The sequence below is a fragment of the Flavivirga amylovorans genome, from assembly GCF_030540875.1.
In the GTDB taxonomy this organism is placed as follows: Bacteria; Bacteroidota; Bacteroidia; order Flavobacteriales; family Flavobacteriaceae; genus Flavivirga; species Flavivirga amylovorans.
In genome coordinates, this window is the sequence record NZ_JAUOEM010000006.1 from 57,672 (window position 1) to 173,014 (window position 115,343).

Genomic DNA, 115,343 nt, shown 5'->3' on the forward strand with positions numbered 1-115,343 from the left:
AGAATTAAATCACCTGTGTTTTCGTTTTCACGAAATAACTGACAATGGTACATAATCTTATCAACCAAAGTCGTTTTACCATGATCTACGTGAGCAATAATTGCAATGTTTTTAATCTTAGCCATAATAGTGCCTTATTTTAAGCGTGCAAAGGTAACTATAAATTACGGATAAACTATGTAATAATATTTTTTTGGATATTCATTCTTCATAAAATACAAAAAAAAGAGCACTATTTATTTTATCCTTCTAGTTTTTAATTTGTTAAAACCTAGAAACAGCATAGCCTCAATGCCAATACAAATACTTAAAAAGTCTTTTTAATTCAATTTAAAAGAGACCCTAATTAATTCATCATTAATAGTATATTTGCATCATAATTTTCTGAAACAAAAGCTTTATGACGCTTCAAGATATTCCAAAAATAAAACATACAAATTCAAACAATTTCTTCTTGCTTTGTGGCCCCTGCGCTATTGAAGGAGAAGACATGGCGCTTCGTATTGCCGAAAAAGTCGTTACCATTACTAATAAACTAGAGATCCCTTATGTTTTTAAGGGTAGTTTTAAAAAAGCTAATCGCAGCAGAATTGATAGTTTTACGGGTATTGGAGATGAAAAAGCTTTAAAAATTCTAAAGAAAGTTTCTAATACTTTTGATGTACCAACGGTTACCGACATTCATGAAGTTTCTGATGCTATGTTAGCTGCACAATATGTTGATGTATTACAAATCCCTGCATTTTTAGTTCGTCAAACAGATTTGGTAGTTGCTGCTGCAAAAACTGGCAAAGTAGTCAACTTAAAAAAAGGACAATTTATGAGTCCCGAAGCCATGAAACATGCTGTACAGAAAATAAAGGATGCTGGTAGTGAAAAAGCATGGATAACCGACAGAGGTACTATGTTTGGTTATCAAGATATGATTGTTGACTTTCGTGGTATTCCTACAATGCGTCAATACGCACCAACTGTTTTAGATGTGACGCATTCGTTACAACAGCCTAACCAGACTGCTGGGGTTACTGGAGGTAGACCTGACATGATTGAAACCATAGCTAGGGCTGGTATTGTTAATAATGTAGACGGTTTATTTATTGAAACTCATTTCGACCCAGCAAATGCAAAAAGCGATGGCGCTAATATGTTACACTTAGATAATTTAGAAAAATTGCTCACCAATTTAGTTGCTATTAGAAAAACGATACAATCTCTCTAGATTTCATACAATCAATCAAAAAAATCAAAATCTTTTAAGGAATAAGTATTTATTTCGTCAAAAGGATTTTATTTACAATTAAATCAAAAAACATAAATGACTACTACACCTATTAAACTTATAGTATTTCATATTAAAAGTCCTTTCCCTCTCAAAAATTTTACCCAAAAAAATATTATAAAAACTGTTCTATCTCTCTAGTTTTTATAATCAATCAGAAAAAATCAAAAAACCTTATTGGAGAATAAACACTATTCTCTAATAAGGCTATATACAATCAATCAAAAAGCATTAATGACTATTAAACCATTTAAACTTGTAATAGTTTTTATTATAAGTACTTTATCTCAGAACAGTTTCGCACAAAAAAATAATATTGATAATACCCAAAAATACACAGCATCCAATAAAGGCAAATTTTTTATTAGTTGGGGTGGTAATAGGGAGTCTTTTTCAAAATCAGATATCAGATTTAAAGGTGCTGATTATGATTTCACTATAAAGGATGTTTCTGCACAAGATAAACCCAAGGGTTGGCATATAGATTATATAAACCCATCAAGAATTACAATTCCGCAAACCAATGTAAAAGTGGGTTATTTTATCTCTGACAAATACATTATTTCACTTGGTGTTGACCATATGAAGTATGTTATGAAAAATAATAGAATTAAAACTATTAATGGTTATATTAATTTACCAGACACTGAAACTGGAAGTCTATACAATGGAAATTATAATAATGAAGATTTTTTTGTATCGGAAGACTTCTTACTCTTTGAACATACCAATGGCTTAAACTATGTTTATGCTGAGTTCTCGAGATTTGATGATATTTCTTCAATATTCAACATTCAAAATACCGATAAGTTTCAACTTAACCTTACCGAAGGTATCGGCGCAGGTGTACTATACCCTAAAACGAATACAACACTACTTCAAAAAGACAGGTATGATGAGTTTCATATAGCTGGTTATGGTATATCGGTCAATGCTGGGGTAAACTTCATATTTTTTAAGCACTTTTTTACGGAATTAGATTTAAGAGGTGGCTTTATTAATATGCCAGATATAAGAACAACTAGTAATACTGCAGAAAGCGCATCCCAACATTTCTTTTACTTGCAACGTGTTATTTCTTTTGGTGGTATTTTTAAAATTTAAATACATAACTTTTACTGGTATTATATTAGATCCCGCCAGAAAGCGGGATAGTTCAACTACAATATTGAATTCGCCACTACTGTAGCTTTTTCACTATTAAGTTTCACTAAATAAACCACGCTTTTTTGCTTTTACTCAATGAGTTTGAAGCTTCATGCAACAGCTCAACAAAGTTTTCATGATCTAGGTCTTCTATGGTTCTTAGCTGAATTGATCGTACTTGTTTGCGTTTATTGTCATCCTTTAAAACAGGAAATCGCCTTTCAAATAAAATACCTTGTACGAAAGCAACGTCCACATAATCTTTACCTTTTAAAATATTTAAATAGATCATAGGTTTTTTCCCAATATTATAAAACGGTATTCTATAACTATACTTCTCCTCTACTTCTGGAAGTGTAGTTAGTATAACGCTTCTAACATATAACATGATGGATTGATATGGCTCCTTTTGGTTAAAAAAGTATTCGTCTACAGGTTTCAATATTCTAAATAGATTTAAATTACAAATTCAAACTTAACAAAAATTTATGATGCTTGATTGAAAATAATTTATTTACTTTGTATTTCAAAGTACTTTTATATGGAATCAAAAGATTATTTAAAGGACATAAGCGAAATAAAGGATTTAATGAATAAATCTTCCCGTTTTATCTCTCTTAGTGGGTTATCGGGAATATTAGCAGGAATTTATGCGCTTATTGGAGCGGCCGTTGCCTATTGGCTGGTTGTAGAATATAGTGACGGCATATTAATGTTAGATGGTAAAATTTTTAGATTAGTGATGCTAGACTTATTCTTAATTGCATTTTTAAGCGTTGTTACAGGAATCATCTTGACCACAAGAAAAGCAAAAAAGAACGGTGCTAACATGTGGGACACCTCATCACGTCGTTTAGTTATCAATTTTTTTATTCCGTTAGTCGCTGGTGGTATTTACATATTAATTATACTAGGCCAACAAAAATATGGACAAACTGGCGCTTTAATGCTTTTATTTTATGGCTTAGCTTTAGTAAATGCTTCTAAATATAGTATTGGAGATATTCGTTATTTAGGTTTTATACAAATTATATTAGGCTTAATTTGCACTTGGTTACCTGGGTATGGATTTTGGCTTTGGGTCTTAGGTTTTGGAATTATGCATATTATCTACGGTACGTGGATGCATTTTAAGTATGATGTTAAAAAATAAACATTCTCGGTTTTTATTAACTTAGAATTTAAAAAAACATTCCCTTTTTTGGAATATTATATGAGTATTATAACCAACATAAATAAAGTATTTGACCATAGAATTAGATTAGGTATTATGTCTATTCTAATGGTAAATGAATATGCTGATTTTAATATGTTGAAAGAATTGCTAGGTGCTACAGATGGTAATTTAGCTAGCCATACAAAAGCACTTGAAAAAGCTGAATATATTAAAGTTGAAAAACAATTTATAGGCAGAAAACCTAATACACGTTATAGCACTACTAAATTGGGTGAAGCTGAATTTAAAAAACACATTAATGCACTTGAAAAATTAATTAACAAAAAATAAATATTTTTTAATCTTTTACTTTGAATTTCAAAGTACTTTAAATAAACATCATCATGGAAAACACAAACAAACAACAAAACAAATTTGGGCATTGGATTAAAACTTCAATCACAGCAAGAATGCTTATGGTAGGTTTTTTAACATTAGTTTTACTAATTCCTCTAGTCTTTATTGAAGATCTAATTAGAGAGCGATCGTCTAGGCAAACAGAAGTAATTAATGAAATCAATCAGCAATGGGGTAACGAAGTTCTTATTTATGGCCCTATATTAAAAGTGCCCTATAAAACCTATAAAGAAAAAACGGTAACTGATAAAAAGACAAAAAAGGTATATACAGAAAATATAGAAGAAATTCGCTATGCTTATTTCTTCCCAGAAAACCTTAATATCAATTCAAGCGTAAATCCCGAAGAAAAAAAACGAGGTATTTATACTACTGCTGTTTATAATAGTAAAATGTCTATAACTGGATCATTTATCAAACCTGATTTTAGCGATATTGAAATTAGCGATAAGGATATTCTTTGGAACAAATCAAAAATTATCATTCAGTCTTCTAATGTAAAAGGTGTTAATGAAGTCAATTTAAAATTGAATCAAACTGATTACGAGCTTTCTTCTAAATACAATGATAAAAAAAACTATAATTATAATGAAGTGCCACTACACACTCTTGAAACCAAAAATATTAAGAAGGAACAATTACTTTTCCAAAAGCCACTAACCTTCAATATAAAATTCAATATAAAAGGTAGTGAACAAATACGGTTTATACCTACAGGAAAGCAAACCGAAGCTCAAATCACTTCAAACTGGAAAACCGCAAACTTTTTTGGAGAGTTTTTACCTTATAATGATGACAAAATTAGCGATGATGGGTTTAATGCAAAATGGAAAATTCTTGATCTAAACAGACCGTTTTCTCAAGAACATTTTTATGGCATTCCCGATTTAAAGGAATTTGCTTTTGGAGTAAACTTCATGATTCCTATTGATGAATACCAAAAAAGTGAAAGGTCTGCAAAGTATGGCTTTCTTGTTATTGGATTAACATTCCTTGTTTTCTTTTTAATTCAAACTTTAAGTAAAATAAACATTCATCCCTTTCAATATTTAATGATTGGATTAGCACTTACCATGTTTTATACACTTCTAGTGTCTATTTCAGAACATAGCAACTTTTTAAAGGCTTATCTAATAGCAGGTATTTCTGTAATAACTCTTATAAGCTTGTATTCTAAATCTATATTAAAAACATTGAAATTCCCATTCTTTATAGGGCTTTCATTAACAGCCCTATATACTTTCATTTATGTTATTATACAATTAGAAAACTACGCGCTTCTGGTAGGTAGTATTGGTCTTTTCTTAATATTAGCTACAGTCATGTTTATATCTAGAAAAATAGATTGGAATAATGGTTAATTTATTAGTTAGGTGATGTGTTTAGCGTTTCCTCGTCTAAAAATTATTACAGGCGAGGTCACGCTTTACATTCTAATATTTATAATAATTGGGAACCCTAAAAACAAATAGAGATTTCTAAAACTTATGGAATGATAATCTTAAATATCCCAGCATTTACTTATTTCTACATATTAACTAAAAACTTATGGCACTAAAATTCAACAAAACGTATTTAATAATTACATTAATCATATTCACAATTGAAGTCTTAATAGCGACCTATTTAAAATACGGGTTTATACGCTACACCTTTGGTGATTATTTGGTTGTTATACTACTTTATTGCTTTATTAAAAGTTTCTTTAAAGCCGCACCAATTATAGTTGCTATTCCTGTTTTAATATTCTCATACATAATAGAGCTATTACAATTAATAAACATTTTGGATATGTTGAATCTAAATAACGACTATCTATTGAAGCTTATTCTTGGTAGTACATTTCATACCTCAGATTTGATCGCTTATACTTTAGGAATCATTAGCGTTTTAATTATTGAATATGGTATAACCAAATTCATCCCTAAAAAAACGAACAACCAATGAACACTATAAAAACACTCTTATTCAACCAGTTTAAAATATTTTCTTTATTAAGTATTTCTATAGCGTTGAGCATTGTATTACTTATGGTAAGAATGAAATTAACTCATTCTTTTTTCTACTTATTTTTAGTCTGGAATCTATTTTTAGCTATCATTCCTTTTGCTATTACAACCTATTTAGTAAATACCCCAAAACTCAAAAAAATAGGTTTTGTAATAGGGTTTAGCGTATGGCTACTTTTTTCACCTAATGCGCCTTACATTATTACAGATTTACTACATTTAAAAGTTAGTTCAAACCATTTATTGTGGTTGGATGTACTTGTTGTTAGTTCTTTTGCTTTAAACGGACTTTTACTTTTTTCGTTATCATTATTAGATATGGAGACTTTATTAAATCAATATTTGAAAAGAAAAGCAATAATCTTTTTTATGATATCTATACTTTTCCTTAATGGGTTTGGTGTTTATTTAGGACGCTTTTTACGCTATAACTCATGGGAAATCCTCCAACACCCTTCAAATTTGTTTAACGATATTTTTGATATTATTTTACGTCCGAATCAACATTTAGAAGCTTGGCTGTTCACCTTTTTGTTTGGAGTTTTTTTAAGTATTGGCTTTTGGGTATTCAAGGCATTACATAAACCTTAAAAACAATTATGATGCTCGATTCTTTTCCTGAATATTTCTAACAATTCTTGTTGCCATGTTTCTTGAAATAAAACGAGGTATTGTAGATAAGAGCTTATTAAAAGCACCAGGAATAGCCACTGTCTTTCCTTTTTTCATGGCATTATAGCCATACAATGCAACATCAGTTGCACAAGCCATGTTAAAGCTAATCTTATTTTCAGAACAATCACTAGAAACAGTTTCTTGAAATAGTGTTTTAGTTGGCCCCGGACACAACGCAGTAACAGTAACTCCTGTGCCTTTTAATTCGTTAGCTATAGCTTCTGAAAAAGATAAAATATAAGATTTTGATGCATAGTACATAGACATTAATGGTCCTGGCTGAAATGCCGCTAAAGATGAGATATTTAAAATCTTACCAGATTTTCTAGAAATCATTTCTGGTAAAATCAATTTTGTTAAATGTGTTGTCGTTAAAATATGTAGGTGGAGCATATCAGACTCACGCTTCCAATCTGTATTTGCAAATGTACCGAACAATCCAAAACCTGCATTATTCACCAATACATCTATGGCTCCTAGGTCTTTAACTTCATCATAAATATCTTGGGCGGCATCTGGTTTACTCAAGTCTTTTACCAATAAATTGACTTCGTTTTTAAACTCTTTATTAAAAAGCTGCTTCACTTCTTTAAGCTTAGACTCGTCAATATCAACTAAAACAAGATCATAGCCATCTTTTATTAGTAATAACGCTAATTCATATCCTAAGCCCGAAGCTGCTCCTGTTACTAATGCTATTTTAGTCATCATATCTCTTTGGGAATTCAAAATTACTCTTTGCCGTTTACAAAATCTTGTAAATATGAGAATCGTTCGGTTAATTTTCCATTTTTTGTTATCCTAGATCGCTCTAAAATACCATCTGCATCATTATTAAAAAACGCTGGAATAACATGTTGGAGAAATTGTTCTCCAAAGCCTTCACTGGCATCTTTTGGAAGTTCGCATGGCAAATTATCGACCGCCATCACTGTTATGGCATCTTTTGCATTAAAAGCAACTTCACTTTCAGATTGTGGATCATAACCATAAAATGGTTCTTCTATGGTAGATGCTCTTAATGTAGAAGCTACAGGACCATCTACATCACAACTAATGTCTGCCACTAAGTTTATATTAAAGTCTGGAGATTTAGCATCTTCTCTTGTGAATAAATAAGGGGCTCCTGTACCATAAAAATGTCCCGCTATAAAAAAATCCGTTTCTTTTGCATAAGGCATAAAGTTACTTTCATAACCTGTTGCGTCTTTATAAAACTCTTCCGTATTTCCAACTTTACCATCTTTACGTTTACTATATTCCATAACGTCTACTAAACAGTAAACTGGCTCAGTGAACTTAGATGTTAAATATAGAGCATCACTAACTTGCTTTATTTTCAAATGGTCAAGAATTTCTTTGGCTCCTCGTGCCACTTTTCCTGTACCTGATAATAATATTTTAATATTGGGTAGTTTTATTTTATCTAACGTAGCTTTAACTGCATCTAAATCTGTAAGACTTTCTACTTTTGGCAAATCAAATAATCCATCTCTCAGCCCTAATGCTCTAAAACCGTTATAAGTTCCTACCAACCCTGCATAATAACCAAATCCTATTAGGCGAAACCCATGACTACCTATTATAGTTTCGTGATCATACAATTCTATATTTTTCTCCAAAATGGCTTTTAATAGTTTTCTATTATAAGGTTGTTTCTTTATGGTGTGAGAAAAGAAAAAGTATTTTTTATTAGGTATTAAACTTTCAATCGGTACTTCTTTTACACCAATCATTACATCACAATCATCTACACTGCTTACAACTTCAATCCCTTGCTCTTTATATTGTTCATCAGAAAACACACGAATATCACTAGATTCTACTTTAAAAGTTGCTTCTGTAAATTCTTTTTGTGCTTCAACTAACTTTAACGGTGCAAATACCACACGCCTATCTGGTGGATTTTTGCGTTCTTTTATAATAGCAAACTGGATGCTCATTTGGTTATTGGTTTAGTTAGTTAACTGTTCCTTAAATACTAACAACTATTACTGCTAACAGTTAATTAAACAATGGAACAATTTTTGCACGAAAATAAGAGGATTTGTATGGTTATACAAACTTTTTGGTACCTTTGCTGTCCGCGTTAAGGATTGGGGCATTAGTTAAAGCTCTTTTTTGTTTTCTTAAAGAAAATCGACTGCCACAAGCCTGACCTACTTTTGTAGCCAAAAACAAAAGTGATTAACGTCTATTTTTTGATATAATTTTCTTTTATCTCGGCTATCTCCGATTTAGCAGAAGAATATATAAAAACGATAAATTAATTAAGGGGTCGACTGGTTTTGACAGCGAGATTAATTGAACAGTAAGCACGTCGTGTAATGACATTGAAACACGTTAAAGGCTAGATCAAATTTTAAACGGCGAGAATAACTACGCTTTAGCTGCATAATCCGAATTATAGTAGGATTAGCCTAGGTACACAAGGTGTACAAGCTTTATGTCTCCGGAAAGCCTTTGTTAACGGCGTTCCATTTTGAGGCATCGTAAATGTTAACATAGATTGGGTAGTGCTTTGATGCCCTTTTGAAACTAAAAAAGATAAGTTATAAGTGGGTTGTCTTTAACCAGCTTATAATCGAAAAATCAAGAAAAGAATAAACGTGTAGAAAGCTCTTTGGTTACTTGTTTGGACGAGAGTTCGATTCTCTCCGACTCCACTAAAAAACCCAGTAAATCTCGATTTACTGGGTTTGTTTTTTTTAGTTGATAAATTCTTCTATTATTCGTTTAGTATAATTTATTTATATTCAAGCTATATGGAATTATAAAGATTAGAAATATCTAAGGGGTCTTCCATATCTTTTTGTAATTGCATTAAATCTTTAAATAAGGACTTTACTTTGTCTTTATTAGCAGGGTTATCTGCTATATTATTCATTTCTTCTGGGTCTTTATTTAAATCAAATAAAAGGATTTTATCAATTTTCGGGTACACTAATAATTTAAAACCATCTTTTCTAATCATGCGTTGCACATTTAAATAAGCACCATATATTGCCTCATAATTACTTTTATCGGTGTTGCCTTTCGCAATATCTAAAAAGCTTGTAAACTCAACATAATTTGGTTTTTCTACGCCAGCAATTTCTAAGGAAGTAGCCATAATATCTTGCAAATAAACATCTGAATTCACTCTTTTATCTTTTGGTATATCTGGCCCAACAATAACAAGCGGAGGACGGATACTATGATCAAATAAACTCTGCTTCCCTAATAATCCATGCCTTCCCATAGCTAACCCATGATCTGATGTTAAAAAGATATAAGTATTATCCATTTTCCCAGACTTTTTCAAAGCATCAATAATCAAACCTATTTGGGCATCTAAATGTGAGATACTTGCATAGTATTCTTGTTTATGCGTTTTTATTGCAAATGGCGTTCTTGGAAATGGAGCTAAAGCTTCGTCTCTTAAATGATCACCATTTCCTATATCATTTCTAAACGGGTATTCTGGTAAAAAACTTTTAGGGACTGAAATGTTTTTTAACGGATACATCTCTAAATATTCTTTTGGGGCTTGTCTAGGGTCATGAGGCGCATTAAATGCCAAGTACATAAAAAACGGATTTTCATCATCCTTGGCTTTATCTATAAATGCTATTGCGTCATCTTTTAAAACTTCACTCCAATGTTTTTGCCCTTCCCAAAATCCGCCTTTAGATCTATCTGTAGGCGACCAAGATGTATCATTTACACTTTTAGGGCGATTATAACCATTTGGCATTATAGTTTCAGATTTTGCATTCTTTACTTTAGATAAAGAATCGAATTTTGTAACCATTTTAGAATGTTTCCAGGCATCCCTTGGCATCCCAGGTCGAATATGAACTGCATTATCAAATAATTTACCTGCCGCAGCATCTACATGCCATTTACCAGTTATATATGTTTTATACCCTTTATCCCCTAATAATTTAGGCCAACTCTTTTTAAAGCTCCCTGTATCTTTAGCTACCCATTTTTGCCTGAATTCATTCGCTCTCCATACAAATCTTCCCGAAATTATCATGGCTCTAGATGCTGCACAAACAGCTCCACTCCATGACCCCATATTATAAGCATGCGTAAACGTTGTACCTTCATGAACTAACTTATCTAATGAAGGCGTTATAATTTCGTCATTTCCTAATGCCCCTACAGATGTGTAAGTTTGATCGTCTGTAAAAATAAAGACAATATTAGGCTTGGTGGCTTCATTTTTGTTATTCTTTTTAGCGTTACATGAGCAAAACAAAAGCACTAAAAGTAGTGTGTAAAATCTAATCATCTTTTTTTATCATCTTTTAAATAAATAATATCAAATATTGAAAAATTAAGTAATATTTGCTAATACAAATTTACAAGAAAAAAGCAAACACTGTAAATAATAAAACGATTGAATAAATCAATTTAAAGAGTCTTATTATTGTTGTTTTAGACTGTATAAATACCACTTGTAGTAAATATAATTTATACCCCAACTTTATTAAAAATAACAGGTACTATTTTACAAAAAAACATTTGGCTAAATTCTTAGATGCAAATAGGGATAATTTTGATAAAGTTGATATAACAAATATGTAAAGAACACTTTTTTTCAAAATTAGAATATTAATCATAATATATATTAACGAAATTTGAATCTTATAATGATTAAAACCTTAAAAAAAATAAAAAATGGGTGAAATAGTCCTAATTATATGTAAAAATGGTTCACCATTGCAGAATAGATCAATTCAATTAATCTATTAAGTAGTTATTGTATTATTTTAGTATACTTATAAATCTGAAGTGATTTAAACTTTTTGTGTTTAAGCGAAAATTAGTCATTTTTTGAATCATTTGAAGGCTTTTTTAAGTTGCATAGCAGAGCTACGGAAGGCAAAAAAGACAAAAATGAACTAAAAAGGGCAATTTTTTAGTAAGTGGAAAAAGTTTAAATGACTTCTCTATTAATTAATTTTAAATAAACACATATAATGAACAACAATTATGAAGTAAGATATGCTTCTAGTCCAGAAGCAGTAAAACAATATGATACTGAAGCGTTGCGTAATGAATTTTTGGTAGAAAATGTTATGACCAAAGATACTTTAAAATGGGTTTATTCTCATTATGACAGATATATGGTTAGTGGTGTGGTACCTGTTACTAAATCTATTGAACTTGAGTCTATAGATCCTTTAAAATCTGAAAATTTTTTAGATAGAAGAGAACTTGGTATTATAAATATTGGAGATACGGGTACGGTAACTGTAGATGGCAATAGTTATACTCTTGAACATAAAGAAGCATTATATCTTGGGCAAGGAAATAAAAAAGTAGTATTCTCAAGCAAATCTGCAAATAACCCAGCGCAGTTTTATTTAAATTCTACACCAGCCCATAAGGCCTTTCCTAATAAGAAAATTGGAATAAATGATGTTGAAGTTGTTGAATTAGGAGCTCCTGAAACAGCAAATGCTCGTACTTTAAGAAAATATATTGTGAATAGTGTAGTTGATGTTTGCCAATTACAAATGGGCATGACTACTTTAAAAGAAGGAAGCGTCTGGAATACTATGCCAGCTCATGTTCATGACAGAAGAATGGAAGTATATTTCTACATTGAAGTACCAGAAGATCAAGCTGTTTGTCATTTTATGGGACAACCTAACGAAACAAGACATATATGGATGGCTAATAACCAAGCGGTAATTTCTCCACCATGGTCAATTCACTCAGGATCAGGAACTAGTAACTATACCTTTATTTGGGGAATGGCTGGTGAAAATTTAGATTATAGTGATATGGATACTTGCAAAATAAATGAATTAAGATAATCTCAAAACTTTTCATCATGATTATTAAAAAGCTATATATCTTCTGTTTTTCTATACTGACTTTTACTTCTTGTACTAAAGAAAAAGAACGTAAAACGCTTACAATAAAAAACACTTTAGATATTGAAAGGACACTTGAAACTGTTGAATTAACAAAAGAATTCTTGAAAGTTGACGCCTTAACTAATCTAAGTGTAAAAGATATAGATTCTGATGAAATATTGATTTCACAACTTGTAGACACAAATGATGACGGAGTATCTGATGTCCTTTTGTTTCAACCTAAAATCCCTGCTAAGTCTGAAAAAAAATATGAAATAGTAATGCACCCAAATGCATCGAAACCAGCTGCAAAAAACTACTGTTTTTCTCGTTTTGTTCCGGAACGAACTGATGATTATGCCTGGGAAAATGACAAAGTTGCATTTCGAGTTTTTGGCCCGACTGCTCAAAAAATGGTTGAACAAGGTACACCAGGAGGTACATTATCCAGTGGTGTGGATGCATGGCTTAAAAGAGTTGATTATCCAATTATAAATAAATGGTATAAGCAAAATGCAAATGGGCAATCTTATCATAAAGATCATGGTGAAGGACTCGATAATTTTCATGTTGGAATAAGTAGAGGTGTTGGAAGTATTGTTATAAAACAGAAAGATTCATTTTATGCTTCTAAAAACTATACAAAATGGAAAACAATCACAACCGGCCCTATTAGGACTAGTTTTTATCTAGAATATGAAGATTGGGATGCTAATGGAAACGCAATAAAAGAATCTCGAATTATTAGTTTGGATTATGGGAGTAATCTATCAAAATTCGAAATATCCTTAAATGGGGCAAATACAGTTTCCGCTGGCTTAACTTTACATGAAAAAGATGGAGAAATTGTAAGTAATGATGAAAACAACTGGGTGAGTTATTGGCAACCTCATGGTGACTCTGAACTTGGAACTGCTATCGTTTCGACAAAAGAGTATTTTATAAATTCTGAAGAGTATATTACCGATAAAGTAGATTTAAGTCATGCTTTTGCTAACCTAAATGTTTTGAGCAATAATGTTACATACTATACCGGGTTTGGTTGGAAAAAAAGTGGTCAATTTAAAAACAAAGAGGCCTGGGAAAATTATTTGAATCAATTTTCATTAAAAATCAATAATCCTTTAACCGTCAAATTAGATTAATAAAAGTTAATCATCAAAATCTTTCTAATTGACTGATAGTTATCAAATAGTAAAGTACCAGATACTGGTGGGTTGGGATAACCGGAAAACTATTGAAACATCTATAAATAAAAAGATAAAAGTATTAAGTTAGTTTTTGATAGAGATAGCGACTATTTAATGAACCTTGATTGGATTAAATTTGAATAATAAAATAATATAATTCTACTCTAACAGCTAAAAAGGGCAATACTTTGTATTAAGTATTACCCTTTTTTCTTTTTTAATAAAATCAATTTCTAATCATTCCAATGTTTGTCTATGATCTCTTTTAAATGCGGATAATCATGATCTTCTTCATTTAATTCTTGCCTTTTTTCCTGTAATTCGGTTTTCATCTTCTCTATAATTTCCTTGTAATCGGGGTTATTATATTGATTTACTAATTCTCCAGGATCATTCTTTAAATCATAAAATTCCCATGCAGCTGGTGTAATCCCGACTTTATTAGAATTTGCTTCATCATTCCAGTACATAGAAAGTGTACCTTCTTTTTCTAAATTATGATACCTACCGTAAAAGAATATTAATTTATGATCTTTGCTTCTTAACCCAAAATGAGCAGGAATATCGTGATGAACCATTTGCATCCAATAACGATAATAGGTGCTTGTTCTCCAATCTTCTGGGGTATTTCCCTTTAAAATTTCTGTCATGCTTTCTCCTTGCATATAATCAGGTTTTTTACCACCAGCCAATTCTATTAAAGTTGGAGCAAAATCTGTATTATTTACAATTAAATCTGTTTTTGATCCCTTCTTTATCATTTCAGGATAACGAACAATAAAAGGCATGCGAATTGATTCTTCATACATCCATCTCTTATCTTCAAAATCATGTTCCCCTAACATCATTCCCTGATCTGATGTATAAACAATAATGGTGTTTTCCCACAATCCGTTCTTTTTTAAGTAATCAAAAAAACGACCTAAGTTATCATCGACACCCTTTACACATCTTAAATATCGTTTTAAATACTCTTGGTATGCAGCACTGGTAGCTTCTTTTTCTGTAGGTCTATCACTTGTTTTATAAACATCTACATAATTGCGATTAAGATGTCTTTTAGAAATAGAAGATCCTATAATGTTTATTAAGCTATCATTTTTACCACGAGTTGCCTCAGATCCCCAAAACGGTTGGTTATATAAACTTTCTGGTTCTGGAATAAATTCGTTCTCTAAATAATCAGCATATTTTGGATTGAACTTAAACATATCATGTGGCGCTTTAAAATGATACATTAAGAAAAAGGGATTTTCTGTTCCTTTCTTATTTTCAAACCAATCCAGAACCTGATCTGTAATAACATCTGAACTGTGTCCTTTATATTGAACGGTATTGTTTGGCCATTCTCCCTCTCCTTGTACTCTAAAAATCGGGTCAAAATATGTTCCTTGACCGGGTAAAACATTATAATAATCGAACGCAGTTGGTTCAATATGTAAATGCCATTTACCAATCATTGCCGTTTCATAACCTAATTTCTTCATTTCTTGTGGAAGGTACTGCTTCTTGGCATCCAATTCATTCCACAAATCCAAGACTCCATTAGTTTGACTATACTGCCCTGTCATTATAGATGCTCTACTTGGTGTACAGATAGAATTCGTCACAAAACAGTTGTCAAAAATCATGCCTTCACCACCTAGCTTATCTAAATTTGGCGTTGGGTTTAAATTTGCTAAACGACCTCCATACATGCCTGTTGCACCGGCAGCATGATCATCTGTCATAATGTAAATTATATTTGGCTTCTCCTTAGCAGGCTTTTTTTCTAATTTCTTACAGGAAATAAATGGTAATACACAAAATAATGATACCAAGATCTTTATTGAAAATTTAAATTTTATCATGTCTTTTTGGAGTTTTAAATTATTTAAACAGTTTACATAAAATAAATATCAGATTAAGCAAAGCTAAGAATACGATCAAATACCTATCACTTCTATATGATCAATATCTATAACTATTTATTCTCACCTATGCCTAAACTGACATAAAAACCTTTTTCAATAACTTATTAAACAGTTTAGCTCTCGAATTCTTTTTTATTAGCTAATAAAAATATGGTCACAAACTAAAACCAATTCATCTTATTAGTTGAATCTTTTAACGCTCTCATTAACATGTCCTAATTCAGGACGTTTAAATTTTTTCTTTTCACGAATAGTATCCTCCTATATATACAGGTTTAATAAAACGTAACCTATCATAACCTTTAGAAAAAGTTTCAAGACTAATTTCTATTGCTGTCATACCAATACCTACAGCAAACGTTAATGTTCAATGGACAATCCGCTGTTTAAAGGGTAACGTAAACCTTTCGCATCTATGCGATGCGAAAATAGTCGTCCGTATGGCTCGCATGAACAACAAAATCTGTTTCTGTAATCGTTCTCCCTGAAGTTTCTCTTTTACTACCTAACTCGTAGTCCTAATAAAACCTTGATATAATATGCATGTTTAATACTTTTGTGATGATATAATTATCTGCCCATCCATCCACCATCAACAAGTACAACTGCACCGTTCATATAGGCAGCAGCTTCCGATGCTAAAAATACTGTTGGTCCGGCAAAATCTGTTGCTTCCCCCCATCTTCCTGCTGGAATACGAGATAAAATAGATTCAGCCCTTACTGGATCATTTCTTAAAGCTTCTGTGTTATCTGTCGAAATGTAACCAGGAGCAATAGCGTTTACATTAACACCTTTACCTGCCCATTCGTTAGAAAAAGCCATTGTTAATTGCCCAATAGCACCTTTACTAGCAGCATAACCCGGTACAGTTATTCCTCCTTGAAATGTTAGTAACGAAGCAGTAAATATTACTTTTCCGGAACCTCTTGCTATCATTTCTTTACCAAATTCTCTGGTTAAAATAAACTGAGCGTTTTGATTAACCTCAATTACTTTATCCCATAATTCATCTGAATGTTCTGCAGCTGGAGCTCTTAAAATGGTTCCTGCATTGTTTACCAAAATGTCAATAACGGGGTTATCATTTTTAGCTTTTGCTATAAAAGCATATAAAGACTCTCTATCTGAAAAATCGGCTTGATAAGCTTTAAAGGTTCTACCTGTACCTTGTACTGCTTTTTCAACATCGCTACCTTCTAATTCCAATGAAGCTGACACTCCAATAATATTAGCTCCTGCTTCTGCTAAACCTACAGCCATAGCTTTACCAATACCTCTTTTACAACCTGTTACTAAAGCTGTTTTTCCCTCTAGACTAAACTTGTTCAAAATACTCATTCTATTATTTTTTATAATTATTTACTGATTTTTGATTTATAAACTAAAACCATTTTAGGATTTACTTATGGCGAAGTTAAATAAAGTCCTTTAGAATTTTGTCGCATATAGTGTTTTTTACACCCTCAAATAGTTCTAATGACTCTATTTTTAGATCTGAAGCTAATTCATTTTTCCGCAAACGATTTTAAACAGAGATCAACAATTATTCAGCATCAAAAAAACAAATGACAGTCTTTATTTTAATTCGAATGTTTCTGTTCAAAAAGAACCTTATAAAGGAGACGTTATTCCCATTTATAATAATGGGACTATGAATTATTATGTCACAAATGATATTAGTTTTTTCGAATTAGAATCTACTTCTGCAATGAAAGAGCTGCTACCTAATGAAACAATCGAGCATTTTCATAGCGTATATCATTTCTCTGGTACACATAGTGAATTAAACAGTATTATAAGGCACTTTTAAACCTCAACCTCAACCAGTTAAAGTGATTTAATTACATTACAATCAAAATTCTTCATAAACATTGACACCATATTCTATATTGAAATGGTATCAATCTATTTTTGAGTTAAAACATTATTTTAAAATTGATTAGATTTGTTTGGGATCTATGTTCGGCTTATCTACTGTTAACGATTACTTATGTTAATGAATTTTAAAAATATCTTTCTCTTAATTTCTATATGCTTCTTTAGTGAGCTATATGCCCAATACACACCATTTTTTCAAAACTATTCACTAACTGAATTCAATGCAGGCAATCAAAATTGGGGAGTTTCTGTTGCAGAAAACGGGAAATTATATGTTGCAAACGATAAAGGACTCGTAGAGTTTGACGGTTTAAAATGGCGTTTTTTTCAGCTTCCGAATAAAACCATCATACGTTCTGTATTAGCACACAAAGACATTATTTATACAGGGTCTTACGAAGAGTTTGGTTATTGGAAAAAGAATCAAAAGGGAGAATTAATATATACCTCATTGAGTAACGTTCAGGAACAGAAGGAATCTCTAAGTGAAGAATTCTGGCAAATATTGCACCATAACGGAGACATTTTTTTTAGATCCTTTTTGAATCTATACATATACCGAGATAATAAAATCATTAAAATAGAACCTCAATCCACTATAATTTCGTGCAACATAGTCGATGATAATATATACGTATCAACATTAAAAGATGGCATTTTTATATTACAAGATGAAACTTTAGTCCCCTTAATAAATGGTGAGTTAAATAATGTTAAGGTTATTTCAATAACAAAATTCAAAAATAAATTACTTATTACCACCTCTTTAAAAGGTTGCTATTTATATGATGGTAAGGTATTAGAGCCATGGCAACCAGAAATTAATGAAATTATTAAAGAGCAGCAACTTAATAGCTTCTTAGAGTTGGATAATACAAATATGGTTTTTGGTACTATAAAGAATGGAGTATACGTAACTGATAATTCAGGTAAAATACTATTTCATATTAATAAAGAAAATGGCTTATTAAATAATACTGTTTTAAGTCAAGGCTTAGGCAAGAACAATAAATTATGGATTGGTTTAGATAACGGTATTGCATTAATAAATTTAAATTATAGTCATACCTTTTATAATGATAACTCTGGTGAATTAGGAGCTGTCTATGACATCATTAATTATAAAAATACACTATATATAGGTAGTAATACAGGGTTATTTTATTTAGACAATAAAGATAATACCTTAAAATTTATTGAAGGATCTCAAGGTCAGGTATGGGAATTAAAAGAAATAAATGGTGATTTATTTTGTGGACACAATAGTGGTACTTTTTTAGTTCAAAACAAGACGTTAGAAAAAATTTCAAGCTCTACAGGTGGCTGGATCATTAAAAAGGTTCCCGAGTCAAAAAACATGTTTATTCAAGGCACCTATGCAGGTTTAGTTAGATATGATTACCAAAATGGAAATTGGACAGCTAAGCATTTAGGCGGAACCACTATTCCTATTAAATACCTAGTATTCGAAGATCAATACACAGCATGGGTTGCCCATGCTTACAAAGGAGTTCTTAGAGTAAAATTTGATAAAAATTACGATACCATTCAAATTAAAGATTATAAAAACAAAGGCCTTCATTCAGACTTTAACGTAAGAGTACATAACATAAAAAATACCATTTGTTTTAAAACTAATGAAGGATGGCAAAAATATGAGGCTTTAATAGATAGTATAGTCCCTAACGACTTATTAAATGAAACTTTTGGAATTGACACCAATATAATTTCAGAGCCTAATACAGACTTATTAGTTACTAAGAATAAAAAAGACAAAATAAGTTTTGTTTCTTTGATTGATGGTAAAATTGACTTAGAACTACCCAATGAACTTTTTCAAAAAAGCCTTGTTGTAGATGGAGAAAGTGTTTCTCATATAAAAGACTCTATTTATGCCTTAAACCTCTATGATGGTTTTATGCTAATAAATAAAGCTAATCACACAAAAAACAATACACTTCAAACTCCCTTTATAGAACATATAGAAATTGATAAAGATTTAGTTTTTATAAATGATTCTGATGTTTATGAAGCGCCTTTTAATAAAAACATAAGCATAACAATATCCTCCCCGAATTCAAACAATCATTTTTTCGAATATGCTATATCATCTAATTCAGATACCTTGAATTGGTATAAAATGGATAATGAAAAATTAGAATTGTCCAGTTTAAGTAGTGATGATTATAAAATACATTTTCGAACAACCAATATATCTGGAGAATTATCACCTGTAAAAACAATCCAATTACAAATATCTCCGCCGTGGTATAAAAGACGCCTTTTTTATCTAATAACAGCTTTACTTATTAGTCTAGTAGCATATTGGCTACACAAACGAAAAATTAACAAAGAACAAGAAGCATTACATAAAAAGCTAATAAAAGAACAAGAAGAATTACTAAAAGAAAAAGCGATTGAAAACGATAAGAAAATAGTACAACTAAAAAATGACTCATTAAAAAACGAAGTCAAATTAAAAAGCAAACAACTTGCAAATACTGCCATGGCATTGGTTAAAAAGAACGAATCAATGCTCGAGATTAAAAGTGAACTTATAAAAAATAAAAATGGTTTCGAAAATGCCTTAATGTACAAACGCTTATTAAGAAAAATTGATAATTCTATTGGACATGAAGATGAATGGCAATTATTTGAATATAATTTTAATCAGGTACATGAAGAATTTTTCAATCAGTTAAAAAACAAACATCCACAACTTACTCATAAAGATTTAAAGATATGTGCCTACATCAAAATGAATTTGTTGACTAAGGAAATTGCGCCATTAATGAATGTATCAATAAGAGGGTTAGAAACACATAGATATAGATTAAAACGCAAGTTAAATTTAGAAAATGACAAATCTCTAGTCGATTATTTACGTAATTTTAAATAAAACACCTTAGAGATAATACATTTTCACAAAAATTACTACGTCAAAACTACGTCAAAACCCTCTTAAAAGCTCTTAAATCTATTAAGCACTCCCCTCATAACATACGTCAATAAGTGTTTTTAGCTTATAATTATTTATGACGTATTTTATGTGTAATTCATTTTTTGATGTACTTTCTAATAGTTTCTAATTTAGTGGAAACTAACATTCTAAATAAAATTATATGAAAACAAGATTTACTTTATTGTTAATTCTTCTGTTTACAGTTAACGCTTTTTCACAAGACATATTAGTAAGCGGTACAGTAGTTAGTGCCGAGGATAATATGTCCGTACCTGGTGTTAATGTAATAGTAAAAGGAACAACAAGGGGTGTAAGTACAGATTTTGATGGGAATTATTCTATTAATGTAAAAAGTGGAGAAACTTTAGAGTTCAGCTTTATTGGCTTTAAACCACAGTCTGTAACTATTAAAAACCAAGCGACCGTAAATATATCATTAGAACCTGATGTCGCTTCACTTGATGAAATTGTCGTTATAGGTTATGGGGCACAGAAGAAAGCCGATTTAACTGGATCTATTACAACTATTAAATCCGAAGATATTACTAGGACACCTTCTGCTGCTCCAATGCAATCATTACAAGGAAAAGTGGCAGGTCTTCAAGTGGTAAGTAGTGGCGCTCCAGGAACATCACCTACAGTTCGAGTTCGTGGTCTTGGATCCTATACTGGAGATGGAGCCTCTGATCCACTTTACGTTGTAGACGGGGCATTTTTCGACGATATCGACTTTTTGAACAATGAAGATATCAAAACTATTTCTGTACTTAAAGATGCGTCGGCGTCGGCTATATATGGAGTAAGGGCTGCTAATGGTGTTATACTTATTGAGACGCACTCTGGTAAACCTAATCAGAAACCCCAAATTAGTTACAGCGGTTATCAAGGGGTTCAAGTTGCTCATAATGTTGTAAAGCTATCAAATTCTGAACAGTTTGCTACATTGGCTAGAGAATCTGGCTCTGCTGCAGAAGCAAGTTTTATAGAAAATGCGATGCAGCGTTATGGGCGAAGTAGAATAAACCCCAATATCCCTGCTGTAAATACAGATTGGTATGATTTAATTTTACGTCATGCCCTCATACAGAACCACAATTTAGGAGTTACAGGAGGAACAGAAGATATTACCTATTCGATTGGCTTAAGTCAATTTGAACAAGAAGGTATTCTTAGAACAAAAAACGACTATGAACGCTTTAATATCAGAACCAAATTAAATGTTAATGTAAGTGATCGATTAAAAGTAGGCGCTTCAACACTATTGAGCAATGCTACTAGATATCGTCCAGAAGAAACGGCATTTGCCTTAGCCTATTTTGCGGTGCCCACCATGCCTGTTCTTGATCCATCTAAAACCGATGCGTTCCCCAGACCTTATGCAAATGCAAATGATTTGGGGTATAGAGGTACTCAAAACCCCTTTCCTGTGATTGAAAATACCGAAAACAGAAATAAAATACGAAATACATTAATGACTTTTGATTTACAATATGAAGTAATTCCTGATAAACTGGATTTTAAGACAGCTTATTTTCACAATCTTGAAACACTTGAAGTTAGAGAAGTAAGGCTTCCGTTTTCATTCGGTATTGGAAACGCTGACCGGAATACTGCAGAGTTAATTAAAAGAAAAGAAACGCTTTCTGAGCAAACCTGGGACAATACCTTAACCTATACAGATGATTTTGGAAAACACAACTTAACTGTTTTAGCAGGGACGTCGTTTAGAGATCGATCTTTTGAACAACTAGAGATAAAAGGGATAAATTTCCCAAACGGTCCAGGAATAGGTGACGAATCATACTTTTTAGATTTGTCGAAGGATATCGACTTAACTGAAAGAGCAAATCGCGACAGATTCACAGGTGATGATGGGGCTAGACAGTATTTCTTCTCATATTTTGGGCGTATTGCCTATAATTTTGATGATAAGTATTTATTATATGGTACATTTCGTGCAGATGGGACGAATAAATACCAAGAAAAATGGGGGTATTTCCCTACTATTGGTGCAGGTTGGGTAGTTTCTAGTGAACCTTTTATGAAGGATAACGGTGTCTTCGATTTCTTAAAATTAAGAGCCACTTGGGGTGAATTGGGGAATGCCAATGTCGCCTCAAGTTCAGGAAGTATAACTTCTGAAGAGACTATCGCATCTTTTGGGGACACACGATTTCCAGGACTAATTACAAGTAGTGATTTTGAAATTTTAAAATGGGAAGTGACCGAGGAAACAAACTTTGGTTTTACAGCTAGACTATTTGATAATCAATTATCTATCGAGTCCGATTACTTTACCAGAGAAACAAGAGATGCCATAATTCCTGTATCTAGACTTTTAATACCCGGAGAAACCAGACAAAATGTAGGCGTGATTAGAAACTCTGGGATTGAGTTTGTTATAAATTGGAACAAACGAGTTTCAGAAGATTTCAGTTATAGTATTGGAGGAAACTTTTCTACCTTAAAAAATGAAATATTAGATTTAGCTGGGCAAGAAAATTTAACTTCTGGAGGAGATACAGCACAACGATCTGTAGTTGGAGGAGCTATAAATTCTTTCTTCGGACTTGAAGTTGCTGGTGTTTACCAAACTGAAGCTGAAATTCTGGCAGATCCTGCTGCTGTTACAGCTAGAGGAAATGGCTTAACGGTTGAACCCGGAGATTTTAGATTCGTTGATCATAATGGTGATATGGAAATTGATGCACAGGACCGAGTAGATTTAGGTTCTTTTTTACCATCTTATTCTTTTGGTTTTAACTTAGGACTTAATTATAAGGCTTTTGACTTTTCCTTAAATGTTATTGGACAAGGAGGCAATGTGATAGCAAATATTAAACGTTTCTCTATTAGACAATCACCAGACCCTAATATAGATAGAGATTTTGCCGTTAATCGTTGGCGTGGTGAAGGCACATCTAACACGTATCCATCAGCAAGAGGTATACGAAATCCTTGGAGCAATCAATTTCTTAATAGCTTTTTTGTTGAAGATGGTGATTTTGTTCGTTTACAGAATGTTACTTTAGGTTATACATTACCGAAGTCTAAGGGAAAATTCAATCCAGACATCAGATTCTATATAACTGCTGAGCGTCCTTTAACAATTTTTAAATACAATGGCTTTAACCCAGAGGTAGCAAATGGTAGAGATCAACAAACCTATCCCATCCCAGGGGTATATACGTTAGGTGTTAATATTAAAATTTAAAAACAATAGCTATGATATATATAAAAACAAAAAAATGGCCTGTACTTTTAGTATTGTTGAGTATTTTGCTTACAGGTTGTTCGAGTGAATTGAATCAACCAGAACTTAATAACAATTTTGCAGGCGGGGCTGATTTTTCGAAAACCGAAGACATGGTTTTCTCGCTCATTGGTGTTTACAGAGAGGTTTCCTATAGAAATTGGGAAAGACCATTAGTTGTTTCTACTAGAGGAGACGATGTAAATGCTGCTGGTGATCAACAAGGGCTTAAAAATCAAGATCGCTATGTATATGATAATTCTTTTTTCGGTTCACGAACCTTGTGGGAAGGCTATTATGGAACTATTATTACAGCACATACAGCCATGGAGCAAATTAGCAGGTACATGGAGTTAGCTGATGATGAAGGCGTTGCTTTAGGAGAACAATATATAGCCGAAGCAAAAGTACTTAGAGCGATACTTCTTTTACAGCTTTCACAGGTCTATGGTGCGGTATTTATTCCAGAATCATCAGACCTTAATGATTTTGCTAATGTTACATCTGTACCTACTAAAGATGAAGTCATGCAGCATATTTCCGATCAAATGGATGAAGCACTACCATTTCTATTGGATATGCGACCAAATGAACGTACAGATTTACCCGGAGGTGTTACTAAATACACCGCACTAATGATTAAGGCTTCAGCTAATCAAGAATTAAAAAATTATCAAGCGGTTGCAGATGCTACAGGACAAATTATAAGCTCGGGAAAATTTAGCTTATTCGGAGATTATTACGAACTCTTCAAAACTCCAGGAAAATTAAGTGATGAAAACCTTTTTGAAATGCAATTCTCAGATTTTGGAGAAGGAACAGGCGAAAATGTAAGTCATCTTTATGCGCCTTACGGCCCCCAAGGGTGGACACCTTTTGTTGCTGGTGCAAGTGGAGGATGGGGCTTCTTTGAACCAAGTATGAAATATATTAAGTTTATGTTAGACAGGGGAGATAATCAACGTTTGGAAACTTCAGTATTATTTACTGAACAAGGTATTGATAGTATTATAGCAACTACTAATTATACGGCAGTTACCTTACCGAATTTTGTCTCTTCGACAACCAGAGACGGAGATAGACTTAATAACAGTGCAAGGGCTATATTTTCGAGTGGAAAACATTATTTGCCAACGAATCAACTTATCGGAGAGCGTAGAGCTTATGGTAGCAATAAGAATTATATCGTTTATCGCTATGCCGAAACACTTTTAATGTATGCCGAAGCCTTAATTCAAGGAGCTTCTAATACTGCTATGACTGCAGATCAAGCAGTCAACATAGTTAGAGCTAGAGCTGGGCTTACGCCACTTAATGGAGTCACTCTAGATCAAGTAATAGATGAAAAATATGCTGAATTGGCTATGGAATGGGGTAAACGATTTTTTGATATGGTCAGATTAGGCAGAAATGATGAGTTGAGTTATGAAGGTAGAACCTTCACAGCTGATAAAGCTTTTGTAACCTATCATCAAGATCAAATAGACGAGTTTCCTATTCTAGGTGAAATATCTAATTAATACCAAAAAAACAATAGAAAATGAAAAAATGTACAAATAGTATTATTACTCTGTTATTGTTATTACTTGTATTTTCTTGTGATAATGGTATAGATTCAATTACACAAGTTGATCCAGGGGCTGACGCTTCGGCTCCAACAGTTTTAATTAACTTTCCTTTGGAAGGAACTACAATAAAAGTACTCGAAGTTGTAACTTCTATAAATATAGATTTTAAAGTAAATGATGACATTGAAATTGCTTCAGTCTCTGTAAAAATTGACGGAAACGAAATAGCAAATTTTAATGACTTTATAGATTATCGCATCTTCATAAAAGAGTTTACTTACGATAATATAACAACTGGTGATCACATTTTGACTATTACTGCAACAGATATTGACGGCAAAAGTACTTCTGAAACAGTTAATTTTGTTAAAGAACCTCCGTATACTCCTCTTTTTGATGGAGAATCATTATACATGCCTTTTGATGGTGATTTTGTTGACCTCATTAGTATTACTCATGCAAATGAAACTGGCGCTCCTGGCTTTGCAGGCGATGGCAAAATTGGTTTAAACTCACTTGTTCCTGGAACCGATAATTATCTTACGTTTCCAACAGGAAATTTATTAACCAATCAATTTAGTGCATCCTTTTGGTATAAAGTCAATCCAACTCCAGATCGTGCTGGCATTTTAGTAGTTGGTGATGATGAAACTGACAGAAGACAAGGCTTTAGACTCTTTAGAGAAGGAAATAGTACAGAACAAAGAATTAAATTAAATGTTGGAACTGGTACTGGTGAAAGCTGGAACGATGGCGATGTCATAGATGTTACTGCTGAAGAATGGGTACATGTTGCATTTACGATTTCTGATACAGAAAACACCATATACTTAAATGGACAAGCTGTGAGGACTTCCGTGATGTCTTCGCCTGTAGATTGGACAGGTTGCGAACAATTTACTATAGGGGCTGGAGGTGAAACTTTTAGCTATTGGAACCATGTATCAGACAATAGTTCTATAGATGATTTAAGATTCTTTAATAAAGCCTTAACAAGTACCGAGGTACAAGCCATAGCAGACTCAGCTTATGAACCTAAATTTGATGGAGAAACATTCTACATGCCTTTTAACGGAAGTTTAACTGAGCTTAATACAGGAGCAGAAGCCAATGTAGTTGGTACACCAACTTATGCAGGCATTAGTGTAGAAGGTAGCGATTCTTATATGGGAGCAACAGATTCTTATGCAACATTCCCTATAGCTGGTTTATTTGGTGCAGACACGTTTAGTGCGACCTTTTGGTACAAAGTAAATGCAACACCAGATAGAGCTGGGATTTTAGTAGTTGGCGATGATGAAACCGACAGAAAGCAAGGCTTTAGACTCTTTAGAGAAGGCAACGGTACAGAACAAAGAATAAAAGTAAATGTTGGCATAGGTACAGGAGAAAGCTGGAATGATGGCGGAGTAATTGATGTAACAGCAGATGCTTGGGTGCACATTGCATTAACAGTATCTCCCACAGAAAGCAAAATTTATTTAGATGGTGCTGAAACCTTAACATCAACTTTTACTTCTGGATCTAGTATTGATTGGACTGGATGTACCGACCTCGTTATTGGAGCAGGCGGACCAACATTCAGTTATTGGAATCACTTGTCGGATGCTAGTGCTATTGATGCATTAAGAATCTTTGACAAAGCACTTTCTCAATCTGAGATCCAAACCATTATGGCAGATTAATAATTAGTACAATTGAGTGAGTTTGAGTTTATTTTAGTTGAATTTTTAGCTGCATTTTCTTTTAAATGCAGCTAAAATTAATGCACCCTTCTTTTATGAGTTTATTTAGAAAAATTAAACTATTGTCTATATTACTTTTTCTTTTTACATGTTTTAGCTGTAAAAAGAGTAACAAAGACGTTAGTAAAACAATAAAACCTGTTGAAAATAATACCGTTTTATACGATAGTGATGATGATGTATTACTAGACACTATCCAAAAACAAACCTTCAATTATTTTTGGGAAGGTGCCGAACCTAATTCTGGCATGGCTAGAGAACGCCTACACATGGATAACATCTACCCTACCTCACCAAAAAACACAGTAACCATTGGGGGAAGCGGATTTGGTGTTATGGCTATATTAGTAGGTGTAAAAAGAGAATTTATTACCAGAGAGCAAGCTAGAGAACGTTTATATAAAATTGTAAGTTTTTTAGAAACAGCAGATAAATTCCATGGTGTATGGCCCCATTGGCTTAATGGTGAAACAGGAAAGGTATTGCCATTTAGCAAAAAAGATAATGGCGGCGACTTGGTAGAAACCGCATTTTTGATTCAAGGTTTGTTAACAGTATCAGAATACTTTAAAGATGGCAATAAAGAAGAACAAAAACTAGTTGCAAAAATTGATAAACTATGGCGTGGCGTAGAATGGGATTGGTATACTAAAAATGGTGAAGATGTACTCTACTGGCATTGGTCTCCAGAATTTGGTTGGGACATGAATTTTCCCGTTGGTGGTTACAACGAATGCCTAATTATGTATATTCTAGCAGCCTCATCTCCTACACATTCAATAAAAAAATCTGTTTACCATAAAGGTTGGGCCAGAAACGGTAAAATAGTTTCAACTGAAAAATTCTATGACGAAGATTTGATTTTGGACTATTACGAACACGATAAATCACCTGTCGGCCCCATGTTTTGGGCACATTATTCCTATGTTGGTTTAAACCCGTATGGATTATCAGATACATACGCCGACTATTGGAAACTAGTACAAAATCAGGCAAGAATTCACCATAAACACAGCTTAAAAAACCCAAAAAACTATAAAGGGTATGGCGATAGTATTTGGGGTTTAACATCCAGTTATTCTATGAAAGGCTACAAAGGTCATAGACCAAACAACGATTTAGGTGTTATAGCTCCTACGGCTGCCCTGTCTTCATTTCCTTACACACCAAAAGAGAGTATGAAAATGCTAAAAAAGCTATATAAAGATCATGATTCATTAATAGGAAAATATGGGCCATACGATGCCTTCAGTTTTGAACATAATTGGTATACACCTCGATATTTAGCAATAGATCAAGGTCCTATTCCTTTGATGATTGAAAATTATCGCTCTGGAATGTTATGGGAATTGTTTATGGCAAATAAAGATGTTAAATCTGGACTAGACAAATTAGGATTTACGCATTCAAAAAAATGATTAATGATAAAACATTTTCACATACTCTTTCTTAGCTTTATAATGCTTTCGTGCTCTAGTGATAGTGGTCCAGGATATCAAGAACCTTACATTCCAGGTTCAGATGACGAGCCTGAAGTCATTACACCTCTCAATGATGAAGACATGATGAATTTAACTCAGAAAGAAACCTTTAAATATTTTTGGGATTTTGCTAATGTAGATTCTGGAGCAGCAAAAGAAAGATACCACCCCAACACCCCTACTTTAAATCAAAATGTAGTGACATCTGGCGGCACTGGTTTTGGGCTAATGAGTATTATCGTGGCGATAGAACGTAATTTCATTACCAGGGAACAAGGTGTTTCACGATTGAATAAAATCTTGACTTTTTTAGAGAATGCAGATCGTTTTCATGGTGCATGGTCCCACTGGATTGATGGAAGCTCTGGTACTGCTATTCCCTTTAGTACCAAAGATGATGGTGGCGATTTAGTAGAAACAGCATTTTTGGTTCAGGGACTAATTTGTATTAAAGAGTATTTAAAAGATGGAACCGATACTGAAAAATCACTCGCTCAAAAAGCTGATGACTTATGGAAAGGCGTAGAATGGAATTGGTACACACAAAATCAAGACGTCTTGTATTGGCATTGGAGCCCTAATCATGGTTTCGATATAAATTTAAAGCTCTCAGGATACAATGAAGTCTTAATCACTTATGTTTTAGCTGCAGCATCACCAGATTATAGTATCTCAAAATCGGTATATGAAAAAGGTTGGGCAAACAATGGAACGATTGTATCTTCAAGTTCGCAATATGGTTTCCCTTTGGTTTTAAAGCATGCAGGAGGTTCAAATTTAGGAGGCCCGCTATTTTTTAGTCATTATTCCTTTCTCGGATTAAACCCAAAAAACTTAACGGATCAATATGGAAATTATTGGGATCTAGTTGTTAATCACACAAAAATCAATCGACAATATTGCATCACTAACCCCAAAAACTATATAGATTATAGTGAAGACTGTTGGGGTTTAACAGCCAGTTATTCTCGAAATACAGATAATTCCATTGGGTATTCAGCCCATAGCCCATCTAATGATTTAGGTATTGTTTCCCCCACTGCGGCTGTAAGTTCAATTCCGTATACACCCAATGAATCTCTAAAAGTAATGCATTACATGTATCAAAATAAAGAGAAATTATTAGGCGCTGCAGGGTTTTACGATGCGTTTAGCCCACATAATAATTTTTGGGTTGCAGAAGCTTATTTAGCAATAGATCAAGGACCACAAATAGTAATGATTGAAAATCATAGAACGGGGTTACTTTGGAATTTATTCATGAAAAACGAAGATGTAAAAAAAGGGTTAGATAAACTAGGTTTCAACTACTAACACTAAAAACATGATTGAGAAGTTCAAACGATATACATTAATCTTATTTGTCTTAAGCATATCAAATTATATGATGGGACAACATGAAAATTTATATTCTGAAAAATCTTTTATAAGTCAATCAGATACCTTACAATACCGTATCATGTTGCCAAAGGATTTTGATGAATCTAAACAATATCCAGTCGTGTTATTTCTACATGGTGCAGGCGAACGCGGTAACAATAACAAAGCCCAATTGGTACATGGCAGTAAATTATTTGCTTCTGAAAAGAATAGAGTTGATTTCCCTGCCATCGTTATTTTTCCACAATGTCCTAAGAATTCATTTTGGGCAAGTACAAAAGTAGATAGAACTAAGAAACCAATAAAATTTGAATTTCCATTGCATGCAAAACCGACAAAACCCATGGAATTGGTCATGCAATTAATGGATAGCATGCTTTCAAAACCATATGTAAATAAGCACCAACTCTATGTTGGCGGTTTATCTATGGGGGGCATGGGAACTTTTGAAATCATTTACCGAAAACCAGCGTTATTTGCAGCGGCATTTTCTATTTGTGGTGCAGGAAACCCCGAAGCTACGAAAGCATATGCCAAAACCACGCCGTTATGGATATTCCACGGAGCAAATGATGATGTTGTTAACCCCCAATCATCAGTTGATATGGTAACCGGAATTTTAAAAAACGGTGGCAAACCAAATTTCACATTATACGCCAAAGACAATCATAATAGCTGGGATTCTGCTTTTGCTGAACCAGAATTATTGTCTTGGCTATTTTCTAATATCAAACATTAAATAATGAACAGACTAACCAAACCCTATAGTATTAGTTTTATACTATTGCTTTTATTTTTTAGCTGCAATACAACTAAAAAAAGTGAGAGTAAAGTTGAAATAGCCACATCTTTTGATGCTAAAGTGGATTCCTTAATGAGCTTAATGACCCTACAAGAAAAAATTGGTCAAACGGTAATGTATAGTGGTGGTTGGACGGTTACTGGGCCAGTAATAAGCTCACATAACAAAAAATATATAAAAGAAGGGAATGTCGGAGCCATGCTCAATGTGTATTCTGTAAAAGGCACAAGAGATTTACAAAAAATGGCCATTGAAGAAACCCGATTAGGGATTCCTCTGTTATTTGGTTATGATGTTATTCATGGATTTAAAACCATTTTCCCTATAAATTTAGGATTAGCAGCAAGTTGGGATTTAGAAGATATTGAAAAAGGATCCCGTATTGCAGCTGAAGAAGCATCTGCCGTAGGTATTCATTGGACGTTTGCCCCTATGGTTGATATAGGAAGAGATCCGCGTTGGGGGCGTATTTCTGAAGGCGCAGGCGAAGATGTCTATTTGGGAAGCGAAATTGCAAAAGCCTATGTAAAAGGGTTTCAAGGAGACGATTTATCAAAGCACAATACCATTATAGCCTGTGCAAAGCATTTTGTTGGTTATGGCGCCGCTCAAGCTGGTCGCGATTATCATACTGTAAATATGGGAGAAGACGAACTAAGAAATGTGTATCTGCCTCCATTTAAAGCCACAGTCGATGCTGGTGTTGAAACCTTTATGACTGCTTTTAATGAACTTAATGGTGTACCTGCAACAGGTAACAGATTTATCTTTAGAGATGTTCTAAGAGACGAATGGGGCTTTAATGGTTTTGTGGTAACAGATTATACAGCTATTAACGAATTGGTACCTCATGGATTTGCTAAAAACGAAAAAGAAGCAACCAAAATAGCCATGGATGCAGGCATTGATATGGATATGATGAGTGATGCAAATCGCTTATATCTAGAAGAATTAGTAAATGAAGGTCAAGTAGATGTCGCACTTATTAATGATGCATGTCGAAGAATTTTGTTAACCAAATACAAATTAGGGTTATTTGAAGACCCTTATAGATATTGCAATGAGCAACGAGAAAAAGAAGTGATTTACAAACCAGAATTTTTAGAAGCAGCACGAAAGTCTGCAGCCATGTCTTCAGTATTATTAAAAAATGAAGACAAAGCACTTCCGTTAGATAATAACCAAACCATTGCATTAATAGGGCCTTTAGCAAAAGATAAAGAGAACATTATTGGTAATTGGGCTGCGGCAGGTGACAGAAAAGATAAAGCCATAAGTGTATATCAAGGTATTAAAGAATATGTAAACGAAACCAAAATAACTTATGCTAAAGGTTGTGAGATTGAAGGTGACGATGACAGCGGTTTCCGAGCTGCTATTAAAGCTGCAAAAAACGCAGATAAAATACTCATGGTTCTTGGGGAAGATTACGATATGAGTGGTGAAGCAGCCAGTAGAACCAATATTAAACTACCAGGACGCCAAACAGACTTAATAAAAGCCATTAGACAAGCAGTACCCAATAAAAAAATCACTTTAGTCTTAATGAACGGTCGCCCGTTAGATTTATCTGAAGAAGTAGCACTAACAGATGCTATTTTAGAAACCTGGTACCCTGGCACTAGTGGCGGATTAGGTATAGCCGACGTTCTTTTTGGCAGCTATAATCCATCAGGGAAATTACCAGTTACTTTTCCAAGAACGCTAGGGCAAGTACCTATTTATTATAATATGAAAAATACGGGGCGTCCTATTCCTCCTAATAATCCAAAGGAAGATTATAAGTCTAATTACCTGGACGTTCCCAATACACCTTTATTCCCTTTTGGTCATGGTTTAAGCTATACCAATTTCGAATATTCCGATTTTAAATTGTCTGCAAATACCCTAGGGTTTTCAGACACATTAACAGCTTATGCTACGATCACTAATACTGGCGATTACGATGGTTATGAAGTGGTACAATTATATGTTCATGATAAAGTTGGTAGTATTACACGACCAGTGAAAGAACTTAAAGGTTTCAAAAAAGTTTTCCTTAAAAAGGGAGAAAGTCACACAGTGAGTTTTGATTTAACTGTTGAAGATCTAAAATTTTATAATAATGAAATCTTTACCGTTGAACCAGGTGAATTTGAAATAGCTATTGAAGGGAGTTCCGATTTTGATTTTGAGCACATCTTTACTCTAGAATAGTTGGTGTGAGTTCGATACAATTAAATTTATTAATCATTTAATTATAAACTAATTGACTTTAATATTAAGAATTTATTTGTCATTCCTGTAAAGGTTAGCTAATTAAAAACAAAAATGATGAGGTTGCCTATTATTACATTTCAAACGATTTATATTTTTTGTGTTTTAATATGTAGTGTGTTTTCATCTAAAATAGAAGCTCAAAATATCACTATAAACTCAGGGTGGCAATTTTCTTTAGGCAATAAAACATCAAACAATTGGGAAACCATAAACCTCCCACATACATGGAATAAAGACGATGCTTTTGATGATAAAAAAGGATATTACAGAGGTATTGGCTGGTATAAAAAACAACTATTCTTCTCTAAAACAAAACGCAATTTAATCCACTATCTTCACTTTAAAGGAGTCAATCAAGAAACTGATGTTTATGTAAACGGAAATCATGTTGGAAACCACAAAGGAGGCTACACAGCATTCAATTTCAATATTTCTAAATGGATACATTATGATGCTTATAATTTAATAGAAGTTAAAGTAAGTAATAGTCATAATAAAAACATTCCTCCATTAGATGCTGATTTTACATTTTACGGAGGCATTTACCGTGATGTAGAACTCGTTTCAAAACAGCAACAACATATCTCATTATCAGATTTTGCTTCTGAAGGGTTTTATGTAGATTACTATCATGTTTCAGAGGAAAAAGCAGGTGTTGAAGTCAAAGTATTGATTGATAACTTTGAACATTCAAGAACATCAAATGTTATACGTTTATCACTCTCTGATGCTGAAAATAACACCCTTCTAACAGAAAAAAGGAGTTTCAGTGTAAATGCAAATCAAACATCGGTACTAACTATTAAACTCCCTGAGATTAATACTCCTAAACTATGGTCTCCAGAAACTCCTTATTTGTATAAATTGCACGTATCATTATTAGATAAAAATGGTATTGTTTTAGATGAAAAATGGCAAAATATAGGTTTTCGTTGGGTCAGTGTTGATGCTAATAAAGGTTTATTTTTAAACGGAAAGCCTTATAAAATAATTGGAGTCAACAGACATCAAGACTACCAAGGCTACGGTAATGCTGTCCCCATACATCTTCAAAAAAAAGATATCCATTTAATAAAAAACATGGGAGCAAATATTATTCGATTTGCGCATTATCCGCACTCTCAGGATTTACTTAAATTATGTGATGAATTAGGGCTTTTGGTATGGTCTGAAATTCCAATAGTTAATAAGGTTACTAACAGCAAAGCATTCTACGATAGTTGTTTAACGATGCAAGAAGAACATTTAAAACAATATTATAATTATCCATCAGTAGTTATGTTTGGATATATGAATGAGATTTTTTTACGACTGGCTTTCGATAATAAATCAACAACAAAAGAAAAAGAAGATGCCAAAGTTTACACTTACAAATTAGCAAAACAGTTAGAAGATTTCACTAGAAAGCATGCGCCAAACAGACTTACTGTAATGGCTTTGCATTTCAATGAATTATACAACGACACAAAAATAGCAGACCTATCTATGCTGATTGGATGGAATTTATATTTTGGTTGGTATCATGATAAAATTTATGATTTGGGGACGTTTCTTGATGATCAGCATAAGCGATTCCCTAATCGATCTATCATGGTTTCTGAATATGGTCCAGGTGCCGATATTCGTATTGCTACTACAATACCAAAAAAATACGATTATTCTCAACAATATCAATTGCTACTACATAAAGGCTATTATCAACAAGTAGCTGAGCGTAATTTTGTTGCAGGTATGACTGCATGGAACTTTGCAGATTTTGGATCAGAATTTCGTGGTGATGCCATTCCGCATGTCAATCAAAAAGGGTTGGTACAATACAATCGAGAACCAAAAGATATTTATTATTGGTATAAAGCGGTTTTAAATCAACACGAATCTTTCGTTCACATCGCACTAAAGCATCAAAATATGTTGCATTTAGTAAATGAAACATCATACCCTATTTCTATATTTTCTAACCAAAAAGCAGGAAAACTATATATAAACGACGTGTTTTTTAAAGACTTAGAGTTTAAAAATGGGCTAGCTACAGCTTTAGTTTCTTTCACAGAAGGGGAGAATCATATTAAAGTAATAACCAACTCTTCAGAAGACAGCCATACCATTCAGGTAAATTTAATTGGAAATCTAAAAGAAGAAAAAATAGAAAGACTAGGCATTAATGTAGGATCACATTTTAATTTTATCGATTCAGAAAATCAAATAACATTTATAGCAGACAGACCTTATTCAAAAAATCTTTTTGGCTATTTAAATGGCTCCCCTTTTAATTTAAGTAAAGAAAAGCATCAAGGCATTCCTTATGATATAAGAAACACCAATTTAGAACCACTATACCAAACGATGCTTGAAGATTGCACAAAATATAAGATAGATATACCTAACGGATATTATAAAATCACACTCTATTTTGTAGAACCACAATTAAAGAATGATGCAGACATTATTTACAACTTAAAAACATCCAAAAAGGCTATAAACAATAAATCAAAACAACGTATTTTTAATATACTTCTAAACCAGACACTCGTTGAAAGTCACTTTAATATGGCTGAGCAATATCCAGAAAAGTATGGTATTGAAAAATCGGCTAAAATAAATATTAAAAATAATGAAGGGGTAACCATTTCCTTAAAACCTATGGAAGGTAAACCGCTTATAAGTGGTATTTTAATTGAAAATTTAAATTGATAATGGCTCATAAACTTTTAATTTTTCTCTTCTGCATAAGTTCTTTTGTGTTTTCACAAAAAAAAGCGACATATACGTATGCTATAAAAGGTGTTGACACTTTAAAACTAGATGTATATAGCCCTGAAAAAATAAAGGCGAATGACAGCCTTCCTGTTTTACTTTGGATGCATGGTGGAGGTTTTGCTGGAGGCACAAGAGACAACCCTCAAGAACAAAGGCTAGTAAAATATGTTACCACTAAAGGGTATATAGGCATATCAATATCTTATAGGTTATTATTGAAAAACTCAAAAATGGGTTCTGGCTGCGATTGTCCAAAAGTATTCAAACTGGACATATTCAAACAAGCTGCCATTGACTATTTAGATGCTACCAAATTTATAATTGATAATACATCAATATTACAAATAAACCCAGAAAAAATATTTGCTGGTGGCAGCAGTGCTGGTGCTGAAGGTATTTTAAACGCTGTTTATATGAAAGCACATTTTGCAGATGATTTAGAAAAATACAAAAATGTAAAATATGCTGGTGTTATTGCTTTGGCTGGTGCTTTGGTAAATGCAGAATATATTTCTAAAAATAACGCGTTACCAACTGTTTTGTTTCATGGAACCGATGACCCTTTAGTACCATATGCAAGTGCTCCACATTATTATTGCACAGCCGAAAAACCAGGATACCTATTATTAGATGGTTCTGAAACCATTGCTAAGAAATTAGATGATTTGGGAACCTCTTATTATTTCAATAAGGTTATTGGCGGAGGTCATGAATTATGTATGATTCCTTTTGATCAATTGGACACGATCATGCTGTTTTTTGAAAAAACAGTATTTAATTCTGAAATCATTCAAACGAAAAAAATAATAACTAAGAATTAATGAAAAAACTAATAGTCCTCATTTTAATTGCAAGTATTTTTCAATCCTGTAAGAATGAAAAAAAGGAACCCATTGCAGAAGTCTCTAAAAAAAGACCTAATATTATTTTCATCATGGCAGATGATCATGCTAGCCAAGCCATCAGTGCATATAAGCATCCTATTAGTCAATTAGCACCCACACCAAACATTGATAGGATTGCTACAGAAGGGACTATTTTTAGAAATAATTTTTGCACAAACGCTATCTGCGGCCCCAGTCGTGCTGTTATTTTAACAGGGAAACATAGCCATATTAATGGCTTTAGAATGAATGGAAACCGTTTTGATGGTAGTCAACAAACCTATCCAAAACTTTTACAAAAGGCAGGATACAAAACAGCGATGTTTGGAAAATGGCACTTACATGGGGCTCCAGAAGGTTTCGATTATTGGAATATTCTCCAAGATCAAGGTAATTATTACAATCCAGATTTTATATCGCTAAACCAACAAATTAAAAACATAGATACTACCAGAATTATTGGCTATGCAACAGACATTGTTACCGAAGATGCCATACAATATTTAGAAAAAATCAAAGACGATAGCCAACCTTTTATGCTTATGGTTCAACACAAAGCACCGCATAGAAACTGGATGCCCGCTTTACGTCATTTGAATTTATATGACTCCATTCAGTTTCCAATACCAGATACTTATTTTACAAATCATAAAGGGTCTACTGCCTCAAAAGAACAATATCAAACCATATACAGAGACATGTATGAAGGCCATGATTTAAAAATGACCAAGAAAAAAGGAAGTCCAGAATTAGCACACAATCCCTGGAAAACAGATTTTGATCGTATGACACCCGAACAAAGGGCAATCTGGGATAAAGCCTATCAACCAAAAAATGATGCCTTTCACGAAGCAAACTTATCTGGAAAAGACTTGGACATATGGAAGCTTCAAAGATATTTACAAGATTATCTGGCTACTATAGCAGCGGTTGACGAAAGTGTTGGTAAAATCCTGGATTATTTGGAAGCCAATCATTTATCTGAAAATACGATTGTGGTTTACACCACAGATCAAGGGTTTTATCTGGGGGAAAAAGGATGGTTTGATAAACGCTTTATGTATGAAGAATCCCTGGCAATGCCTATGTTAATGAAATATCCAGGCGTTATAAAACCTGGATCTGAAATTACCGCTCTAACACAAAATCTTGATTTTGCAGAAACTTTTCTTGATTTTGCTCAAATTGAAATCCCAGATGATATGCAGGGAAAATCTTTAAAACCTTTGCTTGAAAACACGGTTAAAGACACTCATTTTAGAGATGCTATATACTATCATTATTACGACTTTCCTGCTTTCCATATGGTAAAAAAAATGTATGGAGTAAGAACAAAACGGTATAAACTAATCCATGTATATGATGACGTTGATGAATGGGAGCTTTATGATTTAAAAACAGACCCCAGTGAGATTCATAATTTGATAAATGATGATAATTACAATGATATTGAACAAAACCTCAGAGCAAAATTAAAAGCATTACAAGTTCAATATCATGTCACTAACAAAGAGTTCGAGCGTGCTAATCCCGAACAAATTAAAAGAAATTATAAAGGTTTTGAACGCTTAAGAGGTCAACCCATGAAAGCTTATGAACACTAACTATTAAAAAACATGTACAAATTCACAAGTCTAATTATAACTATATGTCTGCTCTTTTCTTGTTCTGAAAAAACAAATAAAACCACAATAGCTTCACCAGACAAACAAATAAAAGTTCATTTCTTCCTTTCTAAAAAAAACGAACCATCTTATACAGTTCATTTTAAAAATGAAACCATTATTGACTCCTCTAAAATGGGGTTCGAACTAAAAGATGCCTTAGCATTAAATTCAAATTTCAAAATAGTAAACACTCAGGAATCAACAACTGATGAAACTTGGGACATGGTTTGGGGTGAAGATGCACAAGTGCGTAATCATTATAATGAACTTAAGATTGAACTGGAAGAAACTTCAGAGTTAAAAAGACGGTTAAATATCATCTTTAAAGTATACGATGATGGACTTGGTTTTAGATATGAGTTCCCTGAACAAGAGAATTTGACTAACGTAATCATTACAGATGAAAATACCGAGTTCAACCTTACAGAAGACCATAAAACATGGTGGATTCCCGGAGATTGGGATATTTACGAGTATCTATACAATACCACTAAGTTTTCAGAAATAGATGCTTTAAAACATTACGAACCAGGAGCGCATTTAGGACAGACTTATGTTCCCGAAAATGCCGTAAATACCCCCGTAACAATGAAAACAAATTCTGGGGTTTATTTAAGTTTTCATGAAGCAGACTTAACCAATTATGCGGGTATGACCTTAGCAGTTGATACAACAGACTTAAAAATGACAAGTGAATTGGTTGGCAATGATGAAAACATAAAAGTTAAACGTCAGACACCTTTTGAAACACCTTGGCGTACCATTCAAATTTCTGATAGCCCTGGCGGTTTAATAGAATCTAAACTCATTGTAAACCTTAACGAACCAAATACGGTTGATGATATGTCTTATTTTAAACCCACAAAGTATGTTGGCATTTGGTGGGATATGCACATTGGCACAGGAAATTGGGATTACTCTGGTAAATACCATGCTGCCAACACTAAATATGCCAAAGAAATGATTGATTTTGCTTCGGAACATAATATACATGGTATGTTGGTAGAAGGCTGGAATATTGGTTGGGAAAAATGGTGGGATAAAAGCAATAAGAAAGTACATTTCGATTTTGTAACACCTTATCCAGATTATGATTTGGAAGACATAACAAATTATGGGAAATCTAAGGGTGTTGCGTTGATCATGCATCATGAAACTTCCGCAGATATCATTCGTTATGAAACCCAATTAGATACTGCCTTTGCTTTAATGAAAAAACTTAATATCCATTCTGTAAAAACTGGTTATGTGGGTCGTATTATTCCAAAAGGTGAATACCATCACGGACAGTATATGGTAAATCATTATCAAAAAGTGTTAGAAAAAGGCATAGAAACTAATGTCGCAATAAATGCACACGAACCTATTAAAGCTACAGGAAAAAGACGCACCTATCCAGTCGCTATTTCCCGTGAAGGTGTTCGCGGACAAGAATATAACGCCTGGTCTAAAGATGGAGGTAATCCACCAGAGCATCTAACCATTGTGCCTTTTACAAGAATGCTGGGAGGTCCCATAGATTATACACCAGGAATTTTTAACACCACTTTAAAGCCATATAAAACAGACAATCAAATTAATACAACACTAGCCCATCAATTAGCTTTGTATGTTGTTTTATACAGCCCAGTACAAATGGTACCAGACCTAATTAAACATTACAAAGATCATCCAGCTTTTCAGTTTATTAAAGATGTAGGTGTAGATTGGAATACTTCTAAAGTTTTAGATGCCGAAATAGGTGATTTTATTGCTGTTGCACGTCAAGAAAAGGGAACAAAAAACTGGTTTATTGGTTGCATTACAGATGAAAATGCCAGAGTTGTTAAAATAGATTTGAAGTTTTTAGAAGCAGATAAAATCTATGTTGCTACACTATACCAAGACACACAAGATTCACACTACATAAACAATCCAGAAGTTTATAAAATTTCTGAACAAGAAGTAAATCATAAAACAATACTAGAGCTTAATTTGGCACCTGGAGGAGGTTGTGCAATCTCATTAATACCAAAAGAATAAATATTACAATGAAAAAAATAAGTGTCTTAGTACTACTATTTTGCTAATTTGGTATGCTATCGGCTCAAGAAGATATCTAAGTGATTCTAAGGACTGTAAATATCCTTCAGATCATTTACCTGTTTATGTAGAAATACAACTCATCAAAACTAACTAAGATAGAATTATGAACAAAAGACTTTTCTATTGTTAATAGCAGTTGTATCTGCATTGGTTGGATTATTTATAGAACTACCATTGACGTTATTTTATAAGTGGTTAATTTAAAGCTATTTGTCAGAGCCTTTCGACTTCGCTCAAGACAGGCTAAAGTGAAGAATCTTTGTCTAAATTAATTATTTATAATTCATCCCTTTTACAAACATAGGATGACATCCGATAACGTCATTTCATACGCTTGATAAAAAAATTTTCTAAGGTCTCATAGTTTTCAGATTAATAAAAATGTAATCTCAAGATAAATAAACATTTATAAAAAAGCCTCCGATTTCTCGAAAGCTTTTTTATACTATATACTAGCAGTATTAGAGAAAAAATGGTTCTCTAATTTATTTTTCAGGTAATAAAATAAACTCAGCGTAATTATTCATATCAAAATAGGCATTCGCAGCATCTTGAAACATCTTAGAATCTATTTTATTAATACTTGCTTCATACTCTAAAACAGACTCAAAATCTAATCCGTATTTATAAGCTTCTTTTAGTTTAGATATCCAATATCCATTATACTCTAAAGCATCTTTTGCATTGGCCAATTCTGCTTCTTTAATTTTATTTAAATCTTCGGGTGAAGCTCCTTGTTTTTTAATTTTTTCTATTTCTTCAAATACTTTTGCTATTAATTTATCTACATTATCAGGATCGCATGTAAACCTTACATTCATTCTATACCAATCATAAGGTATCTCTGAAGCATATCCTGAGACTTGTACACCGTATACTCCAGCCATTTTTTCACGCATTTCTTGTGTGAGTTTAATTTTAAGCAACTTTCCTAGCAGATTTAATTTTTTCTTCTCTTCTAATGAAAATTCAAAACCTCCAATAAAACGCATATCTACTTTGCTTTTATCATCTACTCCTTTTACTATGGTCTCTTTAACACCTCCTTGGGTATATCTTAAACCAATATCCTTCCAAGAACTTGTTTCGTTTAAATTAGAAGAGAGGCTTCCTAAATATTGCGTTACATATTCTTTCAGGGAATCGATTTGAAAACTTCCAACAAAAATAAATGTAAAACCATTTGCAGATGAAAACCGTTCCTTATAAAAATTATATGCTACATCAAGTTTTAAACCATCTTCAATTTGGCTGTCAGTTAAAGGTATTGCTCTTAAATGATTTTTTGTCATGACCTCACTTATTCTTTTTTCAAAATAACTTCCTGGGCTTTTATCTTGATCTTTATATGTAGACTTTAAGTTTTCTTTAAATGCATTAAAAACGTTTTTATCCTTATTCGGTTTAGTAAAGTATAAATGTGTCATTTGCAACATGCTTTCCAAGTCTTTTGATGAACTACTACCAGAAAATAATTCGCTATAAAAGTTTATACGTGGTGAGATGCTAAGTGTTTTTCCCATATTCAGCTTTTTCAAATCTGTTTTAGAGATTTCATTAACACCGCTAGAACCTATTATATTCCCAGCATTTCTAGCTGAAACATATAACGAATCTGGAGCGATTGAACTTCCTCCAGGCCTAAAACCATTCATAGAAATCAAATCATTTTGAAACTGTGTTGGTTTAGCTATAATTGTAATACCGTTAGCCAGTTCCCAAGTGGTAACATCTACCTTTTTATTATATGTTTCTTTTATAATGTTTCCTGGTTCTGGTTTATGGGACATTAATTCAATATCGCCAAGTTTATCTTTATAAGCTTCGATATCTTTTAAAGTAATCTTTTTAAGTATTTTTTTTATATCATTTTCAGTTGGTAATTTTAAATCTTCTTTTTCTATAGCATTTATAACTACTGCGGCGTTATCTTCTCTTACCCATTGTTTACTTATGTTATTAACGTCTTCAACAGAAATACCAGGTAAAATTTCTTTATAAAATTCATACTTAAATACATCACTAGGAATTGGTACATGGTCTGTAAAATTATCTATGTATTGTTCTACATAATACTTTGTAGATAGCTTTCCTGTTTCTTTTCTACGTATATCAGCATTATTGAGTAAAAGTGCTTTGTAACGTTCTAATTCAGTCGCTGTAAAACCAAATCGCTTGGCTCGTTCGCTTTCTGTTAGTAATGCATCAATCCCCTCGGTAACTTTATCTTCTTTAAGATTGGCTCTTAAAAAATAGCAATCCATATTAGCCAAAAAGTTTCCTATTCCAGCAGTTGCTGATAAAAAAGGGGCATTGGACTTGATTGAAACCTCATTTAATCGTTGCCTTAGCATCCCTGAATACAAACTCCTTAAAAGTACCTGTTTATAATCTTGTAGGGTTTCAACCTCAGTTTCTTGCTTTTTAATATATATAGAAACTTTAACACCCTTAGTTTCTTTATCTGTAATGACCGTAATTTTTGGTTTTTCATTATCAGAAATTTCATAGTACACTCTTTCCTTCGGATTTTTTACTGGTTTTATATTCTTAAAAATTTTCTTAACTTTTATTTCGGTCTGTTCTACATCAAAGTCTCCTACTAAAACTAAAGCCATCAAATCCGGGCGGTACCAATCATTATAAAAGCGTTTCATCACATCATATTTAGAGTTCATGATAACATCTAACGTTCCAATAGGTAGTCTATCCGCATATCTGGAATTATTTGTTATTACAGGAATTGACTTATAATACATACGCATACCAGCTCCACTCCTAGCCCTTAACTCTTCTGCAACAACGCCTCGCTCATTATCAATTTCTTCATGAGAAAATGTAATGCCGTCGGCCCAATCCCGTAACACTTGTAAACTTGTACCTAATGTTTTTTCATCTGTTGGAACAGATAGCTTGTAAACGGTTTCATCAAAACCAGTATGTGCATTTAAATCTGCTCCAAATTCAATACCAAGACTTTGTAAATAATCGATAAGCTCGTTTTTTGGAAACTTTTTAGTCCCATTAAATGCCATGTGTTCTATAAAATGTGCCAATCCTAACTGATCTTCATCTTCTAAAATTGAACCTGCATTAAGAACCAAACGCAACTCTGCTTTATTTTTTGGTTTCGCATTGTGTTTTATATAATAGGTAAGTCCATTACTTAGTTTACCCATTTTAATTGTGGGGTCTATAGGTATGTGATTGCTTAAATCTTCAACTTGTGCTATCAGATTAAAATTCCATAGATATAAAATTGAAGCTATTATTACTGTTACGTTTTTCATGATTGATGTATTCAAAATTGTTATTTTATTAATTTTTATTTACCTAATTTAAAATCGAGATGAAACACTTTATTATTTATTCGATTGTTTTCTAAAACACTATTTATTATGACCTTTTAATTATGATTTGAATGGTTATACTTCTATCCATATATAAGAATACTAAATAAAAAAGAACGTTTATAAATAATATGATTTATGAAAATAAGATAGGGTATTTTCCAGTTATTTTACACTGTTAAGACTATCTTTCTTTTAGTCTAAATATTAAAAACAGGACTTAAAACAATGATTTTAAGCCCCATTTAAGATTAATAAAATTAAGATTTATATAATCTTAACATATCTCACTAAATAAATATTCTCTAATAAAATATTAATTATGCATTACATGAAACAGCACAGCCGTCAGAAATTGCAATCATACAGAGGTGATCACCCTCACACCCATAAATTTCTACAGTACACAAAAAACAAAGCTCAAAACAATCGATAGAAAATTCACTAAGTGAAATATTACCATCTCCATTCTGATCTAGTGATCCAAAGGATGAATTTTTTTTTAAAATGGAAGACATAAAAGTAGCAGACTTGTATTCATCCTCACTGATAAGACCATTGCCATTAGTATCAATATCCATAAACGAAGGAATTACGCATTCCTCAGGAGGTTGAATATTATCCACTTGAGCTCTTATTTTTCTCTTTCCATTGATAAATTCTATCTTAGAAAACCAAGCCCCATCAATTGTTCTTACGTTAACTACTGTATTTTTGTTTTTCTGATTATCTTTAAATGATTCAACTGAATGAACTACTGATTTATAATTCGTTAAATCAGATTCATTAAAATAAACTAATAAAACCTCTGATAAATTTTCATTAGAAGTTTTTAGAGGAATTGAAAAAGCAAATTTACCCTCATTATCTTTAAACTTATATAAGCTAACTTCATCTAAATTAGGGCTTAATGCATCTATTTTATTCATTAAAAGATAATTACTCACTATTTTACTTTTCGAATTAATGACACCTAGACTCTCAATATTTTCTGGTAAAGTTCGTTGGTTTTTTAAAACGCTTACTGTATCGGGTAAAGTTTGTATGTTTTCATTTTTAGTATTCCATGAGATAATAAACCCCATACATAAGACTAATATTATTTTTTTCATAATTCTAAATTTTGATTTCTTAAAAAGTGTTAAAAAAATTATGAGGTATATTACCTTTGCAATATATTCCTCTGATTATTTGTTATATAATTTATCTCATTGGCAGATAGTTTTAAGGTTAAACATGTCGAACTGTTTGTATCTATTAGCTCTTAATCAGAGGTTTATTTATTATCCTTAAAACTAAATATTGTTGGTGCAGAAATACAGCACCATGAGATAAAATATATGTTTTTTCTTATTAAGTTATCAAGATTTAACTTCAAATATCAGATTAGAAATCCTACCCTTTTTAGTATATATATAACTTCTTCTACTCCTATTGTATATGATAGGACATTTAAAATCTTTTTTGAGTTCATCAATCAAACTATATAAACTCCTTTTAGAAATACTTAATTTTTTTGCACATTCTTCCGGACTCCCAGTAGATTCTAATCTAATTAGTTGGTCTAATTGTTCTACTCTGTTTATATACTTATGTAATGACATAATTATAAGATTAAGTTACAAGTCCCAAAAAACGATACTAAATTTCAAGTAAAATAGAGCTCTAAACCTTTGGGGAATTTAAAGCCCTATTGAAGGTAACTAACTCAAACAATTAAAAAAAATTATTCATAACCTGGGTTCTGATCTCCCAATGTTATAGCGCCATTTCCATCTATTTCATCTTCTGGTATAGGTAAAATATATTGATTTGAACTTGTAATAGTTGGTTTCAAGGTCATAGCTTTATCAAAGCGTATGGCTGCAAACCATTCACTACCGTTTTCAAAAGCTAATTCTCTTACTATTTCATTAAAAATATCGTCTTTAAGTTCGTCTATATTTGTAGCAGGAGAGTCACCTATTCCTGCACGGTTTCTAATGCTATTTAAAGGCGCACTAGCTTCTAAAAGTGTAGCACCGCTAAAAGCTAAACCTTCTGCTTTTATTAAATACATTTCTGCTAAACGCATAAAATAAGTAGGCCTAAATGTATCTCTATTATTCGTTTTTAAAACCGTTAACCCGTTAAATGTTTGTGGTGCTCTTGGATCCCCAGACATTACGCCGGGAAACCATGTATTACCTGCTCTACCAAAGTAAAATCGTTTTATATTTCTATCCTCAGTATCAGAGTTCTCATCACGATACGTCATAAAAATCATTTCTGATGAGTTTACCCCGTTAGCAAAAGCTGCTTCAAAACTAGGCTCTAAACTGGTTGTAGCATCATTAATAACTTCATCCGCTAAAGCCGCAGCTTCTGCATACATACCCATAAATAACAAAACCTTTGTTTTTAATGCTTTTGCTGCAGTTTTAGAACCTCTGTAAGATACTGAATACTCTGAGGCATCAGCAATTGCAATATCTAAATCTGATAAAATTTGTGCGTAACTTTCTGCTACCGTACTCCTCGCTTTATCTCTAGTGACAAAGTTTGAAGGTTCTGTACGTAATACAATCCCTAAATTACTGTTTAAATCAAAAAACTGTCCGTAGTATCTTAACACATCAAAAGTTGCCATAGCCCTTAAAAAATGTGCTTCACCAATAATTTCTTTTTTATTTTCTGTCGTGATTTGTGCTTCAGTTAAGTTTCCCGTTAGTGCAATAGAGTTATTAGCTATATCAATAACCTTATAAAAAGTAATCCAAAAATTATTTACTATAGAATTATCAAATTGGAGTTCATTTTCAGCAAATTCTAAACTCGATGAAGTAAGACCTAACCGACTCATAGACCCTATGAGAACACTGGGTATTAGTTCTGTATACATATAATATTCATCACTAGTCCCCAATGTTATTGTACTATATATACCATTTAATAAGGCTCTGGCATCCGTTTCGTTTTTAACTACATTTTCTGCAACCAAATTATTTGGCGGGTCATTTTCCAATACATCTACCAACTCGCATGAATAAATGATAAATAATGTGACTATATAAATTGCTATTTTTTTCATAATTATCTTTTTTAAAATCCTATTCTTACTCCCATAGTAAACACTTTTGCTATGGGGAAACGATTATTATCTTGTCCTGCGCTAATATCATTATTAAACAAATTAGAAGCTTCTGGGTCGGCACCTGGGTAATTTGTAATTGTTAACAAATTCTGAGCTGCCACGAACACAGACATATTATCCAAAAATTTTAATTGCTTTAGTGTTTCTTGTGAAAATGTATAACTAAAATTTAAAGTTTTTAATCTTAAATATGAAGCATCATAAATATAATGTGATGAGGTTCTGTCGTTATTATTAGGATCGAAATACACCAGTCGAGGTATATCTGTATTGCGATTATCTGGAGTCCAAGCATCTAAAACACGACTCACTTTATTTTCACCAATAAACGTACTTGCAAAACTTGTATTTCTACCTAAACGAACAGCATCAATATCGTTACCTACGGAAAAGGTAAAGAATGTAGATAATGCAAATCCCTTATATTGAAATGTGCTATTAAATCCACCAAAAAAATCAGGTTGCGTATCGCCAATAACTTGTCGATCTAAATTGGTAATTCTACCATCTGGCACACCATCTGGTCCTGTTAAGTCTTTAAATCTTAAATCACCAGGAGCGGTCTGTGCATTTTGATATACTCCTGTTGGAGAGGCTGTATTTAAATCATCTATAACTTGTTGGTCTTGGAAAAGACCTTCGGCAACAAATCCGTAAATTAAGCCTATCGGACTTCCTTCTCTCAATCTTCCTCCACCAGGGAACCCTACTAAAAACCCATCTTCATCTCTAAAGTCATCTGAAATCCCTGTAAGTGTATTCTCGTTTTTACTAATATTAAAAGCTATATTCCAATTAAAATTATCGGTTCTAAGGACATCACCTTTCAATTCTAGTTCAATACCTGTGTTTTTAGTATCACCTATATTGGCAATAATTCTATTATACCCAGTGCTACCGGGAGTAATACCTGTAAATAATGCATCTTTTGTTTCTTTAGAATAATACCCTAAGCCACCACTAAGCCTTCCTTTAAAGAACGAAAAATCTAAACCAAAATCAATTTGTTCAGTCGTTTCCCATTTTAAAGTGGTATTACCCAATTGTGATATTACAACAGCAGGATCTAGCCCATAATTCTCAGCTTGAAAAAGTGTTCTCCAAGCATAGTTACCAAAATCTTGTTGGCCAGTAGTTCCAACACTTGCCCTTAATTTTAATTCATCTATAAAAGTAACATCATCCAAAAAGCGTTCATCAGATATTCTCCAAGCAACAGCAGCAGCAGGAAAAAAAGCATACTGATTATCTGTCCCAAATTTTGAGGAACCATCGACCCTTGCTGATAATGTCAACAAATATTTATTATTAAAATCGTAATTGATACGACCAAAGTAAGATGCTAAACCAGAACCTTGTTCAAAAGACGAGGCATCAGTAAATGTAGTTGCACTACTAATATCAGTTAATATATCATTGAAAAAACCTTCGCCCCAGGCTTTTACATTTGAGGTTTTATTTCTTTCAAAAGAGGCTCCTAAAACAACATTGATATTATGCTTATCAATTATCTTATCGTAAGTTAAAGTGTTTTGCAAGAGTGTATTTACAGAACTACTTCTACTTTCCTGAGCATAACCATCACCCAAACCTTGCAATCGACTAAAACCTCCTCCGTTTGTAAAAAGCGGATAAAAAGTTTTTTGATTACCCGTATTATAATTGAGCGAAAAAAGTGTTTTAAAATTAAGGCCTTCTGCCAATTTTAATTGTGTATATAACGATCCTAAAACTAAAAATGTTACATTGTTATTTGTAACTTTTGAAAGTGCCACTGGATTCTGGAAATTGTATTGTGGTGAAAACGAATAATTGCCTTCGTCATCAAAAACAGGAAGATCTGGTCTAAAATCGTACGTTAACTGAGTAAGACCACCATCAGTAGCATCCTGATCTGCAGAGGAAATATTCAATTTAGTACCAAAGCTCCAATTATCATTAATATTAGTATCCAGATTAACAATAAGAGAATACCTGTCAAACCCTGTATTATCATAAACACCATCCTGAGTATTAATACCTAATGACGTATTGTATTTTGTATTTTTTGAACCTCCAAGTACTCTAAAGTAATATTGTGTAGATATTGGTGAACCTGGACTAACTTCATCTTCCCAGTTGGTATCTGCGTTGCCAAAATAAGAACCGTCTAAAACCGCACGAGTAAAAACATCATCTCTTGTACCATTTTCTACTGCGGTAGTCCATACGTCTTTAAATTGTTCTGCATTTAAAACATCTAAGGTTTGTGCATTTTGTGTAATAAGTGAAACATTAGCTTCAAACTTTGTTTTGCTAGAAAATGTACCTTGTTTCGTATTTATAATAATAACACCGTTAGCTGCTCTAGAGCCATAAATTGCAGCTGCAGATGCATCTTTTAAGACGCTTATAGACTCTATATCCTGTGGATTTATATTACCAATTGGCGTACTTAACCCTTCAGTATTTAATCTATTCGTTAAAAAATTATTCTCACCACCACCAACAGGAATATTACTGTTGGGTGCTACAGGAATCCCATCAATAACATATAAGGGTTGATTAGACCCCAATAAAGAGGTATTTCCTCTAATTCTTATTCTTGCAGCTGCACCTGGTTGTCCAGATGAATTTGTTACATACACACCTGCCACTTGTCCCTGTAATGCATTATCTAAATTTATTGTTGGTGTTTGATTTGTTATATTAGCAACATCAACTGTTCCTACAGATCCTGTTAAATTTTGTCGTTTAACTTTTCCATAACCAATAATTACAGTTTCATCTAGACTGGTTACAGATTCTTTTAATATAACATTAATCGTTACTTGACCATTAGCAACAATTTCTTGTGTTTCATAACCCAAAAATGAAAAAATCAATACATTCTCTGGGCTTGGTACTGTTATAGAATAATTACCATCAAAATCGGTAGCTGTTCCTGTGTTTGTACCCTTTATACGTACGGTAGCTCCAGGTACAGCAAGTCCATTTTTATCTGTAACCTTTCCCGATACTTTTTGCTGTTGTCTTTTATCATTTCGTGATGTCTCCTTTATAAGGATGGTGTTGTTTTTAGTAACTATAACATTGACATCACCCAAAGACAAACTCATATTTAATAGTTTATTTAAACGAATTTTACCCTTTTTGAGTTCAATTTTAGGAAAGTCCCTAAAAAGGTCTTCAGGATATATAAACATATAATCGTTTGTTTGGGCTTTTATAATTTTAAAAACCTCATCGACAGTTACAGTGATATCTTTTTCAATTACAATTTTTGAGTTTTGGGACAATACATGTTTAGGAGACAAACTGAATACTGTGGTACATAATAGGAAAATGAGCGTTTTCATAACTATTATTAAGAACCGTTTTTTAAAACAGCTTTTAGTTAATTTAATTTCCATAAATTTGCTTGTTATTAGTTAGTTAATGTTTTAATTAAGTAATACATCAAGGGGGATATACAGTTAATTACTTTCCAAGGTTCAAACTGTTTTCCTCCTTCTTTTTCTAAAAATAAATTCCAATTCCATCTTTTCGATAGACCTCTATTATTAGAAATTTCATGTCGTTTTTTACATAGGCATCATTGTTTTAAGTTAATTAATTTTCATCTTTATTTTAATATGACTTTCTTATTATTGATCTCGTAATTTTTGATGATGTTTATATTTTTAATAGTCGTTAAGATCTCTTCTATATTATAGTGCTTACCAATCCTACCACTAAAACGTTCTCCTTTTAAAGTTTCATTTTCAAATTCAACTTCCATATCGTACCAACGTGATAATACTTTCATAATCTCCTTTAATGATTTACCTTCAAAATCGAAAATGCCGTCTTTCCAGGAAATTATACTATTCACATCTACCATAGAAAGTGTTATATCATTATCAATGGTGTTAACTTTTGATTGTTGATTTGGGATGAGTGTTTCTTCTTTAGTATCTGTACTTACCGCAACTTTACCTTCCACTAATGTTGTATAGATGGTTATCTCATCTTTGTATGCTCGAATATTAAACTCTGTACCTAATACCTTTATTTCCTGTTTATTATTATATACTTTAAAATCTGCACCTTGATGCTCGGTACTCGGAGAAACATCAAAATAAGCTTCGCCATATACTAGTTCAACTTTTCTGGTTTCACCTGCTTTAAAATTTACAGGGTATTTAAGTTGAGATTCTGAATTAAGCCAAACCATAGTACCGTCAGATAAGGTTATTTGAAATTGCCCTCCCCTAGGAATGGTAATATAATTGTAAGCTACTTCGGCTACTTCCTTTAAATTTTCTTCGTCAGTTTTATAAACGATATAATCTCCACTACTAAATATATTATTCGCTTCATATATTTGCCCTTTTTCTAAAGTAATATTCGAGCCATCAGATAAGCTTAGTATGGCCTTATTAGTACCCGTTTTAATATTGTTATTTACAATAATTGGCTCAACAAATTTGGGAGTTCCTTTTTTATCTAGAAATAAGGTTAATGCTAGTATTAAAAGAACAGATGCAGCAGCCATATATTTCCAGTTTAGTCTTTTTACTGGTTCTTTTTTCTCTGCTAACAATGGGTTCTGTAATTGAACAACTATAGTATCCCAGGCCTCTTCTTTATCAATAGTATCATAAAAACCTATGCTTCTTGCCTTTTTATGAAATATTAAATACTCCGAAAATTGCTTTTCATTTTCAACACTTTTATTAATCCAGTTCTGAAGTGTTTTAAATTCTTCTTCATTAATTTCTTGCGAAGTATAAGCAATAAAAAGTTTGAGAATATTTGTATTAATCTTATTCATTTGATGATCTTCTATATTACACATATACTAGAAGACAAAAAATGGGTGACAATAAATTTACTTTTTTTTAACTAAAAGTAACATTATAATAACATCTAATGAATTACGAAGTTGTTTTAAGGCTCTTGAGTAATGCGTTTTTACAGTATTTACAGAAATATTGAATTGTTCCGCTACTTCTTTATATTTCATATTTTCTAAAACAATGGCTTTGAATACTTCCTTACTTTTTTCTGGTAATGACTCAACTTCATCAAACAATTTCTTTTTCCTATCTTCAATAGCTGTCATGTCCAATTTTTCATCTTCAATTAGCTTATTGACCTGATCTTCTATGTCTTCAAAACGATATTTGGTTTGTTTCTTCATAACCTGTAATGTGTTATTTTTTACAGATCGAAATAAATAAGGGCTTATAGCTCCTTCTAATTTCATGTATAGCTCCTCATCCCAAAATTTAATAAACAAATCTTGAACGATGTCTTCTGCTAGTTGAAATGAATCACAATACTTCAATGCATAGATACTCAATGGCATATAATATTCATCAAATAATGTCTTATAGGCTGAAGCATCACCATTTTTAAGGTTTTCAAGGATTTTTAAGTCTTTAGATCCCATCTATATGATTTGAATTGAGAGTATTGTGAATAACCAATATTGTGCTAATATAAATCAATATAATAAATGTAATTGTATTTAACTCAATATGATTGAAATAATGTAAATAAAAAAAGGGTTTCGACATTCTCGAAAATCTTAATTTCACTGGTAAAACTCATATTAATTCTTATCCTAGATTCACGTTATTTTAATATTTTTTTTACTTAAAAAGACTTTTGATGATCCCGCTTCAAATCTATTTTACAAAAATTTTACTTTCTTATAGTGTTGAGTATAAACTTTAGGCGACATAGACATAAGCGCCTTAAACCTTCTATTAAAATTAGAAATATTATTGAAACCGGATTCGTAACAAACTTTAGAAATGTTTTTATTTCTTTCCATTAAAAGCTTACAAGCGTACCCAATTCTAACTTCTGTTAAATATTCTGAAAATGATTTACCATTTACTTTTTTAAAAAGCCTGCTAAATGACGATGGATTCATACAAGCAATTTTGGCAACATCTATAAGTGTTATCTGCTCTTTAAAATGATTAAATATATACTCATAGGCTTTATCTAAGTTTCTATGACTTCCTTTATTAAACGAATTTATAAACCCCTTGCTAGCTAATAACTCATAAGTTTCACAATGAGCTAAATCATTTAAAACATCAATAAAACTCATAATCCTATTAAACCCATCAAGGCTAGAAATCGATTTTATTTTATGTACTAACTCTGGACTAATATTTAGGAATTTAATACCATACATAGATCGCTCTATTAAATCTGAAATTGGTGCCATCTCATTAATACTTAAAAAATGGTCTCCAAGAAAATCTTGTTTAAAATGAATAGCAATCGCTTCTGCCTTAAGTTTAGAAGACGCTTCAAAATACTCGTCATCATTCAACCACATATGTGGCAAATCTTTACCTATAAGCACTAAATCTCCCTCATCGAATTTAAGAATACTATCACCTACAAATCGAGTCCCTTTACTTTTTATAGATAATACTAATTCAAGCTCTCTATGATGGTGCCAAATTTTTAAAAAATATGGATAATTATGGTGCGTAACACTAAATGTATTATTTTTTAAGTCACTTCTATCTATAAAATGAAGTTTCATATACGCTTCTAATTATTGATTTTATTATACAATAATAGCTTAAATATTTTTTTTAATGCAATTAAAGTATCATAAATTGCTTTCTATGAGGTAGATTTAACTTAAAAATCGATCTAATTTTGTGTTCTTAATACAGATTTTATGAAATACATTGTTTGCGAAAAGCCAGGAGAATTTCTTTTAAAAGAAAAAGACGCTCCAGTTAGAAAAGAAAATGAAGCATTATTACAAATAAATAAAGTTGGCATATGTGGAACAGATCTGCATGCATACTCTGGAAATCAAGCCTTTTTCACTTATCCAAGAATTTTGGGACATGAATTGGCTTCTGAAGTTTTAGAAATAGGAGACAATCCTCAAGGAATAAAAGCTGGAGATAAAGTAGTTGTTATGCCTTACGTTAGTTGCGGAGAATGCATCGCATGTAGAAATGGTAAAACAAATTGCTGTACCAACATTACAGTACTGGGAGTACATGGTGATGGTGGCATGCAAGAACAAATAACTGTGCCGACAAATATTTTACTTCCTGCTAACAACCTCACTAATGATGAAATGTCTATTGTAGAACCTTTAGCAATTGGTGCACATGCAGTTAGAAGAGCAGATATTAAAAAAAATGAATTTGTAGTGGTTGTAGGTTGTGGGCCTATAGGAATTGGCATCATGAAATTAGCACAAATTGAAGGAGCAAAAGTCATTGCTTTAGATTTAAACGATGACCGCTTAGCATATGCTAAAGACAAAATTGGTGTTGACTACACTGTTAATGTCGGTAATGACCCTGTAAAGCAAATCTCAGAAATAACTAATGGAGATATGGCAACAGCTGTATTTGATGCATCGGGTCATAAAGGTGCTTTAGAAGCAGGCCCGAACTATATGGCTCATGGGGGACGATTTATATTAGTAGGTTTATCTAAAGGTGAATTAACTTATACCCATCCAGCAGTTCATGCAAAAGAAATGACATTAATGTGCAGTAGAAATGCAACTACAGAAGATTTTGAACACGTAATAAGCATTTTAAATCAATTCCCAACAGACTCTTTTATTACTCACACGGTTCCATTTACAGAAATGATAGAGAATTTTGACAGTTGGTTGAATCCAGAAACTGGCGTTATTAAAGCGACAGTAAATTTTAATTAAACATTATAGATGTCTAAGAATTACGTACAAATAGATCTCAAAGATAATATTATTGTAGCTATTACACCTCTTGAAAAAGGAACGGTAACTACAATTCAAGGTACTGATATTATCTTAAAAGAGACTATAAAACAAAAACATAAGTTCGCCTTAAATGATTTCGCTATAGGTGATGAAATTTTCATGTATGGGGTGTTAATAGGTAAAGCTATAGAACCTATTCAAGCTGGTTGTGCTATTACTATTGATAATGTAAAACATGCCTCTGCTGAATTTCAAGATTCTAAAGAAAAATTTACTTGGTCAGCTCCAGATGCTTCTAAGTTTGAAGGAAGGACATTTAATGGATATCACAGAAAAGATGGTAAGGTAGGAACAGGGAACTATTGGTTAGTAATTCCATTAACGTTTTGTGAAAATAGAAACGTTGATGTTTTAGAAGGAGCGCTTTCTGAAAAATTAGGATACGAAACAAAAAAAGATTTTGCAGTAGATACAGATGCTCTAATCAATCAATATAAGTCAGGAGCTTCTAAAGAAGCTATCTTAAACACCCCGATTATTACTACGAAGGAAGAAATGACTAAAAATCGAATTTTTCCCAATGTAGACGGTATTAAGTTTTTAAAACACGATGGCGGCTGTGGTGGTATTCGTCAGGATTCGGAAACGCTCTGTAAATTATTAGCAGGTTATATTGCAAATCCTAACGTAGCTGGAGCTACTATTTTTAGTTTAGGATGCCAGAATGCACAAATAGAAATGCTTCAAAATGCATTGGATGCCATAAACCCAAACTTAGATAAGCCTGTTCATTATTTAGAACAGCAAAAAAGTGAAAGCGAGCGCCAACTAATTGAAGAAGCCGTTAAACACACATTTTTAGGGTTAATTGAAGCTAATAAAATTACCCGACAACCTGCACCTTTAAATAAATTAGTACTTGGTTTAGAGTGTGGTGGTTCAGATGGGTTCTCAGGAATATCTGCAAATCCAGCTTTAGGTTATGCCTCCGATTTATTAGTTGCACTTGGCGGAAGTCCCGTATTATCAGAATTCCCCGAGTTAAATGGTGTAGAACAAGAGATTATCAATCGCTGTGAAACAGAAGAGGATTCAAAGAAATTTTATGATTTAATGCGAGCCTATTCTGCTGCTGCAGTAGCAGTGGGATCTGGGTTTGAAAATAATCCTTCGCCAGGAAACATAAAAGACGGATTAATTACAGATGCCATGAAATCTGCAGGAGCTGCTAAAAAAGGTGGAACATCTCCAGTAACTCAGGTTTTAGATTATACAGAACAAGTTACAAAACCTGGTTTAAACTTATTATGTACGCCTGGTAATGATGTTGAGTCTACAACTGGTTTAGTAGGTTCTGGATGTAATGTCGTGGTATTTACAACAGGGCTGGGTACACCTACTGGTAACCCCGTAGCACCCGTTCTAAAAATGTCTAGTAATACGCATTTGTTCGAAAGAATGAACGACATTATAGACATCAATGCAGGTACCGTAATTAGTGGAGAAGACACTATTGAATCTATGGGTGAAAAGATATTAGATCACATTATAAAAGTAGCTAGCGGCGAAGTTGCTTCAAAAGCAGTACTTCATGGTAATAATGATTTTATTCCTTGGAAAAGAGGCGTTTCTTTATAAGTTCATAGTTATGAGCACTGAAAACCGAACACTAAAATAGATTAAGCAAAAAAATAATAGCCAAAAGCTAACAAAAATGAACACATTAAATAGAAATACAGCAAAAGCTAATACTTATACAGAACGCATTATCCAATTTGGAGAAGGCAATTTTTTAAGAGCCTTTGCCAATTGGATGATTCATGAAATGAATAAAAAAGTAGCTTTTGATGCGGGAGTTGTAGCCATACAACCTATCGATCAAGGTTTAATTAAAATGCTAAACGATCAAGACGGTTTATATACATTATATTTAAATGGTATTAAAAACGGACAGGCTATTAGTGAACATGACATTATCGATTGTATTCAAAGAGGTATCAACCCTTATGAAAACTACACAGATTATTTAGCAAATGCTGAAAATCCAGACTTACGCTTTGTTATTTCTAATACAACAGAAGCTGGAATTGCTTATAATCCTGATGACACATTAAAAGACACGCCACAATCAAGCTATCCAGGCAAGTTAACAGCGTTACTTTATAAACGATTTCAAGCTTTTGGGGGAGCTTCAGACAAAGGTATGATTGTAATACCTTGTGAACTAATAGACAAAAATGGCGATAATTTAAAAAGAATTATTTTGAAGTATGCGGCCGATTGGAATTTAGGGGATGCATTTGTAGAATGGATACATGAAGACAATATTTTTTGTAACACTTTAGTCGATAGAATTGTTCCTGGATATCCTAAAGATAAAATGGACACTATTACTAAAGAATTAGGATACAAAGACAATTTAGTTGTAGAAGGTGAGCAATTCCACTTATGGGTTATTGAAGGGCCAGCTTCTGTAAAAGAAGAAATCCCTGCTGAAGTTTGCGGTTTAAATATCGTGTTTACAAACAATATGGAACCATACAGAACACGTAAAGTAAGAATCCTAAATGGTGCACATACAACCTTAGTACCAGTTGGTTATTTATACGGTATAGACAAAGTACGTGAATCTTTAGAAGATGATGTGGTTGGTGGCTTTTTAAAAGATGCCATTTTTGAGGAAATCTGTCCAACTTTGGATCTTTCTAAAGAAGAACTGGATCAATTTTCTAATGATGTATTAGATCGTTTTAAAAACCCTTATCTAGAACATGCATTGATTAGTATTTCGTTAAATTCAACATCAAAATACAAAACAAGAGTATTGCCATCGGTGTTAGAATACATTAAAAGAAAAAATGAATTACCTAATAGATTGTTATTCTCCCTAGCTTCTTTAATTGCCTTTTATAGGGGTAATAGAGATGGAGAAGCTATTACTTTAAAGGATGACCAATCTGTCTTGGATTTCTTTGCTTCGCAATGGAAAACAGAAGACATTGCCGGAATTGCAAAAGCAACATTATCCAATACAGATTTCTGGGGAATCGATTTAACAGAATTTGATGGACTTCTAGACACAGTAACAACTCATTTAGAAAACATCATCACAAATGGCATGAAGCAAGCATTAAAGACTTTGTAAAACCTAATAGTCTTTTAATGATAAACTAAAAAAACCACAATAATTAAAATATCAGTATAAAAATGATCATAGACTCTCATCAACATTTTTGGAATTATGAACCTCTAAAACACGAATGGATTGACGACAGTATGTCTGCAATTCGTAAAGATTTTTTACCTGATGATTTGAAAAAAGTATACGCTGAAAATGATATTGATGGTTGTGTAGCAGTACAAGCAGATCAAACTCTAGCTGAAACTGATTTCTTATTAGATCTAGCTTCTAAAAATGATTTCATTAAAGGCGTTGTTGGTTGGATTGATTTAAGATCAGACAACCTAGAAACAGATTTAGAAGCCTATAAAGAACATGAAAGACTAAAAGGTTTTAGACATGTGGTACAAGGTGAAGCAGATTCCAACTTTTTATTACGCCCTAATTTTTTAAGAGGGATTTCAATTTTAGAAAAACATAACTATGTATATGATATTTTGGTGTTTCCTCATCAATTGGGAGCTGTCTTAGAATTTGTAAAACAATTTCCAAATCAAAAGTTCGTGATTGATCACATCGCTAAACCATATATAAAAGATGGTTTTTATGACGGGTGGGCTATTTTAATGAGAGAAATTGGAACATACGACAATGTATATTGTAAATTGTCTGGTATGATCACAGAAGCAGATTTTAATACATGGACACCTACACAAATACATCCGTACATGAATTTAGTTTTGAAAGCTTTTGGTACTAAAAGAACCTTATTCGGATCGGATTGGCCAGTTTGTTTGGTGGCAGGAAATTATAAAAAAGTAAAAGAATTAGTAACAGAATTTATAGCAAAAATGAGTTCTACAGAACAAGCTGCCATTATGGGTGGCAACGCTATTAAATTTTACAATTTGAAATAATAAAAAACATTTAAAAATGGATTTAGGATTAAAAGGAAAAGTAGTTGTTATAACGGGAGCTGCAGGAATTGAGGGTAGTATAGGAGAAACCATTTTACAAAAATTAGCAGACGAAGGTGCTACTCCAGCCGTAATAGATAGAAATGCCAGAGGTTTTGGTTATGTTGAGAAATTACAAAAAAGAGGTATTGATGCTATATTTTGTCAAGCCGATGTTACAAATCCAGATCAAATAAAAAGTGCCATTCAAACTATTTCAGAAAAATATGGCAGAATAGATGTTGTAATTAATAATGTTGGAGTAAACGATGGTGTTGGACTAGATGCTTCTTATGAAGATTTTATGAACTCATTAAAATTAAACATGGTTAGTTATTTTTTAACCGTAAAACATGCCTTACCATTGCTAAAAAAGTCAAAAGGAAATATCCTAAACATTGGCTCTAAAGTAGGCTTAACTGGCCAAGGAGGGACATCTGGCTATGCTGCATCTAAGGGAGGTGTACTAGGATTAACACGTGAATGGGCTGTAGATTTAATCAAAAATCAAATTAGAGTTAATGCTATAATTATAGCAGAAAGCTGGACACCTGCTTACGATAATTGGATAAAAACACTTGAAAATGGTGAAGAAAAATTGAAGTCTATCGTTAAAAAAATTCCTTTACAAAATAGAATGACAACTCCGGGAGAGATTGCAGATACTTGCCTTTTCACAATATCAAATAAATCATCACATACCACCGGTCAGTTTATATTCTGCGATGGTGGGTATGTACATTTAGATCGATCTTTATTAACCGAATAATAAATCATTTGTTATATAATTTAAAACAAAATAATCTGCTTTTGAATTGATTAAAGAATATATTTATCAACAAACTTAAATAATGTTTTATGAGTAAGCTTAAAAATATACCTGTAGTACCTAAAAAGTTATTAATTCCTTTCATTGCCGCAACATCAATTTTTGCACTATGGGGATTTGCAAACGATTTAACAAATCCAATGGTTGCTGCATTTAAAAAAGTTATGGTACTTTCTAACAAGGAAGCTTATAATGTACAATTTGCTTTTTACTTCGGATATGGAGTTATGGCAATTCCAGCAGCTCTATTTATAAGAAAGTTCAGCTACAAATCAGGTATTTTACTCGGTTTAGCATTATATGCAATTGGAGCCGTACTTTTCTATCCTGCAGCCCTCGAAGGAAGTTATACCTATTTTTTAATTTCTCTATTTGTTATTACTTGTGGTCTTGGATTTCTTGAAACTACTTCAAACCCATTAATTTTGTCAATGGGAGATCCATCAACGGCCACGCAACGACTAAATTTGGCTCAATCCTTCAATCCTATTGGCTCTTTAACAGGAATGATGGTAGCAAAATTCGTTGTTTTAGATAGAATTTTATCTGCAGACTATGATGATAGCTCTGAAATTGTAGCTTTAGGGACAGAAAAAGCCGCAGAGATTAAAGCGCATGATTTAGACATTATAAGTACGCCATACATTGCTGTAGGTATATTTGTAGCTGTTGTTTTCTTTATTATATGGAAAACAAAAATACCTTCAATGACTATGGGTGAAAACTTATCAATTAAAGAATCTGTAAATAGAATCTTTAAAAGCAAAACATATTTAGCAGGTGTTATAGCTCAGATGTTTTATGTTGGCGCACAAATTATGTGTTGGACAGCTATTTTTCAATTAGTTGAATATATTAATGAAAGTTCTATAAAAGCAAATCAAATTGATGGCACATTTTGGAATATCGCAGCCATGGTCTTATTTGTATCTACTAGATTTATTGGAACAGCTCTTATGAAAAAAATTAATCCTGCTAAAATGTTAACTATTTTTGCAATTGCTGGTGCTATACTTTGCCTTGGAGTAATGACTACCACTGGGATAACAAGTTTAGTTTGTCTTGTATTAGTTTCTGTATTTATGTCAATTATGTTTCCAACCATCTATGGCTTAGCACTTAAAGATATGGGAGAAGAAGTGAAACTTGCTTCTTCTGGTCTTATAATGGCTATTGTAGGTGGAGCATTTTTACCGAAAATTCAAGCTTCAATTATGGATTTTGGAGATACAGTAAATGATAAAGAAGTGTTTGGTGATGTCGTTACTGGTGGAATGACTGAAATACATTTTTCATTTATATTACCAATGATATGCTTAGTTTTTGTTGCTATTTATGGTCTTTATGCATATAGAGTTACAAAAAATTAATTATTAAAAAACAGTTATATTATAATTATGAGTATTAAAAGATATTGCTATTCGTGCGATTTAAAAGATGATTCTAAGCTTATTGCCGAATACAAAGAGTATCATGCTGCTGGTAATGCATGGCCAGAAATAACGAAAAGTATTAAAGATGCTGGCATAGTTGATATGGAAATTTACTTAACAGGAAATAGAATGTTTATGATTATGGAAGTTGATGACACTTTTGATCCTGTAAAAAAATCTGAAATGGATGCTAACAATCCTAAAGTACAAGAGTGGGAAAATCTTATGTGGGATTACCAACAAGAATTACCTTGGGCTAAAGATGGTGAAAAATGGATTGCACTAGAGAAGGTATTCAAATTAGAAGAATAATTAATAGACAATCTCTTTTTTTAAGCTGATAATAACAAAAAAATAGAGCAACTATAAGTGGCTCTATTTTTTTTCATAGATTTCTTAATTATAGTTTTAAAATTCATAAAACACTAAATTACAGTTATTTATATTTATTATAAAAAGAAAAATAAATTTTATTTTATTAAAACGTATACAAAAACTTTAAAAAGCACTAATACGTAAATAAATTCTTATTATTAAATGATCTTGAACATTATACACCCTTAATTAGACCATTTAAAACACTAACAACACCCTAAAATTCAGCATTTTTACTTGATGAAAATGGTTGAAAAAAACTCATAGCAAATTTAATTTAGTAACCGATCATTTTTTAACTTGTTAACATTTTATAATAGAGCTAATTTCTCTCCTTAGCTCTATTTTTATTTATCTCCTTACTTATTTAAATTTTGACTCATATGTTCTGGTATGACTCCAAATTGTTTCTTAAAACATTTTGAAAAATAAGAAACTGAATTAAAACTGTTTTTTTTAATATATTTACAAACCAGAACAGAACAGGATAGATTATCTATGAAAAACAAATTTATTTTCGATATTGACCTTAACAGTGATACTCCAAAATATCAACAATTAGTTAACACCATAAATGATGCTATTGCTAATAACTCAATGCTTGTTGGCGATATGCTCCCTTCTGTTAATAGCATTTGTAAAAAATATAAACTATCAAGAGATACTGTTTTTAAATCATATAGTATATTAAAAGAGCAAAACGTAATAGACTCTGTACCCAACAAAGGGTATTATGTTGCTAATGTTACAAGAAAAGTACTTTTAGTATTAGACACGTTTAAAGCCTATAAAGAAGTTTTATATCATTCTTTTATAAATAATTTACCAGATAATTTTATTACAGATGTACAATTTCATCATTACAATATTGAAAATTTCAAAACCATATTAAATAATAGCAAAGGAAAATATTACAAATATGTTATTATGGGTTTTGACAATGATGAAGTCTCTTCTGTTTTAAATGGTTTTAGAAATGAAAAGCTACTTTTAATAGATTGGAATATACATTGTAAAGCAGGTAATAATTACGTTTGTCAAGATTTTGGTGAATCATTTTTTAATGTATTAAAAGAGGCGGGTGAATCATTCAAAAAGTATAAAGAAATTCATTTTGTTTATCCGAAATTCACTTACCATCCAATAGAAGCAATCTCTTATTTTAAGAAATATTGTAATAGCTTTCAGTTTAAATATAAAGTAGTCACAAACTTAAAGAATTTTAATGTTGAAAATAACATTGCTTATATAAGTGTCAGTGACCGTTTTTTAGGAACATTTTTAGAACAATGTCGAAGCAAAGATTTAGAACCAGGAGTTGACGTTGGTTTTTTATCATATAATGAAACACCGATGAAAAAATTTATTTATAAAGGCATCTCTGTTATTTCTACCAATTTTAAAGCGTTAGGACAAAAAGCTGCCGAATTTATATATAAAGATGCCCCCATGCAAGTATTTATACCCACTAACCTAATATTAAGAGAATCGTTATAAGTGATGTACTATATAGGATATGATTTAGGGAGTTCTTCTATAAAAGTTGCCATTGTAAATGCAAAAACAGGAGAAAAACTATCAGCACTACACGAACCACAAAATGAAATGGAGATCATTGCCATTCATTCAGACTGGGCAGAACAAGACCCCAACCTATGGTGGGAATATGTATGTATAGCAACAAAAAGAGCCATTAAAGAAGCAAATATAGATGCTTCTTTAATTTCTGGTATTGGAATTTCTTACCAAATGCACGGATTGGTTGTTGTTGATAAACAAGGAACACCTTTGCGTAATTCTATTATTTGGTGTGACAGTAGGGCCATCGAAATAGGGAATCTGGCATTCGATGCTTTAGGACATGATACCTGTACTGAAAAACTATTAAATTCTCCGGGAAACTTTACAGCTTCTAAATTAAAATGGGTTCGTGAAAATGAACCAGAGCTATATTCAAAAATCTACAAGTATATGTTACCTGGAGATTTTATAGCTTATAAATTAACGGGGGTTATAAACACTACAAAAAATGGCTTATCTGAAGGTATTCTATGGGATTATGAAAATGATTCATTAGCTAGTTTCTTATTGGAACATTACGGCATTGATCCTTCATTAACGCCAGATATTGTAGATAATTTTACAAATCAAGGAACGGTTAACGAAAAGGGAGCCTCAGAAACAGGGTTACCTATCGGAATTTCTGTAAACTATAGAGCTGGTGATCAACCAAACAATGCATTATCCCTAAACGTATTCAATCATGGTGAGGTTGCAGCTACCGGAGGAACTTCTGGTGTTGTTTATGCCGTTACTAATACTTTAAAATCAAAAGAAGCTTCAAGAATTAATCATTTTGCACATGTAAACTACACAAAAGAGAACCCTACTCTAGGAAAGTTATTGTGTATTAATGGTTCAGGGATACAATACCGTTGGTTAAAAGATAATTTGGCTTGCAATTCGTATGAGGAAATGAACAATAAAGCGAATGAAGTTCCTGTAGGTTCTGATGGTGTTTGTGTGATTCCTTTTGGAAATGGTGCAGAAAGAATGCTAAACAGTAAAAACATTGGATCACATTATTGCAACTTAAATTTCAATAAACACAATGATGGACATTTATACCGTGCAGCTTTAGAAGGTATTGCTTTTTCTTTTGTTTATGGTATGGATATTTTAAAAAATGATGACGCTACAATCAATGTTATTAGAGCTGGGAATGACAACTTGTTCCGTTCAGAAATATTTTCAAATACTGTCGCTAGTTTAATCGGACATGAGATAGAAATTTATAATACCACAGGTTCTGTAGGTGCTGCAAGAGCAGCTGGTTTAACCGATGGTGATTTTGAAACGTTTGGTGCAAATATTACAAAAAATGATCACGTTATGACTTTTGTGCCTATAAAAAATAATGAAGCTTATGTAAAAGCTTATCAAAATTGGAAAAAAGAATTAGAGATTATATTAAACAATAAATAAAGTATTTTAGAATAATGGCAACTTTAGGCAACAAAGAATACTATAAGGGCATAGGCGAAATTAAATTTGAAGGAAAAGAATCTGATAATCCGTTAGCATTTAAATACTATAACCCAGATCAGGTTGTAGCAGGGAAAACAATGCGTGAGCATTTTAAATTTTCTGTGGCATATTGGCATACATTCTGCGGACAAGGGTCTGATCCTTTTGGATCAGGTACACAAAATTTTGAATGGGATCAAGCTACAGATCCAGTACAGGCAGCAAAAGACAAAGCAGATGCAGCTTTTGAATTTATTACTAAAATGGGATTTGGATACTACTGCTTCCATGACTACGATTTAATTCAAGAAGGTCCAACTTTTGCTGAGTCTGAAAAAAGATTGTTAACGATTACTGATTACTTAAAAGATAAGCAAGCTACTTCTGGGGTTAAGTTACTTTGGGGGACAGCAAACTGTTTTTCCAACCCACGTTATATGAACGGTGCGTCAACAAACCCTGAGTTTGATGTGGTTGCTAGAGCTGGTGGTCAAATTAAATTGGCTTTAGATGCTACGATCGCTTTAGGTGGTGAAAACTATGTATTCTGGGGTGGTCGTGAAGGGTATATGTCTTTATTAAATACAGATATGGGACGTGAATTAGACCATATGGGACGTTTCTTAAATATGTGTAAAGATTATGCCCGTGCACAAGGCTTTAAAGGAAACTTCTTTATTGAACCTAAACCAATGGAGCCTTCTAAACATCAATACGATTTTGATTCAGCCACAGCTATAGGATTCTTAAAAGAATATGGATTAGATAAAGATTTTAAAATCAATATTGAGGTTAATCATGCTACATTGGCACAACATACGTTCCAACACGAATTAGAAGTTGCTGCAAAAGCCGGCATGTTAGGAAGTTTAGATGCGAACCGCGGCGATTACCAAAATGGATGGGATACAGATCAATTCCCTAACAATATCCAAGAAACCACAGAAGCCATGCTTGTATTCTTAAAAGCTGGTGGATTACAAGGTGGTGGTGTTAATTTTGATGCCAAAATAAGAAGAAATTCAACAGACTTGGAAGATGTTTTCCATGCGCATATAGGTGGCGCTGATACATTTGCTAGAGCGTTACTAATTGCAGACAAAATCATAACGTCTTCTCCTTATGAAAAACTAAGAACAGAACGTTATAGTTCTTTTGATTCTGGTAAAGGATTAGAGTTTGAAAAAGGAAATCTGAATTTAGAAGACTTATACAAAATAGCTCAAGAAAATGGTGAGTTATCTTTAAAAAGTGGAAAACAGGAGTTATTTGAAAATATTATTAATCAATATATATAACCAATAAAATCACAAACTATGAAGAATAATTTTTTAGCCGCACAATCGGTACTAGAAAATTTAGACTGGGTCGTGTTAGGAATTTATTTTTTAGCTCTTGTTGCTGTAGCCGTATGGGTCGTGCTACAAAAAAATAAAAATACCGAGGATTATTTTTTAGCAGGACGAAATGTAGGATGGTTTGTCATTGGAGCTTCGATTTTTGCTTCTAATATTGGATCTGAGCATGTTGTAGGTCTAGCTGGAACAGGTTTTGAGTCTGGAACCCCTATGGCACATTACGAACTTCATGCTTGGATTGTATTGTTACTAGGCTGGCTGTTTTTGCCATTTTACATTAGAAGTGGAGCCTTTACCATGCCCGAATTTTTAGAAAAACGTTTCGATTCGCGATCCAGATGGTTTTTATCTTTATTCTCTTTAGTTGCTTATGTACTTACTAAAGTATCTGTAACGATATATGCTGGAGGTATTGTTGTTTCAGAATTATTGGGTATTCCTTTTTGGTACGGTGCTATAGGCATTGTCGTATTTACTGGAATTTACACAGTTGTGGGAGGTATGAAAGCCGTAATATATACAGAAACCTTACAAACCGTTATCTTAATCTTAGGTTCTATAATCATTACCTATTTAGGATTACAGGAAGTTGGTGGATGGGCTCAACTTAGAGAAACAGTTACAGCTGTAAGCCCTGATCATTTTAATATGTGGAGACCAATGAATGATCCAGATTTTCCTTGGACAGGATTATTAATTGGAGGCACCATTGTAGGTATTTGGTATTGGTGTACAGATCAATATATCGTGCAAAGAACATTAGCCGCTAACAATATTAAGATAGGGAGAAGAGGCGCTATTTTTGGTGCGTACTTAAAATTATTACCAATTTTAATCTTTTTAGTACCAGGAATTATTGCGTTTGCATTATCCATACAAAACCCAGAAGTATTTTCGGTTGAAAAAGCAGATAGAGCATTTCCAATGTTAGTAAAAACATTATTACCTGTTGGTTTAAAAGGGCTGGTAGCAGGTGGTTTAATGGCCGCATTAATGAGTTCTCTAGCATCGGTATTTAATTCTTGTTCTACTATATTTACTATTGATATTTACAAAAAATTAAAGCCTGAAAAATCTGAAAAGTCATTACTTAGAACTGGTAAGGTTGCCACTGGGTTTATTGTAATATTAGGTATTATATGGATTCCTATTATGGAAAAAATTGGAGGTGGTGTCATGTATCAGTATCTTCAAAACGTACAATCGTATATAGCGCCACCAGTAACAGCTGTATTTTTACTTGGTATTATATGGAAACGTGTAAACTCTACAGCCGCAATTACAACCTTATTGGCTGGATTAGGCCTATTAGTTATACGACTGAGTTCAGAAATTTACTATCAGCCACAAATAGCAGCTGGAGAAAGTATAGATGGTTTTATTTATAGTTTTGCGACTATCAATTTTGCTCATATGGCAATATTCATGTTTGTTTTCTCTGTCATACTTTGTATTTCGGTAAGCTTAACAACTACAGCACCTGACTATAGCCTTATTAAAGGACTTGCGTTTGGAACACTTACTAACGAACAGAAAGCCTCTAACAAAGATAGTTATGATAAAATAGACGTTGTATTATCTATCATTCTAGTTGTATTGGTAATTGGTGTTTTAAGTTACTTTACAGGATGATAATCATTAAAAACAATTAAGTTAATTAATTTAGCTTTCTCAATAAAAAACCCTTTTGAAGATATCTTCAAAAGGGTTTTTTATTACTTTTATTTAAAAGGTTGGTATTATTTTTTAATTAACCAGCTTTTTGTTTTTCTTTCATTTTTTCTAGCAACATAAGTTCATGCTTAATTTCTTCTTTCCGTTTATTAAATTTTCGGAATTTCTCATCTCTAGCTTCTTGATTTATAACACGCTGTTGACGTCTTAATTCTTCTTTTTGAGCTTCTTTTTTCTTTTCTTTTTTAAGCTTCATTTTTTCCATAGCTACCGATAAATACGAGTAACCATACATACTTAAAAATAATAGCGCAATTATGCCTAATATAACGTAACCGTTTTCCATTTTTTCTATAAATATATAAGACTTTATTAAATAATTAAAACCTTAAAAAGAAGCTATTTAAATTCTAAAACAGCAAGCTTTTACATAAAGATATAAAAAATCATTTCTCACTTAAAAATAAAAAAGGTAAAGTACCCAAAAAGTAGTTGAATGAGCTAATTAGTCAAAAAAACAGAATGGGCTATTATTATAAATTGAATAGCTCTTACTCAGTCTTGATATGAAAGCCCTCTTTTTTCCACCTAAGAATCCCTCCTTCTATATCATAAATCTCAGTAAAACCAGCATCAAATAGCTTCCTACTACTTTTTGCACTACGCCTCCCCGATTTACAATACAAAATGACAGGCTTTGTTTTATCTAATTTTTTAATATTTTCATCAAAATCATCCGAAAAGAAATCGATATTTTGTGCCCCTTCTATATACCCTTCTTTAAACTCTTTAGGTGTTCTAACATCTATAATTTGTAAAGATTTTTCAATTAAAAGTGTTTTTACCTCTTTTGGAGAAACTACTTTAATAACATCTTTAGATAGCGACTCCTTACAACTAGTTGCGCCTATACTAAATATAGTGCATAAAAATATTAATAATCGCTTCATGTAAGCAGTATTAATCTAAATCAACTAAATCACCAGTCCATTCTAAAATGCCACCTTCTAGATTATAAGCATTTTCAAAACCTAGCTCTTCCATGATATTACAAGCTTGACCACTTCTGTTACCAGAGCGGCAATAAACATAATAATTTTTACTTTTATCTAAACCTTCAATTTCTGATATAAACTCTTGCCCTTTGTATATATCTACATGTATGGCATTAGGTATAATACCATCAGCAACTTCAGCATCCGTTCTAACATCTAATACGATTGCGTTATTATCATCAGCTAATTGTGATGCCCATTCTTCTTGTGTTAAATCTTCCATTTTTTTTAATATAATATTGTGTATACAAAATTAGTACATCTAAAATTATAGACGAAAAAAAATCCGAAGTATTACACTTCAGATTTTCATATAAACATAACTTTTATTTTTGAACTCATTTAGGTTTTTTGGATTTAAGCGAAAATTAGAAGTTTTTGCCTATGTTGAAGACTTTTTTGAGTTGCATAGCAGAGCTACGGAAGGAAAAAAAGACAAAAACAGAGCTGAAAACAGCAATCTTTCAGCAAATTGAAAAAGTCTAAATGAGTTCTTTATTAAACTTTAATAGAGCAACCAATTGCTTTGGTTTCTGTTTGTTTAACGTCCTTTCCTTCTAAAAGAGCATCAACCGCATTCTCAACATATCTAGTTTTTACTGCTGAGGCATCTTTATAATTATCATCAATAGCTCCAATATATTTTACAACATTACCACGATCTGTTTTTTGTAGTAAAAACACATGAGGTGTCTTAGTAGCTCCATACTTAGGATATACTTTTTGTCCTGCATCAATTAAATATGGAAACGTAAACCCTTTATTTTTTGCTCGAGTTTTCATGGCTTCCATACTATCTCCCGGTTTAACATCTGTATTATTTGGCATAATGGCAATTACAGGATATCCTTTTGAAGCATATTTTTTGTTTAAGGCTATAAGTCTATCTTCATACATAACAGCATACGGACATGTGTTACAAGTAAATGTTACAATAAAACCTTTTGCATCTTTGTAATCTGATAACGATACCATATTATCATCTACGTTTTTAAGTGAGAAATCTTCAGCAACATCACCTATTTTGTATCCATCACCAATCGTTGTTGTTTCATAAACAGTAAATGCACTTATAAAAAATACGGCACATACCACAGACATTATTTGAACTGCTTTTTTCATCTTTTTAAAAATTTATATTTAATATTTTAATTATAAAGGTTAACTATTAGCCTCTTCATGTCAAATACCATTATTAGGCTTTCATAATGTTTAATTTAAAAAATGCTTAACTTCTGTTTCTAATGCTTCATAAGTAAATGATCCTTCAAAAAACTTATTATTGTCATTTCTATATATTATAGTTGCTGGTATGGCTCCAGACCAATCTTTACTCACTTTTGGTATCCACGTGTCCATATCTACATCATCTAAAGCTATTACTTTAGATTTCAATTTTCTTTCTTTAATAAACGGCTTTAGTTTAGATTCATATAAATGCGGAAAATCCAAACTCACCAAAATAACCTCAACATTCTTATCACTATACTGTCCTCTTAATTTTTCAAAATATGGTAGTTCCTTTACGCAAGGTGCGCACCAAGTAGCCCAAAAGTTAATAACATATATTTTATCATCTTTCCTATTCAGGAATTTTTTAAAACCATTATAGTCGTAAACTTCTAATTCAATGTCATTTAAGCTAACATCATCACTAATTTCTTTCTTAGCGATGACTACACTTTTATCAACAGTTTTATTCTCATGCTTGCAACTTGTTATTATCAATATTGCAATGATTAATAGTTTTAATTTCATAGCATTAAATTTAATTAATACTTCATTGTTTATATTACAGTTTAACAAACTTTTATATAAAAAATGTTTTAAACTATTGTGTATTTATATTTTCATTTCTATATTTGAACCAATTAAAAGTATAAAATGAATATAATTTTAAATAATACTTGGTGGTGGAGCTTCAGAAACTTACGTTCGTGAAGGAAACCTAGTATATTTAAAACTTAAAATATCAAAAAAGGCTTGTCATTCACGACAAGCCTTTTTTAATGAACTCATTTAGATTAATAATAAAATTTCTGCTCTAGTTTTCTCTTTAGTGAAAACGAAAAGCGGAAAAGACATAACATTAGTATGACAACATATAATTTATACACGCATTACAAAAAAATTCTGGCAGATACTATTACTCCAGTAAGCATCTACCTAAAAATCAGAGATAAATACCCTAATAGCATTCTACTTGAGAGTAGTGATTATCATGCAAACGATAATAGTTTTTCGTATATCTGCTTTAATCCAATAGCTTCTATTAAAGTTGAAAATGATGTTATTAGTCAAACGTTTCCTGATGGAAGTTCATTAGAAAAAACAATAACAGATCATATTGATGTTTCAGAAGAAATTCATCAATTCACAAAACGATTTGATGTTAACTCTGATACTGAATTTAAATTCATTAACAATGGTATTTTTGGCTATATAGCGTATGATGCAGTTCGTTATTTTGAAGATGTTGATATTTCTAAAAAAGATGATTCAATACATATTCCTGATGTTTACTATGCTGTTTATCAAAATATCATTGCTATAAATCATCATAAGAATGAAGCCTATATTTTTGCACATTGTCACGACACTGAAAACAATATCGATGAGATAGATCATTTAATCAAAGTAAAAAACTTTGCATCCTACAACTTCTATTCAAAAGGAGATATCACATCTAATTTAACGGACGATGAATATAAAACACATGTCGAGCTAGCAAAAAAACACTGTGCACGAGGCGATGTATTTCAATTGGTATTATCAAAGAGCTTCGCACAAGAGTTTAAAGGTGATGAATTTAATGTATATCGTGCTTTACGAAGTATAAATCCGTCTCCCTACTTATTTTATTTTGATTACGGAAACTTTAAGATTTTTGGTAGTTCGCCAGAAGCACAGCTTATTGTAAGCGATAATAAAGCTGAGATTCACCCTATTGCAGGAACGTTTAAGCGTACAGGAAATGATTCTCAAGATGCCGAATTAGCTAAAAAACTAGTAAAAGACGATAAAGAAAATGCAGAGCATGTTATGCTTGTGGATTTAGCGAGAAATGATTTAAGCAGGCATGGAAGTCATGTTAGTGTAGATACTTATAGAGAAGTTCAGTTTTTCTCCCACGTTATTCATCTAGTAAGTAAAGTTACTGGTCAAAAACACAAAGACACATCAACGATGCAAGTTGTTGCAGATACATTTCCTGCAGGTACTTTAAGTGGTGCTCCAAAACACAGAGCAATGCAACTTATTGAACAATACGAAAAAACAAGCCGTTCTTTTTACGGGGGTGCCATTGGTTTTATGGACTTTGAAGGTAATTTTAATCATGCCATTATGATTAGAACCTTTTTAAGCAAAAACCACAAACTACATTGGCAAGCAGGAGCAGGATTAGTTTCAAAATCTAATTCAGAAAACGAATTACAAGAAGTATATAATAAATTAGGGGCATTAACAAAAGCTATTAAATTAGCTGAAGAAATATAAGAGGAGTTAATTAAGTAATAAAATGTATAAATATAAATCAATCTTGAAATTCCGGCACAGTCGGAAAAGTCAAAATTAAGAAATAATGAGTGAAGGAATGGAGATGCAAAACAAAGCTTTAAGCACGTAATTCCGGAAGCGAATGGTGCTTCAGCAATTTCCTGATTTTTGACATGATTTTTGGCTTGGTTAATCCTGAGCGTAGTCGAAGGGTTTTGTATCAAGACAAAATGAATAAAGAAAAGTTTAACTAAAAATAGATTCCTGCCTTCGCAGGAATGACAAAAAGATGATAAAAGTATTAGTTATAGATAATTACGACAGCTTCACATATAATTTGGTTCATTATTTAGAAGATTTAAATTGTGACGTCACTGTTGTCAGGAACGATAAATTGGCTTTAGATGATGTAGAGCCATTCGATAAGATCGTATTATCACCAGGCCCTGGTATCCCAGATGAAGCAGGCTTGTTGAAACCTATTATTAAAAGGTTTGCACCTACTAAAAGTATTTTAGGAGTTTGCCTAGGGCAACAAGCCATTGGTGAAGTATTCGGAGGGTCACTCATCAATTTAGATGATGTATATCATGGCGTTTCAACAAATGTGACTATTAGTGTTGATGACGAACCTATTTTTAAAGGTTTAGAAAAAAACATAGAAGTTGGTAGATATCACTCTTGGGTAGTTAATCCTGATTTACCAGATAGTTTGGAAGCCACTTCCTTTGATGAAAACGGACAAGTGATGTCTCTTCGTCATAGAGTTTATGATGTAAAAGGTGTGCAATACCATCCTGAATCGGTATTAACTCCTAACGGTAAAAAGATATTAGAAAACTGGCTGAATAGTTAATAACAGTTAATAGTACTCAGTAGCAGTAGGCAGTGCTTACTCAAACGAAACATATATATTAATTAAAACATTTCTCTCCCTTTGGGAGAGATGTCGTAAAACGACAGAGAGGGTTATGAAAAACTTATTAAACAGACTTATAAATCACGAAAGCATCTCAAGTGAAGAAGCTAGACAAGTATTGGTAAACATATCTAACGGTATGTATAACCAGAGTCAAATTGCATCTTTTCTAACCGTTTTTATGATGCGAAGTATTACACTAGAAGAGTTGCGTGGTTTTAGAGATGCCCTTTTAGAATTATGTATTGCTATAGATTTAAAAGATTTTAATGCTATAGATCTCTGCGGAACTGGTGGCGATGGAAAAGACACTTTTAATATCTCAACCCTATCATCATTTGTATCGGCTGGTGCTGGTATAAAAGTAGCAAAACATGGTAATTACGGGGTGTCTTCTGCTTGTGGATCTTCAAACGTCATGGAACATTTAGGTATTAAATTTTCTAATGATGAAGATTTCTTAAAACGCTCCATCGACAAGGCTGGCATCTGTGTTTTACACGCACCTTTATTCCATCCTGCCATGAAAAATGTAGCACCTATTCGTCGCGAATTAGGTGTTAAAACATTTTTCAACATGCTAGGTCCTATGGTAAATCCGTCATTTCCTAAAAATCAAATGGTGGGAGTCTTTAATTTAGAATTGTTGCGTTTATACGGTTATCTATATCAAAATACTGACAAAAATTACAGTATCGTTCATGCATTAGATGGTTACGACGAAATTTCTTTAACTGGAAATACTAAAGTTATTTCTAATAACTCTGAAACCATGTTTTCACCAGAAGATTTAGGAATTTCAGCAATTACTCAAGAATCTATTTTTGGAGGAAACACAGTTGAAGATGCCGCTAGAATATTCATAAATGTGATTCAAGGAAAAGGAACAGAACCACAAAACAATGTCGTTTGTGCCAATGCAGGTTTAGCTATAGCAACAACAAAACAAATTAGTCATAAAGAAGGGTTTGAGCAAGCTAAAGAATCGTTGCTTTCCGGAAAAGCAAAAGCAAGTTTAGATACATTAATAGAAATGAGTAAATGATAGTTAGCAGTATGCAGTCTGCTCACTAAATACTGATTACTGAACACCGAACAGAATACAAAAAATGACCATACTAGATAAAATAGTGAAAGATAAACGTCAGGAAGTTAACCTCCGTAAAGGCCTGATTCCTGTAATGCAATTAGAACAATCTGTTTTGTTTGAAAGAAAAACAGTTTCTCTGGCTAACAACTTAAGACAAAGCGAATCGGGCATTATTGCAGAACATAAAAGACGTTCACCGTCAAAATCAGTCATAAATCAAAGCTTAAACGTTCAAGACGTAGCAAAAGGCTATGAAGATGCAGGAGTTTGCGGTATGTCCGTTTTAACCGATGGGAAATATTTTGGAGGATCTTTAGACGACTTATTGCTTGCTAGAGCTAGTTGTAATTTACCATTACTTCGTAAAGAATTTATAATAGACGAATATCAACTACTAGAGGCGAAAGCATACGGTGCAGATGTTATTTTATTAATAGCTGCTATTTTAAGCAGAGAAGAAATCAAACAATTTTCAGAATTTGCAAAAAGCCTGAACTTAGATGTTTTATTAGAAGTCCATAACGAACAAGAACTTCATAAATCTGTTATGCCTTCATTAGATATGTTAGGTGTGAATAATAGAAATTTAAAAACCTTTGAAGTTAGTTTGGAAACCAGCAAAACATTAAGTGCCCTTATTCCAACTGATTTTGTTAAAGTTTCTGAGAGCGGTATTAGTAATATTGAAGCTATTAAAGAATTAAAACCCTACGGGTATCAAGGTTTTTTAATAGGTGAAAACTTTATGAAAACAGATAATGCTGGTGAAAGTGCCAAACATTTTATAAAAGATTTACAATCATGAAACTGAAAGTTTGTGGAATGAAATATGAAGATAATATAACTCAAGTTGCAAACTTGCTTCCTGATTATCTTGGATTTATATTTTATAAAAAATCGGCACGACATCTAAATGGTAGTATTCCGAAATTGCCTGAGTCTATTAAAAAAGCAGGCGTTTTTGTAGATGAAAGTTTAGAAAACGTCATCGAGCAAATAAATACACATCAACTACATGCAGTTCAATTACACGGAAAAGAAACGCCAGAATACTGTGATGCTTTGCGTCATGCTGAACTAGTTTCGGCATCTCATAAAAAGAACCAGAAACAAGTTCAGGTTGAGATAATCAAAGTATTCTCTATCAAAAACGAATTCAATTTTGAAATTTTAAAACCTTACGAAGACGTTTGTGATTACTTTTTATTCGATACGAAAGGGAAGCTTCCTGGAGGTAATGGCTATACGTTTGATTGGAATGTATTGAATCAATATCCATCAACAAAGCCTTTCTTTTTAAGCGGTGGTATTGGATTAGATCAAGTTGAAGACATTAAAAAATTTAAACGAAGTGACGCTTCAAAATATTGCTATGCCTTAGATGTGAATAGCAAATTCGAAATAGAACCTGGATTAAAGAATATAGAAAAATTAAAAGAATTTAAAAAGCATTTGTCATTCCGTACTTGATACGGAATCCATTATAAATTATAACTAAAGTTAAACAGATCCCCTCCTTCGAGGGAATGACAAAAAATATGAAAAATTACAACGTAAACGAAAAAGGATATTATGGTGAATTTGGGGGTGCTTATATTCCTGAAATGCTATATCCCAATGTAGAAGAGTTACGCCAAAACTATCTTAAAGTCATGGCAGAACCTGAATTTAAAAAAGAATTTGATCAACTTTTAAAAGATTATGTGGGACGTCCTTCCCCACTCTACTTTGCTAAACGCCTTTCAGAAAAATATAATACCAAAATTTATTTAAAACGTGAAGATCTTAACCACACAGGAGCTCATAAAATAAATAATACTATTGGTCAAATACTCATGGCCAAACGTCTGGGTAAACATCGTATTATAGCCGAAACTGGTGCAGGACAACATGGTGTTGCTACAGCTACCGTTTGTGCTCTAATGGGGTTAGAGTGTATTGTTTATATGGGTGAAATCGATATTAAAAGGCAAGCACCAAATGTTGCCAGAATGAAAATGTTAGGAGCTACCGTAATCCCTGCGCTTTCTGGAAGTCGCACTTTAAAAGATGCTACTAACGAAGCCATTAGAGATTGGATCAACAACCCAGTAAACACACATTATATTATAGGTTCTGCAATAGGACCTCATCCTTATCCAGATATGGTTACCAAGTTTCAATCTGTTATTTCAGAAGAAATTAAATGGCAGTTAAAAGAACATGAAGGTCGAGAAAACCCAGATTACGTTGTTGCTTGTATTGGAGGAGGAAGTAATGCTGCTGGCACCTATTACCATTATTTACATGAAGACGATGTTAATATTATTGCTGTAGAAGCTGCTGGTTTAGGAGTAGATTCTGGAGAAAGTGCTGCTACATCTGTTTTAGGAAAAGAAGGTATTATACACGGCTGTAAAACCTTATTAATGCAAACAAACGACGGTCAGATAACTGAGCCTTATTCCATTTCTGCAGGTTTAGATTATCCTGGTGTAGGCCCTATGCATGCACATTTATGCAAAACAGGCCGTGCAGAATTTATGGCAATCACAGACGATGATGCTATGACATCCGGATTAGAATTATGTAAATTAGAAGGTATTATTCCTGCTATAGAAAGCTCTCATGCACTAGCTATTTTCGAACATAAAACATTTGAACCCGACGATGTTATTGTAATGAGTTTATCTGGTAGAGGTGATAAAGATTTGAATACATACATAAATTATTTTAATTTATGATTTTTTGTATTTCCGTGAAGACGGAAATCGCATAAATGAAATGGATATCCATTATGTTTACATACTAACTAATAAAAATCACACGACATTATATGTTGGTAGATCAAAACAATTGAAACAACGTTTAGTACAACATAAAAATAATAATTTAAAAAGTTTTACTGGAAAATATAATGTAAACAAGTTAGTATATTTTGAGACAACCAAATATGTAAATAATTCTATAAAGCGAGAAAGGCAAATAAAAAAATGGAATCGAGAATGGAAAATCAATCTGATAAACAGTTTGAATCCTGACTGGAAGGATCTTTCAGAATATATTTAAATTAAAATTAAAAGATTCCCTCCTACTAGGGAATAAAAAAATTCATTCACACAATGAACAGAATAAATCAAAAACTACAAGAAAATAAGAAGTTACTTTCAATATACTTCACAGCAGGTTATCCGAGTATTAATGATACCGTTTCCATCATACAAAAATTGGAAAAAAATGGTGTTGACATGATCGAAATAGGACTTCCTTTTAGCGACCCTTTAGCAGACGGCCCAACCATTCAAACAAGTTCTACACAGGCTTTAAAAAATGGCATGACAAGCGAGATTCTTTTTGATCAATTAAAAGACATCAGACAATCGGTTACTATTCCTTTAATCATCATGGGGTATTTTAATCCGATGTTTCAATATGGTGTTGAAGCGTTTTGTAAAAAATGTCAGGAAATCGGAATTGATGGTTTAATAATACCTGATTTACCAGTAGATGTGTATCATGAAAAGTACCAGGCTATTTTTGAAAAATATGGCTTAATAAATGTGTTTTTAATAACACCACAAACCAGTGATGAGCGTATTCGTTATATCGATTCCATTTCAGACGGTTTTATTTATATGGTTAGCAGTGCAAGTACAACAGGCGCCAAAGTCGGTTTTGGAGAAGAACAAACCCAATATTTTGAACGCATAGGAAGTATGAATCTTAAAAACCCACAAATTGTTGGTTTTGGCATCAGTAATAATCAAACGTTCACACAAGCCACCCAATATGCAAAAGGAGCTATTATTGGAAGTGCTTTTCTAAAACATGTTACCAACCAAGGAGTAAACAGTATTGACAAATTTGTAAAATCTATATTAAATTAAAAGTTAAATTTTATGAAGTGGTATTTAGACGTTCTCATAAAGAATTATGCTACATTTAGTGGCAGAGCAAGACGTAAAGAGTTTTGGATGTTTTTTTTATTTAACTTAATTATCGTATTTGCAATAGCATTCTTACTTGGTTTTACATCTGACTTTATTGATAATGATTTTCTACCTACCATTTTAGGTATATACTTTCTTGGAATACTGATTCCTTACATTGCTTTAGCTGTAAGGAGGCTGCACGACTCTGGAAAAAGTGGAGGCTATATATTTGTATATTTCATCCCGTTTATAGGAGGCATCTGGTTTTTAATCCTAATGGCTACTGAAGGAGATAAAGGTCCTAACAAATATGGTCCTGATCCAAAAGGTCTAAATTTTGATGAAATTGACGATATTGGAAAACCATTATCAGAGAACTAAACTATGGCTTTAAACATTGTTTTAATAGAACCTGAAATCCCTAATAATACGGGTAATATAGGAAGACTGGCACTAGCATCTGGTTCTCATTTGCATCTGGTAAAACCTTTTGGTTTCAAAATTGATGATACACGATTAAAACGAGCCGGACTTGACTATTGGCAGCATTTATCTGTGACTTACTATGATAACGTAGACGATTTTTTCTTGAAAAATAAGAATCAAAAAATGGTTTTTCTCTCCAGTCACGGAAATAAAAATCATTGGGACATTCCTTTTGAAGAGAACCTGTTTTTAATCTTTGGCAAAGAGTCTGTTGGTTTATCCAAAGCTATCACCGAACCCAATCACGATAAACTTTTTAAAATACCTTTGTATAGCGAGCATGTTAGAAGTTTAAACATTGCAAATGCTGTAAGTATTGTTGTTTATGAAGGATTAAAACAATTACAGTCCCCCTAACTTTAATTTTAAAAAAGTGAAGCAATACGAACTAAGCAATAACCAATTAGTCTTAAAAGTTAAAAAATCACCCATTTTTATAAGGTCAATAATGTTCCTATTTACCTTTCTCTTCTTTATCTCCCCATTAATAGGAATAGCTTCATTTATTTCAGCAGGATATCGATTTCATTTTGGATTTTTAATTTGGATAGGACTATTTGGACTTATGGGTTTTTACTTGTTAAGGGTATCATTATGGAACACTTATGGTTATGAAACGATCTTTTTTAATGAACAAAAACTAACCTATGAGGCTAATTATGGATGGTTTAAGGATGGAAAAAAAGTTATAACAATAAGTTCTTTATCTTTTACAATTAAACAAATTGGTTACGAGGAAGATAAAAAAGGAACTTTAATTATAGAAACGGATGATTCCTGCATAGAATGTGCAACGAAAATGCCTATTCATGAAATTAAAGAACTTATAGAAAAACTAACTAACTAACTAACTAACTAACTAACTAACTAACTAACTAACTATATAGCTGATCTCTTATTTAGCATTGATGGTAGAAAAGTATTAGAAAAACAGATAGACTCATCAAATTACAAAACATAATTAAATGTTTCTAATTTAAAAAATGGTATGTATATTATAGTTTTTTAACGGAAGTTATATTAAGTCAATTAAAATGATAAGTATTTCAAAATAAACCATAAATGAAACCTATTACGAGACGAACTTTTACAAAAAAATCATCATTAGTTTTAGGTGCGATTCCTTTTTTAAGCATTCCTTGCAATGTATTTGCCAACAAAAGTATTAAAGAATCTTTATCGGTAAATATTTTTTCAAAGCATTTACAATTTCTAAATTATAAAGATGCTGGAGAGGTTAGTGCAGAATTAGGATTTCAAGGTTTAGACCTAACCGTAAGACCCAAAGGTCACGTACTTCCTGAATCTGTTACAAAAGATTTACCTAAAGCCATTGAAGACATACGTAAAGGAGGTTCTAATTGTACCATGATGACTACAGCTATTACTGATTCTGCTAATAAGACTGATATAGACATTCTTAAAACAGCCTCTAAGTATGGTATAAAATATTATAGAACTAATTGGTTTAAGTATTCCAATGATAATACTATGGAAGCAGATTTAGAATACTATCAGCAAAACGTAAAAGGACTCAGTAAACTCAATAAAGAGCTTAGTATTATAGGTTGTTATCAAAACCACGCAGGAAAACATTCCATTGGAGCTTCAATATGGGAAATTAAAAAACTTCTTGAGTTTGCAGATCTCGACTATTTTGGAGCTCAATACGATATTCGACACGCTCAAGTAGAAGGGGGTTTATCTTGGGAAAACGGAATAAAACTTATAAAAAAATCTATAAAAACAATCGTATTAAAAGATTTTAAATGGGGGCAAATAAACGGTATCTGGAAACCTATTAATACACCTATTGGAGAAGGGATGGTTGATTTTAAAACATACTTTTCTCTATTAAAAAAATATCAAATAAATGTCCCTGTAAGTCTACATTTAGAATATAATCTAGGCGGAGCTGAAAAGGGTCACAAAAATATAACTATTGATAAGAAAACTGTTTTTAGTGCTATGAAAAAAGACTTAGAAACTATACAAATCCTTTGGAAAGAGGCTTAAATAAACTACTATGTATTGAAAATCCATAGTTTAAAAAAAGAATGGAATTCTTTGTTTAGAGTTGGTTTGTGATTCCGAATGCTATCGAAAACAAAATATATTTTGTTTGAAGATATAAGCGAAGCTTACAAAGAGGAATCTCATTATTTTGGAATTTGTGATGAGATTTCTCTCTGTGTTCGAAATGACAATAGGCACGCAAAAAAGTTTATGGAAACTAAAGTAACTGCAATGAAATTGTAGGGTTTTAACCTTTAACTAGATAATAAAATTTGCAAAATAGCACCGTTTTAACGTGTCCTCTGTTGCTTAAGCATGTTTAAATACAGAGCCTCTACTTTAGTTCTAGCCCAAGGGGTTCGTCGTAAAAATTTCAAACTCGATTTTACTGAAGGGTTATCTGTAAAACATTTAATCTTAATAGTGTACCCCATATATTCCCAACCATAGTGAGCTACCAAATCGTTTATGATTTGTTCTAATTTTATACCATGTAATGGATTGTTAGGTTGTTCCATCCTCAATGTCAGGTCAAACGCAGTCGAGACCTATATTTTAAATTATTCTACTAAACTTTTTATTTTCACAGCTTTTTCAAAATGGTCTAGCTTATGCTCCATAATCCACCAAGTAGCAGCTTCCATAAGCAATTCTGGGTTATCATTTTTATTTGCAAAAAAAGCATAAAAAGAGAGTCCGACATTGGTGCCTTTCTCCTTTATTTTTTTATCACAAACCTCAACAATCTTATCCTTTAAAACTTTACGCATACTGTTTAACGTCTTCTATCATTATTACGTTTATCATTATTTTTTTTAGGACGGCGTCTAGAATTATTACGTCGTTGTCCACCAGCCCTAGAGTTTTCAGAACCAGAATTACTTCTTGATCTATTTCCTCCCCCACCACGCTGTTGTTTTTTTATAGGAGCCGTAGAAGCATTGGGATCGGGTTCAAACCCTTCAATAATCTCTACAGGAAGTTTCATATCTATCAACTTTTCAATATCCCGTAAATATGTTGTCTCATCAGCACTTACTAACGACAAAGCTTCTCCCTTGGCACCCGCTCTACCCGTTCTTCCTATTCTATGTACATAATCTTCAGAGATATTTGGTAATTCGAAATTTATAACATGAGGCAATAAAGGAATATCCAATCCTCTAGCAGCAATATCTGTAGCGACTAAAACGCGAATACTTCCATTTTTAAAACCTGCCAAAGCTTTTGTTCTAGCGCCCTGACTCTTGTTTCCATGTATGGCAGCTGCACTAATATTAGAGCTTATCATTTTTTTACAAAGCTTATTCGCACCGTGTTTAGTCCGCGTAAATACAAGCACTTGTTTCCAATTACCATCAGAGATTAATTTAATAATCAAACCCGTTTTTAAACCTTTAGCAACTCGATAAACTTTCTGACTAATAGCTTCAACAGTAGTATTCTCTGGAGTAGCTTCCACCTGTACCGGGTTCTGCAAAATACCATGAGCCAACTTCTTTATATCTTTTGAAAACGTTGCCGAAAACATTAAGTTTTGTCTTTTGGTTGGCATCATTTTTATAACACGTTCAATATCTCGTAAAAACCCCATGTCTAACATGCGATCTGCTTCGTCTAGAACAAAAATTTCAATTCTCTTTAGAGATAGTAAACCTTGATTTTCTAAATCTAACAAACGTCCAGGTGTAGCTACTAAAACATCAACACCTTGACGAATCCTTGCCGCCTGTGGCTTCTGATTTACACCTCCAAAAATAACGGCACTTCGTAAGTTCAAAAACTCACTATATTCTTTAACATTAGCGTATACTTGTGCAGCTAATTCCCTTGTTGGCGTTAAAATTAAGGCGCGTATCGGTCTGTGCTTATCTTTAGGGTTTTCAGAAAGAAAATGCAAAAGTGGTAATGTAAAACCAGCTGTTTTCCCTGTACCAGTCTGAGCAGAAGCTAAAATATCTTTTCCTTCTAAAATAGGTGGAATTGCTTTTTCCTGTATAGGTGATGGCGTTGTGTATCCTTTTTTGCTAATCGCTTTTAGCAAGGCTTGAGATAAACCTAATGAGTTAAATGACATATAAATTGTTTGGCTAGCCCTATTATTGGGTATGTGAGATGACAATTTATAAATTAAACACCACCTCTTTAATTAAGGCGCAAATGTACAGCTAATTTTCTCCACGACCTTTTAATTATTCATTTTAAAAGAAAACAGCTAACTTCGTCCAACGTATAAAATATTTAAATTTAACATGAAAAAAATTGCATTACAATTAGGATGTTTAATTCTATTAATATCAAGCTGTTCTAACAAACAAAAAACAACCATACCTAGCTATATTGAAGAATCACATTCTTTTGCCCAACCAAACGATGCTGCTATTACGCACTTAGATTTAGATATTAATGTAGATTTTAACAATGAAATAATACATGGAAAAGCATCCTATTTAATTAAAAACAATAATGCTTCACAAATTATTCTTGATTCAAAATTTTTGACCATTGAAAGTGTACAAGCTGATGGTAAAGACACGACATTTTCTTTAGGAGATTTTGATGAACAGCTTGGAAACCCTTTAAAAATTGATATTGATAAGAATACGAAACGTATCACTGTTTTTTATAAAACCACTCATAAAACGGAAGCTTTACAATGGTTAAAACCTCAACAAACAGCAGATAAAGAACATCCCTTTTTATTCACACAAGGACAAGCCATTTTAACACGAACTTGGATTCCCATTCAAGACAGCCCACAAATTAGGATCACTTATAATGCAAAAGTACAAGTACCGACAGATTTAATGGCTGTTATGAGTGCTAAAAACCCGAAAACAAGAACGGCAGATGGTCATTACACTTTTAAAATGGTGCAACCAATCTCTCCTTATTTAATTGCGCTTGCTGTTGGAGATATTGAATATAAAGCTATTAGTAATCGAACTGGAATTTACGCCGAAAAATCTATGGTTGAAAAAGCACATTATGAGTTTTCAGATATGGAAAATATGGTTGCCTCTGCAGAAGCTTTATATGGAAACTATGCTTGGGAACAATTTGATGTGATTGTACTCCCCCCTAGTTTTCCTTTTGGCGGCATGGAAAACCCACGATTAACCTTTGCAACTCCTACAGTAATTGCTGGAGATAAAAGTTTAACATCATTGATTGCTCATGAATTGGCACATTCTTGGTCTGGAAACTTAGTAACCAATGCTACTTGGGATGATTTTTGGCTTAATGAAGGCTTTACAGTATACTTTGAAATGCGTATCATGGAAGCCCTTTACGGAGAAGAAAGAGCTAATATGTTAGCAAGTATTGGAAGACAAGATTTAGAAGAAGAAATAGAAGGTTTTAAAGATTCTCCAAATGACACAAAGCTAAAACTAAACTTAAAAGGCCGTAATCCTGATGATGGTATGAATAGTATTGCGTACGATAAAGGATACCTCTTTTTAAGAACATTAGAAGAAACTGCTGGTCGTGAAAAATTTGATACGTTCTTAAAAAGTTATTTTCAAAAACATGCTTTTTCGACAATTAATACTGAAAAATTCGTTGCTTTTTTAAATGAAAATTTATTAGAAAAACACAGTATAACATTCAATACAGACGAATGGATTTATACAGCTGGTATTCCAGATAATCAATCAATTATTACTTCCGATAAATTTGAAACCGTTGAAAAAACAATTCAGCAGTTTGTTAAGAACAATAAAATAGATAAGGCACTTACTAAAGATTGGACAGTACAAGAATGGGTACATTTTGTTCGAAATTTCCCTAATGATATTAAAACGAAACATCTAGTCATGATTGATGATGCTTTTAACTTGACGAACTCTAACAATTCATACATAGCTATGGTTTGGTATGAACAAGCTATTAATCATGATTATCATGGAAATGATGTAGATACTAAAATTGAAGCGTTTTTAACTCAAGTTGGTAGACGTTGGTATGTTTCTACACTCTATAAAGCCTTTAAAAGAAATGACAAAACAGAGGCTGCTTTAGATATTTATAAGAAAGTAAGATCTAACTATCATTCAGTAACAGCTAATACTATTGATGATATGTTGGGTTATAAGCAAGAGTAAACGATTATCATCCTGAGAGAGGAACGATCGAAGCATCTAAAAAAACGAAACTGCAATATATTTTTTTTTGATGTACTGGTGGTGAGATTCTCTACCTACGGCAGACAAGTTCGCTTCGCTCTGATGACACAAAAATTCAAAATAGAACAAACCCCTTCAAAAAAACTCACGATACTGCATAACCCTGAAATCAAATGTATTGAATTTAGGGTTTTTAGCTTTTAATTGTTTGTATAAAGGAATTCTACTTATTGAAATATTGGCAGCACCAGATCCTGAGGTTAAAGACACCGTTTTTATGATGCGTCTAGGTTCTGTAAATTCTTGCACTGTGCATGGCATGGTAAACTGATGAATTCTAGGAATCTCATTACTTACCAACTCCAGCTTTATTTTGTAATCTCTTATATGCCTTCTAAAAAAATACTCTGGTCCATTTTTACTGTTTCCTCCTGTGAATAATAAAGTATCAATATTTGGATATTGTTTTAAATACCCGACTACGTCCCGAAGTTTTATATTTTGCATCCCTAAATCGGATGCATCGATTTTTTCACGTTCGGCACTTTCAACAATATCGCAAACGCCTATTTTATTTTTAATTAAAAATTGTTTACGTTGGGCAATCGCTTCTTGCGAATTATCGTAGCGCAAGTTTAAATTATGAATTGTATCAATAAATAACCATAACGAGTTATAGTAGCTTCCATAACAAAAATCTACATTCTTTTCTAAAAGTTCTCCAGTTGTAAAACGTGGCGGTGGCAACGTGCCAACAATTAGCTTTTTAGTATCCTTTTGTATAAATGGTTCGTATGGATGCTTGTGTTTAAACATATTTATTCCTGTAAAAGGAGAAATCATTTCGTATTGTATATTAATCAAATTTAATCATTCCACATCAAACCTCACTTTCTTCATCATATTTGGTTATACAGTATATTAAAAGTAATAATATCTGAAAAATTTCAAATTAACTTTATAAGAATATATGTACCTTTAAGTACACAACCGAAAAAACAGTTAAATAAATATGATACCTATAAACGATTTACTACTTTTTGGATTAGCTGTATTAATTATGGTTCTTTCACCTGGTCCCAATATGATTTATCTTATTTCAAGGTCATTATCTCAGGGAAAAAAAGCTGGAATCATCTCACTTTTGGGAATCATGTGCGGGTTTTTATTTCACATACTTATGGTTTCTTTTGGGCTTACAGCCATATTTTTTGCCGTTCCATACGCATTCATAGTTGTTAAGTTTCTTGGTGTAGGGTATTTATTGTATTTAGCTTATAGCACTGTTAAATCAAAAAATAAAATTTTTGATGCAGATCAAAACCTAAAATCAGATAAACCGCTTAAGCTTTTTAATATTGGATTATTGACTAATGTTTTAAATCCAAAAATGGCCATATTTTATCTTTCATTTTTTCCACAATTCATTAAACCAGAATATGGTTCTGTTTTAGTACAAAGCTTTCAGCTTGGAATAGTTCAGATCATTATAAGTTTTGCAATAAACTTTTTGATTGTAATATCTGCAGCTAAAATGGCAACTTGGTTCTCGAAAAAACCAATTTGGTTGAGAATTCAGAAATGGTTTATGGCTTCAGTATTAACAGGACTTGCAGTTAAAATGGCTCTGACAAAAGCGAAATAAAATACGTTCTATAAAACAGGTTTTATAAGCTCAAAATTAGTTGAAAAACTACTATAGCATTTACAGTTAGAATCGCACAATCAACGTAAAGGTTCAAATCTTTCTAATTTTCAATCTATATCTAATGGATTTCACACCGCTTTTCATTTCTATTATTATACTTAATAAGGAAACATTCTGTTAGATTATTTAGTAAAATCTACCATATCCATACAATATAAATTATTTTTCATAGGAATAGAACTACATTTATATGTATATTTAGAAAATAAACACAAGATTTTTTTATTCAATTTTCATAGGTAATAATAAAACCGAAAATGAGAAAATCATGAATACTCACGCTGACAAAGTACAAGAAAATAAAACCCAATCGGTTTCAAATGATCATTCTCAAAAGGAGAATAACAGTGAATCTACACTTCAATTTATAGATAATCGGTCTGATTTTATAGCACAAAGAAAACTGCAAGACCTAGCCAACAATAGTGGACAAGCCATGCAATTAAAAGCTTTTCAAGAAATGGCGAATAATAGCCCTCAGCATAAACAAATAATGCAATTGCAAGCTTCTGCTGATAATTTTTCTATCCAAAAGCAACAATCCATTCAAGAAAAGCCTAATAACACAGGACTACCAGATAACTTAAAATCTGGCATTGAAAAGCTCTCTGGCTACTCAATGGATGATGTAAAAGTACATTACAATTCAGACAAGCCAGCTCAACTACAAGCGCATGCGTATGCACAAGGGTCAAGTATCCATCTGGCTAGTGGTCAAGAAAAACATTTACCTCATGAAGCCTGGCATGTAGTACAACAAAAGCAAGGACGTGTAAAGCCTACCATGCAGATGAAGAGCAAAACCTTTATAAATGATGATGTCAACCTGGAGAAAGAAGCGGATATTATGGGAGAAAAAGCTTTTCAGCTTATTGACAATTATTCTGAAGTAATTACCCAAAAAAAATCACAAAACTTAATAAATAACAAGGAAAAAGCTTATCAACCTGGATATTCTAAGGTGGAAAGTTATATGTACATATCTAATCAAGCCATTCAGCTTTCAAGGATATTTGGTGCGGAAATGGATAATGCAGAAGTCAAAGAAGTTATTAAAGCCGTTCTAGATGCCAGTCCTATTTTAATGGCTATGTGGCAATGGTTAAAATATCACCCTGTATTTGAATTGAATATTATAAAAACCGAAACATTTGCTGCGGTAAATGCTAAATTAAGTGATAGCAAAATCAACCTAAAATTTGATCCAACAAAAACTGTAGGAGATAGTCGAGCCGCATTAATTGGCACAATATCTCATGAGCTAAATTTACATATGTTACCTTGGGCTAGGGTAATGATGTCAAATGAGATTTCTAACAATTCAGATAATATAGCTACTTATGATGCCAGTCAACTTGAGAGAGTAGTAACTGTATTATCGCCAGTAATGCCTGATGTCGAAACAGCAATTTTAAATTATAAAGCAGATTTCACTAATAAAACCACAGATTCGTTTGGTGGCAATCATTCAGATTTAGGACTATGGATACTCCACTTAGAAACGGTTCTTACGATGGCTATGAAAGAGCATAATTACATCGTAGTAGAGGAAGCGATAAATAAAATGCCAATGCCAATGACTCTAACTGGGCAGCCTAAAGATGCTATTGAAAGGGGACCAGCTGTTTATGAAAAATTCATCGCTATTTTAGATCAAGCAGCTTCTTTTTCAGAAAATATACCCTTAGAAAGAAGAGCTTTTTTTGAAAGTAATATAGAAACAATTAAAAAAAGAGCTAAATTGTATGAAACGGAATTAGGTCGAGATAGAGGATAAACAAAACTTACTCGCACCTTATCTTTTTATATTAAACAGCTATAATTATTGGTTTATACAAAAGGCTTAAAGAATAATTAATAAAGCCTATAACAAAAAATAAATATGTTCTATAGAAAATAATTCTGAATTTATTAAATGTTAAATCACATTTAAAAATCACTCAAAAGCTTTTCAACCTCTAATATAGTCGCTCTATAAATACGTTTATTAGGCTTCGTCATATGTTGCGACTCAGTATGCACATCTTCTAAGATTTCTTTCGCCTGTTCTTTTTTATCTCTGCTTAATAAAAACTTAGCATAAATTAAGCGTTCATCGTAAAAGGAATATCGAATATCAATTTGCTTTAAATTTTCTTCAGCTTCTTCTAATTTGCCTAACCTTTCTAAAGCAAGTCCATATAAAAACTGTGTTCTTGATTTTTTAAATTCTGGACGTTCTTTTATTTTTTCTACATGTAAAATAACATTTTCGGAATCTTCAAGATTAAAATATGTTTCTATCAATTGTTTAATAACATAAAAGTCTCTTTGCGAATTATCTTCTAAAGCTTCTAAATAATGAAAAATTGCATTGTTATAATCCTTTATTTCCAAATAAGCATCAGCCAAATTAACTCTGTTTTGATATGATTCTGAGAACTGTAATTGTTTTTCTAAATCCCTTACTTTTTTAGTTGGGTTGATAATATGAGTGATTTCATCTGTTATTTTTTCAGCATCTTGTTTATTATAAACTTGAGTGATTAAATAAACAATGCACCCTACAATTGGAATAAATAATATTATAAAAAACCAATAATAAGAATTTCTATTTTTATAAATATGGTAAAAGCAATAGACTTTAAGTCCAATAATTAAGTAATACCCCATACTATCTAATAAAAACTAAATCTGTTTCAGTAGACATAGGTTCACTAAAATTATAGCCTTCATAATTAAACGCCTTAATATCATCAAGAGTTTCAGCGTTTGTATCAATAACATACCGAGCCATAAAACCACGAGCCTGTTTAGCAAACGTCATAATCATTTTGTATTCACCGTTTTTAAAATCTTTAAAATTAGCAGTAATCACTGGCACTTTTAATGTTTTAATATCTATAGCTTTAAAATACTCATTACTAGCAAGGTTTAAAAATAATTCATCGTCTTCTAATTCTTCGTTTAAAGCATTAGTAATTTGCTTTTTCCAAAACTCATAAAGGTTTTTATTTTTCCCAACAGGAAATTTAGTTCCCATTTCCAAGCGGTAAGGTTGAATTAAATCGGTTGGTTTTAAGACTCCATATAAACCAGAAATAATTCTAACCGTATTTTGTAGCGTAGCAATTTTTTCCTCTGGAATATTATAAGCATTTAAGCCACGATACACATCACCACTAAAAGCATAAACAGCTGGTCTGGCATTATCTGCTGAAAAAGGCAATTGCCATTCTTGATTACGTTGATAATTTAACTGACCTAAAGCGTCAGAAATACGCATGAGTTTCGATAAACTTTTAGCAGATTTCTTTTTAAGTAACTTATTTAAACGTTCAGACTGTTTTAGAAACTGAGCTTCTGTATTTATAGTTGTTGGTAATTGACTTTCAAAATCAAGGGATTTTGCTGGTGACAAGACTAATTTCATTAAAACCGTATTTTAAGATAACTAAATTACAATAATTCTTTTATTTCTCCATTTTCATAACTAAAGTTATAATCACCTTTAATAATAAAATTTGAAGTAAATGCTTCTTCTTGAGTGGGATGCCATGTCTTTATAGTTTTGTTTATTAATATAAACAAACCATTTTCATTTCCTAATGCACAAAAACGTTCTAAGCTTCCATCAAAAACAGGAATACTTTTAATGTTATTTATTGAATTATAAATAGACTCAAGGTTGGTAGCTACTATACCTATTTCACTTATTGATAGTAACAACCTACTACTCTTATTCCTGATGCTTTGCATAAGTTTTCCATTTTTCAATGCATTGTTGCATATCGTTTGGAATTGGTGTGTCAAACCTCATAAACTCACCTGTTTTAGGATGTTTAAACCCTAAGGTCTTGGCATGTAATGCCTGCCGTGGTAATACCTTAAAACAATTCTCTACAAACTGTTTGTATTTAGTAAAGGTGGTTCCTTTTAATATTTTTTCGCCACCATAACGTTCATCATTAAAAAGTGTATGACCAATGTGTTTCATATGTACACGTATTTGGTGTGTACGTCCGGTTTCAAGTTTACAGGATACTAAAGTAACATATCCTAAGCGTTCTAAAACTTTATAATGGGTTACAGCTGGTTTCCCCTTATCGGCTTCATCATCTAAAAAGACCGTGTTTTGCAGTCGGTTTTTAGGATGACGACCAATATTACCTTCAACAGTGCCTTCTTCCTCATCTATATGTCCCCAAACAATAGCGACATACTCACGCTCACTAGTTTTTTTAGCAAATTGCAACGATAAATGAGCCATCGCCTTTTCGGTTTTAGCAACAACCAAAAGTCCACTGGTATCTTTATCTATTCTGTGTACTAATCCTGGTCGTTTACTAGAATTATTAGGTAAGTTATCAAACCTATGAATCAAAGCGTTTATAAGTGTTCCTGAATAATTCCCATGACCTGGATGCACGACCATACCTGCTGGCTTATTAACTACCAAAAGCTCATCATCTTCATAAACTACATCTATAGGAATATCTTCACCTACTAATAAGTTCTCGTGTGGTGGGTGGGTAAATAAGACTCGAATTTTGTCTAAAGGTTTTACTTTATAACTAGACTTTACAGTTTCATCATTAACAAAAATACTTCCGTTTTTTGCTGCTGCCTGAATTTTATTTCTGGTAGCATTTTCTACAAAATTCATTAAATATTTATCTATACGTAAAGGCGTCTGCCCTTTATCAACGGTAAAAGCGTAATGCTCGTAAAGACTATCTTCTTCAGGCAATTGTGGTGTATAATCGTCCATTTACAGTAAAAATCAGATATTAATAAGTAGTCTAATTTTAAGGTCTCTCGCCGTTACCTAAAACTAAATCTATTTTTGAAGTCTTAGCAAGCTTGTCCCCTTCTTTAATGGTTTTTCCTTTATGACGCATTTTAAGAACAAGGTCTTTACCAATATTGTTCTCGTAAATTATTTTACCCACTTGAAACCCTAAGGCTTCTAACATTGGTTTTGCTTGTCTAAAAGTACGCTCTTTTAAGTTTGGAACTTGTATTTTTCTATATCCTGATGGATTAAGTGTTAAATATATTTTCCTATTCTCCTTAACCTTCGTTCCTGCTGGCGGCTCTTGTTCGATAACCGAAAACTTAGGGTAATCTGGATTAAAATTTGCTGAGTCTTGAATTTGCATCACCAACTTATTCTCTTTTAATTCAATATTCGCTACACTTATGGATTTACCTGTTAAATTAGGAACCGTCTCAAAATCACCATGATTTGTTGAAGACTTTAACCATTGAAGCATTATAAAGCATAATACAAATACAGCAACTAGTGCTAATAGAACTTGTTTTAAGAATGTTTTACTGGTAATAAATTTAATTAGACTCATTTATTATTTTTTCGATAAGGCAAATATATAAAAACAGAACTGTTTTTTCTTTTGCAATATATATGATATTTTAGCTTGATGGATATTATCTTAATAATAGATACGTTTTATTATCTGTTTTTAGATGGATTAATTTACTCAAACATCAATGAAAAAAAATATTGCCATAATTATGGGAGGCTTTTCAAGTGAATATAAAATCTCTTTGAAAAGCGGAAATGTTGTTTATGAAACACTGGATACTACAAAATATAATGCATATCGTATTCATGTTTTTAAAGACAAATGGGTTTATGTAGATGCGAACAATGTTGAATTCCCTGTAAATAAAGATAATTTTTCTGTTCGGGTTGCCAATCGTGTAATTACTTTCGATTGTGTATTCAATGCTATTCATGGGTCTCCTGGCGAAGATGGATTTATTCAAGGGTATTTTGAGTTACTTAATATACCTCATACAAGTTGTGACATGTATCAAGCTGCATTAACATTTAATAAACGCGATTGTTTAAGTGTTTTAAAAGCTTATGGTATTAAAACGGCAACATCTTTTTATTTAAACTCAGGAGATACAATTAATGAAGACGATATTATTAAGAAAGTAAATTTACCGTGTTTTGTTAAAGCGAATAAAGCAGGAAGTAGTTTTGGAATTACCAAAGTACATAAAAAGGAAGATTTACAACATGCTATAGATGTTGCTTTTAAAGAAGATGATGAAATTATTATTGAATCCTTTTTAGATGGCATTGAAGTATCTGTTGGAGTTATTACTTATAAAGGAGAAACTAAGGTATTACCTATTACTGAAATTGTGAGTGAAAACGATTTTTTCGATTATGAAGCTAAGTATTTGGGTAAATCTCAAGAGATAACACCTGCAAGATTAAATAAAGAAGAAGAAGATAAAGTAACTTTCCTTGCCAAAAAGATCTATGAAGTTTTAAAAATGAAAGGCTTCTCTCGTACTGAATTTATTTTTAAAGATGGTGAACCGCATTTGTTGGAAATGAATACTATTCCTGGACTAACCAAAGAAAGTATTTTACCGCAACAAGCTGCAGCTGCTGGTATTCCGTTAGTCGAACTATTCGATAATGCTATCACAGAAGCTTTAAAACAATCATAACTAATAACAAATCAAACATTTACCACAACCTCAATTAAACGATAATAAATTTACTACAGGTAAAATAAAATTTGTATTTTTAAGAACATGAAACGAGCCATATTCCCTGGATCTTTTGATCCTATTACATTGGGACATTATGATATTATAAAACGTGGTGTTACTCTTTTTGATGAAGTAATTGTGGCCATAGGCGTAAATGCCGATAAAAAATATATGTTCTCATTAGAAGAGCGTAAACAATTTATTGAAGAAACTTTTGCTGACGAACCAAGAATAAAAGTTGTTACCTATAAAGGGTTAACAGTAGATTTTTGTAAGGAAATTGATGTAGAATTTATTTTACGTGGACTCCGTAATCCAGCAGATTTTGAATTTGAAAAGGCTATTGCTCATACCAACCGAGACTTAGCACCTATTGAAACTGTGTTCCTTTTAACATCGGCAGACACATCATATATTGCATCATCTATTGTTAGAGATGTTATAAGGAATAATGGAGATTACACAAAACTCGTACCTAAAAGCGTAAAAATTAAATGAAACTAATCTGGACAACTAGTTTATTTTTTATAGTTATTTTCAATAGCTACAGTCAAAAAAACTTAAACGACGAGAGTAAAGAAATTATCACTCTTGAAATTAAAGAGATGTTTAAAAACTATCACAATGACATTACAAAAAATGGCTTAGAAAGTGAGTTTAAATATTTAGATGCTTCTTCCGATTTTTTCTGGGTACCTCCTGGGTATAAGGAAACATTAGACTATGATACTGTAAAGAAGATATTAATCGAAAATTCTAAAATCGTTAATTTTATTGAATTTTCTTGGGAAAGCATAAAAATAGTTCCATTAACAAATGAAATAGCGAATTACTCGGGCATTATAAAATGTGTACAAGTTGACACTGATCATAATCCTATGATGTTTAAAATAATTGAATCAGGAACACTAATTAAACGTAAAGATGGCTGGAAATTCTTAAATGGCCAATCCAGAACGTTATAATTAACTAAATTATCATTCTATTTCTATTGGCTTCTTTATAACATAGCAGCAATTCCATTAATGTATAAAAAGGACTAAAACAACTGTTTATTAGTAACAAATTTCACTTATTATATACTAATAAGTAAATAATATGTTCTAACAGGTCATGATCCAAGGTATCAAATACATACTTATTAAATTAAAACTTATTCAGCCTTCTGAAAGAGATATTCAAATATGGGTATCAACAAAACGGGTTAAAAGAATAGAGTATGCATTAGAACATGGCAATTATAAAACTAGAAAATTAGCCGCAGAAGCTCTAGGTGAAACAGGGTATACATCTTCGATTCCAATACTTTTTAAAGCCATTAATGATAATGTACATAATGTATCAATAGCAGCTTTAAATGCTCTTGAAACGATTGGTTGCGATGATGAATTAGAAACTACAATTATTAAAAAAAGGTTTAATTGGGTTAAAAGTAAACGTGAAAAAGACGCTAAGCTCGAAGCCAATAAAGGAAAAAAGTATACCATTTATAGATGGGAACGTGCCAGTAAAAAATCTTTTGATCGTGTGAAAGAACAACTCAAAAGACCTATGCGGTAGTTCTTAGTTCTTAGTTCTTAGTTCTTAGTTCTTAGTTCTTAGTTCTTAGTTCTTAGTTCTTAGTTCTTAGTTCTTAGTTCTTAGTTCTTAGTTCTTAGTTCTTAGCAAAAAAAAACTTTTAACTTTTAACAAGCTTACAACTTATATTCTGAAAGCCCTTTGGTAAAAGCCTCAGGGTTTTCTGCTAAGTGGTAACGCGGATCATCAATATCTTCAATAATAACTTCTCTGAATTTTGGACTAGATTTGTATAATAAGATTTTACAATCTTCGCTTAAATGTTTCAGTTTTACTGTTTTTCCTTCAGCTTCATACTTATTAACTAAATTAAAAATAGCCTCTATCGCAGAATGATCACTTATTCTTGATTCTACAAAGTCAACCTCTACTTCTTGCGGATCATTTTTTATATCAAACTTTTCATTAAAAGCGATAATAGATCCAAAAAATAAAGGCCCCCAAATTTCGTATACCTTAGTACCATCCTCACGCATACGTTTTCTAGCTCTAATACGTTTTGCATTTTCCCATGAAAACACTAAAGCACTTATAATAACACCTGCAATAACAGCAATTGCTAAATCGAAAATAACAGTTAATGTAGATACTGCTATTAAAACTATAACATCTGTAACTGGAATTTTATTTAAGATTCTAAAACTACTCCAGGCAAATGTGCCTATTACAACCATAAACATAACACCAACTAAAGCTGCAATTGGTACCTGCTCAATAAGCCCAGAAGCGAATAAAATAAAAACCAACAGCATTAATGCTGCGACAACACCAGACAATCTACCACGTCCACCACCTTTAATATTAATAAGTGATTGCCCTATCATGGCACAGCCTCCCATACCACCAAATAATCCAGTAATAATGTTAGCACCACCTTGTGCCAAACATTCTCTGTTGGTGTTTCCTCTAGTATCTGTTAATTCATCAACAAGGTTCAATGTCATTAAAGATTCTATTAAACCTATGGCTGCTAATATTAAAGCATAAGGGCCAATAAATTTAATAGTCTGCCAGTTAAATGGCACTTTACTAAATATATCTGTTTGAAATTGCGGTAAGCCACCTTTTAAACCTTCACCACCTCCATCACGAATAAAACTACCAACCGTTGCCACATCAAAATCACCAAAAATAGCAATAGCAGACACCACTAAAATAGCAATTAAAGCTTCTGGTAGTTTTTTAGTTAGTTTAGGCAAACCAAACATAATCCCCATAGTTAAGGCTACAAGACCTAACATAATCCACATTTGAGACCCGTTAAACCAATCGCCATTAACATCCTTGAACATTCCTAATTGTGAAATAAAAATTACAATAGCTAAGCCATTTACAAACCCCATCATAACTGGATGCGGAATCAACCTTACAAATTTTCCAAGTTTTAAAACACCTGCAAGCATTTGTATGCCCCCCATTAAAATAACCGTAGCAAACAAATAATAAAGACCAAGGTTTTCTCCTTCTGCTCCAAAAGCATTTCCCTCTGCAACTAAACTTACCATAACGACAGCTAAAGCTCCTGTAGCACCACTAATCATCCCTGGTCGACCACCAAAAATAGATGTTATTAAACCAATCATAAAAGCAGCATATAACCCAACTAATGGATCCACACCTGCAACAAATGCAAAAGCTACAGCCTCTGGCACTAAAGCCAAAGCTACCGTTATTCCACTTAAAACATCGTTTTTGGCATTCGCTGTACGCTTTCTGATAAATTCTGTCATGGCTTATTTTTTGAAGGTGCAAATTTACACTTAAAATACAGAGAAGCAATAAGTAATCTTCATTTTGATAAGGAATTACACTAAAACGATTGAGTAACACACTAATATACAGCAATCTAATTGTTATTCAGCCACACTAACGCTTTTTCTCTATCTTGAAATACTTGAATATTTTTATAAATATTTCCATTAACATTTAGTAATGTTTCGGTAGACATTAATGCTCCACTGGTACCAATAACAATAGCTAATGCATGGAGTCCTTTTAAATGAGCAATTTTTCTTTGGGCTTGAAATGTATAACTATAAGAATGTTTTTTGTTTACCAATAGCGAAAAAGGGGGTTCTAAATTATCTAACAAAAAGTCATGAAGCTCTACAACTTTTATTTCGTCCATGAGTATGGCTTCTTTAGCAATTACTTCTGCCAAATTGTTTCTTATAATAAAGATAGTACCAAAAGATAATTCATAACTTTTCATATAAAACCCTTTTTTGAGAGATTAATAAAATCATAAACAACTTCAAAAAAAACTGCCACATGGTTAGCATGGAAGATATTACCTACAAGACTAAGTTAGTTATTTTTTTCTAATTTTAGATTTTTTAAAAATATATTTACAAATTAATAACATACCTATTACTACATGAGGCTAGTTTTTATCTTCCTGATTTTATGTATTTCTTGCACAAATTCAAATAAAAAATCGGTACCTAATTTTGAGACACATTTCGAAAAATCGAAAGGATTAGAAACCGCTACGTACCAACAAACCATTCAGTTTCTGCAAAACATTTACAATCTACAATTTAACAGCTTTCAACGTAAAAATTAATGGGTACAATTTATCTTTTGTTACATACATTCCTGATTCCGTTTCCTCTAAATCTGATAAAACATTATAGGGGCTCTCATCATATTCTTTTAAATACTCAATATGCAAGCCAGCTTCAGTTAAAGCAGAAACGACCTCGCCCAAACCATGATTCCACCCATATTCCTTACTAACCATTTTTGATTCTTGATTAGCGTAAGTACCTTCATATTCTTCATAAATCACATCGGCTTGCATATAACCATATTTCATTACTGGCGTATTACCTAGATAATCAAACATCCAAACAATGGGATGAAATTCAGCCATAAAAAATGTCCCTCCCAGTTTTAAGCGTTCAGCAATCATTTGTCCCCAAGGTTTTAAGTCAGGTAACCAACCAATCACGCCATAACTCGTATAAACAATATCAAATGTATCTTTTATAAACTCTGACGTATTTAAAACATTGCAACAAACAAATTCAGCGTCTAAGTTTAGTTCCTCATTTAAACGCTGCGCTAATGCAATACCTTCATCACTTAAATCGACACCAGTACATTTAGCACCTAACCTACTCAAACTTAATGTATCCTGTCCAAAATGGCATTGTAAATGTAAAAGCGATTTACCTTTTACATGCCCCAAAGCATCTAATTCATAAGACATTAAAGAAGATTTACCTTTTTTAAAGTTCTCTAAATCGTACATATCACTTTTTGCATGTACTTTTACTTTATCATTCCAAGTAGCCTTGTTTGTATTAAAATAAATATCGTTAGTTTTCATTGTATAAATTTAATTCTTCAAGATAAAACATCTTGTTGAATGTTCTATATCTTTACCAAAAATTTCGATTATGAAAAAATTTATCCTTATAGCACTTATCATATCTGTAAGCGTTTCTTCTTGTAAGCAAAAACAAGAAAAAGCAATAGAAACTAAACCATTAACTATTGCCGAAAAAATAGCAAATGCGCATGGTTTTGAAAACTGGAAACATGTTACTAGTATCAATTTCACTTTTAATGTAGACAAAGACAGCATCCATTTTGAAAGAACCTGGATCTGGAAACCGAAAACAAATGATGTTATAGCAACAAGTAAAAATGACACAATTAGTTATAATAGAACTAAAATTGATTCAACTCTAACAAAAACAGATAGCGGGTTTATAAACGACAAATTCTGGTTATTGGTCCCATTTCAATTGGTTTGGGATGAGGGCTTAAATATTTCTGTACCAACAAAGGAAATCTCACCAATTAGTAAAACAGAGATAAATAAAATCACATTAACCTATTCTAATAAAGGTGGTTATACGCCTGGCGATGCCTATGACATCTATTATGGAGATGATTTTTTAATTAAAGAATGGATTTTTAGAGAAGGAAATTCTAATGAACCATCTATGATTACTACTTTTGAAAACTATCAAGATTATAATGGTATTAAGATTGCTTTAGATCACAAAAAAGCAGATGCTAATTGGAATCTTAACTTCACTAATATAAAAATTGAAGTTGATTAAAACTGAACTCATTTAGACTTTTAGGATTTAAGCGAAAATTAGAAGTTTTTGGCTGTGTTGTCCCGCAAATGCGGGATTGAGTTACATAGCAGAGTTACGGAAGGAAAAAAAGACAAAAACAGAGTAGAAAACAGGAATTTTTTAGCAAATTGAAAAAGTCTAAATGAGTTCACTGATTATTTGTATCTCAAAAAGTTAAAATGAAATCTAAATAACAAAATTTTGGCAAAATTCTTTATTTCCTCTGTAATGTAAACATCTAAACTACGACTAAATCCGTATATAAAGTATAATATAGAATTTTCCGCATTTGCGCCTATATATATTCAAAGCGCTTCAGTCAATGGTTGAAGTGCTTTTTCTTTTAATTTATTCTTTTTTTAATCTTTAAACTCATTAGCTACATGAGCACCATCACAAAAAGGTTTGTTTGCCGAAGCACCACATCTACAAAAGGCCGTAGTTTTATTTTTAGTTTCTTGATTTCCATCTTTATAAGTTACTTTCAATGTACCGTAAATCAATAACGGCCCATTTTTTAAAACCTCAACTTTTGTCTCAAAAGATTCTTCTGCTTTATCATCTTTATCAACCTCAGCATTCATATAATAACGCAATGCCCCAGAAGGACACTGTTTAACTTGATCTATAATAACATCTGTAGAAGCAGCATCTATTTTAATCCATGGTCGGTCTCTTGGCTGAAAGACTTCAGGTAAACCTTTAGCACAAATTGCCGAATGTATACATTTTTCAGCTTCCCAAACAACTGTAGTTTCTCCGTTTGAATATTCCTTTATTTTACCCATAATGTCTGTTTTTTACTAAAGGTACAAAATAATGGTCTTTTTAAATATTTATGATAACTCGTTTGGTTTAATTATAATCATGCAAATGCCTCTCTATTTCCATAGCCCCTTTTTTTATTATAGATAAATAAGAGGCTATATTCTCAGACTTAAACCTGCTTGATGGCCCTGAAACACTAATACCTGCAACAACTTCTTTATTTTTATTAAATACAGGTATAGCTATACAAATAAGACCTAATTCAAGCTCTTCCATATCTAATGCATATCCTTTTGTTTTTATCTGTTCCAGTTCAACCAATAAATTCTTAGAAGTAATAATGGTATTTGTAGTAAACGCTTCTAGTTTGACATGTTTCAAATAATCTGATATTAAATTTGCAGACGAAAACGCCAAAAGCACTTTCCCTAAAGCCGTACAATATGCTTTTTGATACGACCCTATTTGTGTACTAACCTTCAACCCCTGTTCACTTTCTGCCTTATTTAAATACAATACTTGATTATTTCTCAATATTCCGAAATGTACTGTTTCTTTAATATCCTTAGCTATATTCTCTAAAGGAATTCTAGAAAAGGTTCTTAATGATTTATGTACAGAAACTAAATTTCCCAGTTCGAACAATTTAAGTCCTAAAATATATTTATCATCATCATTCTTTTGTACAATATCCAAAGATTCTAATGTGCTTAATAAACGATAGGTCGTCGTCTTATTATAACCTGTTTTTTTTGCCAACTCACGTACACCCCACTCTTGTTTATTATCTAAATACACCTCTAAAAGCTTAAATGCTTTTATAACAGATAAATTTAAATCTTTATTAACCTCCTCCATATAAGCGTATTAATTAAAATTTATTTTGTTTTGAAAGACAAAATAGTTTTGTTATTCAAAAATAAGTATTATTTTTGAAACAGTGTTTCGTATTGTGAAACATTTTTTCATTAACAGCATCATAATCAACATTAAACCCTAAGCTTTAAAATGCATAAAGCAACCTTAGATTACGCAAAACAACAAGATGAGTTGGACGAGCTTTCTATGTATCGCAATCAATTTCATATTCCTAAAGACAAAAACGGGAATGAACTGATTTATATGACAGGAAACTCGCTTGGGCTTCAACCAAAACAAACAAAAGCATATATAAACCAAGAACTGGAAGATTGGGCTAATTTAGGTGTAGAAGGACATACTGAAGCAAAAAATCCTTGGTTAGCTTATCATGAATTTTTAACAGAAAGCATGGCAAATGTGGTTGGTGCAAAACCTATTGAAGTAGTTACCATGAATACGTTAACAGCTAATCTGCACTTTATGATGGTCTCTTTTTATAAGCCAACAAAAACGCGTTATAAAATAATTATTGAAAGTGATGCTTTTCCATCTGACAAATATGCTGTAGAATCTCAATTACGACATCATGGTTTTGATGAAGCAGACGGACTAATTCTTTGGAAACCAAGAAAAAATGAAGAACTTCTACGTTATGAAGATCTAGAAACTATTCTAGAAAAGCATGGTAACGAAGTGGCATTAATAATGATTGGTGGTGTAAACTATTATACAGGGCAATATTTCAATTTAAAACGCATTACAGAACTTGGACACAAGTATAATTGTATGGTTGGATTTGATTGTGCTCATGGTGCTGGAAATGTAGAACTTAATCTACATGATTCTGGAGCAGATTTTGCCGTTTGGTGTACTTACAAGTATTTAAATTCTGGTCCAGGAAGTCTAGCTGGTTGTTTTATACATGAAAGACACGCATATAACAAAGACTTAAATCGTTTTACAGGTTGGTGGAGTCATAATAAGAAAACTCGTTTTAACATGCGTCATGAATTTGATGTGCTTCCAGGAGCAGAAGGGTGGCAGCTTAGTAACCCTCCTATATTATCAATGGCAGCTATTAAAGCATCTTTAGATATTTTTAATGAAGTAGGCATAAAAAAATTAACAGAAAAATCTAAAAAACTAACAGGTTACTTTGAGTTTTTGCTAAAGCAATTAGGAGAAGATACTATTAAAATAATAACACCTGTCAATTCAAATGAACGTGGTTGTCAACTATCCATACAAGTTTTAAATGCAGACAAAGCATTACACAATAAATTAACAGAAGCAGGAGTAATAAGTGACTGGAGAGAACCCGATGTTATTCGTTGTGCTCCTACGCCACTTTATAATTCATTTCAAGACGTTTATCACATGGTTGATAAATTAAAAGATATTTTAAATAAGAAAAACTGAAATAGAGTAAATCTTGTCTAAAAAGAATAAAACATTAATGATAAAAAAAGTATCCGAATATCGTTTTTTAGACCTATTGGTAACCTCAAACAAATCACTTTTAGGGGTTTTATATTTTTTAAAACGTAAAAAATTTGATTATTTAATAATTACAAAAATTAGGATACTATATATTATTAGAAATAAAGTTATAAAGAATATATCATATAATTATAACTTTAAAGTTAGTTTCAATTCTATGAAAAATAGAATCGAATTTTATAATAGTAAACAAAAAAAAGAATATATTGAGTTACATGATTTCAAAATCACTCTCAATGAAATTCAACAAATAAAAAGCATCTTAAGTTAGTATCGTAACGTAAGGCGAGAATGAAACTATGAAAACAAAACAAAACATACTCATTATAGGTGCTGGGCTTTGTGGTTCTCTTTTAGCTTTACGCTTAGGTCAAAGAGGTTATAATGTATCGGTTTACGAGATGCGTCCAGACTTACGTAAAGTAGATATTAGTGCAGGACGTTCCATAAATTTAGCGTTTTCAGACCGTGGCAATAAAGCCATGGAACTAGTTGGTATTGAAGAGAAAGTAAAAGCCCTTTGTATTCCTATGAACGGGCGTATGATTCATAATAAAGCAGGTGATACTTTTTTATCAAATTATAGCGGACGTAGCCATGAATATATCAATTCCGTTTCTCGCGGCGGACTCAACGCATTGCTTTTAGACGAAGCTGAAAAACACGAAAATGTTTCTATCTATTTCAACAAAAAATGCAAATCAGTAGATTTCACGAAAACAACAGCATTATTTAAAGATTACGAAACAAAATCAGAATTCATAGAAGATGCCGATGTCATTATTGCCACAGATGGCGCAGGCTCTGCATTACGAAAAAGCTACTATTTATCTAAAAAATTCCTATTCAGCTTTTCACAGGACTATTTAACACATGGTTATAAAGAACTAAGTATTCTACCAACCAAAACTGGTGATTATAAAACTTATAAAAATGCATTACACATATGGCCTCGTGGTTCTTTTATGCTCATTGCCCTACCAAATTTAGATGGTAGTTTTACAGTTACCTTATTTTTAGGTTATGATGAAGGCACATACAATTTCAATAATTTAACAACCCCAGAAATGGTATCAGAGTTTTTTCAAAAAGAATTCCCTGATGCTTTAGAACTAATGCCTAATCTCACTGAAGACTTTTTTAATAACCCAACAGCGCCATTAGGGACCGTAAAATGCTCTCCTTGGCATTATAAAGGCAATACACTATTAATGGGTGATTCTGCACATGCCATTGTACCATTTTATGGACAAGGCATGAATGCCTCTTTTGAAGATGTTGTAGAGTTCGATGCTGTTTTAGATCAGAATTTAGAAAACTGGGAAACTGTATTTAAATCCTATGAAGCCACTCGTAAAAAAGATACCGATGCTATTGCAGATTTGGCCATAGATAACTTTCATGAAATGAAAGATCACGTTGCCAATCCTATATTTCAGGAAAAGCGTAAATTAGAAATGGCTTTAGAACAACATTTTCCAGACGCGTATTCATCAAAATACTCTTTGGTTACTTTTAATGAAAACATGGGTTACCATGGAGCCATGACAAGAGGACGCGCACAAGACAAGGCCATTTTAAACATGATCGCAAATAAGGATATCCCGACTGTGCTTGATATGACAAAAGATGAATTAAAGCAGACCTTAAAAAGAATTCAACAAGAAACCAATGATATTCTTGAAGACGATAAAATTGCTGCATTAAAAAAATGATTATGAGTGAAAACAAAAACGTAACACCAAGAGGCGCTTATCCACATACAAAACGTGTTAGTGATTTTATATTTGTATCTGGAACAAGTTCTCGCAGAGCAGATAATACAATTGCTGGGGTCGATATTATTGACGACATGGGCACGAAACATTTAAACATTGAAGTACAAACCCGTGAGGTTTTAAAAAACATAGAAAAGAATTTAGCTAAAGAAGGTGCTACTTTAAAAGATGTGGTTGATGTGACATCTTTTCTAGTAAACATGAATGATTTTTCTGGTTATAATAAAACCTATGCGGAATTCTTTGATGTTGAAACCGGGCCTACACGAACCACTGTTGCAGTACACCAATTACCACATCCTGATTTGGTTGTGGAGATTAAGGTTATGGCTTATAAGAAATTAAAACCTAATCATTGACTAGAACCTTCATTAGATGATAGTCTGTAAAATGTTAGAAAATGATAATTATAAAAATTAATCAAATGTCCCCTCGAGCGCAGTCGAGAGGTTTATAATGAAAACGTATTATGTATATATCATAAAATGTTCTGATGGACTCACTTACACTGGAGTTACAAATAATATTTCAAGACGTTTTGAAGAACATCAAAAGGGCTTGAATAAAAGTTGTTTCACTTTTAAAAGAAGACCTTTAGAATTGATTTTTAATCAAAATTTTAATGATATTAATCAAGCTATCTATTTTGAAAAGAAAATTAAAAATTGGAGTGCAAAGAAAAAGTTAGCTTTAGCTAACGAAAATTTCGATATGTTACAAATTTTAGCTGAATGTAGAAATGCAACACATTCAAATTATAATCCAGAAAACAATTGAGGTCTCGACTGCGCTCGACCAGACAAAATGAATAAAATCAAAAACTACATAAACGGTCAATTTCTTAATCCATCATCAAACGTTTGGATAGACAACTATTGTCCTGCTAATGGTAAAGTTTACGGACAAATACCAAACGCTTCAAAAGCCGATGTAGAAAACGCATATATCGCTGCAAAATCTGCTTTTCCAAGTTGGTCGGAAACCACTCTAGAAGAACGAAGTAGAATTTTAATTAAGATTTCAGAATTACTAGAAGCTAATTTGCAACGCTTTGCAGAAGCTGAAAGTAAAGACAATGGTAAACCTGTTAGTTTAGCAAAAACTATCGATATACCAAGAGCAGCAAGTAACTTCCGTTTTTTTGGGAATGCTATTACACAATTCGCTAGCGAAAGTCATGAAAGTATTGGGCAAGATGCTATAAATTATACATTACATCAACCCATAGGTGTAGTAGGCTGTATTTCTCCATGGAACCTCCCTCTCTATCTCTTTACCTGGAAAATAGCTCCTGCTATTGCTGCAGGAAATTGTGTAGTTGCCAAACCAAGTGAAATAACGCCTATGACAGCTTATTTATTAGGAGAAATTTGTACCGAAGCAGGCTTGCCCAGAGGTGTTTTAAACATTGTTCATGGTTTAGGCTCCACAACAGGCCAAGCCATTATAGAACACCCAGACATTAAAGCCATTTCGTTTACAGGTGGTACGGAAACGGGTGCACATATTGCGAGAGTAGCCGCACCCATGTTTAAGAAATTGTCACTGGAATTGGGTGGTAAGAATCCAAATATCATTTTTGCAGATTGCAATTATAATGATATGTTAGAGACTACGGTGCGTTCATCGTTTGCTAATCAAGGTCAAATTTGTTTATGTGGAAGTCGCATTTTTGTTGAAGCAACTATTTACGAGAAGTTTAAAACTGATTTTGTTAAAAAAGTCAAACAACTTAAAGTTGGACATCCTTCAAAGGAAGATACCAATATAGGTGCTTTAGTTTCTAAACCTCATCTGGAAAAGGTTATGCAATACATTGACATTGCAAAAGAAGAAGACGGAACCATTCTTTATGGAGGCAATAAAGTTACTATTGCTGGTTACGAAGATGGTTATTATATAGAACCTACTATTATTGAAGTAACAACAGACGAATGCAGAGTAAATCAAGAAGAAATTTTTGGTCCTATAGTAACAATCATGCCTTTTAATACTGAAGATCACGTTTTGCAAATGGCTAATAAAGTCAAATATGGCCTATCAGCTACATTATGGACAAATAACTTAAAGCGTACCATGAGAATGAGTAATCAATTACATGCTGGTATTATTTGGGTAAATACATGGATGTTGCGCGACTTACGAACACCTTTTGGAGGCGTTAAAGCTTCTGGTGTTGGAAGAGAAGGTGGTTTTGAAGCATTCCGTTTTTTCACTGAAGCTAAAAACGTATGTATAAAGTATTAGCATTATGATAGCTTTAGAAAACAATATTTATTTTTCGTCTGAAACCAATGATATGGATTTAAACCTTATCTATACATTTATTAAAAACTCTTATTGGGGGGAATCAAGAACCTTAGAAGAACAGAAAAAAGCTATGGAGAATACAATCAATTATGGGCTCTTTCATAATGGAAATCAAATTGCTTATGCCAGAGTCATGACCGATAAAGTGTTTTTTGCTTACCTATTAGATGTTTTTGTTATTGAAGATTACCAAGGTAAAGGGTATTCAAAATTATTAATTGACAAGATTTTAAACTTTCCTGAATTAAAAAACGTTGATAAATGGATGCTTGCAACAAAAGACGCGCATAAACTTTATGAACGATTTGGGTTTAAAACTGTGAAAAGTCCTGAAAAATTAATGGAAAAATTAAGCCAACGTGCTAAAATAATATACGAATAATATGAATTTAAACTTAAATAATAAAAATGCTTTGGTTTGTGGAAGCACACAAGGCATTGGCAAAGCAACAGCAATAGCATTAGCTCAAGAAGGCGTTAATTTAACTCTAGTGGCCAGAAACAGAGATAAACTCAAGGACGTATTAAATGAATTACCAAAACATAGAAATCATAACTTTATTGTAGCCGATTTTTCAGAGCCTAGAGATTTACAAGAAAAAGTAATCAATTTTATAGATAAAAACCATGGATTTCATATTCTTGTTAACAATACTGGTGGGCCTAAAAGTGGCAATATTTTAACAGCTAGTTTAGAAGAATTTGAAAATGCCTTTATACAACATCTTAAATGCAATCATGTGTTAGCTCAAGCTACTATCCCATTTATGAAAGAAGAAGGTTTTGGAAGGATTATAAATATTATTTCTACCTCAGTTAAAGAGCCTATTCCTGGACTTGGCGTTAGCAACACTACCAGAGGAGCAGTTGGTAATTGGAGTAAAACCTTATCTAATGAAGTAGCTGAATTTGGCATTACCGTGAATAATGTATTACCAGGCTTTACTGAAACCGAACGCTTAGAAGAGATTATTCAAATAAAAGCAAAAAGTGTTGGTACTACCGTTGAAGAAATGACTAAGATCATGAAAAGTCACACACCAGCTAAACGTTTTGCAAAACCTGAAGAAACGGCAAATACCGTTACGTTTTTAGCAAGTGAAGCAGCCAGTTATATCAATGGAATTAATATTCCTGTTGATGGTGGGCGAACAAAAAGTTTGTAACTTTATAAAGTAAGAGGTTTATGCATTAAAACGTCGATAACTTTCGAGATATTTAAAACGTAAGTTTTACTCGCAAGTTGGTAAGTCTGATAATAAAAATAATATATAAACAAATGAGCAAATTAGTTTCTCCTTTAAATTTTAAAACTTGGATTGAAGAAAACAGACATCTTTTAAAACCGCCCGTTGGGAATAAATGTGTTTGGAAAGATGGAGATTTTATTGTTATGGTTGTTGGTGGTCCCAACAACAGAAAGGATTACCATTATAATGAAACTCCAGAGTTTTTCTATCAAGTTGAAGGTGATATGGTTTTAAAAATCATAGATGGTAACACACCAAAAGATGTACATATTAAAGAAGGCGACATCTATTTACTGCCTCCAAAAGTACCTCATTCACCTCAACGTTTAGCGAATACAGTTGGTTTAGTTATTGAGTATCCGCGTTCTAAAAAGATGAAAGATGCTCTAGAATGGTACTGCGAAAATTGCAATAATTTACTATATAGAAAGAACTTTAAGCTTGATAATATAGAAACAGATATGCCTAAAATTTTTGACAAATATTACTCCAGCGAAAAAAAATGCACTTGTAAAAAGTGTGGAACAAAAATGGAAGCTCCTAAAAAAGTTTAAGAAAAAAAATATGACACGCAAACTCCGAATCAATGGGCATTCACATTTACTTCCTTATCCTGAGGAGATTCCCCAATTCATGAAAGAAAAAGAAATCTTCTGGGTAGATGACGAACGTAAATACATGCTCCAAAAGGGCTGGAGAAGACCCGTAACAGATTCTAGTTTCTTCTTACATGAAAAACTGGAATGGATGGAACGTAATAAATTAGACCATGCTGTTGTTTTAAACTTATCTCAACTTTATGGTAATGGATTGCGTTTGGAAGAAATGAAAAAAGCGCTCCGTTTTCAAAATGACTTTAATGCTAAAGTACAGCATGATCACCCAGATAAATTTACCTGCGGTTTTGTCGTGCACCCAGGATTTATCCACGGTGCTTTGTACGAAGTAGAGCGTTGCGTTGAGCAACTGGAAATGAAAGTACTGTGTTTACCGACTCATTTTATGGATTCTATCGGACAATGGCGTTCTGTTTTTGACAAAGAAAATGATGCCATCTTTGAGTTGGCTAACAAGTATAAATTAGCCATTGAAATACATCCTTATGACGGAGATAAAATGATTAATCTAGAAAATTCATCATGGCGATTTCATTTAATATGGATGCTGGCGCAATGTGGAGATGCTTATCATTTTTACACATTAAATGGAATGCAAGAACGTTTTCCTAATATAAGAACTTGTTTTGCGCATGGAGGTCAACTAGCACAAATGAATTTGGGAAGACGTATTCAGGGATTTGATGGCAGACCAGATTTATTTAAAGGGAAACACCATCCTAGAAAAGCCGTTGGACATCCTAATATTTATTTTGATACTTTGGTACATGATACCGATTCGTTAAAACTCATGATAGACCGTCAAGGTAGCAATCAAGTTATTATGGGCTTAGATGATCCCTACCCGTTAGGTGAAATGGAAAGTGATGCACAATCTTCTTATCCTGGAAAATTACTAGACTTGGCTATTGAGAAGCATGTAATTAACGAAAAACAATACGACGATATATGGGAAGACAATGTATTACGGTGGCTATTTGGTGATGATGATATTGCGAAACAAAAATTGATAAATAGAATTCTAGCTAATTAAAATTAATTATGCATTTTATACCCGAAGAGTTAGACCATTATATTGTAAAACATTCTGAAAATGAACCTGAATTATTACAACAACTAGGCAGAGAAACCTATCAAAAAATATTACAACCACGAATGCTTAGCGGACACTACCAAGGACGTGTGCTAAGTATGATTTCTAAACTAGTGAATCCAATAAACATATTGGAAATAGGAACTTACACAGGCTATTCAGCGTTATGCCTAGCTGAAGGGATGCATGCTTCTGGAGCTTTACACACCATTGATATAAATGAAGAGTTGGCTGATTTTCAGCGAAAGTATTTTGACAAATCAAATTATGGAAATCAAATTTTTCAACATATAGGAAATGCCTTGGAAATTATTCCAGCTTTAGATGTAACTTTCGATTTAGTTTTTATTGATGCCGATAAAGAAAACTACCCTAATTATTTTAACATCGTTATTGATAAATTAAACCCAGGTGGTATTATTTTATCCGACAACGTACTTTGGAGTGGTAAAATACTTGAAGACTTAAAACCTGATGACACCTCTACAAAAGCGCTCTTAGAATACAATACACTCTTAAAAAACGATGATAGAATTGAAACGGTGGTCCTACCTATTAGAGATGGCTTAACAATTAGTAGAAAAATCAAATAGCAACCTTCCCTTATACAGCTACGAGTGATTTTATAGATTCATTTTTTTCTGAAAATTTTGATTTGCTAAGCTGAATATTTGTTTCAATTATTTGATAAAACTCATAAGTATCAAATGGTTTATAAATAATATCATTGAAACCAATACCATTATCGTAACAATCCTTCTTTATACTATCAACATCAGACGCTGTTAATGCTAGTATAGGAATTTGATTATCAAACTCTCTAATGTGACGAGTGGCCTCTTTTCCATTCATTATGGGCATATTAATATCCATTAAGATAAGATCAAACTTATTAACCTTGGCTATATTTAATGCCTCTAAACCATTACTAACAACAACAGATTCGTAATTAGCCTTTTTTAATAAGTTTTGTGTAACAACTTGGTTTATCTTATTATCTTCTACTATTAAAATCTTATACTTTTTGTTTAAAGATTTTAATTCTACTTCATTTTTCGATTTAAGTTTATTTTTTTCTACTTCAACTTCATCAATGTCAAAAGTGATATTAAAACTGAACATACTACCGACTCCTAATTCACTTTGAAGTTCAATTTTACTATCAAATAACTCAACTAAATTTTTAGTAATAGAAAGTCCTAAACCAGTTCCTTGATAGTTAATATTATTATTCTCATCTAATTGAGAAAAATTATCAAAAACCGTATCGAATTTATGCCTCGGAATACCACAACCATCATCTTCAATTTCAAAACGTATATTAACTTCTTTAGCGTCTGTTTCTAACATTTTTACTCGAAGATCAATACAGCCACTTTCAGTAAATTTTATACTGTTACCTATTAAATTAATTAAAATTTGTGACAACCTTACATTATCACATTTTATAAATTCCGGAAGTCGCTTATCTATTAATACATTAATTCGATTATTAGTTTCCTTCAACCTGAAATCAAAAGAATCGACAATATTTTTTATTAATGTTTTTAAATTAACCGAAGTGTTTTTTAACTCTATTTTTTGTGATTCTATTTTACTTACTTGTAAAATATCATTAATAAGGTTCAACAAATAATCTCCTGAGTATTTTAGTGAATTTATTAGCTTGGCATCACTTTCTCTTAAATCATTATTTTCAAGAAGTAATGATGTAATTCCAACAACTCCATAAAGCGGCGTTCGTAATTCGTGCGTTACATTTGATATAAATTTAGATTTTAACTCTGATGATTTTACAGCTTCGTTTCGGGCAATTTCTAATTGTTCATTCTGGTCTTTTAAAATATTAGTCAGTTTTCTTTTAGAAACGTAACTTCTATAAACTGTAATTAGCGACACCAAAAACAAAAACAATGCTATCGTAATAATAATGTTTAAGTTTTTTACTTTATTAGTAATTTCAATTTGATGTATTCGTTTGGTGTTTGCTATTTGAGCGTCTTTTTTATAATCCTCAATAAGAAATTTTGATTCTGCAATAGACTTACTTTCCGATAACGTCTCATCTGTATATTTATACTTGTAAGTATTATATTTCTGCAATGCAGCATAAGCCTGCTTATCTAAATTTTGTTTATCTAAAGACAAGGCTAGTTTTTCATAGACATTAAGCAGAAGTAAATTATTATGTCTTTTATTACCATCTTCGTTTTTTTCTAAATATAATAATGCTTCATTAAATTTTTTATTAGCACTGTTGAACAATTCTTTAGTAAGAAAATAGATTCCTTGGGTATACTTTAAATATCCGTATGCGTTTGCATCTGCTTGGTAATTGTATAAGCTTTCTTCAGCTCTTAAAAGGTGTATTAAAGCGTCTTCTGTTAAGTTATTATCTAAATAGACTTGACACAAATTAATTTGAATATCAAATAGAAGACTTTGTTGTTTATCTAGATTGTTATGATCCTTAATATTACCTATTGATGCATACTCTAATGCATTCTCAAAATAAGGACTTAACTCTTTAAATGATTTCTTTTGTTTGTAAAGCTTTCCCAGATTTAGATATGAATTAGCTATTAAATAGTTATCATCTATTTCTAATGAAGAATTAAGAGAAGTAATAAATCTTTTCTCGGCAGCATCATACTCATCTATGGAACTATAAATCTGACCTTGAATAAAATTCGCTAATGAACTGCCATAAATATCATTAATAGATTCTGACAATTTTTTAGATTCATTAATAGAAGATAATGCATGAATCACTTCGTTATTATCATAATAACGTAAAGCATTAGAGTTTAAACTATCAATTTGAAACAGTAAATGTTTGTCATCTTGAGAAAAAGCAAGAGTAATAGTACACAGAAAACATACAAGCAAGCTCGTTTTCATTTGGTTTAGTCTTTTAGGTTAGATTTGGATTTACAATATATTTTTATCTACAATAGAAAATAAAAATACTCGTTGAAACCATAATTAAAACGTTAACAGGTAATTTAAAGAGATAAAAACTTACAAATATATTAAAATTTACGTTTTACAGAACCAGTAAAATCCTCTAAATCATCTTTTACCTTGTTAAGTTCTTTCTTAACATCGTCTGTAAGGTTTGTATCAATACCATTTTTTTCTGCAGTTTTAGTAATCTCATGCTTAATATCATTTGTAGCATCTTTTAGGGTACGCATCCCTTTTCCTAAACCACGGGCAATTTCCGGTAGCTTATCTGCTCCGAAAACCATGATAACAATAAATAGTATAAATGCTATTTCTGCACCACTGATAAATAAAAATGTAGCTTGTTGTATCACAACGCAAATATAGTGAGTTGTTTTGTTAGAATAAAAAAAGCCGATTGTAAAAATCGGCTTTTAACTTAAATATTTATTTTATCCTTTAACCTTTTCCTTAAATTGGTCAAAATCACTTTGTTTTACTTCTTTAGGCCATGAGTTATTTGACACATCTACATCTGCTGTTTCTAAATCAGGATCCACGACTATATTTGTAATAGCTTTTTGAGTTTTAAAAACCTTTTTTACTTCATGCTCGTTATACCTCCATATCTGGGCAGGAAATGTTTTTCTTTCTTTAACGCCATCTTCATAGGTTAACTCTAAAATTATTGGCATTACTAACCCTCCTGGTTTTTCAAAAGTAACTTCGTAAAAATATCTTGGTGCTTCGGCTTCTGTTATCTTTGCCTTCTTCTCTTCATCACTTAAACTATTTAAATGATTGTTTAAGGCAGGGAAATCTGAAATGTTCTTTGCATTTTCAGGAATCTTACCTTCTTCGGCTTCTGCAAAATAAACTAGCTTATCTTTATAATTATCAAGGTTTAAATTATTTTGCTTAGCTATTTCTTTAGCTTTTTCTGTTGGTTTATCCGTTAAATAATAACTCTTAACTTCTTTAATACCTACATCAGTATAGTCTGTAGTATAAAACCACCCTCTCCAAAACCAATCTAAATCCATTGCAGATGCATCTTCCATGCTTCTAAAGAAATCCGCAGGCGTTGGGTGCTTAAACATCCATCGTTTTGAATATGTTCTAAAAGCATAATCAAATAATTCTGGCCCCATAATAGTATGTCTTAGCATATATAAACCAGCTGCAGGTTTAGCATAAGCATTAGGTCCAAATTGATGCACATAATCTCCTTGAGACATGATAGGAGAAATATAACTCTGATCTCCTCCCATATATGTTACCATATCTTTAGGTAGGTTTCCTGTTATAAAGTTAGGGTCATAATCTAATTCTGCTAATGTTTCTACAAATGAGTTTAAACCTTCGTCCATCCATGTCCACTGGCGTTCGTCACTATTTACAATCATTGGAAAAAAGTTATGTCCAACTTCATGAGTAATAACACCTATCATACCTCTTTTAAGTCTTTCCGAATATGTTCCATCAGGATTTGGTCTTCCATAGTTAAAACAAATCATAGGGTATTCCATTCCCATTTGAGCATGTACAGAAACAGCTTTATTATATGGATAATCGAAAGTAAGTTTAGAATATTCCTCTAATGTATTGGCTACAACTCGTGTTGAATGCTCTTCCCACAGTGGGTTTCCTTCTTTAGAATATAATGAAATTGCCATTACAGACCTTCCATTTATATCTACTGCCATGGCATCCCATAAAAATTTTCTTGATGTTGCAAAAGCAAAATCCCTTACATTATTAGCTTTAAAATGCCATGTCTTTGTTTTTGTACTTCTTTCTTTTTCAGCTTTTTCGGCCTCTTCCTGTGTTACAATAAAAACAGGGTCTTTATACGATTTTTTAGCTTGCTCAAAACGCTTAAGCTGTAGTTTTGTTAAAACATCTTTTTCATTTTGCAAGACTCCTGTAGCCTCTAATTTGTGATCTGCAGGAACTGTTAACTTAACATCGAAATCTCCAAACTCTAAAGCAAACTCACTACGTCCCCAAAACTGCATATTTTGCCAACCTTCTACATTATTATAAACACAAAGCCTTGGATAAAACTGAGCGATTACATAAGTATTATTTCCATCAGGAAATGCTTCATACCCAGATCGTCCACCTTCTATAATATGGTTATTAACATTATACCACCATTTTATTTGAAATTTAAAGGTATCGCCTGGTGCTAATGGTTTTGGTAAATTAATTCGCATCATGGTTTGATTTATCATAAAAGATAAATCTGAACCATCAGAGTTTTTTACTGCATCAATATTAAAACCACCATCAAAGGTTTTTTTTAAATTTGCTTTCGTGAAACTTACTGGCCCATTAAATGCACCATTAAATTTATCTGAATTTATATCTGGAGTTTTTGAATCTTTAGCTCTCATATTTTGATCAAGCTGTACCCATAAATACTCTAAGTAGTCTTTGGAGTTATTATGGTATGTTATCTTTTCGTTTCCATAAATCTGATTTTTAGATTCATCTAAACGAATATCCATTATATAATCAACTTTCTGTTGCGTATATTCGTGACCAGGCGCACCAGAAGCTGTTCTAGTATTACTTGGTGTCGGCAACACATCTTTCATTTGCCTAAATTTATTCTGATCTGTATGACCTTGAGGCTTTGCTTTTTCTTGATTTTGTGCAAAAATACTTGTTGAAACAAAAACCACAGAAAGGAAATAATACTTAAGTTTTTTCATTGTCAATTTTTATGTTTTTTTTAATAGATCACCTGTTTGAGTAATAATAATTCGTTTATTATTACAAAAAACGCTCGAAAATAATTAATTCGGAAAGGTTTTAACTTAGTTTTAATTAAACTTTAACAATGCACTTTCCTTTTCTGGAGTAAGTATAAAGCTTTTTTGTTTGGAGTTAATTTTTGTTTTTATAATATTCTGCTGCTCTTCAAATAAACCAAACAGCACTTTGTTACTAATTTCAAAAGATTTAATATTTGTTACGCCTTCTATTTCTAAATAGCAACGCATTATATCTTGATCGTATTCTTTACCAATAAAAGTAAGATTAGTTTCTTCGTTATTAATCTTAACTTTTATACTTTCATTTAAATATCTTTTAATATAAACATCAATGGTTTTTGGTTCTTCTTTAGTGGCTAACGTAATAGACTCATCATAGCGATCTCGTAGTAAATTTTCAAAATCGTCAATAAAAATTCTTGTAATTATTTGTACAGATTGTTTCTCTTTTATAAAATCTATTTGAGTAACGCTTAAATAATATTTATGTACACTAGTAAATGCAAAAAGTGGTATAATTAAAAAAAAAAGAAATGGTTTAATAAATGTCATCTATATATTTTTTGCTAAAGTAATTATTTTGATGTTGAACTCATTTAGACTTTTTCAATTTGCTAAAAAATGGCTGTTTTCAGCTCTGTTTTTGTCTTTTTTCCTTCCGTAGCTCTGCTATGCAACTCAAAAAAGTCTCAACATAGGCTAAATCTTCTAATTTTCGCTTAAATCCAAAAAGTCTAAATGAGTTCGTTTCAAAAAGCATTCCAAAAAGGTTTAGTCTTTTTCAGAATTTAAATTTTCTGTATACTGTTTGTATTTACTCTTTAAAAAAATTAATATTTCGAAATCGGTTTTATTTTTGCAGTATTTAACAAAATGTTCATCGTCTGCACAGAAATAAAAGAAGTCCATCCTTAAGTCTTCATCTAATGGATTAGAAGCAAAAAAATCTTTCGACAGCTTGGCTTTTACGGTATTCATTAAAGCTTCTTTTGTTTCAACCTCTACACGATTTTTAAGTATTTTAGTTCTACCAGAAATACCATTTAATATGGGGTTTAAAGGAATGCCTCCAGTTAGTACTCCAAGTAACATTTTTGGTTTAAAT

At 32.2% G+C, this 115,343-nt stretch carries 103 protein-coding genes and 1 other RNA gene (2 of these 104 cut by a window edge); 65 read left to right on the plus strand and 39 right to left on the minus strand.

All coding sequences use genetic code 11. The features are described from left to right. On the minus strand, positions 1 to 125 hold the start of the coding sequence (gene typA, locus Q4Q39_RS16295) for a translational GTPase TypA (RefSeq protein ID WP_303283615.1). It extends 1,675 nt beyond the left edge of the window; the window shows 125 of its 1,800 coding nt (coding positions 1–125); its start codon is at positions 123 to 125; the stop codon falls past the left edge of the window. A 275-nt stretch (positions 126 to 400) separates the two neighbouring features. On the opposite strand from typA, the gene kdsA reads away from it, so the two are divergent. Both kdsA and Q4Q39_RS16305 read left to right on the plus strand, forming a co-directional pair. Continuing rightward, on the plus strand, positions 401 to 1,219 hold the full coding sequence (gene kdsA / locus Q4Q39_RS16300) for a 3-deoxy-8-phosphooctulonate synthase (protein WP_303283616.1): 819 nt from the start codon (positions 401 to 403) through the stop codon (positions 1,217 to 1,219). 294 nt (positions 1,220 to 1,513) lie between these two features. Next, positions 1,514 to 2,383: a hypothetical protein gene (locus Q4Q39_RS16305; protein WP_303283617.1), complete on the plus strand. Its 870-nt coding sequence runs from the start codon at positions 1,514 to 1,516 to the stop codon at positions 2,381 to 2,383. Between the two features lie 106 nt (positions 2,384 to 2,489). Here Q4Q39_RS16305 and Q4Q39_RS16310 read toward each other — a convergent pair whose 3' ends face one another. Next, the gene (locus Q4Q39_RS16310; RefSeq protein WP_303283618.1) at positions 2,490 to 2,867 is read right to left on the minus strand and encodes a DUF1801 domain-containing protein; all 378 of its coding nucleotides are present in this window, start codon (positions 2,865 to 2,867) and stop codon (positions 2,490 to 2,492) included. A gap of 99 nt (positions 2,868 to 2,966) precedes the next feature. On the opposite strand from Q4Q39_RS16310, the gene Q4Q39_RS16315 reads away from it, so the two are divergent. The 5 genes from Q4Q39_RS16315 (at position 2,967) to Q4Q39_RS16335 (ending at position 6,598) form a co-directional block, all read left to right on the plus strand. Next, positions 2,967 to 3,578, plus strand: coding sequence for a hypothetical protein (locus tag Q4Q39_RS16315; protein ID WP_303283619.1), 612 nt, complete (start codon positions 2,967 to 2,969; stop codon positions 3,576 to 3,578). A gap of 60 nt (positions 3,579 to 3,638) precedes the next feature. After that, positions 3,639 to 3,932: a winged helix-turn-helix domain-containing protein gene (locus Q4Q39_RS16320; protein WP_303283620.1), complete on the plus strand. Its 294-nt coding sequence runs from the start codon at positions 3,639 to 3,641 to the stop codon at positions 3,930 to 3,932. A gap of 53 nt (positions 3,933 to 3,985) precedes the next feature. Continuing rightward, positions 3,986 to 5,359, plus strand: coding sequence for a cell envelope integrity protein CreD (gene creD / locus Q4Q39_RS16325; RefSeq protein WP_303283621.1), 1,374 nt, complete (start codon positions 3,986 to 3,988; stop codon positions 5,357 to 5,359). 187 nt (positions 5,360 to 5,546) lie between these two features. Beyond that, a complete protein-coding gene (locus Q4Q39_RS16330; RefSeq protein ID WP_303283622.1) occupies positions 5,547 to 5,945 on the plus strand; it encodes a ribosomal maturation YjgA family protein in 399 nt (132 codons plus the stop codon). Continuing rightward, a complete protein-coding gene (locus Q4Q39_RS16335; protein WP_303283623.1) occupies positions 5,942 to 6,598 on the plus strand; it encodes a DUF1361 domain-containing protein in 657 nt (218 codons plus the stop codon). Before Q4Q39_RS16330 ends, Q4Q39_RS16335 begins: the two co-directional genes overlap by 4 nt. Before the next feature lie 6 nt (positions 6,599 to 6,604). Here Q4Q39_RS16335 and Q4Q39_RS16340 read toward each other — a convergent pair whose 3' ends face one another. Both Q4Q39_RS16340 and Q4Q39_RS16345 read right to left on the minus strand, forming a co-directional pair. Continuing rightward, complete coding sequence (locus Q4Q39_RS16340) at positions 6,605 to 7,393, minus strand: SDR family NAD(P)-dependent oxidoreductase (RefSeq protein ID WP_303283624.1); 789 nt, start codon at positions 7,391 to 7,393, stop codon at positions 6,605 to 6,607. 20 nt (positions 7,394 to 7,413) lie between these two features. Then, positions 7,414 to 8,619 (minus strand): NAD(P)-dependent oxidoreductase, encoded by a 1,206-nt coding sequence (locus Q4Q39_RS16345; RefSeq protein WP_303283883.1) that lies wholly within the window; start codon positions 8,617 to 8,619, stop codon positions 7,414 to 7,416. Between the two features lie 337 nt (positions 8,620 to 8,956). Here Q4Q39_RS16345 and ssrA point away from each other — a divergent pair. After that, positions 8,957 to 9,351: a transfer-messenger RNA gene (gene ssrA, locus Q4Q39_RS16350) on the plus strand. Between the two features lie 92 nt (positions 9,352 to 9,443). Here ssrA and Q4Q39_RS16355 read toward each other — a convergent pair. Next, entirely contained in the window at positions 9,444 to 10,961 is a 1,518-nt protein-coding gene (locus Q4Q39_RS16355; protein WP_303283625.1) for a sulfatase family protein, read from the minus strand. A gap of 691 nt (positions 10,962 to 11,652) precedes the next feature. On the opposite strand from Q4Q39_RS16355, the gene kduI reads away from it, so the two are divergent. Both kduI and Q4Q39_RS16365 read left to right on the plus strand, forming a co-directional pair. After that, positions 11,653 to 12,495, plus strand: a complete 843-nt coding sequence (gene kduI, locus Q4Q39_RS16360) for a 5-dehydro-4-deoxy-D-glucuronate isomerase (RefSeq protein ID WP_303283626.1) — start codon at positions 11,653 to 11,655, stop codon at positions 12,493 to 12,495. 17 nt (positions 12,496 to 12,512) lie between these two features. After that, positions 12,513 to 13,682 carry a BT3233 family polysaccharide utilization protein gene (locus tag Q4Q39_RS16365; RefSeq protein ID WP_303283627.1) on the plus strand — a complete coding sequence of 390 codons (1,170 nt, stop codon included), beginning with the start codon at positions 12,513 to 12,515 and terminating at the stop codon, positions 13,680 to 13,682. 278 nt (positions 13,683 to 13,960) lie between these two features. Here the strand turns inward: Q4Q39_RS16365 and Q4Q39_RS16370 are convergent, their stop codons facing one another. Both Q4Q39_RS16370 and Q4Q39_RS16375 read right to left on the minus strand, forming a co-directional pair. Further along, positions 13,961 to 15,577 carry a sulfatase family protein gene (locus Q4Q39_RS16370; RefSeq protein WP_303283628.1) on the minus strand — a complete coding sequence of 539 codons (1,617 nt, stop codon included), beginning with the start codon at positions 15,575 to 15,577 and terminating at the stop codon, positions 13,961 to 13,963. 633 nt (positions 15,578 to 16,210) lie between these two features. Beyond that, the gene (locus Q4Q39_RS16375) at positions 16,211 to 16,975 is read right to left on the minus strand and encodes an SDR family NAD(P)-dependent oxidoreductase (protein ID WP_303283884.1); all 765 of its coding nucleotides are present in this window, start codon (positions 16,973 to 16,975) and stop codon (positions 16,211 to 16,213) included. Between the two features lie 220 nt (positions 16,976 to 17,195). On the opposite strand from Q4Q39_RS16375, the gene Q4Q39_RS20640 reads away from it, so the two are divergent. The 13 genes from Q4Q39_RS20640 to Q4Q39_RS16440 all read left to right on the plus strand — a co-directional run bounded on the left by Q4Q39_RS20640 (position 17,196) and on the right by Q4Q39_RS16440 (position 40,301). Further along, on the plus strand, positions 17,196 to 17,453 hold the full coding sequence (locus tag Q4Q39_RS20640) for a DUF6786 family protein (RefSeq protein ID WP_367892720.1): 258 nt from the start codon (positions 17,196 to 17,198) through the stop codon (positions 17,451 to 17,453). Positions 17,454 to 17,639: 186 nt separating this feature from the next. Beyond that, positions 17,640 to 20,420, plus strand: coding sequence for a helix-turn-helix and ligand-binding sensor domain-containing protein (locus Q4Q39_RS16385; protein ID WP_303283630.1), 2,781 nt, complete (start codon positions 17,640 to 17,642; stop codon positions 20,418 to 20,420). Positions 20,421 to 20,643: 223 nt separating this feature from the next. Continuing rightward, on the plus strand, positions 20,644 to 23,697 hold the full coding sequence (locus tag Q4Q39_RS16390) for a SusC/RagA family TonB-linked outer membrane protein (protein WP_303283632.1): 3,054 nt from the start codon (positions 20,644 to 20,646) through the stop codon (positions 23,695 to 23,697). An 11-nt stretch (positions 23,698 to 23,708) separates the two neighbouring features. Further along, positions 23,709 to 25,256 carry a RagB/SusD family nutrient uptake outer membrane protein gene (locus tag Q4Q39_RS16395; RefSeq protein WP_303283633.1) on the plus strand — a complete coding sequence of 516 codons (1,548 nt, stop codon included), beginning with the start codon at positions 23,709 to 23,711 and terminating at the stop codon, positions 25,254 to 25,256. A gap of 20 nt (positions 25,257 to 25,276) precedes the next feature. Then, on the plus strand, positions 25,277 to 26,989 hold the full coding sequence (locus tag Q4Q39_RS16400) for a LamG domain-containing protein (RefSeq protein ID WP_303283634.1): 1,713 nt from the start codon (positions 25,277 to 25,279) through the stop codon (positions 26,987 to 26,989). A gap of 95 nt (positions 26,990 to 27,084) precedes the next feature. Continuing rightward, entirely contained in the window at positions 27,085 to 28,467 is a 1,383-nt protein-coding gene (locus Q4Q39_RS16405; protein WP_425555652.1) for a glucoamylase family protein, read from the plus strand. 3 nt (positions 28,468 to 28,470) lie between these two features. Further along, positions 28,471 to 29,844, plus strand: a complete 1,374-nt coding sequence (locus Q4Q39_RS16410) for a glucoamylase family protein (RefSeq protein ID WP_303283635.1) — start codon at positions 28,471 to 28,473, stop codon at positions 29,842 to 29,844. A gap of 10 nt (positions 29,845 to 29,854) precedes the next feature. Beyond that, positions 29,855 to 30,649, plus strand: a complete 795-nt coding sequence (locus tag Q4Q39_RS16415; protein ID WP_303283636.1) for a carboxylesterase family protein — start codon at positions 29,855 to 29,857, stop codon at positions 30,647 to 30,649. Positions 30,650 to 30,652: 3 nt separating this feature from the next. Further along, positions 30,653 to 32,908 carry a glycoside hydrolase family 3 N-terminal domain-containing protein gene (locus Q4Q39_RS16420; protein WP_303283637.1) on the plus strand — a complete coding sequence of 752 codons (2,256 nt, stop codon included), beginning with the start codon at positions 30,653 to 30,655 and terminating at the stop codon, positions 32,906 to 32,908. Positions 32,909 to 33,085: 177 nt separating this feature from the next. Then, positions 33,086 to 35,662, plus strand: coding sequence for a glycoside hydrolase family 2 TIM barrel-domain containing protein (locus tag Q4Q39_RS16425; protein WP_303283638.1), 2,577 nt, complete (start codon positions 33,086 to 33,088; stop codon positions 35,660 to 35,662). Positions 35,663 to 35,709: 47 nt separating this feature from the next. Beyond that, positions 35,710 to 36,549, plus strand: coding sequence for an alpha/beta hydrolase (locus tag Q4Q39_RS16430; protein ID WP_303283639.1), 840 nt, complete (start codon positions 35,710 to 35,712; stop codon positions 36,547 to 36,549). Continuing rightward, positions 36,549 to 38,216 (plus strand): sulfatase family protein, encoded by a 1,668-nt coding sequence (locus Q4Q39_RS16435; protein WP_303283640.1) that lies wholly within the window; start codon positions 36,549 to 36,551, stop codon positions 38,214 to 38,216. Before Q4Q39_RS16430 ends, Q4Q39_RS16435 begins: the two co-directional genes overlap by 1 nt. A gap of 12 nt (positions 38,217 to 38,228) precedes the next feature. Continuing rightward, the gene (locus Q4Q39_RS16440; protein ID WP_303283641.1) at positions 38,229 to 40,301 is read left to right on the plus strand and encodes a glycoside hydrolase family 97 protein; all 2,073 of its coding nucleotides are present in this window, start codon (positions 38,229 to 38,231) and stop codon (positions 40,299 to 40,301) included. A gap of 548 nt (positions 40,302 to 40,849) precedes the next feature. Here the strand turns inward: Q4Q39_RS16440 and Q4Q39_RS16445 are convergent. The 8 genes from Q4Q39_RS16445 to Q4Q39_RS16480 form a co-directional block, all read right to left on the minus strand. Beyond that, a complete protein-coding gene (locus Q4Q39_RS16445) occupies positions 40,850 to 43,654 on the minus strand; it encodes a M16 family metallopeptidase (RefSeq protein WP_303283642.1) in 2,805 nt (934 codons plus the stop codon). A gap of 380 nt (positions 43,655 to 44,034) precedes the next feature. Continuing rightward, positions 44,035 to 44,826: an EF-hand domain-containing protein gene (locus Q4Q39_RS16450; RefSeq protein WP_303283643.1), complete on the minus strand. Its 792-nt coding sequence runs from the start codon at positions 44,824 to 44,826 to the stop codon at positions 44,035 to 44,037. Positions 44,827 to 45,075: 249 nt separating this feature from the next. Then, complete coding sequence (locus Q4Q39_RS16455) at positions 45,076 to 45,318, minus strand: hypothetical protein (RefSeq protein ID WP_303283644.1); 243 nt, start codon at positions 45,316 to 45,318, stop codon at positions 45,076 to 45,078. 122 nt (positions 45,319 to 45,440) lie between these two features. Next, positions 45,441 to 46,784 (minus strand): RagB/SusD family nutrient uptake outer membrane protein, encoded by a 1,344-nt coding sequence (locus tag Q4Q39_RS16460; RefSeq protein WP_303283645.1) that lies wholly within the window; start codon positions 46,782 to 46,784, stop codon positions 45,441 to 45,443. Between the two features lie 11 nt (positions 46,785 to 46,795). Then, positions 46,796 to 50,185 carry a SusC/RagA family TonB-linked outer membrane protein gene (locus Q4Q39_RS16465; protein WP_303283646.1) on the minus strand — a complete coding sequence of 1,130 codons (3,390 nt, stop codon included), beginning with the start codon at positions 50,183 to 50,185 and terminating at the stop codon, positions 46,796 to 46,798. A gap of 266 nt (positions 50,186 to 50,451) precedes the next feature. Further along, complete coding sequence (locus tag Q4Q39_RS16470; protein ID WP_303283647.1) at positions 50,452 to 51,642, minus strand: FecR family protein; 1,191 nt, start codon at positions 51,640 to 51,642, stop codon at positions 50,452 to 50,454. Positions 51,643 to 51,699: 57 nt separating this feature from the next. Next, positions 51,700 to 52,263 (minus strand): RNA polymerase sigma factor, encoded by a 564-nt coding sequence (locus Q4Q39_RS16475; protein WP_303283648.1) that lies wholly within the window; start codon positions 52,261 to 52,263, stop codon positions 51,700 to 51,702. Positions 52,264 to 52,506: 243 nt separating this feature from the next. After that, complete coding sequence (locus Q4Q39_RS16480; RefSeq protein ID WP_303283649.1) at positions 52,507 to 53,382, minus strand: AraC family transcriptional regulator; 876 nt, start codon at positions 53,380 to 53,382, stop codon at positions 52,507 to 52,509. Positions 53,383 to 53,523: 141 nt separating this feature from the next. Between Q4Q39_RS16480 and Q4Q39_RS16485 the strand changes: the two genes are divergently transcribed. The 11 genes from Q4Q39_RS16485 (at position 53,524) to Q4Q39_RS16535 (ending at position 67,289) form a co-directional block, all read left to right on the plus strand. Beyond that, positions 53,524 to 54,534, plus strand: coding sequence for a zinc-binding alcohol dehydrogenase family protein (locus tag Q4Q39_RS16485; RefSeq protein WP_303283650.1), 1,011 nt, complete (start codon positions 53,524 to 53,526; stop codon positions 54,532 to 54,534). A gap of 9 nt (positions 54,535 to 54,543) precedes the next feature. Further along, complete coding sequence (locus Q4Q39_RS16490; RefSeq protein WP_303283651.1) at positions 54,544 to 56,196, plus strand: UxaA family hydrolase; 1,653 nt, start codon at positions 54,544 to 54,546, stop codon at positions 56,194 to 56,196. 76 nt (positions 56,197 to 56,272) lie between these two features. Continuing rightward, on the plus strand, positions 56,273 to 57,703 hold the full coding sequence (locus Q4Q39_RS16495) for a tagaturonate reductase (RefSeq protein WP_303283652.1): 1,431 nt from the start codon (positions 56,273 to 56,275) through the stop codon (positions 57,701 to 57,703). Positions 57,704 to 57,765: 62 nt separating this feature from the next. Then, the gene (locus tag Q4Q39_RS16500) at positions 57,766 to 58,596 is read left to right on the plus strand and encodes an amidohydrolase family protein (RefSeq protein ID WP_303283653.1); all 831 of its coding nucleotides are present in this window, start codon (positions 57,766 to 57,768) and stop codon (positions 58,594 to 58,596) included. A 16-nt stretch (positions 58,597 to 58,612) separates the two neighbouring features. Beyond that, entirely contained in the window at positions 58,613 to 59,404 is a 792-nt protein-coding gene (locus tag Q4Q39_RS16505; protein ID WP_303283654.1) for an SDR family oxidoreductase, read from the plus strand. An 89-nt stretch (positions 59,405 to 59,493) separates the two neighbouring features. Beyond that, positions 59,494 to 60,834, plus strand: a complete 1,341-nt coding sequence (gene fucP / locus Q4Q39_RS16510; protein ID WP_303283656.1) for an L-fucose:H+ symporter permease — start codon at positions 59,494 to 59,496, stop codon at positions 60,832 to 60,834. A 27-nt stretch (positions 60,835 to 60,861) separates the two neighbouring features. Then, entirely contained in the window at positions 60,862 to 61,209 is a 348-nt protein-coding gene (locus tag Q4Q39_RS16515; protein ID WP_303283657.1) for an L-rhamnose mutarotase, read from the plus strand. 561 nt (positions 61,210 to 61,770) lie between these two features. Continuing rightward, positions 61,771 to 62,769, plus strand: coding sequence for a GntR family transcriptional regulator (locus Q4Q39_RS16520; protein ID WP_303283658.1), 999 nt, complete (start codon positions 61,771 to 61,773; stop codon positions 62,767 to 62,769). A gap of 3 nt (positions 62,770 to 62,772) precedes the next feature. Further along, the gene (locus Q4Q39_RS16525; protein ID WP_303283886.1) at positions 62,773 to 64,257 is read left to right on the plus strand and encodes a xylulokinase; all 1,485 of its coding nucleotides are present in this window, start codon (positions 62,773 to 62,775) and stop codon (positions 64,255 to 64,257) included. A gap of 14 nt (positions 64,258 to 64,271) precedes the next feature. Continuing rightward, a complete protein-coding gene (gene xylA, locus Q4Q39_RS16530) occupies positions 64,272 to 65,597 on the plus strand; it encodes a xylose isomerase (protein WP_303283659.1) in 1,326 nt (441 codons plus the stop codon). Between the two features lie 18 nt (positions 65,598 to 65,615). Then, entirely contained in the window at positions 65,616 to 67,289 is a 1,674-nt protein-coding gene (locus Q4Q39_RS16535) for a sodium:solute symporter (protein WP_303283660.1), read from the plus strand. A gap of 118 nt (positions 67,290 to 67,407) precedes the next feature. On the opposite strand, the gene Q4Q39_RS16540 is transcribed toward Q4Q39_RS16535, so the two are convergent. From Q4Q39_RS16540 to Q4Q39_RS16550, 3 genes are all read right to left on the minus strand, one after another. Then, positions 67,408 to 67,677 (minus strand): hypothetical protein, encoded by a 270-nt coding sequence (locus Q4Q39_RS16540; RefSeq protein WP_303283661.1) that lies wholly within the window; start codon positions 67,675 to 67,677, stop codon positions 67,408 to 67,410. A gap of 205 nt (positions 67,678 to 67,882) precedes the next feature. Next, positions 67,883 to 68,281, minus strand: coding sequence for a rhodanese-like domain-containing protein (locus Q4Q39_RS16545; protein ID WP_303283662.1), 399 nt, complete (start codon positions 68,279 to 68,281; stop codon positions 67,883 to 67,885). Between the two features lie 10 nt (positions 68,282 to 68,291). Next, positions 68,292 to 68,609 (minus strand): rhodanese-like domain-containing protein, encoded by a 318-nt coding sequence (locus Q4Q39_RS16550; protein ID WP_303283663.1) that lies wholly within the window; start codon positions 68,607 to 68,609, stop codon positions 68,292 to 68,294. A 109-nt stretch (positions 68,610 to 68,718) separates the two neighbouring features. Here Q4Q39_RS16550 and Q4Q39_RS16555 point away from each other — a divergent pair, with 109 nt between their 5' ends. Further along, positions 68,719 to 68,862, plus strand: a complete 144-nt coding sequence (locus Q4Q39_RS16555) for a hypothetical protein (RefSeq protein ID WP_303283664.1) — start codon at positions 68,719 to 68,721, stop codon at positions 68,860 to 68,862. A gap of 22 nt (positions 68,863 to 68,884) precedes the next feature. Here the strand turns inward: Q4Q39_RS16555 and Q4Q39_RS16560 are convergent, their stop codons facing one another. Then, the gene (locus tag Q4Q39_RS16560) at positions 68,885 to 69,508 is read right to left on the minus strand and encodes a thioredoxin family protein (RefSeq protein ID WP_303283665.1); all 624 of its coding nucleotides are present in this window, start codon (positions 69,506 to 69,508) and stop codon (positions 68,885 to 68,887) included. Between the two features lie 90 nt (positions 69,509 to 69,598). Continuing rightward, positions 69,599 to 70,144, minus strand: coding sequence for a TlpA disulfide reductase family protein (locus tag Q4Q39_RS16565; protein ID WP_303283666.1), 546 nt, complete (start codon positions 70,142 to 70,144; stop codon positions 69,599 to 69,601). 336 nt (positions 70,145 to 70,480) lie between these two features. On the opposite strand from Q4Q39_RS16565, the gene Q4Q39_RS16570 reads away from it, so the two are divergent. From Q4Q39_RS16570 to Q4Q39_RS16625, 12 genes are all read left to right on the plus strand, one after another. Further along, positions 70,481 to 71,884, plus strand: coding sequence for an anthranilate synthase component I family protein (locus Q4Q39_RS16570; RefSeq protein WP_303283667.1), 1,404 nt, complete (start codon positions 70,481 to 70,483; stop codon positions 71,882 to 71,884). A 289-nt stretch (positions 71,885 to 72,173) separates the two neighbouring features. Next, a complete protein-coding gene (locus Q4Q39_RS16575) occupies positions 72,174 to 72,740 on the plus strand; it encodes an anthranilate synthase component II (RefSeq protein WP_303283668.1) in 567 nt (188 codons plus the stop codon). 115 nt (positions 72,741 to 72,855) lie between these two features. Beyond that, positions 72,856 to 73,848, plus strand: a complete 993-nt coding sequence (gene trpD, locus Q4Q39_RS16580; RefSeq protein ID WP_303283669.1) for an anthranilate phosphoribosyltransferase — start codon at positions 72,856 to 72,858, stop codon at positions 73,846 to 73,848. 64 nt (positions 73,849 to 73,912) lie between these two features. Continuing rightward, positions 73,913 to 74,698, plus strand: coding sequence for an indole-3-glycerol phosphate synthase TrpC (gene trpC, locus Q4Q39_RS16585; protein ID WP_303283670.1), 786 nt, complete (start codon positions 73,913 to 73,915; stop codon positions 74,696 to 74,698). Beyond that, the gene (locus Q4Q39_RS16590; protein WP_303283671.1) at positions 74,695 to 75,363 is read left to right on the plus strand and encodes a phosphoribosylanthranilate isomerase; all 669 of its coding nucleotides are present in this window, start codon (positions 74,695 to 74,697) and stop codon (positions 75,361 to 75,363) included. Before trpC ends, Q4Q39_RS16590 begins: the two co-directional genes overlap by 4 nt. 68 nt (positions 75,364 to 75,431) lie before the next feature. After that, positions 75,432 to 76,616 (plus strand): tryptophan synthase subunit beta, encoded by a 1,185-nt coding sequence (gene trpB, locus Q4Q39_RS16595; RefSeq protein ID WP_303283672.1) that lies wholly within the window; start codon positions 75,432 to 75,434, stop codon positions 76,614 to 76,616. Between the two features lie 40 nt (positions 76,617 to 76,656). Then, entirely contained in the window at positions 76,657 to 76,941 is a 285-nt protein-coding gene (locus Q4Q39_RS16600) for a GIY-YIG nuclease family protein (RefSeq protein ID WP_303283673.1), read from the plus strand. A 53-nt stretch (positions 76,942 to 76,994) separates the two neighbouring features. Further along, a complete protein-coding gene (gene trpA, locus Q4Q39_RS16605) occupies positions 76,995 to 77,759 on the plus strand; it encodes a tryptophan synthase subunit alpha (RefSeq protein ID WP_303283674.1) in 765 nt (254 codons plus the stop codon). Positions 77,760 to 77,771: 12 nt separating this feature from the next. After that, positions 77,772 to 78,185 carry a DUF805 domain-containing protein gene (locus tag Q4Q39_RS16610; RefSeq protein WP_303283675.1) on the plus strand — a complete coding sequence of 138 codons (414 nt, stop codon included), beginning with the start codon at positions 77,772 to 77,774 and terminating at the stop codon, positions 78,183 to 78,185. Between the two features lie 3 nt (positions 78,186 to 78,188). Continuing rightward, a complete protein-coding gene (locus Q4Q39_RS16615; protein ID WP_303283676.1) occupies positions 78,189 to 78,647 on the plus strand; it encodes a tRNA (cytidine(34)-2'-O)-methyltransferase in 459 nt (152 codons plus the stop codon). A 91-nt stretch (positions 78,648 to 78,738) separates the two neighbouring features. After that, positions 78,739 to 79,137, plus strand: coding sequence for a hypothetical protein (locus tag Q4Q39_RS16620; protein WP_303283677.1), 399 nt, complete (start codon positions 78,739 to 78,741; stop codon positions 79,135 to 79,137). Between the two features lie 215 nt (positions 79,138 to 79,352). Further along, the gene (locus Q4Q39_RS16625) at positions 79,353 to 80,306 is read left to right on the plus strand and encodes a sugar phosphate isomerase/epimerase family protein (RefSeq protein WP_303283678.1); all 954 of its coding nucleotides are present in this window, start codon (positions 79,353 to 79,355) and stop codon (positions 80,304 to 80,306) included. A 290-nt stretch (positions 80,307 to 80,596) separates the two neighbouring features. Here Q4Q39_RS16625 and Q4Q39_RS16630 read toward each other — a convergent pair whose 3' ends face one another. The 3 genes from Q4Q39_RS16630 to Q4Q39_RS16640 are packed head-to-tail and all read right to left on the minus strand — an operon-like array spanning position 80,597 to position 82,383. Continuing rightward, positions 80,597 to 80,824, minus strand: coding sequence for a VF530 family protein (locus Q4Q39_RS16630; protein ID WP_303283679.1), 228 nt, complete (start codon positions 80,822 to 80,824; stop codon positions 80,597 to 80,599). Between the two features lie 42 nt (positions 80,825 to 80,866). Then, a complete protein-coding gene (locus Q4Q39_RS16635) occupies positions 80,867 to 81,076 on the minus strand; it encodes a DUF6500 family protein (protein WP_303283680.1) in 210 nt (69 codons plus the stop codon). Between the two features lie 5 nt (positions 81,077 to 81,081). Next, positions 81,082 to 82,383 (minus strand): DEAD/DEAH box helicase, encoded by a 1,302-nt coding sequence (locus tag Q4Q39_RS16640; RefSeq protein ID WP_303283681.1) that lies wholly within the window; start codon positions 82,381 to 82,383, stop codon positions 81,082 to 81,084. Positions 82,384 to 82,558: 175 nt separating this feature from the next. Here Q4Q39_RS16640 and Q4Q39_RS16645 point away from each other — a divergent pair, with 175 nt between their 5' ends. Further along, complete coding sequence (locus Q4Q39_RS16645) at positions 82,559 to 84,412, plus strand: M1 family metallopeptidase (RefSeq protein ID WP_303283682.1); 1,854 nt, start codon at positions 82,559 to 82,561, stop codon at positions 84,410 to 84,412. A gap of 156 nt (positions 84,413 to 84,568) precedes the next feature. On the opposite strand, the gene Q4Q39_RS16650 is transcribed toward Q4Q39_RS16645, so the two are convergent. Continuing rightward, entirely contained in the window at positions 84,569 to 85,249 is a 681-nt protein-coding gene (locus tag Q4Q39_RS16650) for a uracil-DNA glycosylase family protein (protein ID WP_303283887.1), read from the minus strand. A 196-nt stretch (positions 85,250 to 85,445) separates the two neighbouring features. On the opposite strand from Q4Q39_RS16650, the gene Q4Q39_RS16655 reads away from it, so the two are divergent. Both Q4Q39_RS16655 and Q4Q39_RS16660 read left to right on the plus strand, forming a co-directional pair. Next, positions 85,446 to 86,078 (plus strand): LysE family translocator, encoded by a 633-nt coding sequence (locus tag Q4Q39_RS16655; protein ID WP_303283683.1) that lies wholly within the window; start codon positions 85,446 to 85,448, stop codon positions 86,076 to 86,078. A gap of 331 nt (positions 86,079 to 86,409) precedes the next feature. Next, on the plus strand, positions 86,410 to 87,918 hold the full coding sequence (locus tag Q4Q39_RS16660) for an eCIS core domain-containing protein (RefSeq protein WP_303283684.1): 1,509 nt from the start codon (positions 86,410 to 86,412) through the stop codon (positions 87,916 to 87,918). A 152-nt stretch (positions 87,919 to 88,070) separates the two neighbouring features. Here Q4Q39_RS16660 and Q4Q39_RS16665 read toward each other — a convergent pair whose 3' ends face one another. The 5 genes from Q4Q39_RS16665 to Q4Q39_RS16685 are packed head-to-tail and all read right to left on the minus strand — an operon-like array spanning position 88,071 to position 91,483. Beyond that, positions 88,071 to 88,793, minus strand: coding sequence for a hypothetical protein (locus tag Q4Q39_RS16665; protein ID WP_303283685.1), 723 nt, complete (start codon positions 88,791 to 88,793; stop codon positions 88,071 to 88,073). A 1-nt stretch (position 88,794) separates the two neighbouring features. Continuing rightward, positions 88,795 to 89,553: a peroxide stress protein YaaA gene (gene yaaA, locus Q4Q39_RS16670; RefSeq protein ID WP_303283686.1), complete on the minus strand. Its 759-nt coding sequence runs from the start codon at positions 89,551 to 89,553 to the stop codon at positions 88,795 to 88,797. 26 nt (positions 89,554 to 89,579) lie between these two features. Continuing rightward, complete coding sequence (locus Q4Q39_RS16675; RefSeq protein ID WP_303283687.1) at positions 89,580 to 89,879, minus strand: hypothetical protein; 300 nt, start codon at positions 89,877 to 89,879, stop codon at positions 89,580 to 89,582. After that, positions 89,860 to 90,891: an RluA family pseudouridine synthase gene (locus Q4Q39_RS16680; protein WP_303283688.1), complete on the minus strand. Its 1,032-nt coding sequence runs from the start codon at positions 90,889 to 90,891 to the stop codon at positions 89,860 to 89,862. Before Q4Q39_RS16680 ends, Q4Q39_RS16675 begins: the two co-directional genes overlap by 20 nt. 37 nt (positions 90,892 to 90,928) lie before the next feature. Beyond that, entirely contained in the window at positions 90,929 to 91,483 is a 555-nt protein-coding gene (locus tag Q4Q39_RS16685; protein ID WP_303283689.1) for a PASTA domain-containing protein, read from the minus strand. Positions 91,484 to 91,631: 148 nt separating this feature from the next. On the opposite strand from Q4Q39_RS16685, the gene Q4Q39_RS16690 reads away from it, so the two are divergent. The 4 genes from Q4Q39_RS16690 to Q4Q39_RS16705 all read left to right on the plus strand — a co-directional run bounded on the left by Q4Q39_RS16690 (position 91,632) and on the right by Q4Q39_RS16705 (position 94,217). Beyond that, entirely contained in the window at positions 91,632 to 92,612 is a 981-nt protein-coding gene (locus Q4Q39_RS16690; RefSeq protein WP_303283690.1) for a D-alanine--D-alanine ligase, read from the plus strand. An 87-nt stretch (positions 92,613 to 92,699) separates the two neighbouring features. Next, the gene (gene coaD, locus Q4Q39_RS16695; protein ID WP_303283691.1) at positions 92,700 to 93,155 is read left to right on the plus strand and encodes a pantetheine-phosphate adenylyltransferase; all 456 of its coding nucleotides are present in this window, start codon (positions 92,700 to 92,702) and stop codon (positions 93,153 to 93,155) included. After that, positions 93,152 to 93,622: a hypothetical protein gene (locus Q4Q39_RS16700; RefSeq protein ID WP_303283692.1), complete on the plus strand. Its 471-nt coding sequence runs from the start codon at positions 93,152 to 93,154 to the stop codon at positions 93,620 to 93,622. Before coaD ends, Q4Q39_RS16700 begins: the two co-directional genes overlap by 4 nt. A 148-nt stretch (positions 93,623 to 93,770) precedes the next feature. Then, positions 93,771 to 94,217 carry a HEAT repeat domain-containing protein gene (locus Q4Q39_RS16705; RefSeq protein ID WP_303283693.1) on the plus strand — a complete coding sequence of 149 codons (447 nt, stop codon included), beginning with the start codon at positions 93,771 to 93,773 and terminating at the stop codon, positions 94,215 to 94,217. A gap of 134 nt (positions 94,218 to 94,351) precedes the next feature. Here Q4Q39_RS16705 and Q4Q39_RS16710 read toward each other — a convergent pair whose 3' ends face one another. From Q4Q39_RS16710 to Q4Q39_RS16720, 3 genes are all read right to left on the minus strand, one after another. Then, a complete protein-coding gene (locus Q4Q39_RS16710) occupies positions 94,352 to 95,965 on the minus strand; it encodes a SulP family inorganic anion transporter (RefSeq protein WP_303283694.1) in 1,614 nt (537 codons plus the stop codon). A 116-nt stretch (positions 95,966 to 96,081) separates the two neighbouring features. Beyond that, on the minus strand, positions 96,082 to 96,447 hold the full coding sequence (locus Q4Q39_RS16715) for a hypothetical protein (protein ID WP_303283695.1): 366 nt from the start codon (positions 96,445 to 96,447) through the stop codon (positions 96,082 to 96,084). Between the two features lie 321 nt (positions 96,448 to 96,768). Continuing rightward, on the minus strand, positions 96,769 to 97,569 hold the full coding sequence (locus tag Q4Q39_RS16720) for a class I SAM-dependent methyltransferase (RefSeq protein ID WP_303283696.1): 801 nt from the start codon (positions 97,567 to 97,569) through the stop codon (positions 96,769 to 96,771). Between the two features lie 70 nt (positions 97,570 to 97,639). On the opposite strand from Q4Q39_RS16720, the gene Q4Q39_RS16725 reads away from it, so the two are divergent. After that, positions 97,640 to 98,311 carry a hypothetical protein gene (locus Q4Q39_RS16725; RefSeq protein WP_303283697.1) on the plus strand — a complete coding sequence of 224 codons (672 nt, stop codon included), beginning with the start codon at positions 97,640 to 97,642 and terminating at the stop codon, positions 98,309 to 98,311. Positions 98,312 to 98,691: 380 nt separating this feature from the next. Here the strand turns inward: Q4Q39_RS16725 and Q4Q39_RS16730 are convergent, their stop codons facing one another. Together Q4Q39_RS16730 and Q4Q39_RS16735 are read right to left on the minus strand one after the other, a co-directional pair. Next, a complete protein-coding gene (locus Q4Q39_RS16730; protein WP_303283698.1) occupies positions 98,692 to 99,120 on the minus strand; it encodes a (4Fe-4S)-binding protein in 429 nt (142 codons plus the stop codon). Positions 99,121 to 99,187: 67 nt separating this feature from the next. Further along, complete coding sequence (locus Q4Q39_RS16735; protein ID WP_303283699.1) at positions 99,188 to 99,958, minus strand: IclR family transcriptional regulator; 771 nt, start codon at positions 99,956 to 99,958, stop codon at positions 99,188 to 99,190. A 150-nt stretch (positions 99,959 to 100,108) separates the two neighbouring features. On the opposite strand from Q4Q39_RS16735, the gene kynU reads away from it, so the two are divergent. From kynU to Q4Q39_RS16785, 10 genes are all read left to right on the plus strand, one after another. Next, the gene (gene kynU / locus Q4Q39_RS16740; RefSeq protein ID WP_303283700.1) at positions 100,109 to 101,380 is read left to right on the plus strand and encodes a kynureninase; all 1,272 of its coding nucleotides are present in this window, start codon (positions 100,109 to 100,111) and stop codon (positions 101,378 to 101,380) included. A gap of 380 nt (positions 101,381 to 101,760) precedes the next feature. Beyond that, on the plus strand, positions 101,761 to 103,176 hold the full coding sequence (locus Q4Q39_RS16745; RefSeq protein ID WP_303283702.1) for an FAD-dependent oxidoreductase: 1,416 nt from the start codon (positions 101,761 to 101,763) through the stop codon (positions 103,174 to 103,176). Positions 103,177 to 103,178: 2 nt separating this feature from the next. After that, the gene (locus tag Q4Q39_RS16750; protein WP_303283703.1) at positions 103,179 to 103,598 is read left to right on the plus strand and encodes a RidA family protein; all 420 of its coding nucleotides are present in this window, start codon (positions 103,179 to 103,181) and stop codon (positions 103,596 to 103,598) included. A 97-nt stretch (positions 103,599 to 103,695) separates the two neighbouring features. Continuing rightward, positions 103,696 to 104,016 (plus strand): GIY-YIG nuclease family protein, encoded by a 321-nt coding sequence (locus tag Q4Q39_RS16755; RefSeq protein WP_303283704.1) that lies wholly within the window; start codon positions 103,696 to 103,698, stop codon positions 104,014 to 104,016. Between the two features lie 27 nt (positions 104,017 to 104,043). Next, complete coding sequence (locus Q4Q39_RS16760) at positions 104,044 to 105,486, plus strand: aldehyde dehydrogenase (protein WP_303283705.1); 1,443 nt, start codon at positions 104,044 to 104,046, stop codon at positions 105,484 to 105,486. 4 nt (positions 105,487 to 105,490) lie between these two features. Beyond that, positions 105,491 to 105,931, plus strand: coding sequence for a GNAT family N-acetyltransferase (locus tag Q4Q39_RS16765; RefSeq protein WP_303283706.1), 441 nt, complete (start codon positions 105,491 to 105,493; stop codon positions 105,929 to 105,931). A gap of 1 nt (position 105,932) precedes the next feature. Beyond that, positions 105,933 to 106,715 (plus strand): SDR family oxidoreductase, encoded by a 783-nt coding sequence (locus Q4Q39_RS16770; RefSeq protein WP_303283707.1) that lies wholly within the window; start codon positions 105,933 to 105,935, stop codon positions 106,713 to 106,715. A gap of 113 nt (positions 106,716 to 106,828) precedes the next feature. Next, positions 106,829 to 107,353, plus strand: a complete 525-nt coding sequence (locus Q4Q39_RS16775; protein WP_303283708.1) for a 3-hydroxyanthranilate 3,4-dioxygenase — start codon at positions 106,829 to 106,831, stop codon at positions 107,351 to 107,353. 10 nt (positions 107,354 to 107,363) lie between these two features. After that, positions 107,364 to 108,449, plus strand: coding sequence for an amidohydrolase family protein (locus tag Q4Q39_RS16780; RefSeq protein WP_303283709.1), 1,086 nt, complete (start codon positions 107,364 to 107,366; stop codon positions 108,447 to 108,449). Positions 108,450 to 108,457: 8 nt separating this feature from the next. Then, positions 108,458 to 109,102 carry an O-methyltransferase gene (locus Q4Q39_RS16785; RefSeq protein WP_303283710.1) on the plus strand — a complete coding sequence of 215 codons (645 nt, stop codon included), beginning with the start codon at positions 108,458 to 108,460 and terminating at the stop codon, positions 109,100 to 109,102. Between the two features lie 10 nt (positions 109,103 to 109,112). On the opposite strand, the gene Q4Q39_RS16790 is transcribed toward Q4Q39_RS16785, so the two are convergent. The 5 genes from Q4Q39_RS16790 to Q4Q39_RS16810 form a co-directional block, all read right to left on the minus strand. Beyond that, on the minus strand, positions 109,113 to 111,410 hold the full coding sequence (locus Q4Q39_RS16790) for an ATP-binding protein (RefSeq protein ID WP_303283711.1): 2,298 nt from the start codon (positions 111,408 to 111,410) through the stop codon (positions 109,113 to 109,115). A 131-nt stretch (positions 111,411 to 111,541) separates the two neighbouring features. Further along, a complete protein-coding gene (locus tag Q4Q39_RS16795; protein ID WP_303283712.1) occupies positions 111,542 to 111,829 on the minus strand; it encodes a Sec-independent protein translocase subunit TatA/TatB in 288 nt (95 codons plus the stop codon). A 78-nt stretch (positions 111,830 to 111,907) separates the two neighbouring features. Continuing rightward, on the minus strand, positions 111,908 to 114,175 hold the full coding sequence (locus Q4Q39_RS16800) for a M1 family metallopeptidase (RefSeq protein ID WP_303283713.1): 2,268 nt from the start codon (positions 114,173 to 114,175) through the stop codon (positions 111,908 to 111,910). A 111-nt stretch (positions 114,176 to 114,286) separates the two neighbouring features. Next, on the minus strand, positions 114,287 to 114,790 hold the full coding sequence (locus tag Q4Q39_RS16805; protein WP_303283714.1) for a DUF6702 family protein: 504 nt from the start codon (positions 114,788 to 114,790) through the stop codon (positions 114,287 to 114,289). 219 nt (positions 114,791 to 115,009) lie between these two features. Next, positions 115,010 to 115,343, minus strand: the 3' end of a protein-coding gene (locus Q4Q39_RS16810) for a carboxypeptidase-like regulatory domain-containing protein (RefSeq protein ID WP_303283715.1). It continues 467 nt past the right edge of the window; only the last 334 of its 801 coding nucleotides appear in the window; its start codon lies off the right edge, out of view; it ends in the stop codon at positions 115,010 to 115,012.

What these genes read in the sequence shown, in the direction of transcription:
- Q4Q39_RS16365 (WP_303283627.1), top strand. Translation starts at nt 12,513, where the DNA reads ATGATTATTAAAAAGCTATATATCTTCTGTTTTTCTATACTGACTTTT.
- Q4Q39_RS16700 (WP_303283692.1), top strand. Translation starts at nt 93,152, where the DNA reads ATGAAACTAATCTGGACAACTAGTTTATTTTTTATAGTTATTTTCAAT.
- Q4Q39_RS16775 (WP_303283708.1), top strand. Translation starts at nt 106,829, where the DNA reads ATGAGCAAATTAGTTTCTCCTTTAAATTTTAAAACTTGGATTGAAGAA.
- Q4Q39_RS16305 (WP_303283617.1), top strand. Translation starts at nt 1,514, where the DNA reads ATGACTATTAAACCATTTAAACTTGTAATAGTTTTTATTATAAGTACT.
- Q4Q39_RS16735 (WP_303283699.1), bottom strand. Translation starts at nt 99,958, where the DNA reads ATGGAGGAGGTTAATAAAGATTTAAATTTATCTGTTATAAAAGCATTT.
- Q4Q39_RS16470 (WP_303283647.1), bottom strand. Translation starts at nt 51,642, where the DNA reads ATGAATAAGATTAATACAAATATTCTCAAACTTTTTATTGCTTATACT.
- Q4Q39_RS16765 (WP_303283706.1), top strand. Translation starts at nt 105,491, where the DNA reads ATGATAGCTTTAGAAAACAATATTTATTTTTCGTCTGAAACCAATGAT.
- Q4Q39_RS16435 (WP_303283640.1), top strand. Translation starts at nt 36,549, where the DNA reads ATGAAAAAACTAATAGTCCTCATTTTAATTGCAAGTATTTTTCAATCC.
- Q4Q39_RS16800 (WP_303283713.1), bottom strand. Translation starts at nt 114,175, where the DNA reads ATGAAAAAACTTAAGTATTATTTCCTTTCTGTGGTTTTTGTTTCAACA.
- Q4Q39_RS16770 (WP_303283707.1), top strand. Translation starts at nt 105,933, where the DNA reads ATGAATTTAAACTTAAATAATAAAAATGCTTTGGTTTGTGGAAGCACA.
- Q4Q39_RS16455 (WP_303283644.1), bottom strand. Translation starts at nt 45,318, where the DNA reads ATGTCATTACATAAGTATATAAACAGAGTAGAACAATTAGACCAACTA.
- Q4Q39_RS16525 (WP_303283886.1), top strand. Translation starts at nt 62,773, where the DNA reads ATGTACTATATAGGATATGATTTAGGGAGTTCTTCTATAAAAGTTGCC.
- Q4Q39_RS16720 (WP_303283696.1), bottom strand. Translation starts at nt 97,569, where the DNA reads ATGAAAACTAACGATATTTATTTTAATACAAACAAGGCTACTTGGAAT.
- trpC (WP_303283670.1), top strand. Translation starts at nt 73,913, where the DNA reads ATGACCATACTAGATAAAATAGTGAAAGATAAACGTCAGGAAGTTAAC.
- Q4Q39_RS16505 (WP_303283654.1), top strand. Translation starts at nt 58,613, where the DNA reads ATGGATTTAGGATTAAAAGGAAAAGTAGTTGTTATAACGGGAGCTGCA.
- Q4Q39_RS16655 (WP_303283683.1), top strand. Translation starts at nt 85,446, where the DNA reads ATGATACCTATAAACGATTTACTACTTTTTGGATTAGCTGTATTAATT.
- Q4Q39_RS16645 (WP_303283682.1), top strand. Translation starts at nt 82,559, where the DNA reads ATGAAAAAAATTGCATTACAATTAGGATGTTTAATTCTATTAATATCA.
- Q4Q39_RS16320 (WP_303283620.1), top strand. Translation starts at nt 3,639, where the DNA reads ATGAGTATTATAACCAACATAAATAAAGTATTTGACCATAGAATTAGA.
- Q4Q39_RS16420 (WP_303283637.1), top strand. Translation starts at nt 30,653, where the DNA reads ATGAACAGACTAACCAAACCCTATAGTATTAGTTTTATACTATTGCTT.
- Q4Q39_RS16780 (WP_303283709.1), top strand. Translation starts at nt 107,364, where the DNA reads ATGACACGCAAACTCCGAATCAATGGGCATTCACATTTACTTCCTTAT.
- coaD (WP_303283691.1), top strand. Translation starts at nt 92,700, where the DNA reads ATGAAACGAGCCATATTCCCTGGATCTTTTGATCCTATTACATTGGGA.
- Q4Q39_RS16415 (WP_303283636.1), top strand. Translation starts at nt 29,855, where the DNA reads ATGATTGAGAAGTTCAAACGATATACATTAATCTTATTTGTCTTAAGC.
- Q4Q39_RS16745 (WP_303283702.1), top strand. Translation starts at nt 101,761, where the DNA reads ATGAAAACAAAACAAAACATACTCATTATAGGTGCTGGGCTTTGTGGT.
- Q4Q39_RS16385 (WP_303283630.1), top strand. Translation starts at nt 17,640, where the DNA reads ATGAATTTTAAAAATATCTTTCTCTTAATTTCTATATGCTTCTTTAGT.
- trpB (WP_303283672.1), top strand. Translation starts at nt 75,432, where the DNA reads ATGAAAAATTACAACGTAAACGAAAAAGGATATTATGGTGAATTTGGG.
- Q4Q39_RS16330 (WP_303283622.1), top strand. Translation starts at nt 5,547, where the DNA reads ATGGCACTAAAATTCAACAAAACGTATTTAATAATTACATTAATCATA.
- Q4Q39_RS16395 (WP_303283633.1), top strand. Translation starts at nt 23,709, where the DNA reads ATGATATATATAAAAACAAAAAAATGGCCTGTACTTTTAGTATTGTTG.
- Q4Q39_RS16635 (WP_303283680.1), bottom strand. Translation starts at nt 81,076, where the DNA reads ATGCGTAAAGTTTTAAAGGATAAGATTGTTGAGGTTTGTGATAAAAAA.
- Q4Q39_RS16600 (WP_303283673.1), top strand. Translation starts at nt 76,657, where the DNA reads ATGGATATCCATTATGTTTACATACTAACTAATAAAAATCACACGACA.
- Q4Q39_RS16590 (WP_303283671.1), top strand. Translation starts at nt 74,695, where the DNA reads ATGAAACTGAAAGTTTGTGGAATGAAATATGAAGATAATATAACTCAA.
- Q4Q39_RS16340 (WP_303283624.1), bottom strand. Translation starts at nt 7,393, where the DNA reads ATGATGACTAAAATAGCATTAGTAACAGGAGCAGCTTCGGGCTTAGGA.
- Q4Q39_RS16535 (WP_303283660.1), top strand. Translation starts at nt 65,616, where the DNA reads ATGAAGAATAATTTTTTAGCCGCACAATCGGTACTAGAAAATTTAGAC.
- Q4Q39_RS16650 (WP_303283887.1), bottom strand. Translation starts at nt 85,249, where the DNA reads ATGTTTAAACACAAGCATCCATACGAACCATTTATACAAAAGGATACT.
- Q4Q39_RS16755 (WP_303283704.1), top strand. Translation starts at nt 103,696, where the DNA reads ATGAAAACGTATTATGTATATATCATAAAATGTTCTGATGGACTCACT.
- Q4Q39_RS16715 (WP_303283695.1), bottom strand. Translation starts at nt 96,447, where the DNA reads ATGAAAAGTTATGAATTATCTTTTGGTACTATCTTTATTATAAGAAAC.
- Q4Q39_RS16690 (WP_303283690.1), top strand. Translation starts at nt 91,632, where the DNA reads ATGAAAAAAAATATTGCCATAATTATGGGAGGCTTTTCAAGTGAATAT.
- Q4Q39_RS16660 (WP_303283684.1), top strand. Translation starts at nt 86,410, where the DNA reads ATGAATACTCACGCTGACAAAGTACAAGAAAATAAAACCCAATCGGTT.
- Q4Q39_RS16575 (WP_303283668.1), top strand. Translation starts at nt 72,174, where the DNA reads ATGATAAAAGTATTAGTTATAGATAATTACGACAGCTTCACATATAAT.
- Q4Q39_RS16750 (WP_303283703.1), top strand. Translation starts at nt 103,179, where the DNA reads ATGAGTGAAAACAAAAACGTAACACCAAGAGGCGCTTATCCACATACA.
- Q4Q39_RS16445 (WP_303283642.1), bottom strand. Translation starts at nt 43,654, where the DNA reads ATGAAAAACGTAACAGTAATAATAGCTTCAATTTTATATCTATGGAAT.
- Q4Q39_RS16570 (WP_303283667.1), top strand. Translation starts at nt 70,481, where the DNA reads ATGACAACATATAATTTATACACGCATTACAAAAAAATTCTGGCAGAT.
- Q4Q39_RS16480 (WP_303283649.1), bottom strand. Translation starts at nt 53,382, where the DNA reads ATGAAACTTCATTTTATAGATAGAAGTGACTTAAAAAATAATACATTT.
- Q4Q39_RS16370 (WP_303283628.1), bottom strand. Translation starts at nt 15,577, where the DNA reads ATGATAAAATTTAAATTTTCAATAAAGATCTTGGTATCATTATTTTGT.
- Q4Q39_RS16460 (WP_303283645.1), bottom strand. Translation starts at nt 46,784, where the DNA reads ATGAAAAAAATAGCAATTTATATAGTCACATTATTTATCATTTATTCA.
- trpA (WP_303283674.1), top strand. Translation starts at nt 76,995, where the DNA reads ATGAACAGAATAAATCAAAAACTACAAGAAAATAAGAAGTTACTTTCA.
- Q4Q39_RS16405 (WP_425555652.1), top strand. Translation starts at nt 27,085, where the DNA reads ATGAGTTTATTTAGAAAAATTAAACTATTGTCTATATTACTTTTTCTT.
- Q4Q39_RS16760 (WP_303283705.1), top strand. Translation starts at nt 104,044, where the DNA reads ATGAATAAAATCAAAAACTACATAAACGGTCAATTTCTTAATCCATCA.
- Q4Q39_RS16550 (WP_303283663.1), bottom strand. Translation starts at nt 68,609, where the DNA reads ATGGAAGATTTAACACAAGAAGAATGGGCATCACAATTAGCTGATGAT.
- Q4Q39_RS16675 (WP_303283687.1), bottom strand. Translation starts at nt 89,879, where the DNA reads ATGCAAAGCATCAGGAATAAGAGTAGTAGGTTGTTACTATCAATAAGT.
- trpD (WP_303283669.1), top strand. Translation starts at nt 72,856, where the DNA reads ATGAAAAACTTATTAAACAGACTTATAAATCACGAAAGCATCTCAAGT.
- xylA (WP_303283659.1), top strand. Translation starts at nt 64,272, where the DNA reads ATGGCAACTTTAGGCAACAAAGAATACTATAAGGGCATAGGCGAAATT.
- Q4Q39_RS16500 (WP_303283653.1), top strand. Translation starts at nt 57,766, where the DNA reads ATGATCATAGACTCTCATCAACATTTTTGGAATTATGAACCTCTAAAA.
- Q4Q39_RS16625 (WP_303283678.1), top strand. Translation starts at nt 79,353, where the DNA reads ATGAAACCTATTACGAGACGAACTTTTACAAAAAAATCATCATTAGTT.
- kynU (WP_303283700.1), top strand. Translation starts at nt 100,109, where the DNA reads ATGCATAAAGCAACCTTAGATTACGCAAAACAACAAGATGAGTTGGAC.
- Q4Q39_RS16390 (WP_303283632.1), top strand. Translation starts at nt 20,644, where the DNA reads ATGAAAACAAGATTTACTTTATTGTTAATTCTTCTGTTTACAGTTAAC.
- Q4Q39_RS16440 (WP_303283641.1), top strand. Translation starts at nt 38,229, where the DNA reads ATGTACAAATTCACAAGTCTAATTATAACTATATGTCTGCTCTTTTCT.
- Q4Q39_RS16520 (WP_303283658.1), top strand. Translation starts at nt 61,771, where the DNA reads ATGAAAAACAAATTTATTTTCGATATTGACCTTAACAGTGATACTCCA.
- Q4Q39_RS16400 (WP_303283634.1), top strand. Translation starts at nt 25,277, where the DNA reads ATGAAAAAATGTACAAATAGTATTATTACTCTGTTATTGTTATTACTT.
- Q4Q39_RS16730 (WP_303283698.1), bottom strand. Translation starts at nt 99,120, where the DNA reads ATGGGTAAAATAAAGGAATATTCAAACGGAGAAACTACAGTTGTTTGG.
- Q4Q39_RS16640 (WP_303283681.1), bottom strand. Translation starts at nt 82,383, where the DNA reads ATGTCATTTAACTCATTAGGTTTATCTCAAGCCTTGCTAAAAGCGATT.
- Q4Q39_RS16710 (WP_303283694.1), bottom strand. Translation starts at nt 95,965, where the DNA reads ATGACAGAATTTATCAGAAAGCGTACAGCGAATGCCAAAAACGATGTT.
- Q4Q39_RS16790 (WP_303283711.1), bottom strand. Translation starts at nt 111,410, where the DNA reads ATGAAAACGAGCTTGCTTGTATGTTTTCTGTGTACTATTACTCTTGCT.
- Q4Q39_RS16620 (WP_303283677.1), top strand. Translation starts at nt 78,739, where the DNA reads ATGTTCCTATTTACCTTTCTCTTCTTTATCTCCCCATTAATAGGAATA.
- Q4Q39_RS16785 (WP_303283710.1), top strand. Translation starts at nt 108,458, where the DNA reads ATGCATTTTATACCCGAAGAGTTAGACCATTATATTGTAAAACATTCT.
- yaaA (WP_303283686.1), bottom strand. Translation starts at nt 89,553, where the DNA reads ATGAAATTAGTCTTGTCACCAGCAAAATCCCTTGATTTTGAAAGTCAA.
- Q4Q39_RS16545 (WP_303283662.1), bottom strand. Translation starts at nt 68,281, where the DNA reads ATGAAGCGATTATTAATATTTTTATGCACTATATTTAGTATAGGCGCA.
- Q4Q39_RS16560 (WP_303283665.1), bottom strand. Translation starts at nt 69,508, where the DNA reads ATGAAAAAAGCAGTTCAAATAATGTCTGTGGTATGTGCCGTATTTTTT.
- Q4Q39_RS16490 (WP_303283651.1), top strand. Translation starts at nt 54,544, where the DNA reads ATGTCTAAGAATTACGTACAAATAGATCTCAAAGATAATATTATTGTA.
- Q4Q39_RS16495 (WP_303283652.1), top strand. Translation starts at nt 56,273, where the DNA reads ATGAACACATTAAATAGAAATACAGCAAAAGCTAATACTTATACAGAA.
- Q4Q39_RS16515 (WP_303283657.1), top strand. Translation starts at nt 60,862, where the DNA reads ATGAGTATTAAAAGATATTGCTATTCGTGCGATTTAAAAGATGATTCT.
- Q4Q39_RS16485 (WP_303283650.1), top strand. Translation starts at nt 53,524, where the DNA reads ATGAAATACATTGTTTGCGAAAAGCCAGGAGAATTTCTTTTAAAAGAA.
- Q4Q39_RS16335 (WP_303283623.1), top strand. Translation starts at nt 5,942, where the DNA reads ATGAACACTATAAAAACACTCTTATTCAACCAGTTTAAAATATTTTCT.
- Q4Q39_RS16565 (WP_303283666.1), bottom strand. Translation starts at nt 70,144, where the DNA reads ATGAAATTAAAACTATTAATCATTGCAATATTGATAATAACAAGTTGC.
- Q4Q39_RS16725 (WP_303283697.1), top strand. Translation starts at nt 97,640, where the DNA reads ATGAAAAAATTTATCCTTATAGCACTTATCATATCTGTAAGCGTTTCT.
- Q4Q39_RS16665 (WP_303283685.1), bottom strand. Translation starts at nt 88,793, where the DNA reads ATGGGGTATTACTTAATTATTGGACTTAAAGTCTATTGCTTTTACCAT.
- Q4Q39_RS16315 (WP_303283619.1), top strand. Translation starts at nt 2,967, where the DNA reads ATGGAATCAAAAGATTATTTAAAGGACATAAGCGAAATAAAGGATTTA.
- creD (WP_303283621.1), top strand. Translation starts at nt 3,986, where the DNA reads ATGGAAAACACAAACAAACAACAAAACAAATTTGGGCATTGGATTAAA.
- Q4Q39_RS16630 (WP_303283679.1), bottom strand. Translation starts at nt 80,824, where the DNA reads ATGGAACAACCTAACAATCCATTACATGGTATAAAATTAGAACAAATC.
- fucP (WP_303283656.1), top strand. Translation starts at nt 59,494, where the DNA reads ATGAGTAAGCTTAAAAATATACCTGTAGTACCTAAAAAGTTATTAATT.
- Q4Q39_RS16805 (WP_303283714.1), bottom strand. Translation starts at nt 114,790, where the DNA reads ATGACATTTATTAAACCATTTCTTTTTTTTTTAATTATACCACTTTTT.
- kdsA (WP_303283616.1), top strand. Translation starts at nt 401, where the DNA reads ATGACGCTTCAAGATATTCCAAAAATAAAACATACAAATTCAAACAAT.
- Q4Q39_RS16465 (WP_303283646.1), bottom strand. Translation starts at nt 50,185, where the DNA reads ATGAAAACGCTCATTTTCCTATTATGTACCACAGTATTCAGTTTGTCT.
- Q4Q39_RS16475 (WP_303283648.1), bottom strand. Translation starts at nt 52,263, where the DNA reads ATGGGATCTAAAGACTTAAAAATCCTTGAAAACCTTAAAAATGGTGAT.
- Q4Q39_RS16540 (WP_303283661.1), bottom strand. Translation starts at nt 67,677, where the DNA reads ATGGAAAACGGTTACGTTATATTAGGCATAATTGCGCTATTATTTTTA.
- Q4Q39_RS16450 (WP_303283643.1), bottom strand. Translation starts at nt 44,826, where the DNA reads ATGAAAAAAATAATATTAGTCTTATGTATGGGGTTTATTATCTCATGG.
- Q4Q39_RS16705 (WP_303283693.1), top strand. Translation starts at nt 93,771, where the DNA reads ATGATCCAAGGTATCAAATACATACTTATTAAATTAAAACTTATTCAG.
- Q4Q39_RS16355 (WP_303283625.1), bottom strand. Translation starts at nt 10,961, where the DNA reads ATGATTAGATTTTACACACTACTTTTAGTGCTTTTGTTTTGCTCATGT.
- Q4Q39_RS16685 (WP_303283689.1), bottom strand. Translation starts at nt 91,483, where the DNA reads ATGAGTCTAATTAAATTTATTACCAGTAAAACATTCTTAAAACAAGTT.
- Q4Q39_RS16410 (WP_303283635.1), top strand. Translation starts at nt 28,471, where the DNA reads ATGATAAAACATTTTCACATACTCTTTCTTAGCTTTATAATGCTTTCG.
- Q4Q39_RS16680 (WP_303283688.1), bottom strand. Translation starts at nt 90,891, where the DNA reads ATGGACGATTATACACCACAATTGCCTGAAGAAGATAGTCTTTACGAG.
- kduI (WP_303283626.1), top strand. Translation starts at nt 11,653, where the DNA reads ATGAACAACAATTATGAAGTAAGATATGCTTCTAGTCCAGAAGCAGTA.
- Q4Q39_RS16610 (WP_303283675.1), top strand. Translation starts at nt 77,772, where the DNA reads ATGAAGTGGTATTTAGACGTTCTCATAAAGAATTATGCTACATTTAGT.
- Q4Q39_RS16615 (WP_303283676.1), top strand. Translation starts at nt 78,189, where the DNA reads ATGGCTTTAAACATTGTTTTAATAGAACCTGAAATCCCTAATAATACG.